The 95295-nt window shown below is 45.1% G+C and carries 85 protein-coding genes, 1 tRNA gene, 3 rRNA genes, 1 other RNA gene, 1 pseudogene and 1 other annotated feature (2 of these 92 cut by a window edge); of the genes and pseudogenes, 55 read left to right on the top strand and 36 right to left on the bottom strand.

Translation table 11 applies throughout. The annotated features are described in order from the left end of the window. The 3 genes from dnaX to ffs all read right to left on the bottom strand — a co-directional run. Positions 1 to 1366, bottom strand: the 5' portion of a protein-coding gene (gene dnaX, locus SporoP37_RS09735; protein WP_269466702.1) for a DNA polymerase III subunit gamma/tau. It extends 389 nt beyond the left edge of the window; 1366 of the gene's 1755 nt are visible here — the first part of the coding sequence; its start codon is at positions 1364 to 1366; its stop codon lies beyond the left edge, outside the window. Positions 1367 to 1445: 79 nt separating this feature from the next. After that, positions 1446 to 1898: an S-ribosylhomocysteine lyase gene (locus SporoP37_RS09730; protein WP_196796918.1), complete on the bottom strand. Its 453-nt coding sequence runs from the start codon at positions 1896 to 1898 to the stop codon at positions 1446 to 1448. Positions 1899 to 2023: 125 nt separating this feature from the next. Next, an RNA gene (gene ffs, locus SporoP37_RS09725) (signal recognition particle sRNA large type) lies at positions 2024 to 2289 on the bottom strand. 167 nt (positions 2290 to 2456) lie between these two features. Here ffs and SporoP37_RS09720 point away from each other — a divergent pair. After that, positions 2457 to 2681, top strand: coding sequence for a hypothetical protein (locus SporoP37_RS09720; protein WP_085430829.1), 225 nt, complete (start codon positions 2457 to 2459; stop codon positions 2679 to 2681). Positions 2682 to 2722: 41 nt separating this feature from the next. Further along, positions 2723 to 2815, top strand: a tRNA-Ser gene (locus SporoP37_RS09715). A 139-nt stretch (positions 2816 to 2954) separates the two neighbouring features. Here the strand turns inward: SporoP37_RS09715 and thrB are convergent. Genes thrB through SporoP37_RS09700 form a run of 3 tightly spaced genes read right to left on the bottom strand, consistent with a single transcriptional unit; the run spans position 2955 to position 6199 of the window. After that, complete coding sequence (thrB, locus tag SporoP37_RS09710; RefSeq protein ID WP_081243476.1) at positions 2955 to 3851, bottom strand: homoserine kinase; 897 nt, start codon at positions 3849 to 3851, stop codon at positions 2955 to 2957. After that, positions 3851 to 4909: a threonine synthase gene (gene thrC / locus SporoP37_RS09705; protein ID WP_081243475.1), complete on the bottom strand. Its 1059-nt coding sequence runs from the start codon at positions 4907 to 4909 to the stop codon at positions 3851 to 3853. Before thrC ends, thrB begins: the two co-directional genes overlap by 1 nt. A gap of 6 nt (positions 4910 to 4915) precedes the next feature. Further along, complete coding sequence (locus SporoP37_RS09700; protein ID WP_081243474.1) at positions 4916 to 6199, bottom strand: homoserine dehydrogenase; 1284 nt, start codon at positions 6197 to 6199, stop codon at positions 4916 to 4918. 154 nt (positions 6200 to 6353) lie between these two features. Here SporoP37_RS09700 and SporoP37_RS09695 point away from each other — a divergent pair, with 154 nt between their 5' ends. Beyond that, positions 6354 to 7718, top strand: a complete 1365-nt coding sequence (locus SporoP37_RS09695) for an aspartate kinase (protein WP_085430828.1) — start codon at positions 6354 to 6356, stop codon at positions 7716 to 7718. Between the two features lie 23 nt (positions 7719 to 7741). On the opposite strand, the gene SporoP37_RS09690 is transcribed toward SporoP37_RS09695, so the two are convergent. Further along, positions 7742 to 8392, bottom strand: coding sequence for a deoxynucleoside kinase (locus SporoP37_RS09690; protein WP_085430827.1), 651 nt, complete (start codon positions 8390 to 8392; stop codon positions 7742 to 7744). Continuing rightward, positions 8379 to 9026 (bottom strand): deoxynucleoside kinase, encoded by a 648-nt coding sequence (locus tag SporoP37_RS09685; protein ID WP_085430826.1) that lies wholly within the window; start codon positions 9024 to 9026, stop codon positions 8379 to 8381. Before SporoP37_RS09685 ends, SporoP37_RS09690 begins: the two co-directional genes overlap by 14 nt. A gap of 174 nt (positions 9027 to 9200) precedes the next feature. Between SporoP37_RS09685 and tadA the strand changes: the two genes are divergently transcribed. Continuing rightward, positions 9201 to 9701, top strand: a complete 501-nt coding sequence (gene tadA, locus SporoP37_RS09680) for a tRNA adenosine(34) deaminase TadA (protein ID WP_085430825.1) — start codon at positions 9201 to 9203, stop codon at positions 9699 to 9701. 25 nt (positions 9702 to 9726) lie between these two features. Here tadA and serS read toward each other — a convergent pair whose 3' ends face one another. Together serS and pdxS are read right to left on the bottom strand one after the other, a co-directional pair. Next, a complete protein-coding gene (serS, locus tag SporoP37_RS09675; RefSeq protein WP_081243469.1) occupies positions 9727 to 11010 on the bottom strand; it encodes a serine--tRNA ligase in 1284 nt (427 codons plus the stop codon). A 68-nt stretch (positions 11011 to 11078) separates the two neighbouring features. Further along, positions 11079 to 11286: a binding site (T-box leader), on the bottom strand. 252 nt (positions 11287 to 11538) lie between these two features. Next, on the bottom strand, positions 11539 to 12384 hold the full coding sequence (gene pdxS / locus SporoP37_RS09670; protein ID WP_081243468.1) for a pyridoxal 5'-phosphate synthase lyase subunit PdxS: 846 nt from the start codon (positions 12382 to 12384) through the stop codon (positions 11539 to 11541). Between the two features lie 100 nt (positions 12385 to 12484). Here pdxS and pdxR point away from each other — a divergent pair, with 100 nt between their 5' ends. Then, positions 12485 to 13900 (top strand): MocR-like pyridoxine biosynthesis transcription factor PdxR, encoded by a 1416-nt coding sequence (pdxR, locus tag SporoP37_RS09665; protein ID WP_085430824.1) that lies wholly within the window; start codon positions 12485 to 12487, stop codon positions 13898 to 13900. A 16-nt stretch (positions 13901 to 13916) separates the two neighbouring features. On the opposite strand, the gene SporoP37_RS09660 is transcribed toward pdxR, so the two are convergent. From SporoP37_RS09660 to dnaA, 13 genes are all read right to left on the bottom strand, one after another. Next, complete coding sequence (locus SporoP37_RS09660; protein ID WP_085430823.1) at positions 13917 to 15275, bottom strand: D-alanyl-D-alanine carboxypeptidase family protein; 1359 nt, start codon at positions 15273 to 15275, stop codon at positions 13917 to 13919. Between the two features lie 167 nt (positions 15276 to 15442). Next, positions 15443 to 16909, bottom strand: coding sequence for an IMP dehydrogenase (gene guaB / locus SporoP37_RS09655; RefSeq protein ID WP_081243465.1), 1467 nt, complete (start codon positions 16907 to 16909; stop codon positions 15443 to 15445). Between the two features lie 105 nt (positions 16910 to 17014). Continuing rightward, positions 17015 to 17497 (bottom strand): glutathione peroxidase, encoded by a 483-nt coding sequence (locus tag SporoP37_RS09650; protein ID WP_081243464.1) that lies wholly within the window; start codon positions 17495 to 17497, stop codon positions 17015 to 17017. Positions 17498 to 17994: 497 nt separating this feature from the next. Next, positions 17995 to 18110: ribosomal RNA gene (gene rrf, locus SporoP37_RS09645) — 5S ribosomal RNA — on the bottom strand. A gap of 73 nt (positions 18111 to 18183) precedes the next feature. Then, positions 18184 to 21112 (bottom strand): 23S ribosomal RNA (locus SporoP37_RS09640). A 260-nt stretch (positions 21113 to 21372) separates the two neighbouring features. Next, positions 21373 to 22925, bottom strand: a 16S ribosomal RNA gene (locus SporoP37_RS09635). Together the 16S, 23S and 5S rRNA genes form the textbook arrangement of a ribosomal RNA operon. Before the next feature lie 424 nt (positions 22926 to 23349). Next, complete coding sequence (locus SporoP37_RS09630; RefSeq protein ID WP_143565442.1) at positions 23350 to 24471, bottom strand: HD-GYP domain-containing protein; 1122 nt, start codon at positions 24469 to 24471, stop codon at positions 23350 to 23352. A 128-nt stretch (positions 24472 to 24599) separates the two neighbouring features. Then, the gene (gene gyrA, locus SporoP37_RS09625) at positions 24600 to 27125 is read right to left on the bottom strand and encodes a DNA gyrase subunit A (RefSeq protein WP_081243461.1); all 2526 of its coding nucleotides are present in this window, start codon (positions 27123 to 27125) and stop codon (positions 24600 to 24602) included. Positions 27126 to 27194: 69 nt separating this feature from the next. Beyond that, on the bottom strand, positions 27195 to 29117 hold the full coding sequence (gene gyrB, locus SporoP37_RS09620) for a DNA topoisomerase (ATP-hydrolyzing) subunit B (RefSeq protein ID WP_081243460.1): 1923 nt from the start codon (positions 29115 to 29117) through the stop codon (positions 27195 to 27197). A 48-nt stretch (positions 29118 to 29165) separates the two neighbouring features. Continuing rightward, on the bottom strand, positions 29166 to 30284 hold the full coding sequence (recF, locus tag SporoP37_RS09615; RefSeq protein ID WP_081243459.1) for a DNA replication/repair protein RecF: 1119 nt from the start codon (positions 30282 to 30284) through the stop codon (positions 29166 to 29168). Next, positions 30274 to 30513 carry a S4 domain-containing protein YaaA gene (gene yaaA / locus SporoP37_RS09610; protein ID WP_081243458.1) on the bottom strand — a complete coding sequence of 80 codons (240 nt, stop codon included), beginning with the start codon at positions 30511 to 30513 and terminating at the stop codon, positions 30274 to 30276. The genes recF and yaaA overlap by 11 nt, the downstream gene beginning before the upstream one ends. A gap of 120 nt (positions 30514 to 30633) precedes the next feature. Further along, positions 30634 to 31770 carry a DNA polymerase III subunit beta gene (gene dnaN, locus SporoP37_RS09605; RefSeq protein ID WP_081243457.1) on the bottom strand — a complete coding sequence of 379 codons (1137 nt, stop codon included), beginning with the start codon at positions 31768 to 31770 and terminating at the stop codon, positions 30634 to 30636. A 171-nt stretch (positions 31771 to 31941) separates the two neighbouring features. Further along, the gene (dnaA, locus tag SporoP37_RS09600; RefSeq protein ID WP_081243456.1) at positions 31942 to 33291 is read right to left on the bottom strand and encodes a chromosomal replication initiator protein DnaA; all 1350 of its coding nucleotides are present in this window, start codon (positions 33289 to 33291) and stop codon (positions 31942 to 31944) included. A gap of 505 nt (positions 33292 to 33796) precedes the next feature. Between dnaA and rpmH the strand changes: the two genes are divergently transcribed. The 11 genes from rpmH to SporoP37_RS09545 all read left to right on the top strand — a co-directional run bounded on the left by rpmH (position 33797) and on the right by SporoP37_RS09545 (position 44303). Beyond that, positions 33797 to 33931 (top strand): 50S ribosomal protein L34, encoded by a 135-nt coding sequence (gene rpmH / locus SporoP37_RS09595; protein ID WP_081243455.1) that lies wholly within the window; start codon positions 33797 to 33799, stop codon positions 33929 to 33931. A gap of 120 nt (positions 33932 to 34051) precedes the next feature. Further along, positions 34052 to 34390 carry a ribonuclease P protein component gene (gene rnpA, locus SporoP37_RS09590; protein WP_081243454.1) on the top strand — a complete coding sequence of 113 codons (339 nt, stop codon included), beginning with the start codon at positions 34052 to 34054 and terminating at the stop codon, positions 34388 to 34390. A 95-nt stretch (positions 34391 to 34485) separates the two neighbouring features. Beyond that, positions 34486 to 35262, top strand: a complete 777-nt coding sequence (gene yidC / locus SporoP37_RS09585; RefSeq protein WP_198160007.1) for a membrane protein insertase YidC — start codon at positions 34486 to 34488, stop codon at positions 35260 to 35262. Continuing rightward, positions 35259 to 36080: an RNA-binding cell elongation regulator Jag/EloR gene (jag, locus tag SporoP37_RS09580; protein WP_081243453.1), complete on the top strand. Its 822-nt coding sequence runs from the start codon at positions 35259 to 35261 to the stop codon at positions 36078 to 36080. Before yidC ends, jag begins: the two co-directional genes overlap by 4 nt. 581 nt (positions 36081 to 36661) lie before the next feature. Further along, positions 36662 to 38047, top strand: coding sequence for a tRNA uridine-5-carboxymethylaminomethyl(34) synthesis GTPase MnmE (mnmE, locus tag SporoP37_RS09575; RefSeq protein ID WP_085430821.1), 1386 nt, complete (start codon positions 36662 to 36664; stop codon positions 38045 to 38047). A gap of 29 nt (positions 38048 to 38076) precedes the next feature. Beyond that, complete coding sequence (gene mnmG, locus SporoP37_RS09570; protein WP_085430820.1) at positions 38077 to 39966, top strand: tRNA uridine-5-carboxymethylaminomethyl(34) synthesis enzyme MnmG; 1890 nt, start codon at positions 38077 to 38079, stop codon at positions 39964 to 39966. A 54-nt stretch (positions 39967 to 40020) separates the two neighbouring features. After that, entirely contained in the window at positions 40021 to 40743 is a 723-nt protein-coding gene (gene rsmG, locus SporoP37_RS09565; RefSeq protein WP_085430819.1) for a 16S rRNA (guanine(527)-N(7))-methyltransferase RsmG, read from the top strand. A 77-nt stretch (positions 40744 to 40820) separates the two neighbouring features. Next, positions 40821 to 41693, top strand: a complete 873-nt coding sequence (gene noc, locus SporoP37_RS09560) for a nucleoid occlusion protein (RefSeq protein ID WP_081243449.1) — start codon at positions 40821 to 40823, stop codon at positions 41691 to 41693. Between the two features lie 246 nt (positions 41694 to 41939). Then, the gene (locus SporoP37_RS09555) at positions 41940 to 42701 is read left to right on the top strand and encodes a ParA family protein (RefSeq protein ID WP_081243448.1); all 762 of its coding nucleotides are present in this window, start codon (positions 41940 to 41942) and stop codon (positions 42699 to 42701) included. Then, complete coding sequence (locus SporoP37_RS09550) at positions 42694 to 43530, top strand: ParB/RepB/Spo0J family partition protein (protein ID WP_085430818.1); 837 nt, start codon at positions 42694 to 42696, stop codon at positions 43528 to 43530. The genes SporoP37_RS09555 and SporoP37_RS09550 overlap by 8 nt, the downstream gene beginning before the upstream one ends. Before the next feature lie 68 nt (positions 43531 to 43598). Next, positions 43599 to 44303, top strand: a complete 705-nt coding sequence (locus tag SporoP37_RS09545) for a DUF554 domain-containing protein (protein WP_085430817.1) — start codon at positions 43599 to 43601, stop codon at positions 44301 to 44303. Here the strand turns inward: SporoP37_RS09545 and yyaC are convergent. Then, on the bottom strand, positions 44214 to 44855 hold the full coding sequence (yyaC, locus tag SporoP37_RS09540; RefSeq protein WP_081243445.1) for a spore protease YyaC: 642 nt from the start codon (positions 44853 to 44855) through the stop codon (positions 44214 to 44216). The two genes, SporoP37_RS09545 and yyaC, sit on opposite strands and share 90 nt — an antisense overlap. A 111-nt stretch (positions 44856 to 44966) precedes the next feature. On the opposite strand from yyaC, the gene SporoP37_RS09535 reads away from it, so the two are divergent. The 3 genes from SporoP37_RS09535 (at position 44967) to ychF (ending at position 47272) form a co-directional block, all read left to right on the top strand. Then, positions 44967 to 45899 carry a mechanosensitive ion channel family protein gene (locus tag SporoP37_RS09535; RefSeq protein WP_081243444.1) on the top strand — a complete coding sequence of 311 codons (933 nt, stop codon included), beginning with the start codon at positions 44967 to 44969 and terminating at the stop codon, positions 45897 to 45899. Further along, positions 45880 to 46077: a DUF951 domain-containing protein gene (locus SporoP37_RS09530; RefSeq protein WP_081244818.1), complete on the top strand. Its 198-nt coding sequence runs from the start codon at positions 45880 to 45882 to the stop codon at positions 46075 to 46077. Before SporoP37_RS09535 ends, SporoP37_RS09530 begins: the two co-directional genes overlap by 20 nt. Positions 46078 to 46171: 94 nt before the next feature. Beyond that, positions 46172 to 47272, top strand: coding sequence for a redox-regulated ATPase YchF (gene ychF / locus SporoP37_RS09525; RefSeq protein ID WP_081243443.1), 1101 nt, complete (start codon positions 46172 to 46174; stop codon positions 47270 to 47272). 162 nt (positions 47273 to 47434) lie between these two features. Here ychF and SporoP37_RS09520 read toward each other — a convergent pair whose 3' ends face one another. Next, positions 47435 to 47977, bottom strand: coding sequence for a DUF3267 domain-containing protein (locus SporoP37_RS09520; RefSeq protein ID WP_085430816.1), 543 nt, complete (start codon positions 47975 to 47977; stop codon positions 47435 to 47437). 155 nt (positions 47978 to 48132) lie between these two features. Between SporoP37_RS09520 and rpsF the strand changes: the two genes are divergently transcribed. The 15 genes from rpsF (at position 48133) to SporoP37_RS09445 (ending at position 62659) form a co-directional block, all read left to right on the top strand. Beyond that, positions 48133 to 48420: a 30S ribosomal protein S6 gene (gene rpsF, locus SporoP37_RS09515; protein ID WP_081243441.1), complete on the top strand. Its 288-nt coding sequence runs from the start codon at positions 48133 to 48135 to the stop codon at positions 48418 to 48420. A 47-nt stretch (positions 48421 to 48467) separates the two neighbouring features. Continuing rightward, on the top strand, positions 48468 to 48986 hold the full coding sequence (gene ssb / locus SporoP37_RS09510; protein ID WP_081243440.1) for a single-stranded DNA-binding protein: 519 nt from the start codon (positions 48468 to 48470) through the stop codon (positions 48984 to 48986). A 43-nt stretch (positions 48987 to 49029) separates the two neighbouring features. Continuing rightward, a complete protein-coding gene (gene rpsR, locus SporoP37_RS09505) occupies positions 49030 to 49269 on the top strand; it encodes a 30S ribosomal protein S18 (RefSeq protein WP_196796916.1) in 240 nt (79 codons plus the stop codon). Positions 49270 to 49514: 245 nt separating this feature from the next. Continuing rightward, complete coding sequence (locus SporoP37_RS09500; protein WP_081243438.1) at positions 49515 to 50453, top strand: YybS family protein; 939 nt, start codon at positions 49515 to 49517, stop codon at positions 50451 to 50453. 11 nt (positions 50454 to 50464) lie between these two features. Next, complete coding sequence (locus SporoP37_RS09495) at positions 50465 to 52447, top strand: DHH family phosphoesterase (RefSeq protein WP_085430815.1); 1983 nt, start codon at positions 50465 to 50467, stop codon at positions 52445 to 52447. Beyond that, positions 52444 to 52890, top strand: a complete 447-nt coding sequence (gene rplI / locus SporoP37_RS09490) for a 50S ribosomal protein L9 (RefSeq protein WP_081243436.1) — start codon at positions 52444 to 52446, stop codon at positions 52888 to 52890. The genes SporoP37_RS09495 and rplI overlap by 4 nt, the downstream gene beginning before the upstream one ends. A 26-nt stretch (positions 52891 to 52916) precedes the next feature. After that, positions 52917 to 54263, top strand: coding sequence for a replicative DNA helicase (gene dnaB, locus SporoP37_RS09485; RefSeq protein ID WP_369821975.1), 1347 nt, complete (start codon positions 52917 to 52919; stop codon positions 54261 to 54263). Positions 54264 to 54529: 266 nt separating this feature from the next. Beyond that, the gene (gene yycF, locus SporoP37_RS09480; RefSeq protein ID WP_369922205.1) at positions 54530 to 55261 is read left to right on the top strand and encodes a response regulator YycF; all 732 of its coding nucleotides are present in this window, start codon (positions 54530 to 54532) and stop codon (positions 55259 to 55261) included. Positions 55262 to 55267: 6 nt separating this feature from the next. After that, positions 55268 to 57091 (top strand): cell wall metabolism sensor histidine kinase WalK, encoded by a 1824-nt coding sequence (walK, locus tag SporoP37_RS09475; RefSeq protein ID WP_081243434.1) that lies wholly within the window; start codon positions 55268 to 55270, stop codon positions 57089 to 57091. Further along, on the top strand, positions 57082 to 58410 hold the full coding sequence (locus tag SporoP37_RS09470) for a YycH family regulatory protein (RefSeq protein WP_081243433.1): 1329 nt from the start codon (positions 57082 to 57084) through the stop codon (positions 58408 to 58410). The genes walK and SporoP37_RS09470 overlap by 10 nt, the downstream gene beginning before the upstream one ends. Further along, entirely contained in the window at positions 58397 to 59209 is an 813-nt protein-coding gene (locus SporoP37_RS09465) for a two-component system regulatory protein YycI (RefSeq protein WP_085430814.1), read from the top strand. Before SporoP37_RS09470 ends, SporoP37_RS09465 begins: the two co-directional genes overlap by 14 nt. Positions 59210 to 59220: 11 nt before the next feature. Beyond that, the gene (locus tag SporoP37_RS09460) at positions 59221 to 60009 is read left to right on the top strand and encodes an MBL fold metallo-hydrolase (RefSeq protein ID WP_081243431.1); all 789 of its coding nucleotides are present in this window, start codon (positions 59221 to 59223) and stop codon (positions 60007 to 60009) included. Between the two features lie 106 nt (positions 60010 to 60115). Next, complete coding sequence (locus SporoP37_RS09455; protein WP_081243430.1) at positions 60116 to 61339, top strand: S1C family serine protease; 1224 nt, start codon at positions 60116 to 60118, stop codon at positions 61337 to 61339. A gap of 411 nt (positions 61340 to 61750) precedes the next feature. After that, on the top strand, positions 61751 to 62230 hold the full coding sequence (rlmH, locus tag SporoP37_RS09450; protein ID WP_085430813.1) for a 23S rRNA (pseudouridine(1915)-N(3))-methyltransferase RlmH: 480 nt from the start codon (positions 61751 to 61753) through the stop codon (positions 62228 to 62230). 162 nt (positions 62231 to 62392) lie between these two features. Next, positions 62393 to 62659: a hypothetical protein gene (locus SporoP37_RS09445; RefSeq protein ID WP_085430812.1), complete on the top strand. Its 267-nt coding sequence runs from the start codon at positions 62393 to 62395 to the stop codon at positions 62657 to 62659. 109 nt (positions 62660 to 62768) lie between these two features. On the opposite strand, the gene SporoP37_RS09440 is transcribed toward SporoP37_RS09445, so the two are convergent. Beyond that, positions 62769 to 63644: a 5'-methylthioadenosine/S-adenosylhomocysteine nucleosidase gene (locus tag SporoP37_RS09440; protein WP_085430811.1), complete on the bottom strand. Its 876-nt coding sequence runs from the start codon at positions 63642 to 63644 to the stop codon at positions 62769 to 62771. A gap of 534 nt (positions 63645 to 64178) precedes the next feature. Here SporoP37_RS09440 and SporoP37_RS09435 point away from each other — a divergent pair. Continuing rightward, positions 64179 to 65093 carry a DMT family transporter gene (locus SporoP37_RS09435; protein WP_085430810.1) on the top strand — a complete coding sequence of 305 codons (915 nt, stop codon included), beginning with the start codon at positions 64179 to 64181 and terminating at the stop codon, positions 65091 to 65093. 85 nt (positions 65094 to 65178) lie between these two features. Here SporoP37_RS09435 and gshAB read toward each other — a convergent pair whose 3' ends face one another. The 3 genes from gshAB to SporoP37_RS09420 all read right to left on the bottom strand — a co-directional run bounded on the left by gshAB (position 65179) and on the right by SporoP37_RS09420 (position 69685). Beyond that, positions 65179 to 67440, bottom strand: coding sequence for a bifunctional glutamate--cysteine ligase GshA/glutathione synthetase GshB (gshAB, locus tag SporoP37_RS09430; protein ID WP_085430809.1), 2262 nt, complete (start codon positions 67438 to 67440; stop codon positions 65179 to 65181). 288 nt (positions 67441 to 67728) lie between these two features. Next, complete coding sequence (gene fghA / locus SporoP37_RS09425; protein WP_085430808.1) at positions 67729 to 68562, bottom strand: S-formylglutathione hydrolase; 834 nt, start codon at positions 68560 to 68562, stop codon at positions 67729 to 67731. A 4-nt stretch (positions 68563 to 68566) separates the two neighbouring features. Next, on the bottom strand, positions 68567 to 69685 hold the full coding sequence (locus tag SporoP37_RS09420) for an S-(hydroxymethyl)glutathione dehydrogenase/class III alcohol dehydrogenase (protein ID WP_081243420.1): 1119 nt from the start codon (positions 69683 to 69685) through the stop codon (positions 68567 to 68569). A gap of 126 nt (positions 69686 to 69811) precedes the next feature. Between SporoP37_RS09420 and SporoP37_RS09415 the strand changes: the two genes are divergently transcribed. The 3 genes from SporoP37_RS09415 to SporoP37_RS09405 all read left to right on the top strand — a co-directional run bounded on the left by SporoP37_RS09415 (position 69812) and on the right by SporoP37_RS09405 (position 71521). After that, positions 69812 to 70174: a winged helix-turn-helix transcriptional regulator gene (locus SporoP37_RS09415; protein ID WP_085430807.1), complete on the top strand. Its 363-nt coding sequence runs from the start codon at positions 69812 to 69814 to the stop codon at positions 70172 to 70174. A gap of 100 nt (positions 70175 to 70274) precedes the next feature. Further along, entirely contained in the window at positions 70275 to 70787 is a 513-nt protein-coding gene (locus tag SporoP37_RS09410; protein WP_085430806.1) for a YehS family protein, read from the top strand. A gap of 56 nt (positions 70788 to 70843) precedes the next feature. Continuing rightward, positions 70844 to 71521 (top strand): peptidylprolyl isomerase, encoded by a 678-nt coding sequence (locus tag SporoP37_RS09405; RefSeq protein ID WP_085430805.1) that lies wholly within the window; start codon positions 70844 to 70846, stop codon positions 71519 to 71521. Between the two features lie 240 nt (positions 71522 to 71761). Here SporoP37_RS09405 and SporoP37_RS09400 read toward each other — a convergent pair. Continuing rightward, a pseudogene (locus SporoP37_RS09400) lies at positions 71762 to 72529 on the bottom strand (DUF817 domain-containing protein). A gap of 143 nt (positions 72530 to 72672) precedes the next feature. Here SporoP37_RS09400 and SporoP37_RS09395 point away from each other — a divergent pair. Beyond that, positions 72673 to 73449 (top strand): TatD family hydrolase, encoded by a 777-nt coding sequence (locus SporoP37_RS09395; RefSeq protein ID WP_232329739.1) that lies wholly within the window; start codon positions 72673 to 72675, stop codon positions 73447 to 73449. Between the two features lie 45 nt (positions 73450 to 73494). On the opposite strand, the gene SporoP37_RS09390 is transcribed toward SporoP37_RS09395, so the two are convergent. After that, entirely contained in the window at positions 73495 to 73980 is a 486-nt protein-coding gene (locus SporoP37_RS09390; RefSeq protein ID WP_081243415.1) for a hypothetical protein, read from the bottom strand. A 339-nt stretch (positions 73981 to 74319) separates the two neighbouring features. Between SporoP37_RS09390 and isdC the strand changes: the two genes are divergently transcribed. From isdC to SporoP37_RS09345, 9 genes are all read left to right on the top strand, one after another. After that, positions 74320 to 74976, top strand: a complete 657-nt coding sequence (isdC, locus tag SporoP37_RS09385; RefSeq protein ID WP_231293225.1) for a heme uptake protein IsdC — start codon at positions 74320 to 74322, stop codon at positions 74974 to 74976. Positions 74977 to 74978: 2 nt separating this feature from the next. Continuing rightward, a complete protein-coding gene (locus tag SporoP37_RS09380; RefSeq protein ID WP_085430804.1) occupies positions 74979 to 76391 on the top strand; it encodes an NEAT domain-containing protein in 1413 nt (470 codons plus the stop codon). A 90-nt stretch (positions 76392 to 76481) separates the two neighbouring features. Next, positions 76482 to 77699: an NEAT domain-containing protein gene (locus SporoP37_RS09375; protein ID WP_085430803.1), complete on the top strand. Its 1218-nt coding sequence runs from the start codon at positions 76482 to 76484 to the stop codon at positions 77697 to 77699. Between the two features lie 60 nt (positions 77700 to 77759). Then, positions 77760 to 78620: a heme ABC transporter substrate-binding protein IsdE gene (isdE, locus tag SporoP37_RS09370; protein WP_231293343.1), complete on the top strand. Its 861-nt coding sequence runs from the start codon at positions 77760 to 77762 to the stop codon at positions 78618 to 78620. Positions 78621 to 78653: 33 nt separating this feature from the next. Then, the gene (locus tag SporoP37_RS09365; RefSeq protein WP_085430802.1) at positions 78654 to 79619 is read left to right on the top strand and encodes a FecCD family ABC transporter permease; all 966 of its coding nucleotides are present in this window, start codon (positions 78654 to 78656) and stop codon (positions 79617 to 79619) included. Positions 79620 to 79625: 6 nt separating this feature from the next. After that, entirely contained in the window at positions 79626 to 80396 is a 771-nt protein-coding gene (locus tag SporoP37_RS09360; RefSeq protein ID WP_085430801.1) for an ABC transporter ATP-binding protein, read from the top strand. A gap of 11 nt (positions 80397 to 80407) precedes the next feature. Further along, the gene (gene srtB, locus SporoP37_RS09355; protein WP_085430800.1) at positions 80408 to 81178 is read left to right on the top strand and encodes a class B sortase; all 771 of its coding nucleotides are present in this window, start codon (positions 80408 to 80410) and stop codon (positions 81176 to 81178) included. Between the two features lie 108 nt (positions 81179 to 81286). Next, the gene (locus SporoP37_RS09350; protein ID WP_081243408.1) at positions 81287 to 81907 is read left to right on the top strand and encodes an NUDIX hydrolase; all 621 of its coding nucleotides are present in this window, start codon (positions 81287 to 81289) and stop codon (positions 81905 to 81907) included. A 19-nt stretch (positions 81908 to 81926) separates the two neighbouring features. Continuing rightward, entirely contained in the window at positions 81927 to 82673 is a 747-nt protein-coding gene (locus SporoP37_RS09345; RefSeq protein ID WP_085430799.1) for an alpha/beta hydrolase, read from the top strand. Between the two features lie 68 nt (positions 82674 to 82741). Here the strand turns inward: SporoP37_RS09345 and SporoP37_RS09340 are convergent, their stop codons facing one another. Continuing rightward, positions 82742 to 83164 (bottom strand): organic hydroperoxide resistance protein, encoded by a 423-nt coding sequence (locus tag SporoP37_RS09340; RefSeq protein WP_081243406.1) that lies wholly within the window; start codon positions 83162 to 83164, stop codon positions 82742 to 82744. Between the two features lie 160 nt (positions 83165 to 83324). On the opposite strand from SporoP37_RS09340, the gene SporoP37_RS09335 reads away from it, so the two are divergent. Beyond that, positions 83325 to 84515, top strand: a complete 1191-nt coding sequence (locus tag SporoP37_RS09335) for a DUF4317 domain-containing protein (RefSeq protein ID WP_085431745.1) — start codon at positions 83325 to 83327, stop codon at positions 84513 to 84515. 317 nt (positions 84516 to 84832) lie between these two features. Continuing rightward, complete coding sequence (locus tag SporoP37_RS09330) at positions 84833 to 86344, top strand: malate:quinone oxidoreductase (RefSeq protein WP_085430798.1); 1512 nt, start codon at positions 84833 to 84835, stop codon at positions 86342 to 86344. Between the two features lie 128 nt (positions 86345 to 86472). On the opposite strand, the gene SporoP37_RS09325 is transcribed toward SporoP37_RS09330, so the two are convergent. The 4 genes from SporoP37_RS09325 to SporoP37_RS09310 all read right to left on the bottom strand — a co-directional run bounded on the left by SporoP37_RS09325 (position 86473) and on the right by SporoP37_RS09310 (position 90075). Continuing rightward, complete coding sequence (locus SporoP37_RS09325; RefSeq protein WP_081243404.1) at positions 86473 to 87690, bottom strand: NAD(P)/FAD-dependent oxidoreductase; 1218 nt, start codon at positions 87688 to 87690, stop codon at positions 86473 to 86475. Further along, entirely contained in the window at positions 87680 to 88021 is a 342-nt protein-coding gene (locus SporoP37_RS09320) for a (2Fe-2S)-binding protein (protein WP_081243403.1), read from the bottom strand. The genes SporoP37_RS09325 and SporoP37_RS09320 overlap by 11 nt, the downstream gene beginning before the upstream one ends. Beyond that, complete coding sequence (locus tag SporoP37_RS09315) at positions 88018 to 88287, bottom strand: (2Fe-2S)-binding protein (RefSeq protein ID WP_081243402.1); 270 nt, start codon at positions 88285 to 88287, stop codon at positions 88018 to 88020. The genes SporoP37_RS09320 and SporoP37_RS09315 overlap by 4 nt, the downstream gene beginning before the upstream one ends. 66 nt (positions 88288 to 88353) lie before the next feature. Beyond that, positions 88354 to 90075 (bottom strand): sigma-54 interaction domain-containing protein, encoded by a 1722-nt coding sequence (locus tag SporoP37_RS09310; RefSeq protein ID WP_085430797.1) that lies wholly within the window; start codon positions 90073 to 90075, stop codon positions 88354 to 88356. Positions 90076 to 90372: 297 nt separating this feature from the next. Between SporoP37_RS09310 and SporoP37_RS09305 the strand changes: the two genes are divergently transcribed. The 5 genes in view from SporoP37_RS09305 to dapA are tightly spaced (at most 34 nt apart) and all read left to right on the top strand, a layout consistent with a single transcriptional unit that may run on beyond the window. Then, entirely contained in the window at positions 90373 to 91506 is a 1134-nt protein-coding gene (locus SporoP37_RS09305) for an NAD(P)/FAD-dependent oxidoreductase (RefSeq protein ID WP_369821974.1), read from the top strand. Continuing rightward, positions 91506 to 92525, top strand: coding sequence for a proline racemase family protein (locus SporoP37_RS09300; RefSeq protein ID WP_085430796.1), 1020 nt, complete (start codon positions 91506 to 91508; stop codon positions 92523 to 92525). Before SporoP37_RS09305 ends, SporoP37_RS09300 begins: the two co-directional genes overlap by 1 nt. A 15-nt stretch (positions 92526 to 92540) precedes the next feature. Further along, positions 92541 to 93446: a proline racemase family protein gene (locus tag SporoP37_RS09295; RefSeq protein ID WP_081243399.1), complete on the top strand. Its 906-nt coding sequence runs from the start codon at positions 92541 to 92543 to the stop codon at positions 93444 to 93446. Between the two features lie 34 nt (positions 93447 to 93480). Continuing rightward, the gene (nhaC, locus tag SporoP37_RS09290; RefSeq protein ID WP_085430795.1) at positions 93481 to 94935 is read left to right on the top strand and encodes a Na+/H+ antiporter NhaC; all 1455 of its coding nucleotides are present in this window, start codon (positions 93481 to 93483) and stop codon (positions 94933 to 94935) included. 23 nt (positions 94936 to 94958) lie between these two features. After that, a protein-coding gene (gene dapA / locus SporoP37_RS09285; protein ID WP_085430794.1) for a 4-hydroxy-tetrahydrodipicolinate synthase crosses the window boundary here: on the top strand, positions 94959 to 95295 show its 5' end (the start). It continues 593 nt past the right edge of the window; only the first 337 of its 930 coding nucleotides appear in the window; it begins with the start codon at positions 94959 to 94961; the stop codon falls past the right edge of the window.

The following is a 95295-nucleotide window of genomic DNA, read 5'->3' as shown; positions in this document are numbered from 1 at the left end:
GCAAGCTTTGCATCATTCCTGCCCACTGCTCACGGATTACTTGAATATCGGACTTCGTCGCCGCCTTCAGTACCTCCACAATTTTGCCTGTAGGCACTTTCGCTGACCTGGAAGCGGATGACGCTGCTCTTCGTGCAGGTGTTTGGGCTTCCGCCGCGGTTTGCTGTACGGCTCCTGATGCAAGCTGCTGCTGAAGCTGTCTGACCGTCTGTTCCAGCACCGTCAGTTTCTGCGCCATTTCCGGGTCAGCCGCAGCGGCGGATACCGGCCGCTGTTCTTCTGAATGAATCATTTTTAATAAAGCCGATTCGATATATACTTTCCCGTGATTGGAGAAACGCATTTCTTGCTGTGTTTTAGAAAGTATATCGATGTTCCTGTACAGTTCATCCGGATGGAACTCCTGAGCGAGCTCTTTAAACTTCTCCCCGTCAGAAATCAATTCCAGCAGGTCTGTCAGTTCTGGGGCCGTTCCCAAAAGCAGCAGGTCGCGGAAAAATGTTATCATATCTTCCGCCAGTCTTCCGATATCTTTTCCCTCTGCAATTAATTGATGCAGTAAAGATAATGCTGACCCGGCGTCTTTCGACTGGATCGCTTGTGCCAGCTGATAAAAGATTTCTTCACCGATTGCTCCGGTCACCATCAGTGCATCATCTGTCGTCAGTTCATCTCCGCTAAACGAGACTGCCTGGTCAAGCATGCTGAGTGCATCCCGCATTCCGCCGGTTGCAGCCTGCGCAATTGCACGCAATGCACCGGCCTCTGCTTTGACTTCAATATCAGCAAGCACCTTTTCCATACGCGTAATGATTTCAGAAGCCGTAATCGGTTTGAAATCAAATCGCTGGCACCTGGAAATAATAGTAAGAGGCAGTTTATGCGGTTCCGTCGTTGCCAGGATGAATACAACATGCGCAGGCGGTTCTTCCAGTGTTTTCAGCAATGCGTTAAATGCCGAATTGGAAAGCATATGCACTTCATCAATGATATAAACTTTGAAACGCGCATTGGAAGGAGCCACATGAACACGCTCGATAATGTCTCTGATCTCTTCCACACGCGAGTTGGAAGCCGCGTCAAACTCTGTCACATCCGTATTGGAGCCTTCGGTGATACTTTTACACGTTTCACATTCATTACAAGGCTCCGCGGCGGGACCATTTTCACAGTTCAGTGCTTTTGCAAAAATTTTCGCCGCACTTGTCTTTCCCGTTCCTCGGGGTCCTGAGAACAGATAGGCATGCGTCGTCTTCTGATGGAGAAGGGTATTTTGCAGGGTTTGCTTAATCGCCTGCTGACCAGACATTTCACCGAAAGCCTGCGGTCTGTAAGCGCGGTATAGTGCTTGATAAATCAACTGCATTTCCCCCTTTTCTCCAGTTGCATAATACTTCTATTATATCATGAAACCTGATTTTTTTACTGTTAATCGCTTGGATATCTTATGCAAATACTTCTGTCCACTCGTCCTTCTTATCCAGCATCGTGCGCGCAATTTCTTTTGCGCCTTCGAGACTGTGACTCGCTGCCCAGCCGCATTGCACTTCGTTGCACGCCGGCACTTCTGTCGCTTCCAAGACGTCATTTAATGTTTTCTCTACTATAGAAAGGATATCATCATAGTCTTCATGGTTGATGACAGCCAAATAATAACCCGTCTGGCAACCCATTGGGCTGATATCGACGATTTGATCTGAATGGTTCCGGCTGAATTCCGCCATCATATGCTCCAGCGAATGAAGTGCCGGCATATCCATATGATCTTTATTAGGCTGACAGAAACGAATATCATACTTGGAAATCTTATCGCCATTTCGTCCTTCTGAAGTTCCCGCTAATCGAATATAAGGTGCTTTCACTTTCGTGTGATCCAAATTAAAACTTTCTACGTTCATCTTTTTCTCGGACACTGTAAATCGCTCCCTCTCAATATATACGTGCTACTCCGAAGTATACACTATTTCCGGGACAGAAAAAACTCGCCCATCGTAAAATGGGCGAGTGAATGGTTAAATTAATGCCGTGCACCTTCCTTCGACTGCCGCACATAAGCGTTACTCTTGTCGTTGGCTCGGCCTAGGCTGCCCCGCGGCACATGAGAGAGTCCACTTAATGCTGCTTCCTTCCGGACCTGACATGGTTCATGGGTTCCCATTGCGCAGGACCCAGGCGTCAACACTACGTGCAAAAGGCAGACCCTACATGCGGACAGCCTCGAGAAGGAGTTCAGTCTTGCTAGAGCGGATTGCAAGTTACAGGGCACCGCTAATTCCCCACCTAGCACGGCATTTTCTATTATACCCATAGTTAATAATGAATGCAACGGTAAACCCCGCATCTTTTTGGAATGACTTCTGTAATTACTTTTATTTGCAGCAAAATACATTGAATATCATTTGGCTGGGAAACCCGTCTTATGCTATGCTAATTGAAAATTCAGCGAGGTGAACAGTATGAATGACTCCAAACGATTTGAACTGCGTTTCCGTAATCCTGAAGTGCGAATCTATGCAGCTGTCGTGTTGCCTGCTGTTATACTCGGTCTGCTCGTCATTCTTTTCTCCGGTTCTGAATTTAACTATCTGTTTGCCGCTCTGCTGCAGTCCGCCGCGCTTGCCGGTTTTTATAACTGGCGCTTTATTTTTCGCAGAAAAGAAAAGTTTAAAGAAAGTGGTTGACACTTTATAAAACACGTGGTAAAGTATTACTTGTCCAATACGGAGGAATACCCAAGCCCGGCTGAAGGGATCGGTCTTGAAAACCGACAGGGGTGTTAAAGCCCGCGGGGGTTCGAATCCCTCTTCCTCCGCCATATTTTAGACATTACACGTTACTTGATGTAACGTTTTTTTATTGCATAAAATTGAGGCAAACGTGTCCGTTATTCCACGGCGAAATTTCTTTGCCTATCTAAAAACAGCGTCAGGGCCGGTTTGGTCCTGACGCTGTTTTTATTTTGTTATGAACGCTCCAGTTTCTGCCGGCTGCAGAGCCAGCGCCTGGTAATGCGGGAAGCGCTGATTTAGTGATGCTGCCACTTGCTGTTCTGTTTCAGGCGGTACAGCAATGAATAATGACGGTCCCGCTCCACTGATTGTCATGCCATACGCACCCGCCTCTTTGCAGGCAATGCGGATTTCATCGAAATTAGGAAACCCGACCTTTCTGTACGGTTCGTGATACAAATCACGTTCCATCATTCGCCCGGCGGTCACCCAGTCAGCTTGCGCAATTGCGGCAGTCATGACACTTCCTGCCGCACTTCCGCGCACTGCATCTTTATGTGCCAGCTGTTCAGGAAGCAAGCCGCGTGAAGCTTCTGTTTTTAAAGCTACTGGCGGAACCAGAATAACGATGCCGATTGGAGGTGCAGGGAAAGTCAATACTTCCATTTCATCTTCGGTAAAGTATGAAACTGTCATACCGCCAATCAATGCCGCCGTTACATTATCCGCATGTCCTTCAAGCTCACTGCCGATCCGCAGTTTATCTTTCGGGGACAATTGCAGTCCTGTCAGCTCACTTGCAATTTCTATACCCGCTGCAATAGCTGTGGCGCTGCTGCCCAGACCTTTTCCTAGCGGTATATCCGAACGCACTGCCAGCTTTTGCGGTGAAACCTGTTGATCATACCGCGCCGCCACCTGCTGGATGGTCTGTACAATTAAGTTTGTTTCATCCGTTGGAAGTGCAGCATATTCCTTATCTTGATATAAAACATACCATTGATCAGCCGGTGCAACTTCTATCGACATAGTTAGTGAAAGGGCAAGACCTAAATGATCAAAGCCCGGTCCGAGGTTTGCCGTTGTGGCAGGCACGGTCACTGTAAAACCGGCTTCTAACATTAGTCGTTCCCCTCTTTCAATTCATTCAGGAAGTTATTGAACTGTTCATTTGTCATCAATGGTTTATGTGAATTGACGTTGATTGCTGTTTCCGGATCTTTTAGCCCATTACCAGTCAGGATACCGACAATTGTCGTTCCTTTTTCAATCAATCCTGCGTCGAGACGCTTTTTGATTCCTGCAATTGTTGCGCAAGACGCAGGTTCAGCGAAGATTCCGTCTGTTGCGGCAAGCAATTGATACGCTTCCAGAATTTCTTCGTCCGTTGCGGACAGGATATCTCCGCCTGATTCTTCAAGCGCCTGAGTTGCTAAATGCCAGCTCGCCGGATTTCCGATACGAATGGCCGTTGCAACAGTTTCAGGCTCATCAAACACACGATCATAAACGATCGGTGCTGCACCGTCTGCCTGCACACCGAGTAATTTCGGCGTAGCTGTTCCTTTTTTCTCTGCATACTCTTTGAAGCCTTTCCATGCCGCAGAAATATTCCCTGCATTACCGACCGGCAAAGCAAAGATATCCGGTACGCTGCCAAGCTGTTCGATTGCCTCAAACGCTACCGTCTTTTGTCCTTCCAGACGATATGGATTGACGGAATTCACCAGTGCAATTTTCCCTTCCCCGACTTCACGCACCATGCGAAGCGCTTCGTCAAAGTTGCCTTCAATTGCTACAATCTCCGCACCGTACATTTTGGCCTGTGCCAGTTTACCAAGTGCAATACGGCCTTCCGGGATTACAACAATCGTACGCATGCCTGCACGCGCCCCGTAAGCTGCAGCTGCAGCAGACGTGTTGCCTGTTGATGCACAAATCAGCGCTGTCTTTCCTTCTTCCTTCGCCTTTGCAACTGCCATTACCATACCGCGGTCTTTAAATGAGCCCGTTGGATTCGTTCCTTCTGTTTTCACATATAGGTTGATTCCCCACTGTTTCGATAAATTCTCTAAGTGGATCAGCGGCGTATTACCTTCCTGCAATGTTAACGCGGGTGTATTTTCTGTCACCGGCAACCACTCTTTATACTCTTCGATCAATCCATTCCATCTTCTCATAATTCCTTATTCTCCTTCCACCCGGTAATGACTTGTAATGTCAATGACCGCTGGTGTATCTTTTAAGTCTTTTAAAATGTCTAAATGCTGCTGACGTGAAATTTTATGTGTAATGAAAATTAAGTCTGCACCTTCTTCATGCCGGTCAGAGTCTTGCACGACTGTCGCAAGACTTGCTTTATGATGACTGTAGATAGAAGTCAGTTCCGTCAGTACACCCACTTCATCGCGGACTGTAATGCGGTGGAAATAGCGCGCATACTTCTGTTCGTCTGTTTTTACTTTGCGCTCGAATTGCGGTGCGTGCAATCTCTTGCCCTTGACGCCAAGCAAGATATTCCGGCAAGCCGCGACCACGTCGCCTGTTACAGAAGTGGCTGTCGGAAGTGAACCTGCACCCGGTCCGTAGAACATCGTCTCACCTACTGCATCACTGTATACGTATACTGCGTTGAACTCATTATTGACTGTTGCAAGCGGATGCGAGTTCGGAACAAATACCGGTTCTACCGCCACCTCAATACCTTCTTCGTCTTTCTTCGCAGAACCTGTCATTTTAATTGTATAGCCAAACTGCTCAGCAAGCTGCAGATCACCGTCTGCAATTTCTTTCATGCCGCGGACAAACACATCATCAAGATCCACTTCTGTAGAGAATGACAGAGAAGCCAGAATTACCATCTTGCGCGCTGCATCAAGGCCGTCTACGTCTGCTGACGGGTCTGCCTCTGCAAATCCGAGCTCTGTTGCTTCTGCCAACGCGTCTTCATAGGTCTTATTTTCATGCTTCATCTTTGTTAGAATGAAGTTAGTTGTCCCATTAACGATTCCTGTCAGCGCAGTAATCCGGTCAGCTGCTAATCCATCTTCCAGTGTACGGATCAGCGGGATACCCCCGCCTACACTCGCTTCATATAATAGATCACATTTGTTTTCATCCGCTAACTTCAATAATTCAGGTCCCGATTCTGCCATTACATCTTTATTTGCTGTAACCACACCCTTGCCTGCTTCCAATGACCGGCGAATTGCTTCGGATGAACCGCCTGTTACTTCTATAATCAGATCAATTTCAGGGTCATTCAGCACTTCATCGAGTGATGTAGTGAACTTTTCTTTAGGTATCACGCCATTACGTTTTTTATCAAGATTTTTAACGACTACTTTCTTGATCGACACAGGAACACCCAGCTTGTGCTGCAAGTCTTCCTGGTGGTTGTGCAAAATTGTTGCCACACCGCTCCCTACAACTCCATAGCCCAGCAAACCAATACTAATTTCATTTTTCATTTGACGATTCTCCTAACTATATGTACACTATGAAAAAACAATCGTTCTTTGTATAAGGACAATTATAGAGAATTCTGCCTTTAATAACAACCCGTTTTCACGAATCTTCTAAATTTAGATAGATAATCTCAAAACAGATAGGATATGGTACTTTATGAAAGTTTGTAAATTTGGCGGTACGTCCGTCGCATCAGCCGAACAAATTCGGAAAGTGGTCGACATTGTCATGTCCGATCCATCGAGAAAAATCGTTGTTGTCTCTGCGCCAGGTAAACGTTCTTCTTCTGACATTAAGGTGACGGATCTGCTGATTAACTTGGCAGACACTTCACTTGCCGGTCAAGATACAACAGAAGCTTTGAACAAAGTTGTCGGCCGTTATAAAGAGATTGCCGAAGGACTAGGCCTGGATGAAGAAATTGCTCAGGTCATCGAACAGGATGTAATCAGACGTCTTAACAAAGATCAATCAGATGAAGTTCTATACGTAGACAGTTTAAAAGCTGCCGGTGAAGATAATAATGCAAAATTGATTGCGGCTTACTTTCAGCATATTGGTGTGGAAGCAGAGTACGTGAACCCGAGAGACGGCGGGTTACTCGTTAATCAGCGTCCGGAACGTGTGCGTGCCCTTCCAGAAGGTAATGAAAAGCTTTGTAAACTGCGCGATAAAAAGGGCATTATTGTATTTCCGGGCTTCTTTGGCTACACGGAAGACGGAACATTGCGTACGTTTAACCGCGGGGGCTCCGATATCACAGGTGCTTTACTAGCTGCTGCAACGAATGCAGAACTTTACGAAAATTTCACCGACGTGGATTCCGTTTTTTCGGCAAATCCGTCTGTTATTGAAAACCCGCGTGCAATCGACGCTATGACATATCGGGAAATGCGGGAACTGGCGTATGCGGGCTTTTCCGTGTTCCACGAGGAAGCACTGGTGCCGGCATTCCGTCATAAGATCCCTGTTTGCATCAAAAATACGAATAATCCAAGTGCGCCAGGCACAATGATTGTACGGAACCGTGACCATAACTTGCAGCCTGTTGTAGGAATTGCAGCGGACAATGGTTTCTCCACACTTTTCGTTGATAAATATCTGATGAATCTTGAAATTGGTTTTGGCCGTCATTTACTGGAGATTCTCGAAGAAGAAGAAATCCCGTATGAGCATACGCCATCCGGTATCGATAATCTGTCAGTCATCATTCGTGATGAACATCTGACTCCTGAAAAAGAAGCACGGATCCTAAAGCGTATTGAACAGGAATTGCATCCCGATGATGTACATTTCCAACGTGATTATTCAATGGTTGTATTAGTCGGTGAAGGTATGCGTCATGCAAGAGGTCTTGCAGCACGTGCTGCATCCGCCATTGCCCGGACAGGTGCAAATATCGAAATGATTAATCAGGGATCTTCAGAAGTCAGTTTGGTATTTGGTATACAGGAAAAAGATGAAAACATTGTTCTTCGTGAACTATACCAAGAGTTTTTTACTGAAGTCCCTGCGCATTAACAGAGAAGCGACATCCTTTACGTTTAGGATGTCGTTTTCTTTATTGTCTTTGCAATTTTTTCAATAACCAATTCGATATCGTCTTCATTTGCTAATAAATCATAATCCGTAATATTCAGGCGAACAACCGGACATGCTGTGAATGAATCAATCCATTGCTCATACCGCCGATACATCTCTTCCCAGTAGCTGCGCGGTGTCTGCAGCTCCATATCCCTGCCGCGTTCTTCAATGCGGTCCAGAATCTTCTGCATCGGGCCTTCTAAATAAATCAGCGCATTCGGATGCGGAAAATACGGCGTCATAACCATCGCATCGTACAGGCTCATATACGTTTCAAAATCGACGGCTTCCATCGTCCCCTTATCTGCATGCATCTTGGCGAAGATCCCTACATCTTCGTAAATAGAACGGTCTTGTACAAATCCGCCGCCACTCTCGAAGATATGCTTTTGCTCTTTAAAACGTTCCGCTAAAAAGAAAATCTGCAGATGGAAGCTCCAGCGCTCAAAATCGTCATAAAATCTTTCCAAGTATGGATTCTCTGCAACATTTTCCAGCGACTCTTGAAAACCAAGCCGCTCAGCAATCGCATGAGCCATGGTTGACTTACCTGCCCCAACCATTCCTGCTACCGCAAATACACTATTTGACGGAATATCATATGACTTCATTTGAATTCAAACCTTTCTCAACTGCTTTGCCCACTTTATGCAATATCTCATCCATATCTTCTTTGTTTCGCACATAGTCCATCTCATCGCCATTTATATGAATGACAGGAATGTCAGGATATGTCCTTTCAAACTCCGGCAAATACGTACGGTAATCGTCCGCCAGCTGCTGTAAATAATCTCGGTCCATATCAGCTTCATATGATCTTCCCCGCTCATCAATTCGCTGCAGCAGCGTCGGCAAAGTCGCGGACAATGAAATAACGATGTTCGGCATCGGCAGATCTTTCGTCAATATATGATAAATTTCTTTATACTTCACGAAATCATTCGATTCCAGTGTACGCTGGGCAAACAGCATGTTTTTGAATACATGGTAATCCGCCACGACTGGAAATCCATTGGAAATATACTCTTTATTAATTTGTTTCAGTTGCTCATAGCGATTACAGAGAAAAAACATTTCCGTCTGGAAACTCCACTTTTCTTTATCTTGATAAAACTGATCCAGAAAAGGGTTCTCCCCACTGATTTCTTGCAGCTGATTAAATGAAAAGGCTTCAGCAATTGCTGCGGTCAATGTAGTCTTCCCTACACCAATGGGGCCTTCTACTGCAATAAATGGGACAAACATTCACCACTCACCCTTTCCTTTCGTTGCATGTCCTATTTTAGCATATTCGGCTGTGCAGAATGACATTAATATTAGACAGTTCCATAGTTTTCATTCATACGTTTCACGTGGAACATTTCAATGATTGATTTTGATAAACCTCATGATAAACTGATGTCAGGGAGTGAATAGCCGATGAAAGACGATGTGTATTATATGCGGTTGGCAATAGAAGAAGCTGAAAAAGCAGCTGCACTCGCCGAAGTGCCAATTGGTGCAGTTATTGTGCATAACGGAGAGGTCATTGCAGCCGCGCATAACTTGCGTGAAACCACACAAAATGCCGTCACGCATGCCGAGCTGTCTGCTATCCAGATTGCCTGTGAAAAGATAGGCAGCTGGCGTTTAGAAGACACTGTATTATACGTTACACTTGAACCTTGCCCTATGTGTGCAGGCGCCATTTTGCAGTCACGTATTCCCCGGGTGGTCTACGGCGCACGTGATCCAAAAGGCGGCTGTGTCCACACTTTCTACCAGCTCCTCAATGACCCCAGATTCAATCATGAATGTGAAGTCACTGAAGGCGTACTCGGAGAAGAGTGCGGACAACTTTTAACCCGCTTTTTCCGTTTGCTTCGAGATAAAAGAAAAGCAGAAAAAAAAGAAGCCAAGCGCCTCGAGTCAGACTCGTAAGGGCCGGCTTCTTTTCTTTTCATGTTTATTTTGGCGCCTCGATTTTCTCTTTTCCGCCCATGTAAGGACGAAGCACTTCAGGAATTACGACAGATCCGTCTTCCTGCTGATAATTTTCCAAGATTGCCGCCACTGTGCGTCCGACAGCCAAACCGCTGCCGTTCAATGTGTGAACATACTCGGGCTTTGCTCCAGGCTCGCGGCGGAAACGAATATGTGCGCGGCGTGCTTGGAAGTCTTCAAAATTAGAGCAAGATGAGATTTCACGATAGACATTTTGCGTAGGAATCCATACTTCCAGGTCATACTTCTTAGCAGCCGTGAATCCTAAATCTGCTGTACACATCTTAAGTGCACGGTACGGCAACTTTAATAACTGCAGCACGCGCTCTGCATGGCCCGTCAGTTTTTCTAACTCGTCATAAGAATCTTCCGGCTTCACGAAACGGACAAGTTCCACTTTATTGAACTGATGCTGGCGAATCAGGCCGCGTGTATCACGTCCTGCTGATCCTGCTTCAGAACGGAAATTTGTGCTGTATGCTGTGAAAGCAATCGGTAACTTTGCACCGTCCAAAATTTCATCACGATAGAAGTTCGTCACCGGCACTTCAGATGTCGGGATCAAAAAGTAGTCTTCTTCTTCAATCAAGAATGCATCTTCCTCAAACTTTGGCAGTTGCCCTGTTCCCGTCAGACTCGTACGGTTTACCAAATAAGGCGGCAGCATTTCCTCATAGCCGTGCTCTTCCTGATGAAGATCAAGCATGAAGTTGATTAGTGCACGTTCCAGTCGGGCACCCAGTCCGCGGTAAAATACAAAACGGCTGCCAGTTACTTTTGCTGCACGTTCAAAGTCGAGCAACTGCAGATCTGTTCCAATTTCCCAGTGCGGTTTTGGCTCGAAATCAAATTTCGGCAGCTCACCCCATGTGCGCACTTCCACATTATCATCTTCACTGTCCCCTACTGGCACACTGTCGTGCGGAATATTTGGGATGCGCATAAGAACATAATTCAATTCCTCTTCAACTTTCGCAAGCTCCTGGTCATATGCTTTGATTTCTTCACCGACTGTCTTCATTCGCGCGATGACTTCATCTGCATTTTCTTTGTTGCGCTTCATTTGCGCAACTTGCTGTGATACTTCGTTGCGCTCCGCTTTCAGCACTTCTACTTTTGATAATATTTCGCGGCGCTTCTCGTCCAGCCCGCCGAACTTCTCAAAGTCTGTCAGATCTTCCCCGCGCTTGCTGAGTTTTTCTTTTACCTCTTCAAAATTCGCGCGCAATACTTTACTGTCCAGCATTCCATCCGCCTCCTTGTAATTACCTCACTGATAATAAAAAGCAATAAAAAAAGCCCTCCATCCCCTAAAATAGGGACGAGAACTACCCGCGTTGCCACCCAAATTGACTGATTGCCAGCCCACTTGTTTGAGATATCGGCTCAACTGACCGGCACAACCTACTGATTTCAGTTCTGCTACTCCAGGACGGATTCACAACGGTTTTTACCGGCTTACACCATCCGCCGGCTCTCTAAAAAAAACACTGTCGCTACTGCTTCCTATCATCGTGATGTATGTGAAATTAATTATACCATACTACAAATTCTGACTATTGACAAGGGACATGGTGCGTTTTTCTGCAGGATATACAAAGAAACACGAGGCAGCCGTAACGCGAAAAAAACCGCTGCAGCGCACACGGGCGGCACCTTTGACGGGCCGATGGGAACCAAGAGTTGATCCATCCCTGCGCTAACAGCGGGTCTGCAATATTATACGATTTCTATCCAATCCCCAGACAAATCCGGGTACTGGTTCCGCACTAATTCACGAGCTGCGGGTCGCCATTAATTCACTTTCTGAGAGCTTCGAGATTTCCAGACCTTTCATCGGTACACCAATGTTCTTTGAAAGTTCCGCAATCAGCTGATAATCCTGATAGTTAGCCGTTGCCTGTACAATTGCACGGGCAAATGCCTCAGGGTTATCTGATTTGAAAATTCCTGACCCGACGAATACTCCGTCCGCTCCAAGTTCCATCATTAATGCTGCATCTGCTGGCGTTGCGACGCCCCCGGCTGAGTAGTTTACGACCGGCAGACGGCCCGCTTCTTTAATAGCAAGCAATATTTCATACGGTGCACCCAGATCACGTGCTTCCGTCATCAATTCATCCGTGCTCATATGCACCACTTTACTCACCTGTGCATTGATCATGCGCAAGTGACGCACAGCTTCCACAATATTGCCCGTGCCCGGCTCCCCTTTCGTACGGAGCATTTTAGCTCCCTCACCCAAACGTCTTGCTGCTTCACCAAGGTTTCTCGCACCACAGACAAATGGCACTTTAAAGTCACTCTTCAGCAAATGGAACTCATCATCGGCAGGTGTCAGTACTTCACTTTCGTCAATATAATCAACACCCAGCGCTTCCAACACACGCGCTTCTGAAATATGTCCGATCCGAGCTTTCGCCATTACGGGGATGGATACTGCCTGTTGCACTTCTTCTACAATTCGCGGGTCTGCCATACGCGCTACACCGCCCGCTGCCCGTATATCCGAAGGCACCCGCTCCAAAGCCATGACTGCAATCGCTCCTGCCGCCTCCGCTACCTTTGCCTGTTCTGCATTGATTACATCCATAATAACGCCGCCATAATTGAAATTCATTTTTCTTCCCCCTTTTCTATATTTTCAGTATAATGGAATTTGACCATGTGAAAATAGCCAGTTTGATAATTATTGACGTGGTCAGATGGAGGGAAATACTTTGGATATGATTTTCATTGAGCTTCAAAAGCATTCAGATACACCGCTTTATCTGCAAATATATAATCAAATTAAACAGGATATAATCGACGGCAAATTTCCTGTCGGCATGAAACTTCCTTCCAAACGGCGGCTTGAAGAGTTTCTGAATGTCAGTCAGACGACGATTGAAATGGCTTATGACCAGCTGACCGCAGAAGGATTTATTGCGGCGGAACCGCGTAAAGGCTACTTTGTGCAGGCGATTGAAGAACTGGCTTATGTACAGCCCGTGAAGTCAGAGATGCCTGCTTCTGCGCCCACGGCAACACCTGTGCAATATGATTTCTCACCGGGTTCTATTGATACAGAGAACTTTCCTTTCACTGCCTGGAGGAAATATGCCCGTGATATCATGGATACTGCACACGCGCATCTTTTACTGCTCGGTGATCCGCATGGTGATATTGAGCTGCGCCAAGAAATTAGACGCTATCTGTATCATTCACGCGGAGTCGACTGCACGCCTGATCAAATCATTGTCGGGTCCGGCACAGAGCAGCTGCTGCCGTTAATTATCCGCATATTAGGAGAACAGGCATGCTATGCAATTGAAGACCCCGGCTACCTGATGACGAGGCATGTCTTTTCTGAGAACAGCCGGCAGATGATTCCTGTTGCTGTCGATGAGGACGGACTTGACGTAAAGGCTCTTCAGCGCTCGAATGCGACAATTGCCTATGTTACCCCTTCCCATCAGTTTCCGACCGGTACAGTGCTGACTGCTGCCCGCAGAACTGCCCTTTTGAACTGGGCAGCAACGAATCCAGAATTTTTTATAATTGAAGACGATTATGACAGCGAATTCCGTTACCGCGGCCGTCCCATCCCCTCCCTGCAAAGTATGGATAAAGGGGAAAACGTTATTTATCTCAGTACGTTTACGAAATCACTCATGCCTTCGATGCGGATTGCCTATATGGTTCTCCCGCCGCTGTTATTAGACGCCTATCGGCAAGCCTTTATCCCCTATTCTTCCTCCGTGCCGCGCATCGATCAGCATATTCTGGCACGCTTCATGGCAGATGGACAATTTTCCCGTCACTTAAATCGTATGCGGAAGATTTACCGGCGGAAAATGCATGTACTGACAACCTTGCTGAAGTCATATGAACCGGCTATTTCATTTTCCGGCGATGAAGCCGGCATGCATGTGCTGCTGCATGTGCATACGGAAGCCACGGAAAAGGAGCTGATTCGGGAAGCTCTGCAGTCAGGGATTAAAGTGCGCGGGCTCGAGACATACAGGGTAACGCCGGCACCCTCTTCGCCTTCGTTCCTGATCGGCTTTGGCGGACTATCTGAAGAAGAGATCAACATTGCAGTTCCAAAACTGCTTGAAGCGTGGAATATAAAAAAAGCAGCCGCACCTGACTAGTGCGCTGCTTTTTTATTTATTCAAACAGACCTTTTACGAAACCGGTCGAACTTTTCCATGCATTGGAGAAGAAATTGCCGATTGCGCCCAATGTTAATGAGAACCAGCCTGCCTTCTGCACATCCTCCGTCGCGACTACTTCTGCGCCGGCAGTTTTTCCGTCAATAAAGTCGTAATCTGAACCGTCTTTTTTCACCAATTTTACATGGCCAATAACTGTGCCTTTTTCAATAGGTGCTTGAATCTGACCGTTCTTTACTAGCTTATCATCGAGTACCAGTTCAGTTTTATAATCTTTTTCTTCATCATTGCGGACCAGCAGGCTGATCGGATTATTTGTGGCAATTGCCACCTTTTTCTCTTTTCCTTTGACGACATTCAGTGTTTTCTGCTTCTTGAACTGATGCCCTGCCGGCAATAATTCTGTTTCAGAGAATTTATCGAATCCATAATCAAATAATTTCCGTGTAGCATCAAAACGTGCTTCATAAGAGCCTACACCTTTTTCATCCACTGCATTCATTACGACGGCAATAACCCGTCTGCCATCACGCACTGCAGTTCCCGTGAAACAATGCCCTGCAAATTCCGTTGTTCCTGTCTTTAAACCATCGATGCCAGGATATTCATAAGCCAGATCAGGCAGCATGAAATTCCAGTTCATCATATCAATGGCGTCACTCGTTCCTTCACGGAAAGTCTTTTTGCTGATTTTTGTCGTATCCAGTACTTCAGGATATTCTTTCAATAAATGATATGCCAATTTGGCAACTGAGCGTGCAGGCATGACGTTTTCATCTTTCCCGCCTGTATTACTTGGATGCATGCCCTGTAAATCACTGTTATTCAGCCCCGTTGAATTAACGAATTTATAATCAGTCAATCCAAGTTCATCTGCTTTTTCATTCATCAAGCTGACAAACTCTTCTTCTGTTCCAGCAATGGACTCTGCAATCGCTATTGTTGCGGCATTCGCTGAGTAAATTGCTACTGCTTCATATAATTCACGAATGGTGTAGGAACCGTCACGGCGCAGCGGGACGTTACTTAAACGGCGGTCCTGGGACACTTTATACGTATAATCTGTCACGTGATACTTTTGATCCCAAGTAATTGTTCCATCTTCAATTGCTTCAAACATCAAGTACTCTGTCAGCATTTTCGTCATACTCGCAATGCCGAGCGGCTGATCCGCATTTTCCTCGTATAATACTTTCCCGCTATCCGCATCTATTAAAATTGCACCGTTTACACGGAGCTCCAATGAAGGTTCATCAGCCTCTTCCGCTGCGGCAGGCGACTGAACTCCAAACGTCATTAACAACATCATTGGCACCATCAGCGCTGCCAGCCATCTTCGTGTTACTTTTTTCACTCATCTTACCCCCGTAGTCACAATATCAAAAATTAGTGTACCATATTCAAACGCCGCCGGGTAAGCTTAGCGAAAAAAAACAGACATTCACCCGCAGTTATGGCATATTCCCCTGCTCCATCCCGACGGAAAAAGACAGCGGAAGCATTTCCGCTGTCTTTTATTTATTAGCGCACTGAATAGTTCGGTGCCTCTTTTGTTATTTGTACCTGATGCGGATGACTTTCCAGTAATCCTGCACCCGTCATGCGAATAAATTGTGCATTTTCACGGTGAGCTTCCAAATCTTTGGAACCGCAATAGCCCATTCCCGCGCGAATACCGCCTATTAGCTGATGAATAGTATCTGCCAGCGGCCCTTTGTACGGCATACGGCCTTCGATGCCCTCCGGTACAAGCTTCTTCTCATCCTCTTGGAAGTAACGGTCTTTTGACCCTTTTTCCATTGCAGCAACGGACCCCATACCGCGGTATACTTTAAAACGGCGGCCCTGGTAAATTTCAGACTCGCCCGGACTTTCCGTAGTACCTGCCAGTAAGCTTCCCAGCATAACTGCATGTCCGCCAGCAGCCAATGCTTTGACAATATCACCTGAGTACTTAATTCCGCCGTCGGCAATGATGGTCTTGCCGTATTTACGCGCAACTGTCGCACACTCGTAAATAGCCGTGATTTGCGGTACACCCACGCCCGCTACAACGCGTGTCGTACAAATGGAACCTGGTCCAATACCAACCTTCACCACGTCAGCACCTGCTTCATACAGTGCTTCTGCTGCTTCAGCTGTAGCTACGTTTCCTGCAACAATCGCAAGATGCGGGTACTTTGCCCGGATCTCTTTCACTGTGTCAATAACACCCTTAGAATGTCCGTGTGCGGTGTCGATTACTACAATGTCGACTTCAGCCTGTACTAGCTTCTCCAGGCGCGTAGACGTGTCTGCAGTGACTCCGACAGCTGCACCGACCAATAGGCGTCCTGCCTGATCTTTCGCTGCGTGCGGGAACTCAATTACTTTCTCAATATCCTTAATTGTAATCAAACCGTTTAGGATACCATTCTCATCCACAATCGGCAGTTTCTCGATTTTATATTGCTGCAGCATCTTCTCTGCATCTTCTAGTGTAGTCCCTACAGGAGCTGTCACTAAGTTCTCTTTTGTCATGACTTCATCAATGACGATGGAATAATCCTGAATGAATCGAAGATCGCGGTTTGTTAAAATACCAACCAGCTTTTTCTCTTCCATGTTATTAACGATTGGTACACCAGAAATGCGGTATTTACCCATTAAATGTTCGGCATCAAATACTTGATGCTCAGGCGTTAGGAAAAATGGATTTTTAATAACACCATTTTCAGAGCGCTTTACTGTAATAACTTGCTCAGCTTGCTCTTCAATACTCATGTTTTTATGGATAATTCCCACTCCGCCCTGACGAGCCATAGAGATTGCCATCTTTGATTCCGTCACTGTGTCCATCCCTGCACTGATAATAGGAATGTTCAACTTGATATCGTCCGTCAAATTCACAGACAGCGAAACAGCCTTCGGCAATACTTCAGATGCAGCCGGCACCAATAATACATCATCGAACGTCAGACCTTCACGAGAAAACTTTGATTCCCACATTAACTTTCTGCCTCCTAGAATTACTATTGTCAATTCAGATTATTAAAAGGTTATCAGCGACAATGATACGTGTCAAGCCGGATATCTGTAAACTAACTATTCGGATTATTCGTGAAGAAGTTTATCTATAGACTTTTGCATTTTTAAAGGGTTCGTCTGCGGTGCAAAGCGGTCCACTACTTGACCGTCAGAATCAATTAAAAACTTCGTAAAGTTCCATTTGATCCCTTCCGTCAATACTCCCTTTTGCTGTTCTGATAAATAGGTAAAAAGCGGTTCTGCACTCTCACCCTTGACATCAACCTTCGCAAACATAGGAAATGTAACACCGTAGTTTACCTGACAGAAGCTGACGGTCTCATCAATATCGTCAAATTCCTGGTTATTGAAGTTATCGGAAGGGAAGCCTAATATGACTAGACCCTGGTCTTTATATTCTTCATATAGTTCCTGTAACTCTTTAAATTGTTTCGTGAAACCGCATTTACTTGCAGTATTGACAATTACCATTGGATTACCTTCGTATTCTTTTAGAGATTTATTTTCTCCGCCTGCCGTTTGCACGGTAAAATCATAAACTGTGGTCATTCAGAATCGCCTCTTTTCTTTCTGTCTACTTTACTCGATTATTAGATAAAATCATAACAAATTGTTTGAATGGGCGGTTATTTGAATGAAGTAAATGACTCCATTGGCCTTGAAACATCTTTTGCTCGCTGGCACGCTGCTTGTACTCATTCCTCAATTTGTTCATTGGGAAAAGACTGTAGTGTGGGAGGGGATTTTTGAGCGGATGCCGCGTGAGTATGAGCGCTTGGACGGAGGCATAGAGCGGATGCCGAACGGGTATGAGCGCTTGGCCGGAGGCATAGAGCGGATACCGGGCGAGTATGAGCGCTTAGCCAGGGGCATAGAGCGGATGACGTGCGGGTATGAGCGCTTGGCCGAAGACATAGAGCGGAGGCCGCCCAAGTATGAGCGCTTGAACAGCCGGTATGATCAAACATCCAAAAGAATGAGCGGCCAACGGAAAAAAGTCTCTCTAAACACAAAAAAGCCACTCCCCAAAGGGAATGGCTTCGCTTGCCTAGCAACGTCCTACTCTCACAGGGGGAAACCCCCAACTACCATCGGCGCTGAAGAGCTTAACTTCCGTGTTCGGTATGGGAACGGGTGTGACCTCTTCGCCATCGTTACTAGACTTTTTGAGTAAAGCTTGTTCACTCAAAACTGAATAAAAGACATTGGGTATCTCAAGTAACTTCTTTTTATAATAGGTTAAGTCCTCGATCGATTAGTATCTGTCAGCTGCATACGTCGCCGTACTTCCACCCCAGACCTATCCACCTCATCATCTTTGAGGGATCTTACTTACTTGCGTAATGGGAAATCTCATCTTGAAGGGGGCTTCATGCTTAGATGCTTTCAGCATTTATCCCGTCCATACATAGCTACCCAGCGATGCCTTTGGCAAGACAACTGGTACACCAGCGGTATGTCCATCCCGGTCCTCTCGTACTAAGGACAGCTCTCCTCAAATTTCCTGCGCCCGCGACGGATAGGGACCGAACTGTCTCACGACGTTCTGAACCCAGCTCGCGTGCCGCTTTAATGGGCGAACAGCCCAACCCTTGGGACCGACTACAGCCCCAGGATGCGACGAGCCGACATCGAGGTGCCAAACCTCCCCGTCGATGTGGACTCTTGGGGGAGATAAGCCTGTTATCCCCGGGGTAGCTTTTATCCGTTGAGCGATGGCCCTTCCATGCGGAACCACCGGATCACTAAGTCCGTCTTTCGACCCTGCTCGACTTGTAGGTCTCGCAGTCAAGCTCCCTTATGCCTTTGCACTCTGCGAATGATGTCCAACCATTCTGAGGGAACCTTTGAGCGCCTCCGTTACTCTTTAGGAGGCGACCGCCCCAGTCAAACTGCCCACCTGACACTGTCTCCTGCCCGGATCACGGGCAAGGGTTAGAAGTCCAATACAGCCAGGGTAGTATCCCACCAATGCCTCCTCCGAAGCTGGCGCTCCGGAATCCAAGGCTCCTACCTATCCTGTACAGGCTGCACCGGAATTCAATATCAGGCTACAGTAAAGCTCCACGGGGTCTTTCCGTCCTGTCGCGGGTAATGCGCATCTTCACGCATATTATAATTTCACCGAGTCTCTCGTTGAGACAGTGCCCAGATCGTTACGCCTTTCGTGCGGGTCGGAACTTACCCGACAAGGAATTTCGCTACCTTAGGACCGTTATAGTTACGGCCGCCGTTTACTGGGGCTTCAATTCAGAGCTTCGCTTGCGCTAACCCCTCCTCTTAACCTTCCAGCACCGGGCAGGCGTCAGCCCCTATACGTCATCTTACGATTTTGCAGAGACCTGTGTTTTTGCTAAACAGTCGCCTGGGCCTATTCACTGCGGCTCTCTCGGGCTATTCACCCTACCAGAGCACCCCTTCTCCCGAAGTTACGGGGTCATTTTGCCGAGTTCCTTAACGAGAGTTCTCTCGATCACCTTAGGATTCTCTCCTCGCCTACCTGTGTCGGTTTGCGGTACAGGCACCTCCCGCCTCGCTAGAGGCTTTTCTTGGCAGTGTGAAATCAGGGACTCCGGAGATAAATCTCCTTGCCGTCACAGCCTAGTGTTATATGAGAACGGGATTTGCCTCGTTCTCCACCTCACTGCTTAGACACACAACCAACTGTGTGCTCACCCTATCCTACTGCGTCCCCCCATTACTCAAACGGCGGGGAGGTGGTACAGGAATATCAACCTGTTATCCATCGTCTACGCCTATCGGCCTCGACTTAGGTCCTGACTAACCCTGAGCGGACGAGCCTTCCTCAGGAAACCTTGGGCATTCGGTGGAAGGGATTCTCACCCTTCTTTCGCTACTCATACCGGCATTCTCACTTCCAAGCGCTCCACCAGTCCTTCCGGTCCAGCTTCAACGCCCTTGGAACGCTCTCCTACCATTGACCATACGGTCAATCCACAGCTTCGGTGATCTGTTTAGCCCCGGTACATTTTCGGCGCAGCGCCACTCGACCAGTGAGCTATTACGCACTCTTTAAATGATGGCTGCTTCTAAGCCAACATCCTGGTTGTCTGGGCAACGCCACATCCTTTTCCACTTAACAGATACTTGGGGACCTTAGCTGGTGGTCTGGGCTGTTTCCCTCTCGACAATGGATCTTATCACCCACTGTCTGACTCCCAAACATAAATCATCGGCATTCGGAGTTTGTCTGAATTCGGTAACCCGGGATGGGCCCCTCGTCCAAACAGTGCTCTACCTCCGAGATTCTTTCGTTTGAGGCTAGCCCTAAAGCTATTTCGGAGAGAACCAGCTATCTCCAGGTTCGATTGGAATTTCACCGCTACCCACACCTCATCCCCGCATTTTTCAACATACGTGGGTTCGGGCCTCCAGTCAGTGTTACCTGACCTTCACCCTGGACATGGGTAGATCACCTGGTTTCGGGTCTACGACCCCATACTCATTCGCCCTATTCAGACTCGCTTTCGCTGCGGCTCCGCTTTCTCAGCTTAACCTTGCATGGAATCGTAACTCGCCGGTTCATTCTACAAAAGGCACGCCATCACCCATTAACGGGCTCTGACAATTTGTAAGCGCACGGTTTCAGGTTCTATTTCACTCCCCTTCCGGGGTGCTTTTCACCTTTCCCTCACGGTACTGGTTCACTATCGGTCACTAGGGAGTATTTAGCCTTGGGAGATGGTCCTCCCGGATTCCGACGGAATTTCACGTGTTCCGCCGTACTCAGGATCCACTCTGGAGGGAATGCACTTTCGACTACGGGGCTTTTACCCGCTGCGGCGGACCTTTCCAGGTCGCTTCGTCTAATGCATTCCTTTGTAACTCCGTATAGAGTGTCCTACAACCCCAAGAAGCAAGCTTCTTGGTTTGGGCTCTTCCCGTTTCGCTCGCCGCTACTAAGGGAATCGATGTTTCTTTCTCTTCCTCCGGGTACTTAGATGTTTCAGTTCTCCGGGTGTGCCACGAGTATGCTATGTATTCACATACACGTACTGTCCCATTACGGACAGTGGGTTTCCCCATTCGGAAATCTTCGGATCAAAGCTTACTTACAGCTCCCCGAAGCATATCGGTGTTAGTGCCGTCCTTCATCGGCTCCTAGTGCCAAGGCATCCGCCGTGCGCCCTTTCTAACTTAACCTATAAAAGGTCCAACATCATCCTAGCGATAGGAATCAGAAGGTTAAAAAGATTGCTTGAACTGCATATGACTATGCAATTCGGTTGATTACTTGATTACTTTCAATGTCGTTTTATCCAGTTTTCAATGAACAAGAAAAAAGCTTTGAACACTCAAAAAATGAGCCTTCAAAACTGAACGCAAAACGTTAACGTGATGAATCGGAGATTCATCTTCCGAATGTTTCTGTCATATTTCAGACAAGAGAACATAATCCTTAGAAAGGAGGTGATCCAGCCGCACCTTCCGATACGGCTACCTTGTTACGACTTCACCCCAATCATCTGTCCCACCTTCGGCGGCTGGCTCCCGTAAGGGTTACCCCACCGACTTCGGGTGTTACAAACTCTCGTGGTGTGACGGGCGGTGTGTACAAGACCCGGGAACGTATTCACCGTGGCATGCTGATCCACGATTACTAGCGATTCCGGCTTCATGCAGGCGAGTTGCAGCCTGCAATCCGAACTGGGAACGATTTTGTGGGATTGGCTCCCCCTCGCGGGTTTGCAGCCCTCTGTATCGTCCATTGTAGCACGTGTGTAGCCCAGGTCATAAGGGGCATGATGATTTGACGTCATCCCCACCTTCCTCCGGTTTGTCACCGGCAGTCACCTTAGAGTGCCCAACTGAATGATGGCAACTAAGATTAAGGGTTGCGCTCGTTGCGGGACTTAACCCAACATCTCACGACACGAGCTGACGACAACCATGCACCACCTGTCACCACTGTCCCCGAAGGGAAAGGCATGTCTCCATGCCGGTCAGTGGGATGTCAAGACCTGGTAAGGTTCTTCGCGTTGCTTCGAATTAAACCACATGCTCCACCGCTTGTGCGGGTCCCCGTCAATTCCTTTGAGTTTCAGCCTTGCGGCCGTACTCCCCAGGCGGAGTGCTTAATGCGTTAGCTGCAGCACTAAGGGGCGGAAACCCCCTAACACTTAGCACTCATCGTTTACGGCGTGGACTACCAGGGTATCTAATCCTGTTTGCTCCCCACGCTTTCGCGCCTCAGCGTCAGTTACAGACCAGAAAGCCGCCTTCGCCACTGGTGTTCCTCCACATCTCTACGCATTTCACCGCTACACGTGGAATTCCGCTTTCCTCTTCTGTACTCAAGTCCTCCAGTTTCCAATGACCCTCCACGGTTGAGCCGTGGGCTTTCACATCAGACTTAAAGGACCGCCTGCGCGCGCTTTACGCCCAATAATTCCGGACAACGCTTGCCACCTACGTATTACCGCGGCTGCTGGCACGTAGTTAGCCGTGGCTTTCTGGTAAGGTACCGTCAAGGTACAGGCAGTTACTCCTGTACTTGTTCTTCCCTTACAACAGAGCTTTACGATCCGAAAACCTTCTTCACTCACGCGGCATTGCTCCATCAGACTTTCGTCCATTGTGGAAGATTCCCTACTGCTGCCTCCCGTAGGAGTCTGGGCCGTGTCTCAGTCCCAGTGTGGCCGATCACCCTCTCAGGTCGGCTACGCATCGTTGCCTTGGTAGGCCGTTACCCCACCAACTAGCTAATGCGCCGCGGGCCCATCCTTCAGTGACAGCGAAACGCCGTCTTTCAACATCTCTTCATGCGAAGAAATGGATTATTCGGTATTAGCCCCGGTTTCCCGGAGTTATCCCCATCTGAAGGGCAGGTTGCCCACGTGTTACTCACCCGTCCGCCGCTAACTGTTAGAAGCAAGCTTCCAACAGTTCGCTCGACTTGCATGTATTAGGCATGCCGCCAGCGTTCGTCCTGAGCCAGGATCAAACTCTCCATAAGAGAAATTCGATTAGCTCGAGTTTCATTTGCTGGCATCAATTAAGATACTCATTTTGTTTATGTCATCGCTAGATGCATAAACTGTATTTCGTTAACGTTTTGCTGTTCAGTTTTCAAGGTTCATCTGGTCGGTCTCTCGTAAGAGGCAACTTTCTAATAATAACATCTCACTGTTTCGTTGTCAACACTTTTATTGAAAATGTTTTTTATCAGTAGTTTGATGTTTTGGCAACTGCTCAATGCGACGCTTATAAATATAACACCGTTGCTATAGTAATGCAAGTCATTTTATCATTTTATTTTAAAAATCTTTAAAACCCTGAACGTACAACCACAGGGAGGCATAAAGTCAAAAGCAATTCATGCATTGCTTCTTCATGTCCTCCTGAATTAACTTGCTTTCAATTGACGTAATAATTACCAGTCAAAAGATCTTTACAATTGTAATCTTCCTATTGGAAGACAGATCTATATGAGCACCGCTGTCGAGTACTTTAACGATTGGCCGCAATGGGAAATCCCGGTGCAAGTAGATAACTTCTGCAATTTCATCAGTGGTCAGCTTAACTTTTGTTCCAATAGATAACTTATGAATGAGTTCATGAAGAACTTCAATTACCTTCATATCGAATTTGCCGAATTCTTCTTCTCTCATTAACTCAATTACTTTGAATGAACTTTCTTTCTGTCGGTACGGTCTTTCCGATGTCATCGCATGATATACATCCGCCACTGAAAGTATTTGTGAGATTTCCGTAATATCTTGTCCCTTTAATCCTCTTGGGTAGCCGCTGCCGTCAAAACGCTCATGGTGCTGAAGTATTGCCACTTTCATTTCCTGTCGTACTAATGAAGAGTCCTGCACCATTTGGAAGCTGTGGATGACATGTTTCTTCACTTCATTCAATTCTTCACTTGTCAGAAATGCAACTTTATCAATGATCTTCTCGTTTATTTTTGCCATTCCGCTGTCCGCCAGCACGCCGGCTATGCCAATTTGAAGAACCTGTCCTCTTGGATACCCCATGGATTCACTGATCAGTGCGGCTAATATCCCCACACTAATTGAATGGTGAGCCCGATATCCTTGCATCGTGGAGAACTCATTCAGTCTTCTGATATATTCTTTATTCTCGAGAAACGCCTGAATTACAGGCAAAGCAATAGTGCGCACTGCTGCAACATCCAGTTTCTTGCCGGATTTATAACTGTTAAATTCTTTTTTATAAGCTTCTACTGATTCATCATACAAAGCTTCTAATGATCTGGATTTCGGAGGAGCACTTTGATTCATCAGTTTTTCTACTTCCGGTGTTAATTTCACTTCTGCTATTGGTTCTGCAGGTTCTTGCTCTGTTTTGCCAAGTGCCTTTGATTCAACTAATACTCTAGTAATACCGAATAAATGAAGAACCTCGAAATGTTCCAGCATCAATTTCGTTCCTTTCGCCATGATCGGGTTTTTGGTATTGGCGTACAGGTCTTCTTTCAAGAAACTGCCCGGCCTCAATTCACTTACCTCTTTGTAAACATCCAATGTCTTCACCTAATTCCTTTTCTCTATATCTATTATCATATATTATTCTCAAATATATGGATAGATACCTAAACGAAATTCCTTATTAAATTAAAAAAAGTTATTGAAGCAGCTTTTCGCTGCTTCAATAACTCGTCTTACTCTTCTGTATCCGGTTCTTCTATCTCATGCTCTGTTTCTGTGTCTTCGTGTATTTCTGCCAGGTCTTCTGCATCCTCTTCGTCCAAGTCGTCTTCATCCTTCTCCACTTTAGCAACCGTTGCCACCAATTCGTCATCTGACAAACGGATAAGCCGTACGCCTTGCGTAGATCGGCCAAATATTGAAATATCGCTAATTGACATCCGGATGAGGATACCGTGAATAGTGATCAGCATGAGGTCCTCTTCCCCGTTGACACATTTCATTGCAACGATTTCACCGTTTCGATCGGTCATGTGCATAGTTTTCAGACCATAGCCGCCGCGTGACTGGGATCGGTATTCACTTTCCGGTGTGCGTTTTCCGTAACCTTTTTCGGTTACTACAAGAATATCATCATCTGCATCTATAATATCCATGCCGACAACTTCATCCTCTGAACGCAAACGGATACCCCGCACACCTGCAGCCGTTCTGCCGAGCGGACGTATGCTTTCTTCATCGAAGCGAATGAGCATTCCGTGCTTTGTACAGATGGCAATGTCTGCAGTACCGTCAGTTGATTTCACTGAGATCAGTTCATCCTCATCACGCAATCCTAACGCAATCAGACCATTTGCACGAATATTGGCATAGCCCATAATCGATGTTCGCTTAATCACGCCATGTTTTGTTGCAAAGAACAGATAATGATCTTCGCTGAATTCACTGATTGGGATCATTGCCGTTACTTTTTCATCCTTTTGGAAGTCAATCAGATTAATAATCGGCAATCCTTTGGCAGTACGGCTGTATTCAGGAATTTCATAACCCTTTTTACGGAATACACGCCCTTTGCTCGTAAACAGCAAAATTGTGTCATGTGTAGAGGTATTCAATAAATGCTCCACAAAGTCATCTTCATTAGTTCCCATGCCTTGGATTCCGCGGCCACCGCGCTTTTGGCTGCGATATGTGTTCGACGGCAGACGCTTAATATATCCTTGATGAGTCAATGTTACGATGGAGTTTTCCACTGGTATCAAATCTTCATCTTCCAGCATTTCTGATCCGCCAAGCATTATTTCTGTTCGGCGTTCATCAGCAAAACGCTCTTTAATTTCAATTAGTTCTTCGCGAATGATTTCAATTACTTTCAGCTCATCCGCCAAAATAGCACGCAGTTCAGCAATAAGCGTCAGCAATTCCTGGTATTCGGATTCAATCTTGTCCCGTTCCAGTCCAGTCAGACGCTGCAGGCGCATATCAAGAATAGCCTGCGACTGACGGTCAGACAATTCGAATGTTTTCATCAGGTTTTCTTTTGCTTCTGCAGTCGTTTTAGATGCACGGATCAGCGCAATGATGCGGTCAATGTGATCCAATGCTATACGAAGCCCTTCGAGGATATGTGCACGGTCTTCTGCTTTATTCAGCTCAAACTGTGTACGCCGGCGAATGACGACTTTCTGATGCTCCAGATAGTGATAGAGAATTTCCTTCAAAGAAAGTACTTTCGGCTGCTTGTCTACCAGTGCCAGCATATTAATCCCAAAACTGGTCTGCAATGCAGTCTGTTTGTACAGGTTATTCAGTAACACGTTGGCGTTGGCATCACGGCGCACTTCAATGACAATACGCATTCCCGTGCGATCCGATTCATCCGCCAAGTGAGTAATGCCGTCAATCTTTTTGTCGCGGACAAGCTCCGCAATCTTCTCGATTAACTTTGCCTTGTTCACCTGGAAAGGTATTTCAGTCACGATAATTGTTTCGCGGCCGTTTGACGCTGTTTCTATTTCTGCTTTGCCGCGGATGATAAGAGAACCGCGGCCAGTTTCATAGGCACGGCGAATTCCGCTGCGTCCAAGAATTATTCCTCCGGTTGGAAAATCAGGTCCCGGAATGATCTCCATCAGCTCTTCAGTCGTGATTGCACTGTTCTCAGCCAAAGCCAGAACAGCGTCGATGGTTTCACCGAGGTGATGGGGAGGAATATTTGTTGCCATCCCTACCGCAATTCCCGAAGTGCCGTTTACCAGCAGGTTCGGGTAACGGCCGGGCAGGACAACAGGCTCTTTTTCCTGCTCATCGTAGTTTGCCTGGAAGTCGATAGTGTTTTTGTTGATATCACGCAATAATTCCATGGCAATACGTGACATTTTTGATTCCGTATAACGCATCGCAGCGGCTCCGTCGCCATCAACCGACCCAAAGTTTCCATGTCCGTCAACCAGCATGTAACGATAACTGAAATCCTGCGCCATACGTACCATCGTGTCATAAACTGCACTGTCACCATGCGGGTGGTACTTACCGATAACGTCCCCTACAATACGTGCGGACTTTTTATGCGGTTTTTCCGCAGTGATGCCCAAATCATGCATAGCATACAAAATACGGCGATGTACGGGTTTCAAACCATCCCGTACATCTGGAAGTGCACGGGAAACGATAACACTCATCGCGTAGTTCAGAAACGAGGTTTTCATTTCTGTATTAATATTTATTTCCTGCACTCCGCCTCGTGGCAAATCTGCCATGTTGTCAAGCTCCTTTCACCACTTACATCAATACGTTCAATTTTTGTAGATATAGCTATCCGTAATCGATCAAGTATCGATATTCTGTACGTAAACTGCATTATCTTCAATGAACTTTCTGCGTGGCTCTACTTCGTCACCCATTAATTCTTCAAACGTCGCATCTGCTTCCAGCGCATCTTCCAATCGAACCTGGAGGAATGTACGCCGTTCCGGATCCATCGTTGTTTCCCAAAGCTGCTCAGGATTCATCTCACCAAGACCTTTATAGCGTGTAATATCCGGTTTTGGTGAAGCCGGCATGCTGCTCAGAATTTCCTGCAGCGTTTCTTCATCGTAGCAATACTCTTCTCTTTTTCCTGCGCGCACACGATAAAGCGGCGGCTGGGCAATATATACATAGCCTGCCTCGATTAACGGGCGCATGAAACGGAAGAAGAATGTTAATAATAACGTACGGATATGGGCACCATCCACGTCAGCATCCGTCATAATGACGAGTTTGTGATATCGTGCCTTCTCCAGATTGAATTCAGATCCAATGCCTGTGCCAAGCGCCGTAATAATCATACGAATTTCCGCGTTGCCGAGAATTCGATCCAAACGGGCTTTTTCCACGTTCAAGATTTTCCCCCGTAACGGCAGAATCGCCTGGAAGTGACGGTCACGTCCATTTTTTGCAGACCCTCCGGCTGAGTCACCTTCAACGATATACAATTCACTGATTGCCGGATCCCTTGAAGAACAATCCGACAGTTTACCCGGCAGACTTGATACTTCAAGCGCTGATTTGCGGCGTGTCAGCTCCCGGGCATTTTTAGCTGCCATGCGCGCTCTTGCAGCCATTGTGCTTTTATCTACAACTTTACGCGCAACTACAGGGTTTTCAATTAAGAAACGCTGCAATGCTTCTGAGAATAAAGAATTGGTTATGGTGCTGACTTCAGAGTTGCCCAGTTTTGTTTTCGTCTGACCTTCAAACTGAGGATTTGGGTGCTTGATGGAGACAATGGCCGTAAGCCCTTCACGCACATCGTCTCCTGACAGATTACCGTCTGCCTCTTTCAATAAACCATTTTTACGTGCATAGTCGTTAATCACACGCGTCAATGCTGTTTTAAAGCCCGACTCGTGTGTTCCGCCTTCGTACGTATGAATATTATTGGCAAATGACAAAAGGTTTTCTGCGTAGCCGCTGTTATACTGCATCGCAACTTCAACAGTAATATTATCCCGTTCACCTTCAATATAAATCGGATCCTCAAAGATCGGTTCTTTATTTTCATTCAGATGCTGGACATATGATTTAATACCGCCTTCATAATGAAACACCTCGGATACAAGTTCTTCACCGCGCTCGTCGGTAATGGTAATGCGCAAGCCCCTGTTCAGGTAAGCAAGCTCACGCAAACGTGTAGCCAGGGTACTGTATTCATATACGGTTGTTTCTGTAAAGATTTCCGCATCTGCCTTAAAACGGGTCGTTGTGCCGGTTTCATCAGACTCCCCGATCACTTCAAGCTCTTTTGAAACGGGTCCCCTAGAAAATTCAATTGCATATAGCTTATTATCACGTTTTACATAGACTTCTGTCTTCTCTGACAATGCGTTTACGACGGAGGAGCCTACGCCATGCAGACCGCCCGATACCTTATATCCGCCGCCGCCGAACTTACCGCCTGCGTGGAGCACTGTCATAATGACTTCAACGGCCGGTCTGCCCGTTGACTCCTGAGTCCCAACTGGAATTCCCCGGCCATTGTCAGATACACGAATCCAGTTGTCTTTTTCTATCGTTACTTCGATATGGTCGCAATAACCTGCCAGTGCCTCGTCGATACTGTTATCTACAATTTCCCACACCAGATGATGAAGCCCTTTTGCACTTGTCGTTCCGATATACATACCGGGACGTTTACGGACAGCTTCAAGACCTTCCAACACTTGTATCTGATTTGCATCATAAGCTGTCTGCATATCCTTCTCTTCCATTGCCAAGGTGTTCACCTTTCCTTTCCAAACCTATCAAACCGTCACAATCTATTCCTTGCGTGAAACAGATCCGTCGTGCACCTCAAAAATGGCAGCCTCCCGGATCGTATTATGGTCAATTCCTGCAATATTGGTTGTCGTAACAAACGTTTGGACTTGTCCCTGCATTGTGCTTAACAAATGTGACTGCCGGTAATCATCTAATTCCGACAGCACATCGTCCAGCAATAAAATTGGCGTCTCGCCAACTTCCTGCTTAACGAGCTCAATCTCCGCCAGTTTCAAAGAAAGAGCGGTGGTCCGTTGCTGCCCCTGCGATCCAAATGTCTGAATATCGTACCCATTGACAAAAAACTGCAAATCATCACGGTGCGGCCCCAGCAGCGTGATCCCCCGTTCCAATTCGCGTCTTCGAACACTTTTTAGCTGATCAGCAAAGATTCCCTCCATCTCTTCAACAGTCTGTCCCGAATGAAGATCTTTTAAAGTCCCGTACGTCACTTCCAATGTTTCGAGACCGCGTGAAATTCCCTGATGGATCGGATTTGCCCACTTTTGAAGTAATTCCATGAAATAAAAACGCTTGCGAATAATTTGGACCGCCACTTGAATATACTGTTCTGTGTAAATATCGAACATAACATCCTGGAGATCCAATTTCCCCCGATTTTCTTTTAATAACGCGTTGCGCTGCTTCAGCACTTTCTGAAAATTGACCAGGTCATGCAAATAGACCCTCGAGATCTGTCCTATTTCCATATCTAAAAAACGTCTGCGCAGTTGCGGGCTGCCTTTTACGATGTGTAAATCTTCAGGCGCAAACATCACCACATTCATCTGGCCGACATACATGCTTAAACGGTTTTGTTCCAAATGGTTGACTCTGGCTTTCTTTCCCTTTTTGGAAATCGTCAACTCTAACGGCATATGTCCAAATTTTCGTTGGACGTCCCCTTCTATTTTACCATACTCTTGTTCCCAGCGTATGAGTTCACGATCATTAGATGTGCGGTGGGATTTTGCCATGGCCAATACGTAGATCGCCTCCATGACATTGGTTTTCCCTTGCGCATTTTCACCGATAAATACATTCATCGCGGGAGAGAATTCTAATTCCAGAGAATTGTAATTTCGATAGTCCGTTAATTTGAGCCGGTCAATATGCATCCGACTGTCCAGATTCTTCCGCCGACAGTTTAAATTTTCCTGCACCCGGGATATTTACCACATCACCGTCATATAATTTCTTACCTCGGCGTTGTTCAGGAGCTCCGTTCAAGTAGACAACATTTTCTTCTAAAAACCATTTAGCCATACCGCCTGAACTAATCACATTTGTCATTTTCAATAATTGACCCAGCGTAATATATTCTGTATTGAACTGTACCGTTTCCATTTTTACTCAGTCCCTCATAAAAGTATTCTGTCCCTTTAGTTTACCTAACTTCTTGCAATAAGTAAAAAGGTAGCCAACAAGTTGACTACCCTATTACACGATATTTTCTTCAGCTGCAGGTTAAAACGTCCGGACAGGCAAAATTAATTGTAAAATTGCCTCACTGTCAATGGATTTTAAAATGAATGGGCGCATGCTGCCGGTGAAGTGAATTTTCAGGTCCTGGCCGTCAATTGCCTTTAGGGCATCCATCATATACTTTGCACTGAATGAAATTTTTAGAGGTTCACCTTCGATGTTCACAGCTTCCACTAATTCTTCTACATTCCCGACATCCGGCGAATTTGAAGAGATTTGCACATGTGGACTGCCGTCTGTTGAAAAATGCACAATATTATTTCGGTCTTCACGTGCCAGCAAAGATGCACGATCGATCGCCTGCAATAAATTTTTGCCGTTAATTGTGATAGACGTTTTGTATTCGCTTGGAATCAGACGTGATGTGTCCGGATAATTGCCTTCGAGCAGTCTGGAATAGAACAGGACATTATGCAATTTAAACAAAACCTGTTGATTTGCAATAAAAATCTCAACTGCTGTCGAATCATCAGGGAGAATTTTGCTGAGTTCCTGAAGACTTTTCCCTGGAATGACCGCATTGAACGGTGTGCTTGCCTGAATTTCAGGTGTAACAATCCGTCGTGCTAATCTGTGGCTGTCAGTTGCAATGCAGTACAGTTCCTCTTCTTTCATGACCCACTGGACCCCTGTCAGTACAGGGCGAGTTTCTTGCTGGGATACGGCAAATACTGTTTCCCGGATAATTGATTTCATCAAGTCAGCAGGCATCTCAAAGCGCTCTGCATCTTTTACATCCGGCAATATAGGATATTCGTCAGCACTTTGGGCAATGATATGGAATTCAGACTGTCCTGAACGAATATGAGTTTTCATTCCATCACGCAATTCAATCATTACTTCGTTTGTCGGTAGTTTACGGATAATCTCGTTAAAAACTTTTGCCTGCAATACTAATGTCCCCGGCTGAATGATTTGGATTACTTGATTTCCGTCTTCCTCTACTGGAATAAACGTTGAAATGGTAATATCTGAATCACTTCCGGTCATCGTCAATCCCTTTTCAGTAATATCTAGTTTAATTCCAGTCAAAATAGGAGTAGTCACTTTAGAACTTATAGCTTTGATGACATCGTTCAATCCGTCCAATAATCTATCACGCATAATTTCAAACTGCATAACAATACCTCGCTTATATAATAATAATTAAGTAATTAAATATAGTAGTAATAGTAGTAGGGGCTGTGGATATGTGGAAAAGCCCTTTGACCGTATGAGAATCATAGTTTTCCACATGTGCATAACAAGTGGACGACCCTGCACTCCCTGTCCACAGTTGTCCACAGTCGATCAGGCGCGCCCTAAAACTTTTTTAATATCCTGGACATCCTGCTGCAGAGATTTATCTGTATCCAGCTGCGTCGAGATTTTTTCGTGTGCGTGAATGACAGTCGAATGATCCCGGCCCCCGAATTCTGAACCTATCTTTGGCAGTGATGAATCTGTCAGTTCCCTCGACAAGTACATGGCAATCTGCCGCGGAAATGCTATTGCACGTGTACGTTTCTTCGCTACAAAGTCCTCCAGCCGGACATTATAATGTTCTCCCACCGCTTTTTGAATATCCAATATAGAGATGATCCGCGGCCGGGAGTTTGGAATAATGTCTTTCAGCGCCTCAGCAGCCAAATCTGTCGTGACGTCTGCATTTACCAGTGAAGAATAAGCAACCACACGGATCAATGCCCCTTCGAGCTCTCTTATATTTGAATCAATTTGATTGGCAATATAGAGCATGACGTCGTTGGAGATATCAACGAGACCATCTGCCTTTGCTTTTTTACGCAAGATAGCGATTCTTGTTTCCAAGTCCGGCGGTGCAATATCTGTAATCAGACCCCACTCAAAACGGGAACGCAGCCGATCCTCAAGTGTCGGAATCTCTTTTGGCGGACGGTCACTGGAAATAATAATTTGCTTTGATTCTTCATGCAGCGTATTGAATGTATGGAAGAACTCCTCTTGCGTTTGTTCTTTTCCAGCCAGGAATTGAATATCATCAATTAAGAGTACATCTACACTGCGGTACTGATCCCTGAAATCTCCGGCTTTATTATCACGGATCGAGTTAATGAATTCATTTGTGAATTTCTCGGATGATAAATAAACGACTTTCGATGAAGGGTTCTGTTCGAGTACATAATGGCCAATTGCATGCATTAAGTGTGTCTTTCCGAGTCCAACCCCTCCATAGATAAACAGCGGGTTATAGGCTTTCGCCGGTGCTTCTGCCACTGCAAGCGATGCTGCGTGCGCAAAGCGGTTACCTGACCCGATCACGAATGTATCAAATGTATATTTTGGGTTCAGCATCCCCGCTGAATTAGGCATTGGGGCCTTTTCGACCGGCTTTGGCTGTGATTTTGGCAGTTTAATATCATTCTCTGCCATATCTTGCGGGACAATAAACTCGACGATTCGATCCTCACCGGTCAGTTCGGACAAAATCCCCGTAATTAAATGAACATAATGTGTTTCCAGCCAATCTTTGGCGAATGAGTTAGGAACGGAAATAGTTGCGTTTTCCTCTTCAAACGTCAGCAGTTTAGTCGACTTCAGCCACGTTTCAAAACTGGGCTTTGAGACCCGAGCTTCGATATTCTTCAATACCTGCTCCCACAAACTCGATAAATTTTCCAATCGTGTGCCTCCTTTACGATAAGATTATAAAAAGCCCGGAATCCGCTTATGCACAGTATCCAGGGCTGTGGATAAAAATTATCGAAACATGTTGAAAAAACTATCCACACTGTATTCACATATGTGGATAAGATTTTAGATATATATTTTATGCACAATAAAAGCTTTTTAATTGTAACAGGGAAACTGAATAATGACAAGGAGTTCAATGATTTATTCACAATACCGGTAACTGTGCATAAAGTGGTTATCCACAGGGCTGAATATGTGAAAAACTTGTCGACAAATGCCGGATTAAAAAATCCACAATTTTAATCTGCCAACAATTCATCCAGAGACGAGCCTGCCGGGGTTGTGGATAAGTGGCAGGGCCGAAAGAAAGCACTTGCGCAGGATCGCAAGTGAATGAATAGAAAAGCATTGACATTCTTTTACTGGATGGCTATACTATTCAAGACTGTCACAGTAGGAAAAGAGACAATCAAAGCAGGAGGTGTCTTACGAAATGAAACGTACATTCCAACCAAATAAACGTAAACGCAGTAAAGTCCACGGATTCCGTCAGAGAATGAGTACAAAAAACGGCCGTAGAATTTTAGCAGCTCGTCGTCGCAAAGGAAGAAAAGTTCTTTCAGCATAAGGCCACTGACTTATCAGTGGTCTTTTTTTTAGCTAATTGGACTATTCTCAGTAAATGCCGGGTCTCTTCCATTAGATGATCAGCAGGCCGCGGCGGAAGAAAATTAAAGCAGGTGCTATTATGAAAAAAAGCCAGCGAATTAAAAAAAATAAAGAATTTCAAACGGTTTTTAAAAAAGGAAAGTCCTTTGCCAACCGACAGTTCATTGTCTATACCTATAAGAAAGAAGACCAGGAAGAGTTTCGGATCGGATTATCTGTCAGCAAAAAAGTCGGTAATGCCGTTACACGCAACCGGATCAAACGCTATATCCGTCAATCATTCCTGGAAATGAAAGATGAGGTCAAACCTGATCTGGATTATGTTATTATCGCAAGGAATCAAGCCGCCACGCTCGATTTCCATACGACCAAGAAAAATCTGCGGCATGTTCTGAAAATCGCAAAAGTATTTAAGTAAAAATGAATTATCAGTAAGATGTAGAACGGCGAAAGCCGGCATGTTAAACTGAAAAAAAGTTTAAAAAACGAGTTTGCGACTGTTTGGGGGAAAAAATGTTGAAAAAGAAATTAGTGTTCCTTTCACTGCTTGTTGTGGTCGCTGTCTTTATGGCAGGCTGCTCGGAATTCAATAAGCCGATTACAGCAGAAAGCACAGGAATTTGGAACGAGTACATCGTCTGGCCGCTTGTCACATTAATTATGAAGTTCAAGTCATGGCTCGGTACATACGGACTGGCAATTATCGTTGTTACGGCTATTATCCGTACCGCATTGCTTCCATTGATTGTTCAGCAGACGAAAAGTTCGAAGCGTATGCAGGAAATTCAGCCACAGCTTAAAGCGTTAAAAGAGAAATATAAATCCAAAGACGCTGTAACGCAGAAAAAGTATCAGGAAGAAATGCAGCAGATTATGATTAACGAAAAGATCAATCCGGTTGCGGGATGTTTGCCTGTCCTCATCCAAATGCCAATATTTATTGGCTTCTACCACGCAATCAGCAGAATGAATGCCACGCCTACAATTGAATTAGGCAGCTTCCTTGGGGTTGCACTCGGTTCACCGAGTATTCTGTTTGCCATTATTGCCGGCCTGTTCCAATTGACAGTTCTTCGTACAGGACCTGCCATGGATAACCCGCAAATGAAGACGATGATGTATATCATGCCGTTTATGATCATGGTATTTGGTTCATTCTTGCCGGCAGCACTTGCTTTATACTGGATTGTCGGAAATATCATTTCACTCATCCAAAATATTTTTATCTACAAGCCGTTTGATAAGCCAAAAAACGCTGAAGTAGTTAAATCAGGAGGGAAAAAGAAATGAAGCAACTTACACAAAGGGCTGCAACCGTTGAGCTAGCGATCGAATCAGCTTTACAGGACCTGGGTGTAACAAGAGATGAAGTTGAAATAAGTGTGCTGGAAAATGGACGAAAAGGATTTCTTGGTTTTGGGGCAAAACAAGCTGAAGTGCTGGTAAACGTCATAGAACAGCCTGCAGCGGCAGAGGCTGTTGTACCTTCAGCAGCTGAGAAGGCGTCCGTACCTGAAGAAGATGATGAAATGCCTTCACTGGCCGCTGAAGTAATTGAAAGTGTTCAACAGCCTGAGAAGGAAGCTGAGCAATCTGAGACTGTTCCAGTAGATCAGGCAGCTGCAGAACTGCCTGAAGCTAAAGCTTATAATGAAAAAGATGCAATCGAAGAAACAAAACATTATATTGCGGAGATGGCTAAAGAAATGGGCATTGAAGACTTAGTCATCACGCATGAAAGCAAAGGAAAGTATATTAACTTCCAGCTGGAAAGCGAGAAAGCCGCATTTTTGATAGGCAAAAGAGGGCAGACACTAAATGCTATTCAGCAATTAGCCCAGCTTGTTGCCAATAAAGTCACCCGTCAATTCAAAATTGTCCGAATTGACGTTGCAGATTATCGTGAACGACGTGAGCAGTCACTTGAGCAGCTTGCAGAACGCATGGCAGACCGTGCAGTCCGTACGAAACGCCAGGTGGCACTTGAACCGATGCCTTCCTACGAAAGAAAAGTCATTCATAATGCACTTTCGCTAAGACTGGACATCGAGACATACTCAGAAGGAAAAGACCCGTACCGGCATATTGTTATTAAAGGAATTGAATAAAACTAACCCCGCGGATAAGCTTGATTCCGCGGGGTTTTTTATATATTTTACAGGTAAGTGCGTATTGCCGGAATGATCTTCGTAAATTCTGTTACTGTTGGGTTTCGAGGTTGAACACCCGCTTCTGCTGGAGTTCATCGTTGTCGCCGCTTTAGATCATGTCCTGTCATATATGAATGACAGTTACACTTATTTATATTCAAATTAGGGACTGTACCAGTTGAAGAAAATTGGCCCGAAAACTGGAATGAACCTAGCTTACTTTCTGAAACATACATCCTTTCCTGTGCCCTGCGTCAGTCCATCCATTTCTGTCGCAATTCTAAGAGATTCTTCTAATTCCATGTTATTTTTTCAGTAAATTAAAATGCCCTTGAAGCTTGATTCGGCAGGGTTTTTTGTCGACTGATAGCACATCATAACGTACCTTGGCGGATAGCTCAAAAATCCTGAATTTATCCACATTTTTTCAATTCACATGCTAGGAGAATTGGGCGGTTTATGATAATATAGGTTGTTAGAAAGTAGTGTTCGCAAAAAGATATACACATGTGGACAACAAAACCAGGAAGGTGAATAATTTGTACGTAGATACGATAGCCGCCATTTCTACTCCGATGGGAGAAGGGGCGATTGCGATTGTCCGTCTCAGCGGCGAAGATGCCTGGAAAATTGCAGACCGTATATTCCAGTCTCCTGCGGCAAAGCCGCTTTGCGAACAATCGTCCCATACAATCCACTATGGTCACTTGCATGACCCAGTAACGGAGGAGTTAGTGGAAGAAGTCATGGTGTCGATAATGAAGGCACCGAAAACCTTTACACGGGAAGATATAGTAGAGATCAACTGTCACGGGGGAATCACCTCCGTAAACCGGGTGCTTCAGCTCGTATTATCGGAAGGGGCAAGATTAGCGGAACCCGGCGAGTTTACCAAACGGGCATTTCTGAATGGCCGGATTGATTTGTCTCAAGCTGAAGCCGTCATGGATTTAATCAGAGCAAAAACAGATAAAGCTATGAATGTCGCACTCAACCAAATGGAGGGGAAACTGTCCCATCTGATCGGGGAACTGCGGCAGGCGCTTCTTGAAACACTTGCTCAAGTCGAAGTGAATATAGACTATCCGGAATACGATGACGTGGAAGAAGTGACGATTCCGCTCATGGTTGAAAAAGGCGAATGGGTACGCGATGAAATCGATGAGTTACTGCGCACATCATTGCAGGGGAAAATTTTGCGTGAAGGGCTGTCTACTGTAATTGTCGGCCGTCCGAACGTCGGTAAATCCTCGCTGCTGAACAGCCTCGTGCAGGAAAATAAGGCAATCGTCACGGACGTCGCGGGTACGACCCGTGATATTATAGAGGAGTACGTAAATGTAAGAGGAGTGCCTTTACGTCTTGTCGATACAGCCGGAATTCGTGAAACGGAAGATATAGTGGAACGGATCGGCGTGGAACGGTCACGAAAAGTGCTGAAAGAAGCAGATTTAATCCTTCTGATGGTCAATAGTTCTGAACCGCTGACGGACGAAGACGAGCGCTTGTTTGAAGCCGTTGCAGGCATGGACATGCTGGTTATCGCCAATAAAACAGATCTGCCGGCCCAGATTGATCTAGAGCGTGTATATGAATTGGCGGGACGCGATCGGGTGATTACTACTTCAATTCTGCAGGAAAAAGGCATCACAGAGCTCGAAGAAGCAATTGCATCCCTGTTCTTTGAAGGATCACTGGAATCCAATGATCCGACATATGTATCCAACGCGCGTCATATTGCTTTGCTGAAACAGGCACGCAATACAATTGATGATGCTGTACAAGCCGCTCAGGCAGGGGTGCCGGTTGATATGATTCAAATAGATATTACGCGTACATGGGAAATTCTCGGTGAAATCATCGGGGATACCGTTCAAGATAGTTTAATTACAGAGTTGTTCTCAAAGTTCTGCCTCGGAAAATAATGATTTTATCAATGGGAGGATGAACGAACATGCCACAATTTGAAGCAGGCACGTTCGATTGTATCGTCATCGGAGCTGGACATGCAGGCGCAGAAGCAGCCTATGCAGCAGCCAAGATGGGCGCATCGACAGTAGTACTTACAATGAATTTAGATATGATTGCTTTTATGCCTTGTAATCCATCACTGGGAGGGCCCGCAAAAGGCATCGTCGTACGTGAAATTGATGCACTTGGCGGCCTAATGGCAAAAGTAATTGACAAAACGCATATTCAAATGCGTTTATTGAACACAGGAAAAGGCCCGGCAGTACGTGCGCTGCGTGCGCAGGCTGACAAAGTGCTGTATCAGCAGGAAATGAAGCGGGTATTAGAAGAACAGCCGAATTTGACACTTCGCCAGGCAGTCGTAGAACGTTTAATCGTTGAGGACAATGAAGTCAAAGGTGTCGTCACGCAAATCGGTGCAATATTCCGTGCGAAGACCGTCATTATCACAACAGGCACATTTTTACGCGGGGAAGTTATTATTGGTGACTTGAAGTACTCAAGCGGTCCTAATAACCAAATGCCGTCCATCAAACTGGCGGATCACCTTCAGGAACTTGGTCTGCAGACGGTGCGTTTCAAAACGGGAACACCGCCGCGCATCAACAGCAAGACTATCGATTACAGCAAAACGGAAATTCAGCCGGGCGACGATGTACCGCGTTCATTCAGCTATGAAACGACGGAGTTCATCATGGATCAACTGCCTTGCTGGTTAACGTATACAACACCGGAAACACACGAAATTATCAATGACAATCTTCATTTATCTCCGATGTACTCGGGTGTCATTAAGGGGAAAGGACCCAGCTATTGTCCGTCCATCGAAGATAAGATTGTCCGTTTTGCAGACAAGTCACGGCATCAGATTTTCTTGGAGCCGGAAGGCCGCAATACGCGTGAAGTGTACGTACAGGGATTGTCAACAAGTCTCCCTGAACATATACAGCACCGCCTGATTGCCAGCGTCCCGGGTCTTGAGAAGGCTGAAATGATGCGTGCCGGCTACGCGATTGAGTATGATTCCATCATCGCAACACAGCTATGGCCGACGCTGGAAACGAAGCAGATTAAAAACTTGTACACTGCCGGCCAGATTAACGGCACTTCCGGATATGAAGAAGCGGCGGCACAAGGTTTGATGGCGGGAATTAACGCAGCATGCAATGTTCTTGGCAAGGAAGAAGTCGTGCTTGACCGCAGCGATGCATATATCGGCGTGCTCGTTGATGATCTGGTTACTAAAGGTACAAGTGAGCCATATCGTTTGCTGACTTCAAGAGCGGAGTATCGTCTGTTGCTGCGTCATGACAATGCTGACATGCGGCTGACGGAAATCGGTTATCAAAATGGCATGATCAGTGAAGAGCGTTATGAAAAGTTCCTTGCAAAGAAAGCACAAATTGCTGCCGAAATTGAACATTTACGCAAGACAAATGTCAAACCGTCAGAATCGATTCAGGAAATCATCGCTGAAGCGGACGGTGCAGCACTTCGTGAACCAATGAAAGCAGCTGATCTGCTGAAACGCCCAGAAATGAAGTACAGCGAATTACGTAAAGTTGTTCCACCTCTTGAAGACATCAATGAAGAAGTAGCGGAACAAGTGGAGATTTTCATTAAGTATGAAGGATATATCGAAAAATCCATGCAGCAGGTAGCAAGAATGAAAAAGATGGAGAACAAGCGGATTCCGGAAAACATCGATTACGATGCAATTTCAGGCATTGCAAAAGAAGCAAAGGCAAATCTTAAAGCAGTCCAGCCTTTGTCTATTGCACAGGCATCGCGTATTTCAGGGGTCAATCCGGCAGACATCTCCATTTTGCTTGTCTATATAGAGCAAGGAAAAATTGCGAAAGTATCCGGTTAAGTACAGGGACTGGCGCTTATGCAGGCGTCAGTCTTTTTGAAAAGGAATGAGAGCATGACAGAAGAACAGTTTTATGAAGCACTGCGGCAAAATGGCATTGAATTGTCCGATACACAAAAGCAACAGTTCAAGCGCTATTTTGAAGTGCTGGTAGAGTGGAATGAAAAGATGAACCTGACGGCGATTACGGATGCACCATCTGTATACCTAAAGCACTTTTATGATTCCATAACAAGTGCGTTCTACGTGGACTTCACATCTGTAGAGTCTGTTTGTGACGTAGGGGCAGGTGCAGGTTTTCCGAGCATCCCGCTGAAGATTTGCTACCCGCATCTTCACGTAACGATTGTTGATTCATTGAATAAGCGCATTACATTTTTAAACCACTTAGCCAGTGAATTAAAGCTTGAAAAAGTGGCATTCATCCACGCGAGAGCAGAGGAGTTCGGCCGTAATCCAAAATACCGTGAACAGTTTGACGTAGTTACAGCACGTGCAGTAGCACGCTTGTCTGTGTTGTCTGAACTGTGTATCCCACTTGCCAAGCAAGGCGGATTGTTTGTATCCATGAAAGGCGCAGCTGCTGCGGAAGAATTACAGGATGCATCAAGAGCGGTTAAGTTGCTGGGGGCAGTATTACAGGACGAGCATGAGTTTCTGCTGCCGGAAGAAAATAGTGAACGTCACATCTTTGTATTTGAAAAGAAAAAGCAGACACCGAAGAAATACCCAAGAAAGCCAGGAGTACCGAACAAAACACCGATTACAGCGGATTGAGTATGAGAAATGTTTCACGTGAAACAATTGTATTGATGGGATAAAAGGGACGAGTTTCGAAAAGGTGGTGCAGGGGGTTGAAAAATACTTTTTCGCGCTTTTTTGGTGGGGGAGAGAAGTTGAGTACTATAGAGGAAGTAAATGTTCATCATCCGGAAAACATAGCACAAGTTGCAATTGATTCGATTACACCGAACCAATATCAGCCACGCTCAATTTTTAATGAAGAAAAAATTGAAGAACTAGCCAGAACCATTCATACACACGGTGTTATTCAGCCGATTGTTATTCGTACTAAAAGTGACGGTTCATACGAAATAATTGCAGGTGAACGAAGGTACCGTGCAATGCGTAAGCTTGGCTGGACTGAAGTGCCAGCAATTGTCCGGGATTTGGACGATAAAGAAACAGCCTCCATTGCATTGATCGAGAACTTGCAGCGGGAGGAATTGACGGCAATCGAAGAAGCACATGCTTATGAGCGCTTATTGGACTTGCACGAATTGACGCAGGAAGCATTAGCTCAACGGCTTGGCAAAGGTCAGTCTACTATCGCAAACAAAATGCGTCTGCTGAAGCTGCCTGAAGAAGTGCAGAAAGCCATCTTGCAAAAAGAGATTTCAGAACGCCATGCACGTGCACTGTTGCCGCTGAAAGAAGCCGCACTCCAAGTTGAAGTACTGGAAGAAATAAAAGAGAATCAATATAACGTCAAAGCACTGGAATCACGGATTAGAGAGATTATGTATCCGGTTGAGGCAACCGAGAAGGTGCAGCCGCTCAGACGGCGCGGACCGCGACAAAAAGCCGTAAGCAAGGACGTCCGGATTGCAGTGAATACGTTACGTGAATCGCTCAAGCTAATGGCAAAGAGCGGAATTGAAGTAGAATCGGAAGAAGTGGATTCAGAAGAATTCTACACAATCACAGTGAAAATATGTAAAAAGTAACGATTGAAAACTCTTGCTGACCGACTGGCAAGAGTTTTCTTATATATCCATAGAGTTCATCGTTCGAAGATGATAAAATGAAAGTAGATTGAATACAGTACATACTGCCAAAAGACGGCTGTCAGCATGTTAAAAGCAGGTTATATGTAACACATTATCCATTTTAATTCAGACATAAGAAGGCAATGAAGAAAACTTTGGTGTACTATTAGAATAAATGAAAAAGAACAGAAAGCAGGTGCAAGAGTGGGTAAGATTATCGCCATAGCAAATCAAAAGGGAGGAGTCGGCAAAACAACGACTTCTGTAAACTTAAGCGCATGCCTTGCCCATATAGGCAAAAAAGTGCTCTTAATTGACTCGGATCCACAAGGGAATGCGACAAGTGGAGTCGGTGTTAACAAAGGTGACGTACAAGACTGCATCTATAATATGCTGATTGACGATGTGCCTGTACGGGATATTATCCTGACAACCAACATTGAAAACCTCGATATTATTCCTGCAACCATTTCATTGGCAGGAGCTGAAATCGAACTGGTTTCCACTATTTCACGTGAGGTCCGGATGAAACACGCGATACAGGATATTAAGGATGACTATGATTATGTCATTATTGATTGTCCGCCTTCACTTGGTCTGTTGACGCTGAATGCCCTGACAGCTTCTGACTCCATTATTATTCCGGTTCAGTGCGAATATTACGCGCTGGAAGGTCTAAGCCAGCTGTTGAGCACCATTCGTCTCGTCCAAAAACACTTGAATGAATCACTTTATATTGACGGTGTATTATTGACAATGTTTGATGCGAGAACGAATTTAGGAATTCAAGTAATTGAAGAAGTGAAGAAGTATTTCCAGGACAAAGTGTATCACACCATTATTCCGCGTAATGTCCGTCTGAGCGAAGCACCCAGTCATGGAAAGCCAATTATCTTATATGATTCCCGATCCAAAGGCGCAGAAGTTTATTTAGAGCTGGCAAAGGAAGTGGTGGAGAATGAGTAAAGGTCTGGGTAAAGGTCTAAATGCATTATTTCCCCGTGAATCATTGGAAAAGGTAGAACTGTTACGTCTGAAAAGCATTAAAGCGAATCCTTATCAGCCCCGAAAGGAATTTGACGATGAATCACTTGCTGAACTGAGTGAGTCCATTAAAGAACACGGCGTTCTGCAGCCAATCATTGTCCGCAGTGTTGGAACTCAATACGAAATCGTCGTAGGGGAAAGAAGATATCGCGCTTCTGAATTAGCAGGCAAAAAAGAAATCCCGGCTGTTGTGCGTGATCTGACAGATGAACAGTCCATGGAAATGGCTATTCTGGAAAATCTGCAGCGTGAAGACTTATCACCAATTGAAGTGGCGGAAGCATACCAGAGCCTAATGGAAAGCCTGGAGCTTACGCAGGAGCAGCTGGCCTTCCGTCTAGGGAAGAGCCGTCCGCATATTGCCAACCATATTCGCCTTCTGGCTTTGCCGAAGAAAGTCCTAAAAGACATTTCCCAAGGAATATTGTCTATGGGGCATGGCCGGACATTGCTGGGCCTTCGTAAAAAGGAGCAAATACTGACAGTTGCTGAAAAGGTCAAGACGGAAGGGTTAAACGTTCGTCAGTTGGAAAAGTTAGTGCAGCGATTGAATGAAGACGTTCCACGTGAAACAAAAAAAGAAAAGAAAAAGGATATATTCATTGAAGCGCAGGAAACTACACTTCGTGAACAGTTCGGTACCAATGTAACCATCAAGAAGACAAAGAAAAAAGGCAAAATTGAAATTGAATTTCACTCTGATGAGGACTTTGAACGAATCCTTGAATTATTAAACACTGAGCGATAATATACAAACCTATTTTGCCGTGACCGCAAAATAGGTTTTATTCTTGAAAAGAACATGGACGTGACTGCATGATACTATTTGGTTCACTGTTTAACGTATTGACAATTATAGTCGGTACATTGATTGGAAGGTTTCTGTATGGAATTCCGGAACGAATGAAAGAAACCATTATGTACGGAATTGGAATGGCCGTTGTGGCAATTGGTTTACAAATGACATTTGAAACAACACAAATAGTCATTGTGATCCTGAGTATTGTCATAGGGGCAATCCTGGGAGAGTGGATTGACCTGGATAAAAAGGTTAACCAATTAGGACGATGGATTGAGAGAAAGCTGCCTACAAAAAAAGAAGGACCAGGAATTGCACAGGGATTCGTTACGGCTACGTTATTTTTTTGCGTAGGTTCCATGGCAATTATCGGAGCTATTGATAGCGGGCTCCGTAATGATCACAATGTGTTAATAATGAAAGGGATATTGGATGGTTTTACTTCCATCATCTTTAGTTCCACATTAGGCATTGGCGTAGCGTTTGCAACTGTTCCTCTATTGATTTACCAAGGAGGCATCACCTTTTTGGCCACCATCATCAGCCGGTTTGTTCCAGACGGGCTGATGGAGTTATTCATTTCCGAAATGACTGCAACAGGCGGCCTGATGATTGCCGCCATCGGTCTAAACTTAATCGGCTTGACGAAAATCAGGGTAGCCAACTTCATTCCAGGGATTGGGGTAGTTGCGGTGATCGTAACGATTGTGTATATCATCTGACGGTTTTCGGTGATGCGCCAGCTGCAAGGCACGGCCAATCAGGCGGCTCATTTCAAACGGCAGATGCAGACGTGTGCTTTGCAGGACGGCCTGTTCCATGAAACCGCCAATATTTACAATGCCTTTGATGGATACATCACCTACAGGCGGCAGTTCCTTGCCAACAGCTTTACCCGGTGCAATCGGACCGCTGTGAAACAATAGATCACCGACTGCGTCCTTTTTGCTGAGGCAGGCATCTATAGCTACAATGAATGCATCGGGATAAAGCGTGCTGGTCTGCTCAATCCGCTGCCGTAAATTTAACGCATGAAGCGGGTCCTGTAATGTGCCGACGACGGTGTAAGGGAAGAGGCTCATCTCTGACAGGTATGAGCCAGTCAATGGACCCAGAGCATCACCTGTTGATCGGTCCGTGCCAATACAATAGAAAATAATCGGTTGCTGCTTGAACGGAATGTGCTGTATGAAGTAGGAACTTAATTTCCACACCACACCGGATTCTTTACTGGAAATACGGTAATGATAAGAAGAGGCTTCGGCTTTATGCATTTGGAGACACCAGTCCTTTATGTTTTATTACGCTGAAGATTATCGGCGCATGTATTGCTGTGAAGTATAGCCGCGGGCGCAGCCGTTTATACGAGAGGAGGATTTCTTTCCATGGCTGTTAATACAAAAGAAGATGTGAAAGAAAATCTGAAATTCATCGAGGAATTAGTTCAACAGATGAGAGATACTTTACTTGATACAAGGTTTTGGATTGATACTGGTTTCTTTGCCATTCGAATCGTTTTAATTGTTGTGGTGGCAGGCATTGTAGTGAAAGTCGGACAAATGCTGATTCGCCGATTTTTTGCCATTAAATTAAAGAGTCCAATGCGCAAGTCGGAGAGACGCGAGAAGACGATTATTAAACTTCTGGAGAATGCCCTTAAGTACATCGTCTATTTCTCTGCCATACTGGCCATTTTGACGGAATTTCATATAGACGCAAAAGGACTGCTGGCCGGTGCTGGTGTACTCGGTCTGGCTGTCGGCTTCGGTGCGCAGAGTCTGGTCAAGGATGTCATCTCGGGATTTTTCATTATTTTTGAGGATCAGTTTGGGGTAGGAGATTATGTGCGCATTAATTCTGGTGAAGGCACAGTGATGGAAATTGGTCTTCGTACAACAAAGATTGCACTGTACGGCGGAGAATTGTACACGGTGCCGAATGGACAAATTGGTGAAGTCATTAACTTTTCTGTCACCAATTCCATGGTCTTACTGGATCTTGCACTGTCCTATGAGACAGACATTGATCATGCGGAAGAATTAATTAAAGACTTCCTGAAAAAACTGCCGAAAGACCGCTATGCTGAAGTTATTGGAATTCCTGAAGTGCTGGGCGTGCAAAGCATGGAACCGTCAAGGATATTACTTCGTATCGCGGCAGAAACGGAACCGGTCGCAAACTTTGGAGTAGGCCGGAAACTGCGGCAGGACTTGAAAAAATTCATGGATCAGAACGGAATAGAAATGCCTTATCCAAGAATGGTCATCCACAAAGAGAATATGGAGGGGAATTCATATGATGGCGGAGAAAGAGTTTAATTTGCATGATGTAGTAGAGATGAAAAAACCGCATCCCTGCGGAACAAATGCCTGGAAGATTATACGTATGGGGGCGGATATCCGAATCAAATGTGAGGGCTGCGGACACAGTGTAATGATTCCGCGGAATGAATTTGCTAAGAAGATGAAAAAGGTTCTGCTGAAGAACGAGTCTTGACAACACATAGACAATCCGGCACATTGTCCTTATAATGAAGTGGTTGACTATGAAATAATGCAAGCTTTGGATAGATAAGAAAGGTGTGGGGAGAATGGCGTTGACAGCCGGAATAGTGGGTCTTCCGAACGTGGGAAAATCAACTTTATTTAATGCAATTACAAAGGCAGGAGCGGAGGCGGCGAATTACCCGTTCTGTACGATTGACCCGAACGTAGGAATCGTTGAAGTGCCGGACGAGCGTTTAGATAAGCTGACGGAACTGGTTACACCGAAAAAAACTGTACCGACGGCATTTGAATTTACGGACATTGCCGGAATCGTAGAGGGCGCGAGTAAAGGTGAGGGGCTCGGTAACAAATTCCTTTCACATATTCGTGAAGTGGATGCTATTTGTCAGGTAGTTCGCTGTTTCGAAGACGAAAACATTACACACGTGTCCGGTAAAGTAAATCCGATCGATGATATTGAAATCATCAATCTGGAACTGATCCTTGCTGATATGGAAAGCGTTGAAAAACGTTTGGCGCGCGTATCGAAAATGGCTAAACAAAAGGACAAAGCTGCGATGGTTGAAGAACCTGTCCTAATCAAACTGCGCGATGCATTTGAAAATGAAATGGCGGCACGTTCTGTTGAACTGACGGATGATGAATATCAGGTAGTCAAAGGCATGCACTTGCTGACGATCAAGCCGATGCTCTACGTGGCGAATGTTTCGGAAGATGAAATTGCAGACGCCGATAATAATCCGTATGTGCAGCAAGTGCGCGACTTTGCGGAGAAGGACAATGCAGAAGTAATCGTAGTCTGTGCAAAGATCGAAGAAGAGATGGCTGAGCTGGAGGATGACGAAAAGGAAATGTTCCTTGAAGAGCTTGGCATCAAGGAATCAGGTCTTGATCAGTTAATCAAAGCAACATATAACTTGCTTGGACTGGCGACGTACTTCACGGCAGGCGTGCAGGAAGTGCGCGCATGGACATTCATCAAAGGCATGAAAGCGCCGCAATGTGCCGGCATCATCCACACAGACTTCGAACGCGGATTCATCCGTGCCGAGACAGTGGCGTACGATGATCTGGTAGAGTATGGTTCTATGACAGCTGCGAAAGAGGCAGGTAAAGTTCGACTGGAAGGTAAGGAATACATCGTTAAAGACGGGGACGTTATGCTGTTCCGTTTCAACGTATAATACAAAAAGGGCTGATTCTCACGATGAGAATCAGCCCTTTTTGAAGTTTGAAGCAGGGTATCTTCAAGGCTTGTGCTAAATGTCAGTGCCAGTAAATGTGCAAGTACGAAGAGACGGAAACTCCAGCTGCCCGTTTTATATCCCGCTGACAGCCTATCCATTTCAATCTGCAGGATAAACATACAGCTTCGGCTGTTCCGGGTCGTCTTTCACCATGGCATGGTCTGGAAATTTCTTCAGTTCCTTATACATCGCAAAGTCTCCGGCGGCTCCGCCAATGAGCATGGCACCGAGCAACAGCAGTACCCCGTCGTTGAGATAGAGTGCAATAACAGCTGGAAGCACACCCGTCATCCAAAACGGCAGGAGCAGCGCTTTGCGGATTCCTTTATTGTCCATCAGCTGGTCTGCCGTCGCATACGCAACGCCCATTTTTACATTAACGCCATACGCCATGTTCTTCCATGGAACGCTGCAGAACATGCGAAAACCGAGCAAATGGAAAAATTCATGTATCACAATTAGAACGATGTATCCGACGAGAGCATAAACGACATACCAAAATGAAAAAGACAATAGTAATTCGCCCTGCAGTAAGAAACGAATTGCCAAAAGTATGATCAGCGGAATAAAAGTCAGCCAAAGACTTTGCTTAGCGATCTTCTGCAGATCAAGTTCGACAACTGCAGGCTGCTGTTCCTCCATGTGAAATCACTCCTTAATTCATTCAGTATAGTATATTAAGGGTTGTTATTCCAATCCGTGTGTGATAGTATAAACTGATGTGAGTAATATTAAATTTACTTACTCCTTGCCCACTTGTAAAAGTAGGGCCCAAGTCCATAAGGAGGTGACTATTGATGAGAAAGTACGAAATTATGTACATTATGCGCCCAACTCTAGAGGAAGACGCGAAAAAAGCGTTGATTGAACGCTTTGATAACGTCTTAACTTCAAACGGAGCGGAAATCATCGAGTCGAAAGAGTGGGGCAAGCGCCGTCTTGCTTACGAAATCGACGACTTACGTGAAGGTTACTACCAATTAGTAACTGCAAACGCTGGTGCTGAAGCAATCGATGAATTTACACGTCTTGCAAACATCAACGAAGGTATCATTCGTCATATGACAACTCGCGTAGACGCGTAATCTGATATAAACAATTTAAATTTATGATGAGGGAGGTTTGATTCTGAATGATAAACCGTGTCGTTTTAGTTGGCCGATTAACAAAAGATCCTGAGCTGAAATATACACAGACCGGAATTGCTGTGACTCGTTTCACGCTGGCTGTGAACCGCGCGTTCGCTAACCAGCAGGGAGAGCGGGAAGCCGATTTCATCAACTGTGTAGCTTGGCGTAAACAGGCTGAAAATATCGCGAATTATTTACGAAAAGGAAGTCTAGCCGGAGTAGATGGCCGTATTCAGACGGGCAGCTTTGAAGGCCAGGACGGTAAGCGTGTTTACACGACAGAAGTTGTTGCGGACAGTACCCAATTCCTGGAGCCGCGCAGTGCCAATACAGAACGTCAGCAGACGCCATCATACGGTGGCGGAGCTCCTTCTTATAATGCACCGCAAGATCAGGGACAAGGGTACAACAACCAGCAATCCTACCAACCGAATCAGCAAAATATGACGCGTGTCGATAATGATCCATTCCAGCCGGGCGGCGGTCCAATCGAAGTAACTGATGATGACTTGCCATTCTGATTGAAACAGGTTCACGAATACGCAAAAAGGAAGGAGGACAACAATTATGGCACCACGTCGTGGAGGTCGCAGACGCCGTAAAGTTTGCTATTTCACTTCTAACAACATTACACACATCGACTATAAAGATGTAGATTTGCTGAAGAAGTTTATCTCTGAGCGCGGAAAGATGTTGCCTCGTCGAGTTACTGGTACAAGCGCTAAATACCAGCGTAAATTGACGATTGCAATCAAACGTGCACGCATTATGGCACTTCTTCCGTTCGTACAAGAAGAGCGGTAATATATAAACCGCCACTGACTGAATTACTCAGTCAGTGGCGGTTTTTTTATATAATCTGTCAGAAATGACTAGCATAAAACATCCATTTAACTGGAAGACAAACCGGCCTGTGCTTTTGATTTCGCACCAAATCATGATACAATTAGAAGGATGAATGTGACTTTATGTGAATGAAGGAACATCACACTTTGTCCGCCGGTCTCGATGGTCGGCAAAAGAAGCAATGAATGAATTGAGGCGTAGATATGCAAGATCAAGCAAGGAGAATTACGTATGGTGCTATGATGGTAGCACTCTTCGCCATATTACTGGCGCTGACTTTATACGTACCATTACTCGGCATGTTAACATTGTTGCTGATTCCGTTGCCTGTTACACTTTATCGTTTGCGTTATGACCGGCTTTCCACCCTGCTGGTGACAGTATGCACGTGGCTCATCACCTTGCTGATTGGCGGATTGCTCTCCATCCCTTCGGCTATTGTATTGAGTCTGGTTGGATTTGTGATCGGTGATACTGTGCGCACAGGCAAGTCAAAACTGTATGTATTCATGGCAACAGGCGTCGCATTGCTCATTTCACTAAGCCTGCTGTACCTAGGTACGGTATGGTTCATGAAGATTAATCCGATTGATCAGCTGCTGCAGCAATTTGAAACGATTCAAGAAGAAGCACTCGTTATTCTGGCGGGAATGGGAAATTCGACAAGGGATATGGAACGGGTTGTAGCGGAGGCGTTTACGTATTATCAGACCATAGTGCCGTCACTGTTTATCTTATCGGTTTTCATAGCGTCTTATTTTTTCGTTATGCCCATTCTGGCAATCGCGTCACGTTTGCGTTTTGAGGTTCCTAAGTTTGCATCCTTCCGGTCTATGCGTCTGCCGTTTGCCACAGTGCTTGCCTACTTGGCATTGCTGCTGATTTCTATTTTATCGCAGCCTGAACAGGGGACGACGTTTTATCTGATGGAGGCAAATGCCATTCTCATCTTTAGATTCTTATTCTTCTTACAAGGTTTGGCGTTAATTTACTATGCATTGCAGAAAATGAAGCTGCCGCTAATTGTCAATGTGCCGGCTGCATTACTCGCCATGTTCCTCAGCCCTTTCACCGTAATGCTGGGTGTGTTGGATATCGCCATTAACATTCGTGCATGGATAGATAAAGACAAGAGAGCGTAGGAGATGAGATATTGAATTTATTTTATAAAAAAAGGGCAGTACGGATTCCGTTGACATTCGTTTCTCTTTTGGGAGCAGTAAGTACCGTACTGCTGATGCTCAACAACTTTTGGATCGGGCTGTTTTTTGCCGTTGCGTATGCGCTGGCACTCGGGATCGCCTGGAAAGTAGAAAATGAAAGCTATCTGGAAACCGAAAAATATATTGAAACTCTGTCCTATCGAATGAAAAAGGTAGGGGAAGAAGCATTACTGGAACTACCGATCGGGATTATCCTGCTGAACGATAATGATAAACAGCTGGTGGAATGGGTCAACCCGTTTGTCAGCTCCATCTACCCCGACAAGTCATGGGTCGGATCATCACTGTATGAGATAAATGAAACATTCCGTCAAGTGACGAAAGAAGATAATGAGCAGGATGTAATCATATTGAATGACCGATCATACCGCGTCTATTATAAACCGGAAGAAAAACTGCTCTATCTGTTTGACGTAACAGAACGTGTAAAGATGCAGTCGCTGTATTATGCGGACCGTACGACGATCGGAATTTTACTGGTTGACAACTATGATGAACTGTCTCAGACAATGGATGACCAGACACGCAGCCATATGAACTCTCTTGTCACATCCCTTGTCAATCAATGGGCAGATGAATACGGCATTTTCGTTAAACGCATTTCTTCTGAACGCTTCCTGGCTGTCTTCAATGAAGGCACGCTGGAGAAACTCGAGAAGACCAAGTTTGCGCTGCTCGATACAGTCCGTGAGAACACCTCTAAACACAGCGTACCGCTGACATTGAGTATTGGGGTAGGGACAGGCACTACGTCGCTTACAGAGCTTGGTGAGCTGGCACAGTCGAGTCTTGACTTAGTTCTCGGGCGCGGCGGTGACCAAGTCGCGATCAAGCATCATGACGGCAAGCTGAAGTTTTACGGCGGGAAGACGAATCCTGTCGAAAAACGCACCCGTGTGCGTGCCCGTGTCATTTCACACGCATTGCGTGATTTGATACAGGACAGTGACCGTGTATTTGTTATGGGCCATAAAATGCCGGACATGGATGCGATCGGCGCATCGATCGGTGTGCGGAAGATGGCACGGATGAACGGTGTGGAAGGCTATGTGGTCGTCAACTTTGATCAGCTCGATGCAAGTGTCAGCCGTCTGATGGATGAAGTGCAGAAAGATGAAGAGTTGTATGATCATATGCTCATGCCGGAAGAAGCATTGGAACTGATGACCGAGCGTTCACTGGTTGTTATTGTCGATACGCATAAACCGAGCATGGTGATCGAAGAAAAAGTCCTTGAGAATGCGCAGAAGGTCGTTTTGATTGACCACCATCGCCGCGGAGAAGAGTTCATCAGCAATACAGTGCTCGTCTATATGGAACCGTACGCGTCATCCACGGCGGAGCTTGTTACCGAATTACTGGAGTATCAGCCGAAGAACGAAAAACTGACGATGCTTGAATCCACTGCGATGCTTGCGGGGATTGTGGTGGATACAAAAAGCTTTACACTAAGGACAGGCGCGAGGACGTTCGAAGCCGCTTCTTATTTACGGACGAATGGTGCGGACACGGTACTCGTGCAGCGTTTGTTAAAAGAAGATATTGCGACATATATTGAACGATCCAAACTGATTGAGACTGTGGAATTTGCAGGCAACGGTGAAATTGCAATAGCGAAAGGGCAGGATGAAGTCGTGCACAGTTCCGTGCTGATTGCACAGACGGCAGATATCCTGCTGACCATGCAAGGTATTTCCGCATCCTTTGTTGTTGCAAAACGGGATGACGGAAAAATCGGCATCAGTGCCCGTTCATTAGGCGAACTTAACGTGCAAGTCATCATGGAAGACTTGGGCGGCGGGGGTCATTTAACAAATTCAGCCTGTCAATTAGCGGCAGACACTATAGAACAAGCAGTAGATATGTTGAAGAGTACCATAGACCAATATGTGGAGAGGGGAAATGAAGGATGAAAGTTATTTTCTTGAAGGATGTTAAGGGAAAAGGGAAAAAAGGTGAAGTGAAAGAGGTTTCAACAGGCTATGCACAGAACTTTCTGCTGAAAAACAATATAGCAATTGAAGCAACTCCAGGTAACTTGAGCAAGCTGGAAGGTCAAAAGAACCGCCAGAAGAAAGACGCGGCTGCAGAGCTGGCAGAAGCAAAAGAAGTAAAAGAGCAAGTGGAGAAGCTGACAGTTGAACTGCATGCGAAATCCGGAGAAGATGGCCGTCTGTTCGGTTCTATTACATCAAAACAAATCGGACAAGCTTTAGAGAAACAGCATAAAATCAAAGTTGACCGCCGCAAAATGGAATTACCGGAACCAATCCGCGCACTCGGTTTTACGAATGTGCCGATTAAACTACACCCTGATGTAACAGCTACGCTTAAAGTGCATGTTACAGAAGAATGATAAGGAGATAATTTAGCTTGAACCAGATGATCGAGCGCACACCTCCCCATAACAACGAAGCAGAGCAGTCGGTCATCGGGGCAATATTTTTAGAACCGCAGGCATTGATTACTGCATCTGAAATTTTATTGCCCGAAGACTTTTACCGGATTGCGCATAAAAAGATTTTTGAAACTATGCTCATCTTGAGCGATAAAGGACAGCCTGTCGATCTCGTCACAATTGCTGAAGAGCTTAAAGTGAAAAATGAGCTGGAAGACGTCGGCGGTATTTCGTATATTACGGAGCTTGCGAATGCGGTGCCTACTGCTGCAAACATCGTCTATTACGCGAATATCGTAGAGGAAAAGTCATTACTTCGCAGACTGATCCGTGTCGCAACGGATATTGTGGAAGACGGCTATACAAGGGAAGATGAAGTAGAAGCGTTGCTTGGCGAGGCCGAGAAAAAAATGATGGAAGTATCCAACCGGAAAAACGCCGGCGACTTCCGTCATATCAAAGACGTATTGGTGGAGACGTATGACAATATCGAGCTGCTGCATACCCGTAAGGGTGAAGTAACCGGTATTCCGACGGGCTTCCGCGATTTGGATAAAATCACGGCGGGTTTTCAGCGCAACGATTTAATCATCGTGGCGGCCCGTCCGTCTGTCGGTAAGACAGCATTTGCACTGAACGTTGCGCAAAACGTGGCAACAAAGACGGAAGAAAATGTAGCGATTTTCAGTCTCGAGATGGGCGCGGAGCAGCTGGTCATGCGTATGTTATGTGCAGAGGGCAATATCGATGCGCAAGTGCTGCGTACAGGGAACCTTGAAGCCGATGATTGGCGTAAGCTGACAATGGCTATGGGCTCTTTATCAAATGCCGGCATATTTATCGATGACAGTCCGGGTATCCGGATCAATGAAATCCGTTCCAAATGCAGACGCCTTCAGCAGGAGCACGGCCTGGGCATGATCATGATTGACTACCTGCAGCTGATTATGGGAAGCGGCCGCGGCAGCGATAACCGCCAGCAGGAAGTATCCGAGATCTCGCGTTCATTGAAGGCACTGGCACGTGAACTGAAAGTGCCGGTCATCGCACTATCCCAGCTATCCCGCGGAGTCGAGCAGCGGCAGGATAAACGTCCGATGATGTCCGACTTGCGGGAATCAGGAAGTATTGAGCAGGATGCCGATATCGTATCTTTCCTTTACCGGGAAGACTACTATGATAAAGAAACTGAAATGCAGAACATGATTGAAATCATTATTGCGAAACAGCGTAACGGCCCGACAGGAACGGTAACTCTGGCTTTCGCCAAGGAATACAATAAATTCCTCAATATCGACTGGAGTCAGCACGAATCACCGCCATCGTACTAATCTATACAGCACGTCCTTTCTCTATTGCCATAGAAAAGGATGTGCTGTTTTTCATAGTGTCTGCGAAGCCAAATCCGCTTGAAAAAAGTGCGGTTTCGCCCTAATCGTGATAGAGTTAAAGGATACGGAAAGATAATTTTCAGCCCGTCCATAAGAACATAACTATAGAAAAGCATGTAAATATTCCGTGCAGAATACCCTATGTTTATATTTTCAAAATTAGATTTTTATTTTAACAAACCGTCTAAAAAAACCGGTCGCCGATTATGGCGAGAAAGGATTTGACCATGCAAAATAAAACAATATTTGTAGTAGACGATGAAAAACCCATCGCAGACATCATAGAATTCAACTTAAAGAAAGAGGGATTTAACGTTTTCTGCGCATATGACGGAGAAGAGGCCATTAACCGTGTAGAAGAAATACAGCCGGACCTCATGCTGCTCGACATCATGCTGCCGAAGCATGACGGAATGGAAGTATGCCGGGAGGTGCGGAAAAAATATGATTTTCCTATTATTATGCTGACCGCAAAAGACTCGGAAATTGATAAAGTGCTAGGGCTTGAGCTTGGAGCTGACGATTATGTCACGAAGCCATTCGGAACGAGAGAATTGATTGCACGCGTAAAGGCAAACTTGCGGCGCCATGCAAAAACTGTGGCAGAAGACCAGGAAGAAGAGACAAACGATATTACCGTGGGTCAATTGGTAATTCAGCCGGATGCGTATTTTGTCCAAAAGCGCGGAGAAACGATTGAATTAACGCATCGCGAATTCGAGCTGCTGTATTATCTCGCAAAACATATCGGCCAGGTCATGACACGGGAGCATTTATTGCAGACTGTGTGGGGCTATGATTATTTCGGTGATGTCCGGACAGTCGATGTCACGATTCGCCGCCTGCGCGAAAAAATTGAAGATACACCAAGCCATCCGAGCTGGATTGTTACCAGACGCGGTGTAGGCTATTACTTGCGCGACCCGGAACAGGAGTAAGCCGCTATGCAGAAAGTAGGGTTTTTCCGGTCAATTCAAGTCAAGTTTGTTTTGATTTATGTACTTCTCATACTTGTAGCCATGCAGATTATCGGGCTGTATTTTGCCCGTGAACTGGAACAAACACTGAAAGAAAACTTTACGAACTCGATTGTAGACCGGATGAACCTGGTCGAGTTCAGCGTTCGGGAAGAAATTACAAAAAAGCGTAAAGACGATGATCCGACACTGGAACAAAGCCTGAAAAACGTTCTGGCGGAGTTCACTTCAGATGATATTATTGAAATACGTGTAATTAACTCGAAATACCGTATTTTGGCATCGTCTTCATTTGAAAATCAAACGAGGGTCGGGCAGCATTCGACCAATGACAATGTGCGTAAGTCCATCACATCAGAGACGATAAAAGACGTCGTGGAAATTGATCCGCAGTCGCATAACCGGGTGCTCTCCCTCGCTAAACCGATCTTTAATGGCAATGAAATTGTAGGGTCCTTATACGTGGAAGCCAATATCGAGTCCGTCTTTCAGCAAATCGAAGAGATCAACCGAATATTGGCGGGAGCCGCGGCCGTCTCACTGACCATTACAATCATTGTGGGAATCTTCATTGCCCGGGCATTTACCCGTCCTATTTCGGATATGCGGCGGCAGGCACAGGCAATGGCAAAAGGGAATTTCACACGGAAAGTTAAAGTGTACGGAATGGACGAGATGGGTCAGCTGGCCATCGCCTTTAACCACTTGACCAATCAGCTGCAGGAATCACAATCTACAACAGAGAGTGAAAGGCGGAAACTGACATCCGTTCTTGAAAATATGACAGACGGTGTAATATCGACTGACCGTAAAGGGCGGATTAGCCTGATTAACGATTCTGCCCTGCAAATGCTGAATGTAACAAATGATCTGGTCATCAACCGTCCAATCGCCAGTATCCTTGGAATTGAAGATGAGTATACGTTTGAAGAGCTGATTCAACTAAATGAGTCAATACCGCTGGACTTCAGTACAGAAGAGCAATCATATATATTGCGGGCGACCATTTCTGTCACGCAGCGTGAAACTGGCTTTGTCAACGGTCTGATTGTCGTATTGCATGATAATACGGAGCAGGAGAAGATTGACATGGAACGCCGGGAATTTGTATCGAATGTATCCCATGAATTACGGACACCGCTGACAACAATGCGAAGTTACTTGGAAGCATTGGCTGAAGGGGCATATAAAAATGAAGAAATCGCCCCGAACTTTCTGCGTGTTACACAAAATGAAACAGAGCGGATGATTCGCCTGGTCAATGACCTGCTGAAACTATCCCGAATGGACAGCAAAGAATATGAACTGAACAAAGAATGGGTGGAATTCAACCGGTTCTTTAATGCAGTCATTGAGCGCTTTGAATTTTCCAAGTCGCAAAATGTCCGTTTTACACGAAACTTGTATTCGAGCAGTCTGTTTGTTGAAATTGATACCGACAAATTAACGCAAGTACTCGACAATATCATCTCCAATGCGCTGAAATATTCGCCAGACGGCGGAGAAGTCCGTTTTGGCGTGACTGTCTCGGGTGATTATATTAAAGTGATGATTTCAGATGACGGAATGGGAATCCCGAAATCCAATGTCAATCGTATTTTTGACCGTTTTTACCGTGCAGACCGTGCGCGTTCACGAGCACTCGGCGGAACAGGCCTCGGCCTGGCAATCGCGAAGGAAATGATTGCAGCGCACAAGGGAGATATTTGGGCACAAAGTGAAGAAGGGAAAGGCACAACCATTTTCTTTAAACTGCCCTTTGAACAACAAGAGGACGGTGAGTGGGATTGAAACGCATCGAAACAATTAAATCTATTGTGCTGTTGTTGCTCGTCTCGCTGAGCGTCCTGTTCACGGTTACGATCTGGAACTATTCGCCGAATTACGAACCGCTTGAGCAGTCACAAACTGTAGATATATCTATATCGAAGAAAAAGACAATTGATGAAATTATTAAGCCATATAAACTGCTTACCCATTTAAAAGATCAGGTGCTGGGTTCTGTAAATACGGAAAAGATTGATACTATTCTCGCTGAAATGAATACATGGCATCTGTCGAATTTGCAGCTGGTAAGCCAGGATATGAACAAAGCAGATATTGCGAGGGTCCTGAGGCAGCCCAGCCAGATGACACTTTATTTTCCCGGCGAAGTGCCTATGCTGGTCTATGATAATGTACTGCTTGTCGATGATACGAGTATACCGGAGGCCACATTTAACCGGCTCGTCATTGACTGGAGCCGATCGACGCAGGCACCAGTTATTCATATGCTAAGTGAGATCAGCGGCCTGCATTACCAGGCGCAAGTGACATTGCCGAATAAAACGAGCTTCTTGCGCAACGTAGTGGATGTGGGCCAGTCATTTGAGGAATATGCGGAAATCGACCGGGGCAATGCAACATTTCTGGCCGTGCCAAAAAATCCTGTAAAGGTTACACGCAATACGTATTATCAGGAAGAAATTAATCCGCTTCGATTCCGCGATGCACTGTTCAGTGATCCAAACGCAGTACGGCGGAGTCAGGTGGATCCGACCCACGAGGAATACGGGGACGACCATGCTTTTATGAATGTCAATACAGAGATCAAAAGGCTGAGTTATGTCATGCCCGCGGTGGAAAGCCAGGAAATTGCGATTCCATCCGAACTGCTGCTGAATACAATTGATTTTGTCAATGAACACGGCGGCTGGACTGATGAATTCCGCTATGCCTATATGAATCCAATATCCCGTTACGTAAAGTTTCAGCTGTACGCCGAGGGTTTGCCGGTCTTCAGCGAACATTCAGGCACGAATGAAATTACGGAGACGTGGGGGGATAACCGGGTCTTTAAGTATATACGTCCGTACTACTCATTGGACGTTAATATTGAGGCTGTAAAAGAGGAGCTGCCTTCAGGAGTGGAAGTGGCGGAAGCTTTGCGTGAATCAGAAGAGCTGGACTTTGAGCTGATCGAGGAAATCACACCGGGTTATTTCATGATTCATGACGTGGAGAAAAAACTGATTATTTTACAGCCATGCTGGTATTATCTGATCAAAGATAACTGGCTGCGCTTTATGCCGGGTGACTTGCAAGGAGGTGGATCGAGTGGATTGGAATAGAACCAAAACAATTTTCATCATCGTCTTCTCGATCTTGAACGTCTTCTTGTATTGGCTGTATCTGGATAGGCAAATGGGTGTTGGAGATATGCAAGTGCTCGGGAAAACATCCGTAGAAGAAACGCTTCGGCTTGAAAATATTACGTATGATCCAATCCCTTTTAGTAAAAAAGAGGTCTCTTATTTATCTGCTCATATCGCGACATTTTCAGAAGAAAAACTTGATAAGTTAAGCAACCAGTCATTCAGCTGGGATGAAAAGTCCAGATTACTGTCCCGCATGAAAAAGAAAGTAAGTATCAAGAATGATGAAGGTGAACTGGAGTTTGACGAGTTTTTGAGCAAATATGTGCTCAAAGGCGAAGAGTATGTACTATGGGAGGCGGATGAAGAAGATCAACGTGCTGTATTCTTTCAGCGTGTAAAAAATGAAACGATATTTTACAGTCCCAACGCCATGCTAATTGTTCATTGGGATGATGACGGGAAAGTCACGCATTATGAACAGCGCATGCTGGAGGAGTTTTTAAGCTTCAATCATAAAAAGGACTTGCTGTCGCAGGACGATGCAGTGACTTCACTTGTTACGCGCGGCTATCTCCAACCTGATTCCACGGTAATGCAGGTGAAATCAGGTTATTCAACACTCGTTCAATTGACGGAGACCCAAGTATTTGCACCAACGTGGAACGTTCAGGTAAAATTGAAGGACGGAACGATTGAACATTACTTCATCAACGCGATTGAAGGGAAAGTCATCGAGTTCCAGCCGGAGATGTTAGAAGAACAAATAGAATAGGAGTTTTCCACATGCGATTTAGCATTTTAGCGAGCGGCAGTACAGGCAACTCGCTATATATAGAGACAGATGAGCATGCTTTTCTCGTAGACGCCGGAATGAGCGGTAAAAAAATTGAAGGTTTGCTCGGATCGATCAATCGCTCCATGCAACATATTGACGGCATTTTCGTCACACATGAACACAGTGATCATATTAAAGGAATCGGTGTACTCGCCCGGAAATATAAAACACCAATCTACGCCAACGCAAAAACGTGGCAGGCGATGGACGGTCTTGTAGGTGAGATTCCTGTTGATCAGCGCTTCCATTTTGATATGGAAACGGTGAAAACATTCGGATCACTGGATATTCAATCATTTGCTGTATCCCATGACGCGGCGGACCCAATGTTTTATACGTTCAACGAAGGCGGCCGCAAACTGGCGATTATTACAGACACGGGCTATGTAAGTGACCGTATGAAAGGCCATATACAGGGGGCTGACAGCTTTGTATTTGAAAGCAATCATGACGTCAGTATGCTGCAGATGGGACGCTATCCATGGTCCATCAAACGCCGAATTCTGAGTGATGTAGGCCACGTATCCAACGAGGATGCGGCAGTTGCGATGAGCGAGGTAGTGGCCGAAAAAAATACACAGATTTATTTAGCCCATCTCAGTCTGGATAACAATATGAAAGACTTGGCGCGCATGAGCGTAGCACAGACATTGGAAGACTGCGGTATTCGTGCAGGGGAATTTGTGCATTTGCATGATACCGATGCCGCAGAACCGACCGAGCTGGTGCTAGTCTGAAGAAATTGCGAAAAGCCTTGCTTAATTAGTGAGGCTTTTCGGGTTTTCAGGCATTCATTTGGGTACAGTATAGGTAGGAATACGTTCTCATAAGGAGGAAAAGCGAATGGATGATGAAAGAAGAACAGAGTGGCAGCCCAGCCAGCCGTCAGAACCGAAACGTGAACAAAAGCGCAAAGGAGAATTTTGGCCGGCACTGTTTGGCGCATTACTGGGCGGCGCGATTGTATTTGCACTTATGACGTATGCTGCTGGCTTATCAGCTGATGACAGTGCGGTGCAGTCGGCGAAAACAGAGAATACACCTGACTCACAGCACGTACAAATACCGATGGATATCTCGTCGGAAGTAACGGATGTAGTGGATGAGGTGGCAACGGCTGTTGTCGGCATTACGAACATCCAGACTGTCCAGGACTTCTGGTCGGCCAGAAAAACGACACAAGAAGCGGGATCTGGGTCTGGCGTTATTTATAAAAAGTCAGGCGATAAGGCGTATATCGTTACTAATCATCATGTCGTTGAAAACTCCGAGCAACTGGAAGTGACATTTGATGATGGAACGAAAACAGAAGGTAAATTAATCGGCAGTGATCTATGGACAGACCTTGCAGTGGTTGAAATTGATGCAAAAGACGTGGATGCAGTAGTAGAATTTGGCGACTCAGATACGCTGAAACGCGGTGAATCCGTGATTGCAATCGGTAACCCGCTGGGACTGGGATTTGCAGGTTCAGTGACTGTCGGCGTCATTTCAGGCAAAGACCGTTCCATTCCGATGGATTTAAACAAAGACGGCATCATCGATTGGCAGGCTGACGTTCTTCAGACTGACGCAGCCATCAACCCGGGGAATTCCGGCGGCGCTCTGATCAATATGGCGGGTCAATTAATCGGCATCAACTCCATGAAAATTTCGCAGGAGACAGTGGAAGGAATCGGACTTGCTATTCCGATTAACATTGCACTGCCGATCATTGAACACTTAGAGGAAACAGGACAAGTAAACCGCCCGACGATGGGTGTATCATTGCTGGATCTTCAACAAATACCGATTCAGCAACAGCAGCAGACATTGAAGCTGCCTAAAGACATAACAGAAGGCGTTGTGGTCACCGATATTATGTCGAACTCGCCGGCTGTGGCAGCAGGAATGGAAAAGTATGATACCATCGTGCAGCTTGATGAAGAGAAAGTGACGGATATGGTCAGTCTGCGTAAGTATTTGTATAATAAAAAAGAAATTGGCGATCAGCTGAAAGTTACCGTCTACAGAGACGGTAAGAAAATGGAATTAGAAATGGTATTGAAGGACGGAAATACATTCTAAGCTGAATCAGCATTGTCCACATAGTGAACAACTTTTAGTCCACATCAGGCATCCGGCGAAAACGCGCTGTGATGCCTGATTTTTTTTGGACTTATCCAATTGTGGATAAAATCAAAATTATGTGTATAATATTGTGTAAAAGAAAATGTGTAATAAATAGTAAAAATAACGAAAGTGACAAGTGCTAAACCCTTACAGGACAATAGATTGGGGTCTTTTCATATTTCACATAAAAATGGGATTTCTATTCAAAAAAAATAGTGAGTGGAAAGTTATCCACAAATAGCTGATGGAATAGTCAGAGAGATTCACATGTAGTAGGGAACAAAATATCGGACACAATATGTAGATGCCCCTGTGGATATGTGCATAAGTATTGTGTATAACTTTTGGAGAGCGAGTGGATAAACTGTGAATATAACAATTGTAACCGTGGGTAAGTTAAAAGAGAAGTATTTAAAACAAGGGATTGACGAGTATATAAAGCGTCTGAACAGCTATGCAAAAATGCAATTAATTGAAGTGGCAGATGAAAAAGCACCCGAAACATTGAGTGAAGCCGATATGGAAATCGTCAAAAAGAAAGAAGCGGATCGAATCCTGGCGAAAATTGCTCCTGATGCACATGTCATTGCACTGGCAATCGACGGAAAGATGAAAACTTCGGAAGAATTCGCAGCCAGTATGGAATCACTCATGACGTACGGCAAAAGTAAGATAGTCTTTGTGATTGGCGGATCACTCGGATTACACAGCTCCGTCTTGCAGCGCGCAAATGAGAAGTTGTCTTTTTCCAAGATGACATTCCCGCATCAGCTGATGAAATTAGTATTGGTGGAGCAGATTTATCGGGGGTTTCGGATTATTAAAGGAGAACCGTATCATAAATAGCATAAAAAGAAGACAAAGAAAAGGAAGTAAAACCTCATAAAAAAATATCCGATAGGAACATTTTATTCTGCGTCATTTAGAGTGTTTGTGGATTGTTAACTTTGTAAAAGAGAGGTTCTTGATTATGAAAAGTGGTCGTTATTTGCTGTAGTATTTTCCTGTATGCTAGTGATCTCGGCATGCGGATCGAAAGAAACTGACAAAGAAGCGGATAATTCGTCTGGCACGAATGAAAAAAATACCGATTCATCTAAAAAAAGACTCCACCAACTATATGGGTTCATTCAAATTGAAAATGAACTTGTTAAAAGAACAAATGCTTATAAAGACGGCAAAGTGATTTATCTGAATACAGAAGCGTGGTTCTATGGCGGCGGATTGCAGTCATTGAAAACGATGATTGCAGATACAGAGGCATATTGGAATTAAAAACTTCATTAAAATGTATGTAAAAAGAAGCTGCAACCGACAAGCTGTTAGACCCTGCTTATCGGTTGCAGCTTTATTGTTGGATAAAATACGTGCAAGTTAGAATTACTTATTTCAACTTGGAAATATACTCTTTTAAAACAAGATAGACATAATCTTGATTGGCCGAAGCCGTTTCTGGATTATACTGACCGTCGTTAGTTTTGTTATTAGAGAGAATACGGATTCCTAGAAAAGGAACATTGTAACTTTCAGAAATTTGCGCTGCAGCAGCACCTTCCATTTCTTCAACAGAAGTACCGTACTTTTCATGGAACCAGTTTATGCGATCCACTTCGTTATTCCACAAGTCAGCGGATCCAATCGTTCCTTCTACAACTTTCCCTAGTTTATATTGGTCTTTCACAGCATTAGCCGCTGCCAATAATTCATCATCGCCTTCAAAGTAGCGGATCTTCTCTGCATTAGGGTCTTCCCCTGCACTGCCTTCTGAAGCCATAAGGTCCATAGGCTTCCATTGTGAAGGATCCATTCCTTCGTTTTCTTCAGCAGATGCAGTCTTCATAGAACCGATATTGACTGTCCGTTTACCTAAGACTATGTCAAATACGTGTAAGTCCGGATCATGTCCGCCTGAAGTTCCCTGATTGATAATAGCGATAGGGTCGTACTTTTCAATTGCCAATGCAGTAGCAGCTGCAGTGTTTTCCATCCCTTTACTGGTCTTTGTAACAATTACAGGATATTCATCAATAGTTCCTTTATAAAAAACAAAGTTTCCCGATTCTTCAACTTCCATGTCATTTAACTTTTCAGCGAATTTCTCTGCTTCAATAGGCATTGGCCCCTGAACAATGATCGGACGCTTTTCAGTGTCTGATGTACTTGTAGCAGCAGAGTTACAGCCTGAAACGATCGTCGCGAGAAAAATCATGCATACAATAAATCCAACTAATCTCAAGTTTCTCAAAGATATTCTCCTCATTCCTGAAATAATTTCAATCGAATAGTATTCCTCAGCTTACTGCTTTCCCCAGTACATTATAGATTTCATTAGTCTGCTCAATTATGAATGACGGTAACGGTATGATGACAGTAGAAATTCATTAGGCATTATCAAGACTTTTGGATCAATGTACTTAATGATAAAAATAGTAAAAAGAACTACTTCGATGAATACGTTATGATTATAGCAGAGGTTTTTTGTGCTTTCAACCGATATACGAACATTTATTTAAGTTATATATTTATTGTACGTTACCTAGCGCAAACAACTTTCCTGAAACTGGATAAATATACGGAGTGGCTCTGAATGACGAACAATTTGTATGAAAATAATACTTTGAAGATATAATGTCGATATGGATAAGAGCTATTGTACTTCTCCTATGTTTTAATCCGTTATACATTGCCATCCTATATGTCAGTAAGTAATCGCATCCAAACAAAAAAGTATACGAAAAGTTTACGTAAGTATAGAATAGGACAGTTGGCATATCGTTGCAGGAAGGTGGTAAATATGTTAAAAGCATATGCTTGGCTGACGCTTTGTGTAATGGTGTGGGGCAGTAATTTTGTTTTCGGAAAGATGCTGGTTCAGGACTTTTCCCCGACTCTTCTCACTTCGCTCAGACTGTTGTTTATTGTGCTATTTCTGATTGGACTATCTTCATATAAACTGCAAGTGAAACGGCTACATACATATGATTTACTGGCAGTGTTTTTTCTTGGCGTTTTTGGTGTTTTTATTAACCAGTGGTCTTTTTTCGCTGGATTAGAAACAGCCGATTCAACAACTTCTGCATTGATCTTGGCAACTACTCCCATTTTGACCGGTGTATTAGCAGGCATTTTTTTAAAAGAGAAGTTAACCATTCGTATGCTGCTCGGATCTGTTGTTGCGGTCATAGGTATTTACTTTGTTGTAGCAAAAGGGGATATGTCTTCTATTCATATCGATAAAGGTTTGTGGTGGATTGTCGTCACGATGATTACTTTTGCTATGCTGATTATCGTCACTAGACTGCTGTCCAATAGAATGGATCCGCTTGCCATTACTTTATATTCAAATGTGGTCGGACTGGTTGTGTCGGTTCCTTTCATATTTTTACTTGATACACCCATACGAATGAGTTCAAAGGTTTCAGATTGGTCCTTTCTAATTGGGACTGCCGTTGTGGTACACGGTATAGCCATGTTGATTTGGAATAATAACATCAGATACGTTGATGCTTCAAAAGCTTCTATATTATCTAATTTAGAACCTTTTGTAGCGATGATTATGGGTTTGATTTTGCTGTATAAGCCAATCACGGGTCCGGAAATTGTCGGCTCACTGTTTATAGTGGGAGGAGTAGTGCTGTCGACGTATCAGCGAAGAAAGCTAAAGCTGGCTGAAGTAACGGTGCCTTCAGCCAGGAATCATTATAAGTAAACTATTCTTTATAAAAAACGGCCTCTTTCTTTGATGCAGACGAATGTCCTGCAAAAGGAAAGGGGCCGTTTCATTCTATATATTTTTAAGTCAGTTCAGGGAACAAATAGTGGAGCACATCCGTCGTCAAGCGGCGTGATGTGCCTTTGTACGGGTAGATATGCATATACATCGAAGGATTAAAGTTCGCTTCAATGATGCCGTATGCACCCGGATTCGCCGCCGGAACATCCAGATCATCAATAATCAAATCGATGCCGCTGATTTTCGCTCCGAGTGCGGCTACTGCATCTGCTGCGATCTTCTTATACTCCTCTGAAATCTGGTCCGTTACATCAATGGAATCTCCGCCTGTGCTGACGTTGGAGTTTTCGCGCAAGTAGACGATTTCGCCGTCTGCCGGAATGGAATCCAATTGATACCCTTGACCTTTCAGCATGAGAATCTCTAATTCACCTAATTGAATCAGTTCTAACGGTGTCCGGTGGTCAGTCCCGCGCAGCGGATCACGGTTTTTTTCTGTGACCAGTTCTTTGATAGTGTGTATCCCGTCGCCCGTGACATTTGCGGGGACACGCAGCATCACTGCAAGGACTTTGTCTTGCAGCACAAAGAACCGGTATTCTGTGCCGCTCAGGAACTCTTCAATTAATATAGAAGAATCTTCATCAAACGAGATATTGACTGCCTGTTCAAAATCTTCATAGCCAGCGCCATCTTTAAAGATGGATATACCCAGTCCATAGTTTGTTGTTTTCGGCTTCACGACGAAAGGGGTCTTGGCAAACAGCTTATAGGCACGCAAAGCGTCTTCGACTGAATTAAATTCGTCGCCGAGCGGCACGCGGAAACCTTTGTCATGAAGAATTCTTTTCGTGACTGTTTTATTCTCCATAATTAAAGTGGCGATATATGTGTCTTTGCTTGTCATATTGCCGTTTTTTACGTATTCTACATGATCACCCAGTTTTAGCTCCAAAAACTGATCATGGCGGTCGAGTATTTTTATAGAAATGCCCAGCTGTATGGCATCATACATTAAAATCTGCGTCGATAACTCCATATCAGTAAAGCCGGTTAACTCGTACGGTTTCTCCCATAACTTCGTGTGTGTCTCGTTCGCAATTTCCACAGCTACCTGTCTTTGACTGCTTTTCTGGCTCTCCGTATACAGTCTGCCCGCCAAAGTTTTACTTGGATCCGCAATTCTCTCTCTCAGATCGTCAAATAATGATTCGGAAACAGGGAAATCCAGTTCTTTCGACAGCATTTCCATCCCATTGACCAATTCATAAGCTTCGGCTTCAAATTGCGTACGTGCCAGCGGGTGTTCAAGGGCTACGGCATCATTACGTGCATCGCCTGCATTGCCCCATTCGTCATTCTGAGGATCTTCGTCTTTCTGCAGAAGGTACAGCAGGAAAATATGCAGAAATTCTGCCTGTTCGTAGCTGATTCCATTCGTTTCAAAAGGATTCAAGTCTATATTTCGTACTTCTACGTAGCGCACTCCGTCGTTTATGAACTCCGCCACCTGCTCACTGCCGCGTAAACGCATTGCTGTGTAGAATTCCTTTTCTTCCACCAGCTGGCCTCTATTTACGGCGGAAGTCAGGTCTTCAATGTACTTCTGTATAGTACTGAACGATACAGCCACATCGTCGTGATTCCTGTAACCGTACCGGCTGCTGCGGATGCTTCTGACAGGCTCATTCGGCTGATCATCGCATCCGTAAAAGTTCTCTTCACTGGCAGGGGAGGCACCGTAAAAGTACGTAACGAGCCAACGATAGTACAAGTAATTCCGCGTCAGTTTTAAATAAATATCTGTCTTAAACCGGTGGTAATCATCCGTCTCCGACTGCAAATCAAACAGCGTCCGCAACAGGTCATCGCTGAATTCAAAGTTGAAATGAATTCCGCAGATCATTTGTTTCCGGCGTCCGTATGAGTTAGCCAAAGAGCGGCGATAAAGAACATTTTCACTATTGTTCAATTTAGCAATCACGATGTCTTCCTCTTTTTCAGGCAACGCAGGGGGCATGCTTAACGGCCACAGCATTTCTTCCTTACCCATGGAACGATAGGCCACGTCGTGAATGCTTGACAGGCAATTGAATAATTCATCCAGCGTATCCAGAACCGGAGTGATTAATTCCATTTGGGTCTCTGAGAAATCACGCTGAATATACGGATGGCCATCACCCATACCAATCGCTGCGGGATGATCCGTCGTCGCTAAGTTCCCTGACAGATCTACCCGCTGACCTTCTTTTTCTATACCGTAACGGGCTTTTGAAACGTATGGCTTCACTCGTTCATCGGCTAACATCTTTTTTAGATCCATCGCAATTATCCCACCAATATCATATATTTTTACTTCCGTTCTTCTATCTTAATTCATATCTCCTTAAAAACAAAAATATCCACACTGCAGGCAATGTGGATAATTTGGCTTGTAAGAGTATCGGACGGCATCGTTGACCAGCGCTTCTGCAGCTGCATTTGTTTGCCGGTCAACTGGCATGCCTCTTTAAAATCAGCAAGTTGAAAGTGCGCAAGGAACCTGTTTTTGAATGTATAACAATCAAAAGAACTGTACCCGAGCCTTTCCAACTCACAGCATAAAAACCACTTACTTCAAGTGCTTCATATGAAAATTAAAATGCTGTTCCAGGAAGGAAGAGATGAAAAAGTAGCTGTGATCATAGCCTTCTGCTTTGTTATAGTCCACGGCCTGACCATGCTGCTCGGCATTCTCGAGGAACGGCTTTTCATTCAACTGTTCGGGATAAAAGCCATCTGAAGTGCCTTGCGTAATGAGAATCGGCGGCATGCCTTCTTTTTTCACAAGCTCGGCCGTATCCCACTCTTTCCAATCTGCTTTGTTTTCACCCAAGTAAGTTGAGAATGCTTTGATTCCCCAAGGAACATCGCTCGGACTGGAAATAGGGGAGAAAGCAGAAATCGCTTGGAAACGATCTGCATTTTTCATGCCGATCATTAATGCCCCATAACCGCCCATGGAGTGCCCCATAATACTTTCTTTCCCTGAAAAGTGCGGAACGAGAGTGGAGGCGATGTTGCTTAATTCCTCCGTAATATACGTATACATCTGATAATTCTCTGCCCACGGCGCTTGCGTCGCGTCTACATAAAAGCCCGCTCCCTGTCCAAGATCGAAAGCTTCGTCGTCGGCTATGTCTTCTCCGCGCGGCGACGTGTCAGGAATGATGACTGCTGCCTGATGTTTTTCTGCCAGACGCTGGAAACCGCTTTTTTGACTGAAGTTATCGTCTGTGCATGTTAATCCAGAAAGCCACCAAATTAAAGGAATTTCTTTTTGTTCTTTATTTGAGGGCAAGTAGATGCTAAATGTCATGTTACACTTTAGGACTTCTGAGTAATGGTTGTATTTACACTGTTCTCCGCCAAAAGAGCGTCTTTGCTCAACGCGTTCCAGACTCATGTTCTCACTCTCCGTATGTTAAAATTGTACGAATGGATTCACCTTTATGCAGTAAATCGAATGCTTCGTTAATGTCTGTAAAGTTCATCTGATGTGTTATAAACGAATCCAAGTCAATATCACCGTTCATATAGTCTTCAATCATGCCCGGCAGTTCTGATCTGCCTTTAACGCCGCCAAATGCAGATCCGCGCCATACTCGGCCTGTGACTAACTGGAATGGACGGGTATGAATTTCTTTGCCTGCAGCAGCAACGCCAATGATAATACTTTCTCCCCAACCTTTATGACAGCATTCAAGTGCAGCTTTCATCACTTCGACATTTCCGATACATTCGAAGCTGTAATCAACGCCGCCGTCTGTCATTTCTACAATGACTTCCTGAATCGGCTTGTCATATTTAGAAGGATTAATGAAATCAGTGGCACCCATCTTCTCTGCCAGTTCGAATTTATCTTCATTTAGGTCAACCGCAATAATACGGCCAGCTTTTGCCTGCTGTAATCCTTGAATAACTGCCAATCCGATAGCTCCCAGGCCAAAGACCGCCGTTACAGCGCCTTCTTCAACTTTTGCGGTGTTGTGAACAGCCCCGATGCCTGTAGTGACTCCACAGCCGAATAGACAAACTTTATCAAGCGGCGCGTTTTCATCGTCGACTTTAACTAAAGAGATCTCTGATACAACAGTATATTCACTGAATGTACTCGTTCCCATATAGTGATAAATAGGTTCTCCATTATAAGAGAAGCGTGTTGTACCGTCTGGCATTAACCCTTTACCTTGTGTTTCGCGGATTGCGCTGCACAAGTTTGTTTTACCTGACAGACAGAATTTACATTTTCCGCACTCAGGTGTGTAGAGCGGAATCACGTGATCTCCAGGCTTGACGGAAGTTACGCCTTCACCTACAGAGACGACCACACCGGCACCTTCATGACCTAATACGGCAGGGAATACTCCTTCCGCGTCATCACCGGATAGTGTATATGCGTCTGTATGGCAGACGGAAGTGTAAAGAATCTTAACTAATACTTCGTTAGCTTTTGGCTCTTCTACATCGATTTCTACTATCTGAAGCGGTTCTCCAGGTTTGAATGCAACAGCTGCTCTACTTTTCAAATGAAGCCCTTCTTTCTATTGTTTTTTAGTGTTTACATTCCCATCATTACATACTATAATTCATCATGCAATACTGACTGTTTTGTCACTATGGACATGAATAATAGCAGAAAGAAGTGGAATGATATGGTTATTCATTATAAAGATAAAACGTATTTCACTAGCAAGGATTTGGCATTATCCGTAATAGGCGGACGATGGAAAATCGCAATTATCTGGTGTCTGCTGCAGGAATCTCCATTACGGTTAAGCGAGATCCAGAAAAAGCTTCCTGACGCGAATCAGCGCATGCTGATCAGACAGCTGCGTGAGCTGGAAGAGGACAACATTATAACGCGCTATGTATATCCTGTAGTGCCGCCTAAAGTGGAATATCAATTAAGTGAAATCGGCTTGCTTCTGAAGCCTGTTGTTACTTCAATTTGTGATTTTGGCGATCAATTTATGGATTCAATAGAAAACGACAACCGTGACAGCGCAGTAGAGTAAATTCATTGCTGTGCATCGTCTGCGTGAATGACGACAACAGACAGCCCATCCAGTTATACTGAACATATAGCAACAAACTAGAAAGGGTACAGGTGATTAGATGAACAATAATGATGTGCTGAGCAGATTACGCTATGCACTGGATCTGAAAGATTCGGCTATGGCAGAAATCTTCGCGCTCGGCGGAATGGAATTAAAGAAAGCAGAAGTGAAAGAAATGCTGACGAAAACGAATGATGACAGTACGGATGAAATGCAGATGAATGAATACGCAAAAGAAATCGATAATATTACATTGGAATCGTTTCTAAACGGGCTGATCAGTTTGAAAAGAGGAGTGCGCGAAAATACGGAACATGCTCCGCAGCCATTCCTTATGTCAGAAGAAGGTCATCGGAATGTAAATAATATCTTGCTGAAGAAAGTTAAAATTGCACTTTCTCTTACAAGTGAGGATATGCTGCAAATCCTGGAAGATGCAGGAGTGATAATCTCCAAAAACGAATTAAGTGCGGTGCTTCGTAAAGAAGGCCACCGAAACTATAAACCATGCGGCGATCGGTATGCACGGAACTTCTTAAAAGGATTGGCTATGCGATACCGAAATCAGTGATAAGATAAACAGCAGTAGGTAATGGAAGAAAAAATGGCAGGGAGTGTGGAACGAATATGCGCAATAAAGCGTGGTATTTCATAATAAGTGTCATGGCATTGGCGATTCTTTTAGCGGGCTGCGGAAAAACAGCTGAAAATGGGCCGGCGGATACACCGAAAGAACAGCCGAAGGAAGAATCTAAAGAGCAGGCAGTGGATTATTCGGCAGATGTGAAAGAAAACCCAATAGTGACAATTACAATGGAAAACGATGAAAAAATCGTATTGGAGTTAGAACCGGCAGTTGCTCCAAATACAGTAGCGAACTTCATTTCATTAGTGGAAGACGGGTATTACGACGGTTTGATTTTTCACCGTGTCATTCCAGGCTTTATGATCCAAGGAGGAGACTCTTCCGGTGATGGCTCGGGCGGACCAGGACATGCAATCGATGGAGAGTTTACATCAAATGGTTTTGAAAACAATATGAAGCATGAGCGCGGCGTCCTGTCGATGGCCCGTACGATGGATCCAAATTCCGCGGGTTCACAATTCTTCATTATGACTGACGACACAGCTTCTCTTGACGGAGAATATGCAGCCTTCGGTAAAGTAATAGAAGGTATGGAAACAGTAGACGCAATCGTTGCCGCTGAAACAGATTCTGCGGACAAGCCGGTTGAAGAACAGAAGATGAAAAAAGTTGAAGCAGACACTAAGGGCTTTGACTACCCTGCACCGGTCACCCATTGATTATAACAACTATAAAACGCAGCAGGCCACTGAGCTTGCTGCGTTTTTATTGAAGAAATGCATGCTGTATGGATTCTGCCAGGCAGGCGATTTATTTCCCGTGCAATAACTCTTCGGGCACTTTTCTTTACCGCTAAAAAAGTATCATCAATTGAAAAACCGTTTGGCGGGATCTACTGCCTTCTTCCACTGGGCAGAGTTTTCTTCAAAAGGAACTGCCTGATATTGGCCTAAGCATATTTAGCTCTTCTTGATTTGTTTCAGTACAGCTACGATCAGGAAGCTGACAATGACTAATAAAAGCCAGGAGCTCAATTTTCCAATACCGACAACATGCCATGCTGCGCTTTGATTTGGATAAGTCCATGCCCCGAAGAACGTTGCGATATTCTCTGCAATCTAGACGAAAAAGCCAATTAAAGCAAATGCAAGCGTCAGAGGCATCCGATAACGTGTGCCGTTTACCTCATAGCTGACGGATGAACGCCAAAATAGCAGAAGTACAAGTGCGGATAACCACCAGCGAACATCGATCCAGTAGTGGTGTGTGAAGAAGTTGGCATAGATTGCAGCAGCCAGCGGACCCACCGCCCAAAGCCTGGGCCATTGAATCAGACTGACGTCTAATCTTCTCCACGCCTGGCATAAATAGCTTGCGACACTCGCGTACATAAAGCCGCTGTATAACGGCACGTCCAGTATTTTAAAATAGCCCACTTCCGGATAAGACCAAGACCCCATGTGCACTTTAAAGATTTCCAAAGTCAGTCCGAGAATATGAAACAGTGTAATCACTTTCAGTTCGTCGCGTGTTTCAAGTCCTGATTTCAGCATCCGCCATTGCACAGCGATAAAGATGAGTAGCAGCCAATCGTACCTCGGCAAGAAGGGAAGAGGAATGACTTGAGTGAGTGCAAGTGAACCAAAAATTATTACAGGAAAGATGCAGGAAAGCGCCTGTTGCCAGCCGAAATAGAAAAGTTGCTGCATAGAGTGCAGTGCTTTCATTTGTAACGCGTGCAGATTCATACGTCACCGCCTACTTTTTCGTAATGGAAAGTAGTATGACGCTGAGATGAGTGGTTAGGTTCACTGCATGCAGGCGTTTCACGTGGAACATCACAAAATTGAACGAAAGAAGGCTGATAACTGTGAAAAGGTATGTGATAGACTCTCATATTCATCTTGATATGTATGAAGAGAAAGACAGGGGAAAGATTTTGAACGAACTAGATGAGAACGATGTGACGGCACTAGTGGCAGTCTCAAATGATTTGGCCTCTTCTTACCGGCAGCTGGAACTTTCCGGCATTGACAGCCGAATTAAAGCGGCAGTCGGCTACCACCCGGAACAGGCTGTTCCTGCAGATGAAGAGCTTCAGACAATCCTGCACGTCATCGATCAAACAGAACATCGTCTGACTGCTATTGGCGAAGTGGGGCTGCCGTATTATTTGCGTCAGCAGCAGCCTGAGATGGACATGGCACCTTATTTGGATATGCTGGAATGTTTTGTTCAAAAAGCGGCAGAGTATGAGTTGCCGATTGCGCTTCATGCAGTTTATGAAGATGCGGATATTGTTTGTGATTTGCTGGAGGTGTATAACGTGTCACGGGCACATTTTCATTGGTTTAAAGGTGACGACTCTGTGCTGCAGCGAATCATTGCTAACGGATATATGGTATCTGTCACCCCGGAAGTTACGTATCGGCCGAAGATTCAGCACATAGTCCAACAGATTCCGCTGCTTCAATTAATGGTCGAATCGGATGGTCCCTGGCCATTTGAGGAATCCTTTGCCGGGAAACTGACACATCCGTCGATGTTGCATGAAAGTATAAAAAGCATAGCAGGTATCAAGAGAATGAATGCAGAACATGTATACAATGAAATCTACGAAGCCACGCGCCGGTTCTATCGGATATAAAGCAGAGACATGCCATGTCCCTGCTTCAAAGTAAGTTCAGGCCCGTCAGCAGAGTACAATAATTCTATGGGGAGTAGTCTGTGCCGGAATACTTCTGGAACTTGTATCATATATAACGACCAGATTTCGCTGTGCTATATTTCCTTTGAATGATTGACCGTTCGTTAATAGGATTTCTGTTTGAGGAGACAGATTGATTTGAAGAGTGCCGTCGCTGCTTTCCAAACGCCGGTTGAAATAATCCACTTTTACATGTTGCCTGCGTGAGTCTTTGCACATGACCAGCGCTCTGAATTGCGGAGGATAGATGAAAGGGGTGGGCGCATCTGCATCGTAAAAACCTGTCACTCGGTCGCCTGCCTTGATTTTTACATGATCGACGAAGTATGTTGTCGGTTCCACCACAAAGTTCACCACATTTCCATATCCATTATCGACTGTCATCATTAAATAACAGCCATTCTCGCTGTCCCGTCCTGTTGGAAACTCATGAATTACCATGACTGCACCGCTAAAAGCTTGGATGTTCATTGTATTACCCCTCTCATTCGTAAATTACATCTATGTATCTTATGCGAATCATCGTTACTGGTGACAGAGTGCATGGATACGTCCGAAAAATGAAATAATTTTCCAATACTTATTGACTTAACTGTCAGGTAGAGATATATTAAATGATAATAGTTCTCAATCATTATCTGCATTTGCCATAACTTTGACACAATATAATTTTTGGGTAAGCAGCTTGTCTATCAAGCCGGCAACTGTTTATGAGATAATTTAGAAGTGGAAATTAAACCAATGATTGGAAAGCAGGTCATTAGGTTTATACAGCGTAAAAATAAAGAAATGAGAGGGGATTATGAATACGTGAGAAAAGCATTTCTGTCCTTCGCAGCAGCAGCCATTTTCGTATTGATGATTGGACTGCCGCAAGCGTCAGCTAAATTCGCAGATGGGACACAGTCATTACATTATCAAGTAAATCAGCCGGACAGCAGTTCAGCTTCTATTGCAGATGGCTATTTTCAGAAACCGGCACTCGTGACGGTGACGAATGGATCAGCCATAGTACAGCTTACACTGAAGGAAAGTTCTTGGATTACCAAGTTTGAACCGGAAGGCGGAGCAGTCGTAGTCAATGAAGATCTAAAGGCAAACACGCGCGTTGTGGAGTTTACCGTAAAAGATATTTCAAAACCGGTGAAAATCCCTATGAAAGTGGATGTTGATGAGATCAATTACCACCATGAATATACGGTTGATCTAGTATTTAAAGAGAACAGTCAAGTGAAGCCGCCGGCAGTTACACCGCCAGCTTCGACAACGACACCGCCCGCAGTAAAAAGTCCTTCTGCAAAACCGGGCACTAGTACAAGCACTGTAACCAGCAGGCATTCTACTGAAAGAAAAGTAGCAAATCCTCAAACAAGTGATTCAACGCCGTACCTATTAATCTTTGCATTAGCAGGTTCTGCATTTTTATTGTATAAAACCAGATTCCAAAGAAAACAGGGGGAACAATAATTATGACGAAAAAACCATCACGTGCGACGAAATTAGTGCTAGCTTCATTGCTTGCAGTATCAATGGCTATCCCAACTGCGGCATCGGCAAACGTAAGTACAAGCAATCAGGCGGCGTCTGTTCTGCAGGCGGCAGTTGCTGCTGAGCAAGTTATTGATTTTCATGTATATAAATCAGGAACAACCGTGCCGGAGCCTGCTATCAGCAGTCATATCCTGCCGCAGGGGACGCTTGTTGAAAAAGACGGCGTAACCTATGCGAAGTTAACGATTCCTGTTAAGTCTGCAGCTATGATCGCGGGTCTTCAAACACAACAAGGGGATGAATTGGCTGACGCAGCAGAAACGAAAAATGCTGACGGGACTACCACGTATACTTTTCCAATCGAAGCAGAAAAAATTTATTCGGGGAAAATTCATGTGAAAGCACCTGGGCATGAAATGCGTTATGGTTTTGATTTCAAAGCAGAAGTCGCTAAAACAGAAGCCGAGACAGTTACAAAGGTTGGCGTAAAGGTGTATAAAGACGGGACAAAAGAAGAGTCCATCATGATGGATTATATGTCGCCGACTGCATTGGTGAAAAAAGTGGCAGACGGCAATGAAGTAACGGTTTCATTCCCGAAAGGCCATTATATTCAATCATTTAAAATTGCGGGCAAAGAAATTCCTGTCGCGACAGAAGACAAAGCAACGAATGAACGCACGTATACATTTAAAGTGGCGGATCTGACAAAGCTGGTAAACGCAGATCTTCATGTAATTGTGAATGAAGGGCCTGTTAAATACGACGCAAATCATAAAGTGCAGCTTGATTTCAGCAATTCCGTAAAGCCGGCACCGACTCCAATCGTAAACCCGTTCAAGGATATCGATAAAGACGGCAACAAGGAAGCGATTCTAGCTCTTTACGGCAAAGGGATTGTAAAAGGGGCGGAAACATTCAATCCGCGCAACAACATTACACGTTCACAGTTTGCGCTGATGGTTGCACGTGCATTGAAACTTGAAACTGCTAAGTCTGCCGGATTTAAAGACTTAGGTAAAATCACGGATAAGGAACGCGTCAGTGCAATCAATGCCCTTGCAGAAGCAGGCATTGTACAGAAGAATGAGAAGTTCAATCCGAACAATACATTGACTCGTCAGCAAGGTGCGTTAATGCTGTACCGCGCAGTGAATTATGCAGCGGGCAAAGAGTTGAATATTGGCGATACAAGCCTTTCTTATTATGCAGACGGTGCAGTCATTACAGACCCTGAATCGAAAAAAGCATTTTCTTTATTGTATGCCGGTAATATTATGACAGGCTCAAAGCAAGCTGACGGCAAAGTTCTAATCAAATCAGGTGATTCATTACAACGTACGCAAATGGCCAAGATTTTACACGGCTCTTTGGAGTTCATGAATAAATAAGAGGAAATGCAGATACTTCCTTTCGCTTTTTAAAAAAGCGGAAGGAAGTTCCTGTCGTTTTACACAGGATGTAAGGAGAGTACGCCTGATATGAAAAAAATCATCTTTTTGCCTTTGCTGCTGTTATTCATCTGTGCGTCGCATCCTTTTCCTTCTGTACATGCAGAAGAACGGAAGATGATTGCAAATGGCAAGTATCAAGTTGAACTAAGTTTTTTGTCACATGAAATCACGGGTTCGGATGTTTTATTTGGCAAGCAGGCCCTTTTAACTGTGAAAGAAGGCCGCTATACGTTATCGGTTCCAGCGAAGAGTGATCACATTCTGACAAAGGCGACCGCTGTACAGCAGGGGAAAAAAACAAATACTTGGCTGGACAGGGCGGAAAATTTAGTTCAGTTTGATATAAAAGATGTACAGCAACAAGTTGAACTAACCGGCACGTATCGCCTGGCGCAGGAAAATATTCACCAGCCGTTTTCACTGAAATTGGCGATCTCAAAACAATCGCTGCCGAAATTTGAAAATGTGCAGTCAGAGCCAATGATCCGGCAGGGAAATGATACGCTTCACTACGAATTGCTGAAAGACGGAAAGCCATCCGCGATGATCGACTATATGAACCCCGTACTGCGAGTCGTTGAAAAGAATCATCGGCTCTATGTGCAGATGGAAATCCTTCAGCCTGAACGGGTGACGGGCTTTATCGCAGAACAGCATGGAAAGCTTGAAGAGCCTAACGTAGTAACGGACGCGGAAACGCGTATTATAGAATTTGAAGTGAAAGATTTCCCGAATAAAGTCCGTGCACAAATGAGGATAAAGAATCCAGAAAAAGACTATGAGCACGAAGAGGCAGTGTCTATAGTATTCGATCAGAAGCAGGCCTTGAAGTTTATGGAAAATGAACGGCAGGCGGCATCGGACAGCACAGCCATTTCTTCATTGACCAGGCGGACAGAGCAACCAGCGAAGATTGCTGTTGCAGCGAAAAAAGCCCCGGCAGCTGAAAAGCAGGACAAAGTAAAAGAAACAGGGAATACAGAAGACACACCGCCTTACGTGAGTCCGTATGAGGAGCAATTGGCATTCGACCGGATGAAGGATGTAAAAGAAAAAGAATCGGATCAGCCGGTCGCACAAGCAGCGGATGAGCCTTCAGTGGAGCCGGCAGTAAGTACTCCGAACGGACAGGATGTATCGTTTGATCTGATGAAAACGGGCGGCCTGTTGCTGCTCTGTCTGTTGTCGGGAATCTTATTAATCCGCCGGCTGACAAAGAAAAATAATGGAACGACCAGTGAATAACGAGTGGAGGATGACGATGTGCGAAGAAAATGGTTCAATGTATTGCTGCTCCTTGCAGTGATGACTGTAATTGCAGGCTGCAGCAATGCGAAAGAAGAAAAGGCTGTTTCAGATGACCGTGCTGCAGCAAACGAAAGTGCTGAAACAACTGATCAGCGAATTATTGCAGGAACTGTCGTCATAGCAGAAATTCTTGACAAGCTGGATATAGATGCAATTGCTGTTCCTGAGTCAGAAAAACAGATGGCTAAACGGTTCGACGGACTGCCTGCGATCGGCAATGCAATGGCGCCAGATATGGAAATCGTAAAGTCATTGAATCCTACAGAGTTTTTATCCGTTTCTACATTGGAATACGACTTGGAAGACAGTTTTGAACAATTAAAGATTCCTGCGAAGTTCCTTAATTTCCAAAGTGCCGATTCAATGATTAAGGAAATCCGGGATCTGGGAGAACGCTACGACCGTAAAGCCCAGGCAGATAAACTGACAGGGGACTTACAAAAGCGAATTGACGCAGCGGAAGTCGTGGCTGCCAACCGTAAAGGTCCGCGTGTATTAATTTTACTTGGGATCCCAGGCAGTTACTTAGTCGCCACGGAGAACTCATATGCCGGCGACTTGGTCAAACGTGCAGGCGGAACAAACGTCATGGAAGGCCAAGACCCAGAATACTTATCATCCAATACCGAATATTTGCATGACAGCAACCCGGACATTATTTTGCGTTTATCACACGGTATGCCCGAAGAAGTGGTGGAAATGTTCAATGAAGAATTCCAGACGAATGATATATGGAAACATTTTAACGCAGTGAAAAACGGCAAAGTATACGATCTGGATGAAGAGTTATTTGGCACAACGGCTTCTTTGCAAGTACCGGAAGCGTTAAGTGAGCTAATGAAGATATTCTATCGGTAACTCGATGAATTTCGTTGGAAAAGGAAGTCCGTCATGAAAAAAAGAATTAGCAGTTATGTAATTGTATCCTTGCTGCTCGCCGTAACGATCGTTTATTCTGCGGTGACCGGAAGTATTAAAATAGGATTCTTTGAGTTTTTAGGTGCACTTTTTGAACAGGGGAACAGCCAGATGGAAGCGATCCGAGATCTGCGTTTTCCCAGGATAATTGTGGCGATATTTGCAGGAGCCGCACTTTCTGTATCCGGAGTTCTGCTGCAGTCCGTCATGCGCAATCCGCTGGCTGATGCGGGCATTGTCGGGATATCCTCCGGTGCCGCATTTGTGCAATTGTTCATTATTTCATTTTTCCCGGCGCTCTTTTTCATGACGCCTTTATTTGCATTTGCGGGCGGAGCATTTGCTTGTTTTTTAGTATTTGCTTTGTCCTGGAAGTCTGGTCTGAGTCCGCTCAAACTGATTCTTGTCGGTATTGCAATCAATGCCATGTTCACAGGTCTGACCGAAGCGTTCATCAGTTTTGGCGGCTCTTTGAACGTCTCTGCTTCAAGTGTAATAGGCTCCAATTTGACGATGCGCACATGGAGCGATGTCTCCACGATCGCAACGTATGGAACGATAGGCTTAGTGCTGGCATTTGCGCTGTACGGCTGGTGTAATTTACTTGTTTTACAGGACAAGACGGCGAAGAGCATCGGATTTCATGTAGCACGCGCCCGGCTGATTATTGCGGCGGTTGCGGTTTTATTGGCGGCGATTTCCGTTGTTGTGGCGGGTGTCATTTCATTTGTTGGCTTACTGGTGCCGCATATTGCACGGCGTCTGGTCGGTTATGATCATAAGGTGCTCATACCGTTTACCGCACTGCTCGGAGCATTGATCATCTTATTGGCAGACACAGCGGGACGAACGATTGCAGCTCCTCTTGAGATACCTGCCTCAACGCTCATGGCAATTATCGGCGGACCGTTCTTAATATTCTTACTGCGAAAAGAGTGACCGGCTATGGAAATGAAAAGCATTATTGTATCACATGATAATACGACGAATCATTTGGATGGTGTTTCGACGACTATTCCAAGAGGAAAAATTACGACAATCATCGGTCCGAATGGCTGCGGGAAATCTACATTATTGAATGTGCTCTCCCGAAGTCATACGCCAAAGTCAGGCAGTGCTTCACTGGAGAACCGGGACCTGGTGCTGTTTAAGGCAAAGGAATTTGCAAAGAAACTGGCGATAGTCTATCAGCAAAACGAAGTGCCGAAAGATCTGACGATTGAAAAGCTGGTCAGTTTTGGCCGCTTACCGCATAAGACGCTGCTGCAGCGAAATCAGGCAGAAGACCGTAAAGCGGTTGACTGGGCACTGTCCGTCACCAATCTGACCGATAAGCGGCATGATGATTTAGAAGCGCTATCAGGCGGGGAACGCCAGCGCGTATGGATTGCCATGGCACTTGCCCAGCAATCGGAAATACTCTGTTTGGATGAACCGACTACTTATTTGGATATTTATTATCAGATTGAATTACTGGAACTTGTGAAGTCGCTGAATGAAGAACACGGGCTGACGATTGTAATGGTGCTGCATGACATCAACCAGGCGATCCGTTACAGTGATCAGATTATAATGATGAAAAATGGACGGATTGTTGCAGAAGGACCGCCGCGTCAAGTAATTACAAAGGAAGTCATCAAAGAAGTATATGGAGTAAACGCCGTTTTCAAGGAAGACGAAGAACTCGGTCTCTACATGATGTCACTTGGTATTTAGGAGGTCGGCTGATGAAAAAAAGACTGTCGAAACTGATGCCTGTCATTTATCTGGCAACCTTCCTCTGCTCGGGCTACTTGCTCGTCCAGTATTTATACACGTACGTAGAGGCAGCCAGTTCTTTGAAGGAAACGCAGCAGCTCTACGAGACGGCTCTCGAAAGCACAGCGCAAATGAGTGCTGCAGAAGAAGCCGTGTTGCCGGACGAGACGATGCGTCCTCAGTTTGAAGAATTGCACACCGTGAACTCAGATATCGTAGGCTGGATTTCAGTAGAAGGCACTAAGCTGCATAATCCCATATTGCAGGCAGAAGACAATGACTTCTATTTAAACCGGAATTTCACCCGCGAAAACAGCCGCGCAGGCAGTGTCTTTATGGATTACCGCAATGATATTACTGATATGAGCCGCAATACGGTGCTATATGGTCATGCGATGAAAAACGACACGATGTTTGGCAGTTTGAAGAAGTTCGGTGATCAAGATTACGCGGATGAACACCCCGTCATTTATGTGGACACGCTGTATGACGGCTATGATATTGAAGTGTTTGCGGCATACGAAACGACGATTGATTTCTATTACATCGAAACAGATTTTCAGACGGAAGAAGAATTTACAAATTATCTGGATGAAGTGGAATCCCGATCACTGATTGAAATGCCTGTCGAAGTAGGATCGGATGACCGTATAGTGACGTTGTCCACTTGTAATAATTCATTGAACAGTAAAGATAAACGATATGTCGTGCAAGGAAAACTTGTGAAGCGGCAAACATAGACCTATAAGAAAAGGGAGTTGCTCACGCGGGGTGACTCCCTTTCAAATTCTTTAATGATTAGCTGTGTAATGTTACGATAGATATAAAATGATGGGGTGGGGGACGTCATGGATTTAGAGCAACTGCAGGATAAATTGTATGAACATAAATCGTTATTCATTGGAGAAGAGACCGCGTTTCGTTCTGCTGTAATTATTCCGCTGGTTGAAGCGGAAGGGGAGTGGCATGTGCTGTTTGAGGTGCGTTCGCTGACGATGAGGAAACAGCCGGGAGATGTCAGCTTTCCGGGCGGAAAAATTGATGTGACGGATGCTTCACCAATGGAAGCTGCGCTGCGGGAGACACAGGAGGAGCTCGGGATTGAACCAAAGACAGTGCAAGTAGTCGGGGAGCTGAGCCCGTATATCGCGTCCCCGTCATTTGTGGTCTATCCGTTTGTTGCAGTTATTGATTATCACGAAATTATCCGGAGCTACAATAAAGATGAAGTAGAGGAAGTATTCACGATCCCTTTGAAATGGCTGCTTGAACATGAACCGTACATGCATCTGGTTTCGATCGAAACAACCCCGCAGGAGAACTTTCCATTTGAAAAGATCATGAATGGAGAGCGGTATCAATTCAGAAAACATTACTTGGAAGAATGGTTTTACGAATATAAAACGTATACCGTTTGGGGATTAACGGCCAGATTGCTGAAACATTTTATTGAGATTACAAAGAGGTAAAATGGAATGAGGATGTCCTATGAAAAAAAAGAAGTCATGGAAGTATAAACTGCTCGTTAGTTCGGCCTTTTTATTGGTGATCCTTGCAGTCGGTTTTTTTGTTTTTGTCAGTTCTTATTACAAAGCGCAGACCTATGCACAGGAGAGTCTGCAGTCCGATTCGGGCGTGACTGTGAAAGATCAGAAAGAGCTGGTGTTTGAACCGGTTTCAAATGCAGAGAATATCGGGTTCATTTTCTATCAGGGAGCGAAAGTGGACGCTGCAGCCTATGCACCAATGGCCAAAGAAATTGCCAAGCAGGGATACAAAGTAATTATTCCCCATTTGCCGTTCAGGCTGGCTATTTTCTCACCTGACTGGGCTGACAAGGTAATCCGCAATCACCCTGAAATCGATGCGTGGGTAATAGGTGGACATTCATTGGGAGGTGTAATGGCTTCCGATTATGCGTCAAGACATGAAAAAATCAAAGGTCTCGTTTTATTGGCTTCTTATCCGCAAGACACGGTGGATTTGAGTGTAGCACCGGTGCAGGTGCTGTCGATCTGGGGCAGTAATGACCGCGTGGCGGATATCGAAACTATACAAGCCGCCAAGGCTGTGATGCCGGCTGATGCAAAGTTCATCGAAATAGAGGGCGGCAATCATGCGGGATTTGGTGATTATGGTCCGCAAAAAGGAGACGGTAAAGCGTCTGTCCCGAACAAAGAGCAGACTGAGCAAACGTCCGATGCTATTGTCGAATTACTGGATGGCTTACAATAAAAGAATGCAAAAAACTGCAGACAGCCAAATGGCTGTCTGCAGTATACGGTTGAAGAGTCAGTGATTACTTATAATACAGTTAACGTCACATCGACGTTGCCTCTGGTTGCCTTGGAATACGGGCAGACTTGATGGGCTTTTTCGACAAGTTCCTCTAGTTGCGCCTTTTCGATATCTGTCCCTTTGACTTGTAATTCGACTTCAATTTTAAAGCCGCCGTCAGATTCATCTTTGCACAGGCTGACATTCGCCGTCACTTCTGACGTGAATTTAATGCGTTCTTTGCCGGCAACGAGTTGAAGTGCACCGTCAAAACATGCGGCATAGCCAGCGGCAAATAATTGCTCTGGATTAGTGGAGTTTGCTAATTCTTTTGCTCTTTTTGTTCCGGGCATTGCCGTATCTAAATCGATCACCTGGTCGGAAGATACAACATGACCTTCTCGGCCCCCATTGGCGGTTGCTGTGGATGTAAATAATTTTTCTGACATGATATCACTGCTCCTTGTCTGAACTTTTAAGTCTCACTCCATGGTATACCCGGTTTTTCGCCAATTATGTGTATCGTGCCTATTTATTTTTTTGAATATGTAAAAGTCTCACCTATGCGGTGGACAGATGAATTTAATCAGCTGGGAGTGGGAAGAGAGAATGAATAAAAAGGATATTGCAGATATTCGCAAACGCTTTAAATTGGATACAGATCTTTTAACGATTACTGATATTTATCATGTCTATATCCGGCAGGAAAGCAGTGAGATTTATCATGAAGAAAGTCAGGCTTTTGCTTTGCTTGACCGGGAGCAGCAGGAGCTGTTTATGACGAACTTCAAAAAAGTGCTGGGCGGCAAGCTGGGCATGAAACTGTTTGAAGTGAAGTTTGAACGTCAGGAAGAAGATCAGAACGATCACGCGCAGAAATTACTGTATGAAGGATTGCAAGCGGAAGAAGCGGATGAATGGAAAGATGAAATGCAGCACCTTGCGCTGAAAATGGTCAAGGATGTTCAATACGAAAAAGATCTTGTCGTCACGTTTATTCGGGGCCACTATTTTAAAAAGACCAAACGCAACAGCGAAGAAACAGAAATTGACGCACGTGATGAAGTATTTACGACGCCATTTATTTTATGCAGCATGAATCATACAGATTTGCCGAAGCGCTCCATCATCTTTGATTTTCAGGAGCGGGAATTTAAATCGAATACGATGCTGGACCCCATTATCAATCTTGCCTCGCCAATTGGCGGCTTTTTATTTCCGTGCTTCACAGACAATGCGGCTGACGTGAACCATGTACTCTACGCTGCGGGAAAAGCGAATAAACCCGATTACCAGTTCATTGAAAATGTGCTGAATGGAGAAGAAGTAGTGACTGCGGCAGATGATAAGGCTGTATTTGAAGAAATCGTCAAACAAGTAGTTGGCGGCGAAGTGGATACAGAAACTCTCGGCAATGTGTATGAAGCAGTTTATCGGTTAACTGAAGTGGATGAGGAAGAGGAAGAACCGGAAGAGCCGCCAGTCATCGACGCGCAGCAGGTAGAGCGTGTGCTGAAAATGAGCGGTGTCGATTACGTAAATGCGGAAGCCGTTGAAAATGCTTTTCAGACTATAGTGGACGACACAGGCTATGAAATGAAAGCAAGCCACATCGTACCCAGCTACACATCGAAATCCATAAAAATTGAAACAAAAGTCGCGAATATTTCAATCAGTCCGCAAGACTTGAAGTACGTCAAACAAGTGAATTATGACGGCAAACAATGCATTCTGATTGAAGTCGAGGAAGACACAATTATTGAAGGGTTTAAAGTAATCCCTGAAGACTTGCTGACGTAAGCAATTAGCAAGAACATTTATATGCTGCAAAAGTACGGTGAAAACATAAACAGATCAGCCGAGAAGGAACTAAAAAATCACTTCTTCCTGCAAATTTGGCTACATGTAACAAAATTCCGACATTTAACTGCCAGATCCCTTACAAATAAACAAGTCCCTTTAAACCTGGTTATGTTTGATGTATACTATAAAAGATGTAGTAAATGTATGGTCAACTGAGACAGAATTAAGTGCTCCTAGTGCGCGCCATGTATGCTGTGACGCCTTATTCAGGAACATTTACATTTCTGTAAATTTCATATATAAGGAAGGTCAAAATGAGTAATAGACAAACCAAATCAGACGTTATTTTAATAGGTGCAGGTATTATGAGTGCGACGCTTGGTACAATGCTTAAAGAACTAGCGCCGGACTGGAAAATTTCCTTGTTTGAAAAGTTGGATAAAGCCGGGGAAGAGAGTTCGCATGAGCTGAACAACGCGGGAACAGGCCACGCAGCTTTGTGTGAGCTGAACTATACCTCTGAAAAGCCAGATGGCTCTATTGATATCGCAAAAGCTGTCAGAGTAAATGAGCAGTTCCAGCTGTCTGTCCAGTTCTGGTCCCATTTAGTAGAAAAGGGATTAATCAAAGACCCTGAACAATTCATCATGCCGCTGCCTCACATGAGTCTTGTGCAAGGCGAAGAAAATGTAACGTATTTGAAGAAGCGCTTTGAAGCAATGACAGCAAATCCGTTATTCCAGGGGATGGAATTTTCCGATGACCCGGAAAAACTGAAAGAATGGATTCCTTTAATTATGAAGGACCGTAATGTCAATGAAGCAATCGCTGCGACAAAAATCGACTCAGGCACAGATGTGAACTTCGGTAATTTAACACGTGTACTGATCGAACATATGCAAAAAGCGGACGTTGAAGTAAATTACAGCCACCAAGTAGAAGACATCAAGCGTACAAGCGATGGCGAGTGGGAGTTAAAAATAAAGAACAATAAAGACGGTAAACTGGAATATCATAAGTCTAAATTTGTTTTCATCGGCGGCGGGGGCGGAAGTCTTCCATTGCTGCAGAAAACAGGAATCCCTGAAAGTAAGCATATTGGCGGCTTCCCAATCAGTGGTGTATTTATGATCTGTAAAAACCCGGAAGTGATTGCACAGCATCACGCGAAAGTATACGGAAAAGCTAAAGTCGGTGCGCCGCCAATGTCTGTTCCGCACTTGGATACCCGCTATATCGACGGCGAAAAGTCCTTGTTGTTTGGGCCATTTGCAGGCTTCACACCGAAGTTTTTGAAAGAAGGCTCTATGTTTGACCTAATCGGTTCTGTAAAACCAAATAACCTAACAACGATGCTTGCATGTGGTGCAAAGAATATGTCGTTGACGAAATACTTGGTGGAACAAGTGGTGCAAACAAAAGAGCAGCGCATCAATGAACTGCGTGATTTCATTCCTGACGCGAAGAGCGAAGACTGGGAGTTATGGACAGCAGGTCAGCGTGTACAAGTCATTAAAGATACGCCAAACAGCAAAGGTACACTTCAATTCGGTACTGAACTGGTAACAGATAAAGACGGCAGCATCGCTGCGTTGCTTGGAGCTTCCCCGGGAGCGTCCACTGCGGTAGCAGTTATGATTGACCTGATCAACAAGTGCTTCCCTCAGCAAGTAAGCGACTGGGAGCCGAAGCTGAAAGAAATGATTCCTTCATACGGCAAAAAGCTGGCAGAACATCCTGAGCTTTTGAAGGAAATGCACGAGTCTACTTCAAAAATCTTAAAGTTAACAGAAAATGAGCTGGAGACAGAAGCAGTTCATAGTTAATACGCCGAAATAGTGAAAAGCTCTGCCGTGAAGAATTTGCGGCAGAGCTTTTTTCCTGCGCCATAAATTAGCAATATAAAAAACTCTACTGCGTCATATTTCGCGGTAGAGTTTTTCAGCTGTAGCGCTTATTTCACAGCTACAGCACAGTGCTCATCCCAGTACTTCTTAAGTTTATTTTTGCCTTGTTCAATGTCCGGGTGAAATTGAATATAGGCGTTCTTTCTTGTATGCTCTGTATCTTTCATGGAAGTGATCAGTTCATTTTCAAGTGTGCCGTTCTCCAGACTGTTGGCAATAGACAGGCCGGCTGTTTTGCCTTGGCTCATTGCGACTTTGGCACCTTCGATCCCGGTGATGTTGCCCGCTACATATAGCCCGGCAACTGTGGATTCCATGCGCTCGTTATGCAACGGAACATATCCGCCAAGCTCTTCAATGTGATAGAAAGGACATCCGGCAACTGCTGCAAGTTCCGCCAGAGGATACAGTCCGCCGGCGATGCAGACGAAATCTGCGGCGATGATTTCTTCCGTGCCGGGCACAATTTCACCAGCGGCATTAATCGTAGAGATTTTCACTCCCTCTACTTGTCCGTCGCCAATAATTTCTGTGACTGCTTTTCGCAGCATGATGGGGATATCCCACATTTTCACGCCATTCTTAGGGAAGAAAGTGATCCCGAGTTGCTTGAAGAAATCGTTTTTCATCAGCTTGCTTCCCATCTTGATAAATGCAGAAGGCGCCATATGTGAAACGTGCAAAAGGGAGTTCATTACTTCCAATGGCTGTCCGAATTTTTCATTGACTGTATTAGAAACAGGCAGTGTAATGCAGGCAATGTCGATATCCGCCATTTTCAATTCCATGGCAATCGCTGATGACAAGACATTTACGCCGATGATGACGCCGCGGTTTCCCGGTTTGACCCGGTGAACATTCGTCATAACTTGTGCAGCACCGACAGACATGACGCCAGGAAGCGTCCACCCTTTAATCGGGAGAGGACTTTCTGCAGCACCGGTAGCCAGCAGCAAATGCGCAGTTTCATAAATTTCTTCATCCGTATGGACATGCCAGATGCCGTCCATTACTTCAATATTAGAGACAGGCGTGTGGAGTTTAATATCGACACCGAGTTCCTTTGCCTGCCGATGCAAGCTGTCCGATTCCGCGATGCCATTCCACCAGTTGCCGTTTGGCTCTTCGTATAATTGACCGAGTAACCGCCCGCCCGGTTTCATGTATTCATCGATGACCAATACACTATGGCCGCGTGATGCGATCGTAATGGCTGCAGTTAATCCGGCCGGCCCTGCCCCGATGATAATTGTTTTATTTTCCATGATTGGCCCTCCAATCACGCACGTCAGTCCGGAGTTTCCCGCCGCTGACAACGTTCATTCCTTGCGTGACAGGCGTCAGACAGGCCCTTTCGCCCGGTACGCCGTCTACGGTTACCCGGCACTCAAAGCAATGGCCGATATTGCAGTAAATCCCTCTCGGGGAACCGCTTTCTTCGTGATGGCGAAGCGTTCTGATTCCGTTGGCCAGCAGGGCGGCGGCAATCGATTCGTCTTGAAGCGCATGGTATTCAATATCATTGAACGTGAATGTGACGGTTTGTGTTTCATCCAGCGTTCCGAGTACCGGATGATTTGTGATTCGCTGACTCATTCGATTACCTCCCCTAACTTGCCAAAACTTACAGGCCTGATTGGCGGCTGATATTTTAATGTGATTTGTGATTCGTCCCGTTCCGTGCTTTCAAGCGCAATGCTGTCTACGGCGTTGCGGCATGTTCTGCCCCCGCAATATCCCATGCCTGCACGCGTGCGTAATTTCAGTTCCCTCGGCGTGCATTGAAATTTCTCTGCGGTTTCTTTTAAATCGGAGTAAGTGACTTCCTCGCATCTGCATATAATTAGATCTTGATCGGACATGTATGTTCACTCCTTGCTAGTTTACTGCTTAACTAATATGCAAGAATCATGCCAATGAAACACGTTTTAGAAAGGTATGTCCAATTTGTGCATTTTATTGTAGAGGGTGGCACGGGTAATTTCCAGGTTTTTTGCGCACTGCAGTTTATTGCCGTTTGCCTTTTCCAGCTCCTGAACAATCAGCTTGCGTTCAAAATCCTTTACCTGTTCCGCGAACGGTGCACTTTCTGTCTGCACAGTTTTTGACGTACTGTTTACAGGCAGCGGGTGAGTGTGGTCCATGATTTCGGGAGGCAGGTCCTGGACATTGACGACGCCGTTATCGGAAAATACGACAAGCCGCTCAATCGTATTGCGGAGTTCCCGTATATTGCCGGGCCAGCTGTGCTGCAGAAGTGCCTGCATAACGGCTTGTGAAATACTGTTTATCTGCCGGTTATACTTAACAGAAAACTCATAAAGGAAGTAATGTGTCAGCTCGATGATATCTCCCGCCCGTTCACGCAGAGCAGGAATATTCACGTTGACAACGTTCAGACGGTAATATAAATCTTCTCTGAAAGTTCCTTCTCGCACGAGCTCCCGCAAGTCCCGGTTTGTAGCGGCAACAATGCGGAAATCTGCCTCAATCTCTTTCGTGCCGCCGACTGAATAGTATTTTCGTTCTTGAAGAACCCGCAGGAACTTCACCTGCATATCAAGCGGCATTTCTCCCACCTCGTCCAATAGAAGTGTGCCGCCTCTGGCCAACTCAATCTTTCCTTTTTTCCCCCGTTGGTCAGCACCAGAAAATGCCCCTTTTTCATAGCCAAATATTTCACTTTCAAACAAACTTTCAGGAATTGCTCCGCAGTTAATGGCGACAAATGGCGCGTTCTGCGGCTCTCTCAGATTATGGATCGCCTTGGCGAACAGTTCCTTTCCGACGCCGCTTTCTCCGTGCAGTAAGATGCTGGCATCCGTCGAAGCGGCCTTTTTAGTAATCTCCATTGTCTGTTTCAGCTTATCGCTATTCCCTTTTATATAATCAAAAGGATTGTGGCTGGCTGCACTTTTTCGCACTTCTTCCTCGAGCAGGAACAGCTTTTCGGAAGTGGCGTACAGCTCGTCATTCATTCGGATCTGACTCGTTATATCAGTCTCTGATACGACAGCGCCGATGATACGATTCCTGTGATAAATAGGATTGGAGTTGATCAGTACCACAAGGTCTCTGCGGGCATGGTGCTGGGAGTGACGCACAGATGAGCCGTCCTGCAGCGTATGCAGAATCTCCAGATGCTTCGTATCAAAGAAGTCAGTAATAGGCTTGCCGATTACGTCTTCTTCTTTAAGGGAGAATAATGATTCCGCACCTTTTGTCCAATATAATACATTGGCATCCTGGTCAATGACGGTGCATGATTCATCGATCGTATGAAGAACTGTCTGTAAATAAGCGAGCGTTTTTTCGTGCTCTTCTATTAACTTATCAATAAAACGTTCCGCTTCGATATACCCTGTAATTTCACCGCGAGGGTCACGGCATAACAGTAAATCTGCGCAGGCAAATTTTTTGGACATTTCACTGGCTGGTATATCTATAGAAAGAATCGGTGCGTTTTCGTAAAACAGGCCGTCATCCTGCAAGCGTATCTGCCGGTAATGCTGTGAGTGCCGAATAAACAGCTGCGCAGACGGTGAACTTGCCATATGCTCTTTAATAATTTCTTCGTTTGTATTTTCATCAAGGATAAGAAAGTCTTTTTTCATAATATCCGTGATGAAGTGGTGAACATATTTCAACATTTTAGTCACTCCGATGTCAGTATTTTATACAGTGTATATATTACTTTACACTTCTCGCTTGGAAATTCAATAGTTTCAGTGAAATAATTTCTGACAATAAAATAGTTGGGGAACATTCTGTCAACAGTAAGCGCTCCCAAAGACTAAGGGTTTCACAGATTATAAATTGTCACATAACTGTTGAATTAAAAAGTTGGCACGGTTCTTGCATTATATAAAAGTGAATAGGCAATCGAGAGGAGGGTTTCTGTGGAAGGTATACAACACAGCGATATCGTAGTGATCGGCGGGGGAATTATGGGAGCTGCCATTGCGTACTACGGTTCCAAAGCAGGCTTGGAAATTACAGTGCTTGAAAAGAATGAACTGGCAAGTGGAACTTCCTCAAAATGTGACGGAAATATACTGGCAATTGATAAAGATCCGGGTTTTGACAGTCAAATGTCTTTAAAAAGCCAAGAACTGGTTCATCAATTAGATAAAGATCTTGAGCTTTCATTTGAATACCGTAATCCGGGAAGTATTTTAGTTTGCGAGAATGATGCCGAGATGGAAGCCGCAAATCAATGGGTATCCAAGCAGGTGGAAGCAGGCCTGAGCTTTAAGATGCTGGACCGTCAGGATCTGCGAAACGAATCGAAATACTTTGCAGATGATTTATACGGCGGATTGGAATGTAAGACGGATTCTACCGTTAACCCATATATGATGACATTTTCCATGTTTCACAGTGCTGAAAAACAAGGAGCGGTCATTCATAAAAATACAGAAGTAACAAGTATGTCTCGGAATGCTTCAGGTGAGTTTTTATTGGAGACGACTAAAGGGCAATTTACTGCTAAACGTGTAGTGAACGCAGCTGGCGTCTGGGCGCCGCTGATTGGACAGATGCTGGATTTGGATATACCGATTGTGCCTCGAAAAGGGCAATTAATTGTTGCATCGAGACAACAGCCTGTCGGATTACGGAAAGTCATGGAGTTCGGTTACTTGATCTCGAAGTTTGGCGGAGAACGCTCTGTAGATCCGATGACCGAAAAGTATGGTGTGGCACTCGTCTTTGAACCGACGGAAGCGCAGAATTTCTTAATCGGCAGCAGCCGCGAATTTGTCGGTTTCAATACAAAAGTAGATTATAAAGTGATTCGTCAAATCGCTAAGCGTGCATTGCGCTTCTATCCGCAGATGGCTGACATGACCGTCATTCGTACATATGCTGGCTTACGTCCTTGGACAGAAGATCATTTGCCGATTATTTCCCGAGTAGAGCATATTCCTGGTTATTACATTGCGGCGGGACATGAAGGTGACGGAATCAGCTTAGCCGCAGTCACGGGGAAATTAATAGAAGAAATGCTGAATGATAAAGAAACCTGTATCCCGATTGAGCCGCTTCGTCTTGAGCGCTTCAGGCAGGGGGTGTTCCAGTGATGAGATATCAACGAGTGTTTACTACGCTGGATACACATACCGGCGGAAATCCGACACGTACGCTGCTGAGCGGCATGCCGCCATTACACGGCAATACGATGTCTGAAAAAATGCTTTATATGCAGAAAGAGTATGACTGGATACGGAAGTTTCTTATGAATGAACCGCGGGGACACGGTGTTATGTCAGGAGCTATCATGACGGATCCTTGTCATCCTGACGCGGATGTCGGTGTAATTTACATTGAAACAGGAGGCTACTTGCCGATGTGCGGGCATGATACGATCGGTTTTTGCACCGCGCTGATTGAAACGGGAATGGTGGAAGTCAAAGAGCCTTATACAATGATCAAAGTAGATACGCCGGCCGGTTTAGTGGATGTTACCGTAAAAGTGGAAGACGGCGTAGCGAAAGAAGTTACATTCGTCAATGTCCCTTCCTTCTTATTGAAGACTGTGGAGCTGGATGTGGAAAACGTGGGTCATGTCGTTTGTGAAATCGCTTACGGCGGTAACTTCTACGGCATTATTGATGCCCGGACACTGGACCTTCAGCTTACGGAAGATAATGGTGCAGCGCTCATCAGTAAAGGAATTAAGATACGGAACGCAATTAATGCAACACAGGAAATTGTTCATCCGGAATTTCCTTTTATTAATGGATTGACCCATATCGAATTCTACACCGATCCCACTCATCCTGACGCAGATCTGAAAAACACAGTGATTGTACCGCCCGGCGGCATTGACCGTTCACCGTGCGGCACAGGGACTTCTGCGAAGCTCGCAGCACTGCACAGTAAAAATGAGCTGAAAGTTGATGAACGGTTTGTTTACGAAAGCATTGTCGGGACGCTGTTTACAGCACGCATTGTAGAAGAAACAACGGTAGGCGGCGTTGCCGGAGTCATTCCTGAAGTAACCGGTTCTGCATGGATTATGGGAATGCACCGCTTTTACTACAACGAAAAAGATCCTTTGCGGGAAGGGTATCTTCTCATTCCGCCAATGGATCATTGAAGGTGGGAAAACTGAATGATTCTGCAAAAGATGTTTCGCACAATGGACACGCAAGTGTTTGGAGAAGCTTATCGCATAATTGTGCATTCGCCTTTTTATTTTGAAGGCCTGGATGTACAGAGTAATCAACAGAAGGTAGAAAGTCATTTTGAAGCAGAAAAGAATTTATTGTTGAATGAACCCCGCGGACATCGTGGAATGAACGGGTGTATCGTAGGTGCTTCAGCAGCAGCGGATTATCAATTATTGTTTCTTCATCATCAGGCAGCAATTGACTTTAAATACGAGGCCTTGCTTGCCGCTACAGCAGCATTGCTCGAAATAGGGCATTTGCAGCCGAGGGATAACGGACAATATACTGTGGAAACCATTCATGGCGTATGGCAAGTAAAAGCAGCGGCAAGGAAACAGGAAGTAACCGCTGTGACGATAGAAGTGGCTGAAGGGCAGACGGCGGAGAGTGAATCGGACGCTTCTTGTGTGGAGCTGCCGAGCGGTCACAGATTCTACGTGCATTCGTTGCCTGAATCGATTACGTCACTGCAATTGTCACAGCTGTCAGAGATTATGGAGTGGGGAGCAGCACAAGCAAACGCGCTGAAATCACAACAGATAGCTTTCGATGGCATCATCCTAAAAGAGCGGATAGCAGACGCATCCTATCGGTCAGTCACATTTGAGAAGGATGGTTATATCTTACGTTCACCGGGCATTGAAAGTTCAATTGCACTGGCAGTAGGTGAGGAACAGTCCGCAGAGTCATTATCTAATGAAAGCATTTTCGGCAGCAAGATCACGATTCATTCTGTGCCAGGCAAGAAAGGAATATTCTCGGTGGAGGGCGTGCCTTACGTAACAGGTTCTCATGAATTTATACTCGATCCTGAAGATCCATTACCAAAAGGATTTGTCCTAGCCTAAAACTGAATCTAGTAAAACCACAGGGGGTTTTAAAATGGAGAAGAGATTACCCAGCTTGGCCGAAGTATTGTTTGTGTTAATCGGATTTGGAGCAATTATGGTGACGTTTATCGTCGTCTTCGACATTTCCATTCATTTGGCGCTATTGACGACTTGGTTTCTGATTATAGGATTAGGATTGAAGATTGGCTACAGCTATAAGCAAATGCAAGACGGTTTATTAAATGGTGTAAATGATGGTCTGGAAGCTGTCATCGTTCTGACATCAGTCGGCGCATTGATAGGCACGTGGATTGCGGGCGGTATCGTTCCTTCCATTATCTATTACGGATTATCTGTCATTAACCCGAGTATTTTCTTAATGGCTGCTTTTATTATTTGTACGGTAACTTCGATTGCAACTGGTACATCATTTGGATCTGCAGGTACTGCCGGTATTGCCATGATGGCGATTGGCGCAAGTTTCGGATTCCCGCTGCCGCTCGTTGCAGGCGCCGTTATCTCAGGCTGTTATGTAGGGGATAAAATGTCGCCGCTTTCAGATACAACAGTTATGACCGCGTCGCTGTCAAAGGTTGATCTCATCGACCATATTAAGTCGATGTTTACGGTCGCACTGCCGGCGTGGCTGCTATCGGCTGTCTTGTTCTTAATTGTAGGATTCTTCTACAAAGGAAGCGGGGATTTATCAGCTGCATTGAACACCATGGATTCACTCGAAGAGTATTTCAATATTAGCTGGTATATGCTGATTCCGGCAGCGGTAGTAATTTTGTTGCTGGTATTAAAAATGCCTTCCATTCCCGTTATTTTGTTTGGTGCATTTTTAGGAACAATCTGGGCGTTTCTGTTCCAGGGCGCGACGTTCCTCGAAGCATTCAATATTATGTATGCGGGTAATACGATTGAATCGGGCGTTCCGTTTATTGATAATTTATTAAATCGCGGCGGAATTGTGTTTATGCTGGATGTCATCGCACTGATTATTTTTGCTCTGGGTGTAGGCGGTCTGATGGAGCGAATCGGAGTATTGCGTGCAGTAGGGAATTACCTTGGCAAATGGGCAAACAACCCTGGCAAGGCAACGGTAACGACGATGTTAGCCGGACTTCTCGGTAACGCATTCGGCGGCGCGTATGTTTCATTGATTACAGCTACTAAAATTACCGGCGACAACTACGATAAATTGAATATCGACCGCCGGGTGCTGTCGAGAAACTCTGAAGCAGGCGGAACCGTCACTACGGCTATGGTTCCCTGGTCTGACGGCGGCGTATTTATGGCGGCCGCACTCGGAGTATCCACAATGAGTTATCTGCCATTCTTATGGTTTAACTTTTTAGTCATCATCATCTCGCTTATTTACGGGTTTACAGGCAAATTTATCTGGCGGACCCAGCCTGGCGAGCACACGCAAGAGCTTGAAAAAGAAGCAAACAGCGTAAGTAACGTAAGTAAGGTAAGTGACGTAAGTAATGTAACTAACTAAAACAGTAATTGGAGGAATTTAAAATGACAGAAGTAAAAGGTATCTTTCCAGTATTGGTAACACCGATGTTAAATCAGACAGAGATTGATTGGGATGGTTTCCGTAATAATATTGAGCACTTTATCGGAGAGAACGTCAATGGGATTGCAATCAACGGAAGTACTGGCGAATTCGTCAGCTTAACAAAAGAAGAGCGTTTCAAGGCTGTAGAAGTAGCAGTAGAACAAATTAACGGCCGCGTTCCATTGATCGTCGGTACAGCAGCTGAAACAACTGCGGATGCTATTGAATACACACAGCAGGCAGAAAAAGCAGGTGCACATACTGCATTATTGATTAACTCTTATTATGCTCATCCAA

It is taken from the genome of Sporosarcina sp. P37, assembly GCF_002109365.1.
Taxonomy (GTDB): Bacteria; Bacillota; Bacilli; order Bacillales_A; family Planococcaceae; genus Sporosarcina.
This window is presented reverse-complemented; position numbering and strand designations above follow the sequence as displayed.

What these genes read in the sequence shown, in the direction of transcription:
- SporoP37_RS09730 (WP_196796918.1), bottom strand. Translation starts at nt 1,898, where the DNA reads ATGAACGTAGAAAGTTTTAATTTGGATCACACGAAAGTGAAAGCACCT.
- SporoP37_RS09720 (WP_085430829.1), top strand. Translation starts at nt 2,457, where the DNA reads ATGAATGACTCCAAACGATTTGAACTGCGTTTCCGTAATCCTGAAGTG.
- thrB (WP_081243476.1), bottom strand. Translation starts at nt 3,851, where the DNA reads ATGTTAGAAGCCGGTTTTACAGTGACCGTGCCTGCCACAACGGCAAAC.
- thrC (WP_081243475.1), bottom strand. Translation starts at nt 4,909, where the DNA reads ATGAGAAGATGGAATGGATTGATCGAAGAGTATAAAGAGTGGTTGCCG.
- SporoP37_RS09700 (WP_081243474.1), bottom strand. Translation starts at nt 6,199, where the DNA reads ATGAAAAATGAAATTAGTATTGGTTTGCTGGGCTATGGAGTTGTAGGG.
- SporoP37_RS09695 (WP_085430828.1), top strand. Translation starts at nt 6,354, where the DNA reads ATGAAAGTTTGTAAATTTGGCGGTACGTCCGTCGCATCAGCCGAACAA.
- SporoP37_RS09690 (WP_085430827.1), bottom strand. Translation starts at nt 8,392, where the DNA reads ATGAAGTCATATGATATTCCGTCAAATAGTGTATTTGCGGTAGCAGGA.
- SporoP37_RS09685 (WP_085430826.1), bottom strand. Translation starts at nt 9,026, where the DNA reads ATGTTTGTCCCATTTATTGCAGTAGAAGGCCCCATTGGTGTAGGGAAG.
- tadA (WP_085430825.1), top strand. Translation starts at nt 9,201, where the DNA reads ATGAAAGACGATGTGTATTATATGCGGTTGGCAATAGAAGAAGCTGAA.
- serS (WP_081243469.1), bottom strand. Translation starts at nt 11,010, where the DNA reads ATGCTGGACAGTAAAGTATTGCGCGCGAATTTTGAAGAGGTAAAAGAA.
- pdxS (WP_081243468.1), bottom strand. Translation starts at nt 12,384, where the DNA reads ATGAATTTCAATTATGGCGGCGTTATTATGGATGTAATCAATGCAGAA.
- guaB (WP_081243465.1), bottom strand. Translation starts at nt 16,909, where the DNA reads ATGTGGGAATCAAAGTTTTCTCGTGAAGGTCTGACGTTCGATGATGTA.
- SporoP37_RS09650 (WP_081243464.1), bottom strand. Translation starts at nt 17,497, where the DNA reads ATGACCACAGTTTATGATTTTACCGTGCAAACGGCAGGCGGAGAAAAT.
- gyrA (WP_081243461.1), bottom strand. Translation starts at nt 27,125, where the DNA reads ATGGCAGATTTGCCACGAGGCGGAGTGCAGGAAATAAATATTAATACA.
- gyrB (WP_081243460.1), bottom strand. Translation starts at nt 29,117, where the DNA reads ATGGAAGAGAAGGATATGCAGACAGCTTATGATGCAAATCAGATACAA.
- recF (WP_081243459.1), bottom strand. Translation starts at nt 30,284, where the DNA reads ATGCATATTGACCGGCTCAAATTAACGGACTATCGAAATTACAATTCT.
- yaaA (WP_081243458.1), bottom strand. Translation starts at nt 30,513, where the DNA reads ATGGAAACGGTACAGTTCAATACAGAATATATTACGCTGGGTCAATTA.
- dnaN (WP_081243457.1), bottom strand. Translation starts at nt 31,770, where the DNA reads ATGCAGTTTGAAATTATGCGTGATAGATTATTGGACGGATTGAACGAT.
- rpmH (WP_081243455.1), top strand. Translation starts at nt 33,797, where the DNA reads ATGAAACGTACATTCCAACCAAATAAACGTAAACGCAGTAAAGTCCAC.
- rnpA (WP_081243454.1), top strand. Translation starts at nt 34,052, where the DNA reads ATGAAAAAAAGCCAGCGAATTAAAAAAAATAAAGAATTTCAAACGGTT.
- yidC (WP_198160007.1), top strand. Translation starts at nt 34,486, where the DNA reads ATGTTGAAAAAGAAATTAGTGTTCCTTTCACTGCTTGTTGTGGTCGCT.
- jag (WP_081243453.1), top strand. Translation starts at nt 35,259, where the DNA reads ATGAAGCAACTTACACAAAGGGCTGCAACCGTTGAGCTAGCGATCGAA.
- mnmG (WP_085430820.1), top strand. Translation starts at nt 38,077, where the DNA reads ATGCCACAATTTGAAGCAGGCACGTTCGATTGTATCGTCATCGGAGCT.
- rsmG (WP_085430819.1), top strand. Translation starts at nt 40,021, where the DNA reads ATGACAGAAGAACAGTTTTATGAAGCACTGCGGCAAAATGGCATTGAA.
- SporoP37_RS09550 (WP_085430818.1), top strand. Translation starts at nt 42,694, where the DNA reads ATGAGTAAAGGTCTGGGTAAAGGTCTAAATGCATTATTTCCCCGTGAA.
- SporoP37_RS09545 (WP_085430817.1), top strand. Translation starts at nt 43,599, where the DNA reads ATGATACTATTTGGTTCACTGTTTAACGTATTGACAATTATAGTCGGT.
- yyaC (WP_081243445.1), bottom strand. Translation starts at nt 44,855, where the DNA reads ATGCATAAAGCCGAAGCCTCTTCTTATCATTACCGTATTTCCAGTAAA.
- SporoP37_RS09535 (WP_081243444.1), top strand. Translation starts at nt 44,967, where the DNA reads ATGGCTGTTAATACAAAAGAAGATGTGAAAGAAAATCTGAAATTCATC.
- SporoP37_RS09530 (WP_081244818.1), top strand. Translation starts at nt 45,880, where the DNA reads ATGGCGGAGAAAGAGTTTAATTTGCATGATGTAGTAGAGATGAAAAAA.
- ychF (WP_081243443.1), top strand. Translation starts at nt 46,172, where the DNA reads ATGGCGTTGACAGCCGGAATAGTGGGTCTTCCGAACGTGGGAAAATCA.
- SporoP37_RS09520 (WP_085430816.1), bottom strand. Translation starts at nt 47,977, where the DNA reads ATGGAGGAACAGCAGCCTGCAGTTGTCGAACTTGATCTGCAGAAGATC.
- rpsF (WP_081243441.1), top strand. Translation starts at nt 48,133, where the DNA reads ATGAGAAAGTACGAAATTATGTACATTATGCGCCCAACTCTAGAGGAA.
- ssb (WP_081243440.1), top strand. Translation starts at nt 48,468, where the DNA reads ATGATAAACCGTGTCGTTTTAGTTGGCCGATTAACAAAAGATCCTGAG.
- SporoP37_RS09500 (WP_081243438.1), top strand. Translation starts at nt 49,515, where the DNA reads ATGCAAGATCAAGCAAGGAGAATTACGTATGGTGCTATGATGGTAGCA.
- rplI (WP_081243436.1), top strand. Translation starts at nt 52,444, where the DNA reads ATGAAAGTTATTTTCTTGAAGGATGTTAAGGGAAAAGGGAAAAAAGGT.
- dnaB (WP_369821975.1), top strand. Translation starts at nt 52,917, where the DNA reads ATGATCGAGCGCACACCTCCCCATAACAACGAAGCAGAGCAGTCGGTC.
- yycF (WP_369922205.1), top strand. Translation starts at nt 54,530, where the DNA reads ATGGCGAGAAAGGATTTGACCATGCAAAATAAAACAATATTTGTAGTA.
- walK (WP_081243434.1), top strand. Translation starts at nt 55,268, where the DNA reads ATGCAGAAAGTAGGGTTTTTCCGGTCAATTCAAGTCAAGTTTGTTTTG.
- SporoP37_RS09460 (WP_081243431.1), top strand. Translation starts at nt 59,221, where the DNA reads ATGCGATTTAGCATTTTAGCGAGCGGCAGTACAGGCAACTCGCTATAT.
- SporoP37_RS09455 (WP_081243430.1), top strand. Translation starts at nt 60,116, where the DNA reads ATGGATGATGAAAGAAGAACAGAGTGGCAGCCCAGCCAGCCGTCAGAA.
- SporoP37_RS09445 (WP_085430812.1), top strand. Translation starts at nt 62,393, where the DNA reads ATGCTAGTGATCTCGGCATGCGGATCGAAAGAAACTGACAAAGAAGCG.
- SporoP37_RS09440 (WP_085430811.1), bottom strand. Translation starts at nt 63,644, where the DNA reads ATGAGGAGAATATCTTTGAGAAACTTGAGATTAGTTGGATTTATTGTA.
- SporoP37_RS09435 (WP_085430810.1), top strand. Translation starts at nt 64,179, where the DNA reads ATGTTAAAAGCATATGCTTGGCTGACGCTTTGTGTAATGGTGTGGGGC.
- gshAB (WP_085430809.1), bottom strand. Translation starts at nt 67,440, where the DNA reads ATGGATCTAAAAAAGATGTTAGCCGATGAACGAGTGAAGCCATACGTT.
- fghA (WP_085430808.1), bottom strand. Translation starts at nt 68,562, where the DNA reads ATGAGTCTGGAACGCGTTGAGCAAAGACGCTCTTTTGGCGGAGAACAG.
- SporoP37_RS09415 (WP_085430807.1), top strand. Translation starts at nt 69,812, where the DNA reads ATGGTTATTCATTATAAAGATAAAACGTATTTCACTAGCAAGGATTTG.
- SporoP37_RS09410 (WP_085430806.1), top strand. Translation starts at nt 70,275, where the DNA reads ATGAACAATAATGATGTGCTGAGCAGATTACGCTATGCACTGGATCTG.
- SporoP37_RS09405 (WP_085430805.1), top strand. Translation starts at nt 70,844, where the DNA reads ATGCGCAATAAAGCGTGGTATTTCATAATAAGTGTCATGGCATTGGCG.
- SporoP37_RS09390 (WP_081243415.1), bottom strand. Translation starts at nt 73,980, where the DNA reads ATGAACATCCAAGCTTTTAGCGGTGCAGTCATGGTAATTCATGAGTTT.
- SporoP37_RS09380 (WP_085430804.1), top strand. Translation starts at nt 74,979, where the DNA reads ATGACGAAAAAACCATCACGTGCGACGAAATTAGTGCTAGCTTCATTG.
- SporoP37_RS09375 (WP_085430803.1), top strand. Translation starts at nt 76,482, where the DNA reads ATGAAAAAAATCATCTTTTTGCCTTTGCTGCTGTTATTCATCTGTGCG.
- isdE (WP_231293343.1), top strand. Translation starts at nt 77,760, where the DNA reads ATGACTGTAATTGCAGGCTGCAGCAATGCGAAAGAAGAAAAGGCTGTT.
- SporoP37_RS09365 (WP_085430802.1), top strand. Translation starts at nt 78,654, where the DNA reads ATGAAAAAAAGAATTAGCAGTTATGTAATTGTATCCTTGCTGCTCGCC.
- SporoP37_RS09360 (WP_085430801.1), top strand. Translation starts at nt 79,626, where the DNA reads ATGGAAATGAAAAGCATTATTGTATCACATGATAATACGACGAATCAT.
- srtB (WP_085430800.1), top strand. Translation starts at nt 80,408, where the DNA reads ATGAAAAAAAGACTGTCGAAACTGATGCCTGTCATTTATCTGGCAACC.
- SporoP37_RS09350 (WP_081243408.1), top strand. Translation starts at nt 81,287, where the DNA reads ATGGATTTAGAGCAACTGCAGGATAAATTGTATGAACATAAATCGTTA.
- SporoP37_RS09345 (WP_085430799.1), top strand. Translation starts at nt 81,927, where the DNA reads ATGAAAAAAAAGAAGTCATGGAAGTATAAACTGCTCGTTAGTTCGGCC.
- SporoP37_RS09340 (WP_081243406.1), bottom strand. Translation starts at nt 83,164, where the DNA reads ATGTCAGAAAAATTATTTACATCCACAGCAACCGCCAATGGGGGCCGA.
- SporoP37_RS09335 (WP_085431745.1), top strand. Translation starts at nt 83,325, where the DNA reads ATGAATAAAAAGGATATTGCAGATATTCGCAAACGCTTTAAATTGGAT.
- SporoP37_RS09330 (WP_085430798.1), top strand. Translation starts at nt 84,833, where the DNA reads ATGAGTAATAGACAAACCAAATCAGACGTTATTTTAATAGGTGCAGGT.
- SporoP37_RS09325 (WP_081243404.1), bottom strand. Translation starts at nt 87,690, where the DNA reads ATGGAAAATAAAACAATTATCATCGGGGCAGGGCCGGCCGGATTAACT.
- SporoP37_RS09320 (WP_081243403.1), bottom strand. Translation starts at nt 88,021, where the DNA reads ATGAGTCAGCGAATCACAAATCATCCGGTACTCGGAACGCTGGATGAA.
- SporoP37_RS09315 (WP_081243402.1), bottom strand. Translation starts at nt 88,287, where the DNA reads ATGTCCGATCAAGATCTAATTATATGCAGATGCGAGGAAGTCACTTAC.
- SporoP37_RS09310 (WP_085430797.1), bottom strand. Translation starts at nt 90,075, where the DNA reads ATGTTGAAATATGTTCACCACTTCATCACGGATATTATGAAAAAAGAC.
- SporoP37_RS09305 (WP_369821974.1), top strand. Translation starts at nt 90,373, where the DNA reads ATGGGAGCTGCCATTGCGTACTACGGTTCCAAAGCAGGCTTGGAAATT.
- SporoP37_RS09300 (WP_085430796.1), top strand. Translation starts at nt 91,506, where the DNA reads ATGAGATATCAACGAGTGTTTACTACGCTGGATACACATACCGGCGGA.
- SporoP37_RS09295 (WP_081243399.1), top strand. Translation starts at nt 92,541, where the DNA reads ATGATTCTGCAAAAGATGTTTCGCACAATGGACACGCAAGTGTTTGGA.
- nhaC (WP_085430795.1), top strand. Translation starts at nt 93,481, where the DNA reads ATGGAGAAGAGATTACCCAGCTTGGCCGAAGTATTGTTTGTGTTAATC.